Origin of the sequence: Paenibacillus sp. OV219, assembly GCF_900110075.1 — a bacterium.
Classification (GTDB): Bacteria; Bacillota; Bacilli; order Paenibacillales; family Paenibacillaceae; genus Paenibacillus_Z.
Genome location: NZ_FOCJ01000002.1, coordinates 575,320 through 690,662, shown reverse-complemented (window position 1 = coordinate 690,662; position 115,343 = coordinate 575,320). Strand labels below are relative to the sequence as shown.

Sequence of the window (115,343 nt, the reverse complement as noted above, 5' to 3'; positions counted from 1 at the left end):
ACTTGGCATCGTAAGCATCATTCTTAGTCTATTTACTCGTGCAATGAAAACTTGGCATGCAGTGCTTGAAGCGCACTTGCCATATAACTCTCACTAACCAATACCCATATTGTCGTATTGGAATCAGCTGATTGCAGAATTGGAATTCCTTGTTCCGTCAGCGCTTCCACAATCCGCGCCATAATGCCTGGAACACCGTTCATTCCGCCACCAATGACCGAAATCTTGGCGCAGCCGCTTACTGCTTTAGGTGTATAACCGATCTCGTGCAGTACCGATACCGCTTTGTCCGCATCGTGATCGAACACCGTATACACAGCGCCGCCGGGATTTACATTAATGAAATCAACGCTAATTTGGTGACGTGCCATCGCTTGAAACACCTGCAGCTGCACGTCAGTATGACCATCCTGTGCTTGCACCGTAATTTGCGTTACTCCGCTGACATGCGCTACGCCGGTTACGTGACGATCACGTACCGCAGCTCTCGCAGCGTCGAAGATATCGGTAACAAGCGTGCCTTCGTCTTCTGAAAATGTCGAACGAACGCGGAGCGGAATACGCGCTTGCTGAGCGATCTCGACTGCTCGCGGATGAATAACCTTTGCACCTTGTCTGGCCATATTGCCAATCTCAGCGTAACTTATGACGGTTAATGGACGAGCATCCTTCACGATCCGTGGATCGGCCGTCAGAATGCCACTCACATCTGTATAAATATCAACACGCTCTGCATGAAGCGCAGCACCAAGCGCCGTTGCCGACGTATCGCTGCCACCTCTGCCAAGCGTCGTCATTTCCCCTGCTTCCGTTACACCTTGGAACCCTGTGACGATGACTACGTTGCCGTCCTTCAGCGCCTTATGAATGGCCTCTGTCCGGATTTCAAGAATTCGCGCACGGCCATATTGGCTGTCTGTAATAATACCAGCACCACCGCCTGTAAGCGCAACCGCGGGAATATTCGCCGCGCGGAGCAAACTGCACATCACTGCGGCTGAGATAATCTCGCCACACGCTTGCAGCATGTCTTGTTCTTTAGGCGGCAGTGAATCGCCGTGACCACGAATGAGTGAGAGCAGCGTGTCCGTTGCATACGGATCGCCTTTTCTCCCCATTGCAGAGACGACAACGACTAGACCGTACTGTCGTTGCCGTTCCCGCTGAATATGTCCAATAACGAGATCTCTTGCCTCATTCGAAGACAGCGAAGTGCCGCCGAATTTTTGCACAAGGATGCGCATTGTCAAACCTCCGTATTCTGTCGGATTTTCTCCACTCAGATCGTTGGTACCCTGACATCTGCTGCTGCTATGAACTTTATTCCATCTCGATAGCGATATATTCTGCGATCTGTACTGCATTCCATGCTGCGCCTTTAAGCAGATTATCGGATACGATCCACAGGTTTAGTCCCCTTGCATGGCCCAAATCACGGCGCAGACGGCCGACGAACACATCTGGTTTACCTGCAGCGATTGTCGCAAGCGGGTAAAGCTGAGATGCCGGGTCATCTACGAGCGTAACGCCTGGAGCCTCTGCAATAAGTTTCCTTACTTCTTCCATTTCATAATCGTTCTTAAGCTCTACGTATACTGATTCTGAGTGACCGTATACGACTGGAATACGCACACAAGTCGCTGTCACTTCAATGGAATCATCACCCAAGATCTTCTTCGTCTCGCGAACCATCTTCATCTCTTCCAATGTATAGCCGTTGTCTTGGAACTTATCAATTTGCGGAATTGCATTGAATGCAATTTGATGTTTCACAGGCAAGGACCCTACAGGTAAAATGTCAGGTATCACGTCATGACCGTCAAGCGCTTCGCGGGTTTGGCGCAGCATCTCGTCTATTGCACGAGTGCCGGCTCCTGATACGGCTTGATATGTCGATACGATAATGCGGGAGATGCCATACCGATCCTGCAGCGGTGCCAAAGCAGCAACCAACTGAATCGTTGAGCAGTTCGGGTTCGCGATGATCCCTTTATGCTCAGACACTTTATCCATATTCACTTCTGGTACGACAAGCGGTGTTTCCGGATCCATGCGGAAAGCGTTCGTATTATCGATACATACCGCACCGCTCTCGACAGCGTGGGGGGCGAGCAGTTTAGACACTTCGCCGCCCGCACTGAACAAGGCAATTTCGATCCCTTTGAAACTGTCTGGCGTAGCTTCTTCGACTGTATACTCTTTACCTTTGAACATGATTCTCGTACCGGCCGAACGCGCGGAAGAAAGCAACTTTAACTCATTGATCGGAAAGTCCCGTTTCTCGAGCAGGCCAATAATTTGTTCTCCTACTGCGCCTGTCGCCCCAACTACTGCGACGTTAAACAATTTCTGCGACACTGGCTGCTGCTTCCTCCTCAAAAAAACTTATGTCAAGGATTGCTCCAATTGCATATGAATTCAAACAATTTCATCTAGCAAAAGTGCGTACTGGATTAAGTACGCTCAATAAGGAGTGGCTGGAGCTGCTTGCCTTGCAGCGCCGCTTCACATGCTTCAGGAACAAGCTCCATCTTTGCGACGAGCGAGTTCGGCTTCTGAATCGGATTGTCTTGGCCAAATGGTACAAAATACACATTCTTCGTTACTAATAATTTCGCAATATTCGCGGCATTCAAGCCCAGACCGTCGTTCGTTGAGATTGCAAGCACGAGAGGACGCTGATTGCGCATCTGTGATTTCGCAGCCATCAGAACGGGACCGTCTGTCATCGCATTGGCAAGTTTACTTGTCGTATTGCCCGTGCAGGGCGCAATAACAAGGACGTCGAGCAGTTTGGATGGCCCCAGGGGCTCCGCATCGACGATCGTGGATATAATTTCGTTGCCTGTAATCGACCTCAATTGACGTTGCCATTCTGCTGCCGTTCCGAAACGCGTATCTGTCGTAATGAGCGTCTGTGAAACAATTGGAACGACATTCGCTCCCTCATCGATGAACCGCTGGATAACCGGCATTACTTCTGCAAACGTACAATGTGAACCGGAGAGCGCGTAGCCCACCGTTTTTCCTTGCCACTTCATTGCCCATTCCCCCGTTGCAAAGAATCTTCCATAATCAATCGACTTAAACAATCCGCAATGATGCGTCCAGCGGTTTTAGGTGCGACGATGCCAGGTAGACCGGGGGCGAGCATAGCTTTAATTCCACGCTTCTCAGCGAAGCGAAAATCCGTTCCGCCGGGCTTAGAAGCGAGGTCGATAATGACCGCTCGCGATGGCAAATTTGCTATAATTTGCGCTGTGACTATCATAGTCGGAATTGTATTAAAAAGCAAGTCAATATTGCTCACATGATGTAACAGATCCTTAAGATAAAAGGGCTCAAAACCCATCTCATATGCCCTTGCAAAATGCTCCTCGCGGCGTACACCGACCTTCACTTTCGCCCCTAATCCTTGCAGCGTTCTTGCCAGTGTAAACCCGGTTCTGCCGATGCCAAGCACCATGCATGAGGATCCGTGAATCGTGATGTCAGTGTTCTGGATCGCCATCATGACGGCCCCTTCGGCTGTCGGAATCGAGTTGTAAATTGCGACATCATCCCGATCAAACAACTCCACCAGACGAACGCCATGCTTTGCACATAAATTGCGCAAGTAAGGCTTCGCCATACCTGTATAGACGGTACAGTGCTTCGGCAGCTTCGCCACATGATCATCAGTCAGCACAAGCTCTTTGTCACTGAATACGGCGATAATCTTACCGTCATCATCTGTACCAACCGCAGGCAGCACAAGCGCATCCACGCTTGTGAACAAATCTTCGCTCATCTCGGCCCGGACCGCCCCGTCGAGTGAGGAATGAAGCTGGTCGAATCCTGCTACTGTGACGAGCGCGTCGAGCTCGGTCAACTTCCGGATGACCTCCAATCCCCGGGCGTCACCTCCGAGAAGTAAGACCTGAACTCCTGTCAGCATAGGTATCACTTCCTTTCTACTGCTACCGTTTGGCGCAGAACAAGTTGCGTATCAGGTCCGCGGTAACACGCAGGCCTTTAGGCGCTCTTAAGCAGCGTCCCGGTTGACAGCAAGCTGTAGCCGATGGCGCGGGTAGAAGCACACTAGCGAGATTGACCGCATGCGCTCTTGGTTATAGATCATCTTATGCATTCGCCCAGAGTAGCGTGAAAGAATCGGGTAAAACGGATTGCTGCGCATGTTGAATGATCTTTCGGTCGCTGTTGTACTTGGATTCCTAGAACATCTGAACAAGGTGGGAATCCAAGTACAAAGGCGAACGCTATCGCTCCTACCGATTCATTCAACCCGCTCCGCCTCGTTTTACCGGGTAGGAACAACAAAAAGGCGGCACAGAGAGAACCTTCTGTGCCGCCTTACGCGTTGCTTGAATAACCGTATTATCAGTACTTACACACCCGTATGTCCAAACCCGCCGGCGCCGCGAACGGTATCCGGCAGCTCGTCGACCTCCGTGATTTCGATAGCCGGCACGAGCTGGATCACCATCTGCGCGATGCGCTCGCCGCGTTCAATTACGAACGGTTCCTGCCCGTGGTTGATGAGCAGCACCTTCACCTCACCGCGATAGTCCGCGTCAATGGTTCCCGGAGAATTCAAGCATGTAATACCATGCTTGAACGCGAGCCCGCTCCGCGGACGGATTTGTGCTTCCAGCTCGCCGGGCATCGCCATCGAGAAGCCTGTCGGAATGAGCTTCCGCTCGCCAGGCTGCAGCGTGACGGGTTCGCTTACTGCGGCCTGCAGGTCAAATCCAGCTGCAAGCTCTGACATTTTGCGTGGTAATTGCATATCTTCGTTGCCTGGCAACCGCTTAAAGAGTACTTGAAACAAGCGAGTCCCTCCCGAGTGCCGCTGCTGCTTTATCGTTGCTGCCTACCATTGCGACTGAGAAAGGAACCGACAGCATTCTCTTGGTTACCGCATGAATATCGCTCATCTGCACGGAATCAATCCGCTCCAGCATTTCATCCAGCGTATAGTGACGACCCAGCATAAGCTCATTCTTGCCTAGACGATTCATCCGGCTGCTTGTGCTCTCCAAACTCAGAATAAGGCTGCCTTTTAGCTGTTCTTTACCGCGGTGCAATTCTGCATCACTTAGCCCTTTTACAGCCAGATCATGCATTTGCTCAAGCGTCAGATCAAGCACTTCCTTCGTCTGCTTCGGCGCTGTACCTGCATAGACCGTAAACAGACCGCTGTCCGCATACGAAGTATGGTACGAGTAGACGGAGTAAGCAAGCCCACGCTTCTCGCGGATTTCTTGGAACAGTCTGGAGCTCATGCCGCCGCCGACAGCGTTATTGAGCAGAATCATCGCATACAGCTGCGGATCTGCGATTGAACAACCTGGGAAGGTGATACAAATATGATTCTGTTCCGTCTTCTTCTTATGGAAGAGGTACTGTCCGCTGAATGTAGGTGTCGTAACGGCAATCTCACTGCCCACATTGCTGAATCCGCCAAAATGTTTCTCCAGCAGTTCAATAAGCCCCGCTTCTTCTACATTCCCGGCAACCGCGATTACCGTATTGTCGATCCGGTAGCTGCTCTTCATATAGGAACGAAGTGAATCGCTGTCCATAGCACTTAAACGCTCTTCCAGACCAAGAATCGAATACGCAAGTGGATGATCGCCGTAAGCGGCGCGGGACGCTTCATCATGTACCTTGTCGTCCGGCGTATCCTCGTACATCGAAATTTCTTCGAGAATAACATTTTTCTCTTTCGCGAGCTCGCCAGCATCCATCTGCGAATTGAAGAACATATCCGCAAGCGCATCTACCGCTATCGGTAAGTGCTGATCAAGCACTTTTGCAAAATAACAGGTGTACTCCTTCGCAGTAAAAGCGTTTACGTTCCCTCCGATACCGTCGAAGAGATCCGCAATATCTTTGGCGCTGTGACGTTCTGTTCCTTTGAACAGCATATGCTCGATGAAATGGGAAACCCCGTTATTCTCCGGTGTTTCGTTGCGGGAACCGTTCTTCACCCAAATCCCGAATGAGACAGAGCGACAAGTCGGGATATATTCCACAACGACGCGTAATCCGTTGCTTAATTTATAAGTATTCAATTACAATTCCTCCTACACGTTTCTGCTGCCTACTTGTTCATTCGAGCAGTTGTCATTTTATGGTGCTGCCAAAGAAGCAGAATACAATGTCTCCACTATATCAAAATTATGGTGCTGCCTCAACTAAAGCTACTCTTTTGGAGGAAAGCGTCTCACTTACCGTCCCTAGCCTCAATCCTTTCTGTTTAATGGCTGTAATGATGCCCTCAAGCGCGCTACTTGTGGAATCCGTCGGATGCATCAGAATAAGAGAGCCTGGTTCCACCCGAATACGGACCTTACGGATGATGGAATAGGCTGGCGGATGCCTCCAATCGACCGTATCGAGTGTCCACAGCACCGTCTTGAGCCCCTGCTCAGCCGCTACATCTACCGTCATCTGATTGAAATCACCCGAGGGCGGCGCGAACCATTTGTTCGTCACTTGTAAGGAAGATTTCAGCAGCGCCTCAGTCTTTGCAATTTGATTATATGCAGAACGGCGGTCTAACTGACTCATATTCGGGTGGGTATATGCATGATTAGAAATCTCATGTCCATCTGCTTGAATAAGCTTCGCAACATCTGCGTTCTTCTTAAGCCACGAACCATCCAGGAAAAAAGTCGCTTTCACATTCTCTTTCTTCAGCGTTGCAAGCATGGTTGGAATATACTCATTGCCCCATGCCACGTTAATCATAAGCGCCACCATCGGCTTATTCGGATTACCCTTATAGATCGGATACCTCCCGAGTGAATCTAAGCTAACCTTCGGCTCAACTTCCTTATACACGTAGCGGATCGGAACGTTCTCAGGCGCATTCTTCATTAGGAGGTAGGTCTTCTCGACATCGACCTCCAGCCCATTGTAACCTGGAACGGCTTTCCAAACGCGGTCAAGCGATGCATCAACCGCCGCTACCCGCTTCTTCTGCGCTTCTGTTTCAATCATGTCCCTAAGCGTTGTTAGTCCGGTTGCCGTATCGAAGGCTTGTATATTTGTAGTCGCTCCTCCTTGCTTCATCGCCGCGACATATAAGGAAAGCGGTTCGTTCAACCGCACAGTAAACACCAGCGCACACATCAGTAGTGCCATCACAAGTGCTTTCTTCAGCTTCATATGTTGTCCCACCCTTTCTCCTACATCTTATTATGGCTCGGACAACAATATGAATAAGCAGATGATACGCAACTTTTTTTGAAGCACAAAAAAAGAAGACAGATTCGCATCTGTCTCCTCTTATTTCGAGCCGATTATTGATTATGATTGTTGAGCTGGCACTTCAGGTGTCAACAGAACTTTGCGGGAAAGGTTGATACGGCCTTGTGCATCAATTTCAGTTACTTTAACTGTAATTTGATCGCCGATCTTCACCACGTCTTCTACTTTCGCTACGCGCTCTGAAGAGATCTGTGAGATATGCACCAATCCGTCTTTGTTCGGCAAAATTTCAACGAAGCAGCCGAATTTCTCGATCCGCTTAACCGTGCCGAGGTATACCTCGCCAACAATGACTTCGCGGACGATGCCTTCGATAATTTGCTTCGCGCGCTCATTCGCTTCTGCATTAGAAGACGCGATGAACACCGTTCCGTCTTGCTCGATATCGATTTTAACGCCGGTTTCATCAATGATTTTATTGATGATTTTACCGCCGGAGCCGATAACATCACGGATTTTGTCTGGGTGAATCTTCATGATGACAATCTTAGGCGCGTATTTCGACAAGCTTGTACGCGGCGTTGCCATCACTTCATTCATTTTGCCCAAAATGTGCATACGGCCTTCACGCGCTTGCTCCAATGATTGGGACAAAATCGCACGGTCAATACCGTTGATCTTGATGTCCATTTGGATCGCGGTTACGCCTGCTGCAGTACCTGCAACTTTAAAGTCCATATCGCCGAGGTGATCTTCCATACCTTGAATATCCGACAGGATGGAGAAGTGATCGCCGTCTTTGATCAGACCCATTGCAATACCTGCTACTGGCGCTTTAATTGGAACGCCTGCATCCATCATCGCAAGTGTGCTTGCGCAAATACTTGCTTGGCTTGTGGAACCATTGGATTCCAAAACCTCGGATACGAGACGGATCGTGTACGGGAATTCTGTTTCACTTGGGATAACCTTCGACAACGCACGCTCACCTAGAGCACCGTGACCGATTTCACGACGACCAGGAGGACGAAGTGGTCTCGCTTCACCAACGCTGAATGGCGGGAAGTTGTAATGGTGCATGAAACGTTTCGTTTCTGTCAGGTCAATACCGTCGAGAATTTGAACGTCACCTAGCGCTCCAAGCGTACAAACGCTGAGCGCTTGTGTTTGTCCACGTGTGAACAAGCCCGTGCCATGCGTACGCGGCAGCAAAGCAACGTCGCATTCAATTGGACGAATTTCGGCCAATCCCCGTCCATCCGGACGAACTTTATCATGCGTGATCAAACGGCGAACTTCTTCTTTGACGATATCATAAAGCACTTCTTTCACGTCGCCGAGAAGCTCAGGTGTTTCGGCATACTCCGCTTCGAAGTGAGCAACAGCATCTGCATTGACAGCGTCAATTGCTTCTTGTCTTGCATGCTTCTCAATAACACGAACAGCTTCAACAAGGCGTCCTTGCGCAAATGCGCGAACAGCTTCGTTAACCGACTCGTCAACCGCATGCAGCTTCACTGCGAGCTTCGGCTTGCTAGTCAGACCTTGCAGTTCTTCAATCGTTGTTACGATACGCTTGATTTCGTCGTGTCCGAACATGATCGCTTCGAGCATCACTTCTTCCGACACTTCGTTTGCTTCCGCTTCCACCATCATGATGGCATCCTTCGTTCCGGAAACAACAACAAAGATGTCACTCTTCGGCAATTGCTCAACCGTCGGGTTGATGATGAACTGACCGTCAATACGACCAACGATGACGCCACCGATTGGACCGTTAAACGGAAGATCGGAAATGCTCAGTGCAGCAGATGTACCGATCATTGCTGCGATTTCCGGCGAACAGTCGTGGTCAACGCTCATGACGATGTTCGCAATTTGCACTTCGTTCCGGAAGCCATCTGGGAACAATGGACGAATCGGACGGTCCGTGAGACGGCTTGAAAGAATGGCTTTCTCGCTCGGACGGCCTTCACGCTTAATGAAACCGCCTGGGATTTTACCAACCGCGTATAGACGCTCTTCGTAATTCACCGTCAACGGGAAAAAATCAAGATTCTTCGGTTCGTTCGATGCAACCACCGTACAAAGCACAACAGTTTCGCCGTATTTTACGGTAACTGCTGCATTAGCTTGCTTAGCGAGACGGCCTGTCTCAAGAATGAACGGACGGCCGCCCAATGTTGTTTCTACACGCTGCAACATTATAATCCTCCTCACCGCAACCGCTATACCTCACTCAAGGTACCCGATTGTCAGTCTTCTATTGTTTCCATTCGTGCACTTACTTACCATTTCCTGCAGTAAAACAATATATAAGAAAAGCCCCTCAATTACGATGGAGCAGTTCAAAATCAATATGTATTTTACATTTATAAAAAGCAACCCAGTGAAGCGTGCCTGGAATCCCAGGCGGCTTAACAACCAGGTTGCTTTTATACCCGCATCTATTATCGGCGAAGGCCGAGTTTTTCGATCAATGCGCTGTAACGTTTAACGTCTTTGTTCTTAAGGTAAGCCAACAGTTTACGACGTTGACCAACCATCTTAAGCAGACCACGACGCGAGTGATGATCTTTCTTGTGCGTCCGAAGATGATCTGTCAAGTTGACGATGTTTTGCGTCAGGATAGCGATTTGAACTTCTGGAGAACCAGTATCGTTCGCATGCGTCTTGTGCTCATCGATCAATTGATGTTTACGCTCTTGTGTAAGTGCCATCCGTATTCACCTCCCTATATCATAATCGCCATTAGCCTCGCCGCCGTCGGTGAATCTCGAGCTGGCCAAGCTAAGGTTCTAATGGTGCGCGAGCTACATACGAAGTATGAGCACGCAACCTTTAAGAGTATAGCACACTCGCCTAGCAAAAGTAAATGTCAGTATCAACGATTACTTATTATAGGCGGTCAAGACATTACGCGCTTTATCCGAATCCGCTTTGATCTGGCTAATTAATTCATCAATCGAACCGAATTTCTTCTCGGTACGAAGGAATGCGATGAACTCGACCGTAATCGTCTTCTCATACAGATTGCCGCTAAAATCAAACAAATGCGCTTCCATAACCGGTTCCAGCAAGTTCTCGTGGAAGGTTGGCTTTACGCCAATATTCAGAACGCCTGGCATCCGTTTGCCATCTATATGAACCATAATGGCGTAAACGCCTTGCCTTGGGACGAGGAAACCTGCTTCCGGCTGCACATTAGCTGTCGGAAATCCAATCTTGCTTCCTCTGCCTTCCCCATGAACGACAATGCCGCGAACTTGATAAGGCTCGCCGAGCAGCTGTTCCGCTGCTTCCGGACGGCCTTCCTGCAGCGCTTCTCGAATGAGCGTGCTGCTTACTTTATCGCCATCTTGCATGAAAGGATCCACAATTTCCACCTCGATGTCCGGCTCTCCAAGAGCCCATAACGTTTCCGGCTTCCCTGCACCTTTAGCTCCAAACGTGAAGTCAAAGCCGACTACAGCTTTTTTCACACGAAGCGGACGGAGCACCTGACCTACGAAATCTTCCGGCGAAACGCCAGCAAAGGTCAAATCGAACGTGACGATATAGACCACATCGACCCCAATCCGACGGAACCGTTCAATCTTGTCTTCAAGCGGTGTCAGGCTGACTGCATACTGCCCACTCTGGCCAAGCACTTCCTTCGGATGCGGATGGAAGGTCATAACCGCGCTCTGAAGACCATTTGACTTCGCCAATTCCACCGCGCGGCGGATAACATTCTGATGCCCGCGGTGCACACCGTCGAAATGTCCGATCGCCAGCGCCTTCGGCACAGCTTGCTGCACGGTTTGCGTGGTAGCGATCGGGTATTGTAATGAGATGATTTCCATCTGCAGTCACACCTGCTTTGTGATGTTCACTAACAAGCTTACGCTGTAGGCGTGAAAACTTTCACACCTTTAAGCGAGGCTGTTTCTTGATCTTGCTCGAACAAACCGACGAACGTTCCGTCTTCCCCATATAACCGAATGATCGCATCCGAATCGAATGGATCATGCTCGAGTAACGAGGATAGTGATATACGTTTGCCTTGAAAAGCACGTTGAACGTTGTCGCTGCTCACCGCCGCGCGAGGAAAATGATCAATCGCTTGGTCGGCTGGTGTCAGCTTCGACGCGAGCTCGCCCGACGCCATCAGCTGTGCAATATCTTCGAGCGTGTAGCAGTCCGCTTCTTTGAAACCGCCAGACATTGTCCGCGTCAATTTCACCATTACGGCTGGAACATGAAGCGCTTGTCCAATATCAACGCAAAGTGTTCGGATGTATGTACCCTTGGAACATTCCACCGAGAAACGAATCGTCGGATGAGGCTGATCCAGCTTCATCTCTAGCAGCTCGAGCTTATGGATCGTGACCACTCTCGACTTCCGCTCAACGACTTGTCCTTCCCGGGCAAGCTCATAGAGCCTTTTACCGTCTACCTTCACTGCGGAATACATCGGAGGTACCTGCTCGATATCACCGATGAACGTTGCAAGTACGCGGCGAATATCGTCTTCCGTAATCGTTACAGAAGGAAGCTCAGTCAGCACTGTGCCTGACATATCTTCCGTATCCGTAGCGATGCCGAATTTCATCTCCGCCTCATAGCTCTTCGGACGCTCTTGCACATATTCGACGACACGTGTCGCTCTGCCAATGCAGAGCGGAAGCACGCCTGTCACTTCTGGATCAAGCGTACCGGTATGCCCGATTCGCTTCACCTTTACTAATCTTCTTACTTTTGCTACGACGTCGTGAGAGGTCCAGCCAGCTGGCTTCCAGACCGCCAAGATGCCATCCATCATTTATCCAGCGCCTCTCTTACTGCATTTACAACGAATGTGGTTGCTTCCGATATGCCGTGCTCCAGCTTACAGCCTGCTGCACGAACATGCCCTCCACCTCCAAATGATTGAGCAATTGCAGATACGTCCACCTTGCCGGCAGAACGCATACTTACTTTCACTTCACCATTCTCGGTTTCTTTTAGCAAAATGCCCACCTCTACACCTTCCACATTGAGTGCGTAGTTCACGAGACCTTCGAGATCATCGCCGACAGCGCCAGTCTCAGCCATATCAGCGTATGTGACGTAGAGAGAAGCAATTTTGTTATCATCCGAGAACAAGAGCCGACTTAGTCCGCGCTGCAAAACAAGCAATTGCGCCTTCGTCATCTGCTCAAGCAGAAGATTCGCAATAAAATGAGCCGGTGCACTTTCTGCAAGCATCCGGGAAGCAATATGCATCACCCTCGGAGTTGTGTTGGAGTAGCGGAAACCGCCTGTGTCCGTTAACAACCCGGTATAGATGGCTGTTGCTGCTTCTTTATCAAGCGGGATCGCACCGTGCTCAATCAGATCATATAAAATTTCAACCGTTGCAGCCGCATCGACTCGAATCAAGTTTGCCGTCCCAAACGCATCATTAGTTGGATGATGATCGATATTAAGAAGCTGAGCGTCTTGGGTAAAAAGCGTACTTACAAGTCCGATCCGGCGGGAATCGGCGCAGTCAATCGCGATAACACGATCGAACTTCTCTGTTGGCTGAGAATGACTGTAATTAATAATCATTGCGGACCTGTCCATAAATTGAAGCCGGACAGGCACTTTGCCTTCATTCATTAAGACCGCTTGTTTGCCAAGCTGCTCAAGCAGCCAGCCAACAACTATCGTTGAGCTGATGGCATCACCATCCGGCTGAACATGCGAGACGACAAGAAATCGATTGCCGCCTCGAATGAAATCAAGCGCCTTCTGAAGCTGATCCAGGTAATCGACCGAGAACGCCGCAGAATCCCCGGCGATCATTGCTGAGCACTCCCACCATTAATGTCAGTGAGCAGCGATTCGATCCGGCTGCCATATTCGATACTGCTATCGAATTTGAACAGCAAATCCGGTGTGTGACGGAAACGAATCCGCTTGCCGAGCTCGGAGCGCAGGAAGCCTTTGCCGCGGGCAAGTGCTTTCAGCGTCTCCTCCTTCTGCTCGTCACTGCCAAGCACGCTGAGATAAATCCGTGCCTGGGACATATCGTTCGTCAGATCGACGCCAGTTACTGTAATAAAGCCAATTCGCGGATCTTTAAGCTCCAGTTGAATGATTTGGCTTAATTCTTTCTTAATTTGTTCACCTACACGTCCTACGCGGACTTTTGCCATAGGTTAATCACCTCTCTACTGACTCCATGATGTAGGCTTCAATGACGTCGCCTTCTCTGAGGTCATTGAACTTATCCAGCGTAATACCGCACTCGTAGCCTTGTGCAACTTCTTTCGCATCGTCTTTGTAACGTTTGAGCGATTCGATCTCGCCCTCGAACGTTACGATACCGCCGCGGATCAAACGAGCTTTGGCGCTACGTGTGATTTTGCCCGAAGTTACCATACAACCTGCAATTACGCCGACTTTCGTAACTTTGAACAAGTTACGTACTTCTGCTTGACCAATAACAACTTCCTTGAAGATTGGATCGAGCATGCCTTTCATCGCTTGCTCGATCTCGTCAATGACGTTGTAGATGATGCTGTGCAGACGAATGTCGACTTTCTCCTGCTCGGCTGTTGCAAGTGCTTGCGGCTCAGGACGAACATTGAAACCGATAACGATTGCGCTTGATGCAGCAGCAAGGTTGATATCGGACTCCGTGATTGCACCGGCACCGCTGTGAATGATCTTCACGCGTACGCCTTCAATATCAATCTTGGCAAGAGATCCTTTAAGCGCCTCAGTGGAGCCTTGGACGTCCCCTTTAATGATGACGTTCAGATCTTTAATCTCGCCTTCTTTAATATGATTGTACAAATCTTCGAGCGTTACTCTCGAGTTCGCACCAAGGTCAGCTTGACGCTGTTTGATTGCACGACGGTCAGCGATAGCGCGTGCTTTACGCTCGTCTTCGAACACGAGGAACGGATCGCCAGCTTGCGGCACCTCAGTTAAACCAGTAATCTCAATTGGCGTACTTGGACCCGCTTCTTTCAGTCTGCGGCCCTTGTCATTGACCATGGCACGAACACGACCGAAGCAGTTACCTGCAACGAATGCGTCGCCGATCTTAAGTGAACCGTGCTGTACGAGCACGCGTGCAACCGGACCTTTACCTTTATCAAGCTCTGCTTCAATGACCGTACCGCGAGCACGTTTGTTCGGGTTCGCTTTGTAGTCGTTCATTTCAGCTACGAGTAGAATCATTTCGAGCAGCTCTTCCAAATTGGTGCGCTGCTTCGCGGATACGTTAACGAAGATCGTATCGCCGCCCCACTCTTCCGGAACAAGCTCATACTCGGTCAAGCTTTGTTTGATGCGGTCTGGATCTGCATCCGGCTTATCAATTTTGTTCACAGCGACGATGATTGGTACGCCTGCCGCTTTCGCATGGTTGATTGCTTCAACCGTCTGTGGCATAACGCCGTCGTCCGCTGCAACAACGATGATTGTAATATCCGTAACTTGTGCACCGCGGGCACGCATGAGCGTAAACGCTTCGTGACCTGGTGTATCAAGGAATGTAATTTTCTTGTGGTTGATTTCGACTTGGTACGCACCAATATGCTGTGTGATACCGCCTGCTTCGCCGCTTGTTACACTCGTGTGGCGAATCGCATCAAGAAGCGTTGTTTTACCGTGGTCAACGTGACCCATGATTGTAACAACCGGCGGGCGAGTCTCGAGCACATCATCTTCGTCTTTCTCTTCGATCGTCTCGAATGCGTCCTCTTCAACCGGAATCTTCACTTCAACTTCGACACCGTATTCCGTTGCAATAAGTTGAACCGTATCCAGATCAACCTCTTGGTTAATCGTCGCCATAACGCCAAGCGTAATGAGCTTCTTGATAACTTCGGAAGCATCCTTATGCAGCAGCTTCGCAAGATCGCCAACGGTCATTGTACCACGCACAATAATTTTCTTAGGCGTGTTGTCGACTTTCTCTCTGCGCTCTTGCTGCTGGCCTCTGCCGCGATTATTCTTGCCACCGCGATTATTTCTGAAATTGCTGCCAGTACGGTTATCGTCAAAGCGTTTGTTTACGCTGTTGAACGAATTGTTTGCAGCTTTCGGATTTGTTCTACGCTTATCTTCCGTCGAGAACGTACGTGCAGGTGCAGGTGCACTGCTGCTGCGGTTTGCTGACGATTGCGGTGCATTGTTGCGGAAACCACCGCCACCTTGACTGCCACCTTGACCGCCGCCTTGACTACCTTGACCTTGCGGACGGTTGCCTTGGTAGCCGCCGCCACCTTGACCGCTTTGTCCTTGCGGACGATTGCCTTGGTAGCCGCCGCCACCTTGACCGCTTTGTCCTTGCGGACGGTTACCTTGGTAGCCGCCGCCACCTTGACCGCTTTGTCCTTGTGGACGGTTACCTTGGTAGCCGCCGCCACCTTGACCACTTTGTCCTTGTGGACGATTGCCTTGGTAGCCGCTGCCACCTTGACCGCTTTGTCCTTGTGGACGGTTACCTTGATAGCCACCGCCACCGCCTTGACCGCTTTGTCCTTGTGGACGGGTACCTTGGTAGCCGCTGCCACCTTGACCGCTTTGTCCTTGTGGACGGTTGCCTTGGTAACCGCCGCCTTGACCTTGTGGACGATTCCCTTGGTAGCCGCCGCCTTGGCGTTGACCGCCTTGACCTTGCGGACGGGTGCCTTGACCTTGACCTTGTGGACGCTGCTGAGTAGTAGAATGATTGGATGCATCCGCCGAAGGTTGTGTGTTTGTCGTAGAAGCTGAGTTTGAAGCTGTCTCTGTAGCAGATGATGGGCTTGAAGCCGGTTGAGCAGCGTTATTCGCTGCTGATGGTGGTGTATTTGTTGTGTTCATATTCCCCTGCATTTCTTGTGTATTTTTGTTAGCATGACCAGATTGCTGCGCTGCATTCGTATTCGATTGCTGTGGCTTACGCTCTGGTTGTCCTTGCTGTGAAGGACGATTATTATTGGAAGCTCCTGCCGCTGCGGATACCGTCGCGTTCTCCTGCGCGCGTTTCGCTGCAGCATTCGCTTTAATGTCTCGGAAGAATCCTTCCACTTTCGAGACCATTTCATTCTCCATAACGCTCATATGATTATTAACCGGAAGATTGAGACGTTTGAGAATGGTAATAATTTCTTTACTGCTCATGTTGAGCGACTTGGCGTATTCATAGACACGCGTTTTATCTTTATTGTCTTTGCTCTCATGTTGTTTAGTCAATATACTCCACCTCCGAAGGTTCAGTTAAGCTCTGTAAGATGCTCTTTGAGAAGCCTGCATCGGTTACGCCGAGCAGCACTCGCTCCGACTTGCCAATCGCTTCCCCGATCGTAATCCGGTCAAATGCTTCAATAAGCTTGACATTGTAGGTGGCGCATTTGTCCCGAAACTTCTTCTTCGTATTATCTGATGCATCTGCGGCAACTATGACGATTTTTGCTTTTCCTTGCTTAACCGCCTTCAGTACGGTTTCATCCCCGGTCACGAGCTTGCCTGCTCGCATCGCCATACCGAGTAAGGAGAGTGCTTTATGCTTCTTCGTCATCGTCATCCATCGCATCCTTGTTCGTGTTAAACGTATCCTCGACGGCAACAAAATCCTGTTCCAATTGATCGTAGATTTCGATGCCAACGGTCTGTTTCAGTGCCCGATCCAGCGCTCTGCTCTTCTTCGCAAGCTTGAAGCAAGACACTTTACCGCACAGGTATGCGCCACGCCCAGCTTTTTTGCCGGTCAGGTCGATCAATACCGCCTCGTCCGGAGTCCGAACGACACGAATCAGTTCCTTCTTTGGCATCATCTGCTGGCAAGCAACACATTTGCGCAGTGGAATTTTTCTAGGTCTCACCATACATCCCCCCTGAACACGGCTATACAAAAATTAGTCGATGGAGATGGAATCCTGGTGCATCGTGCCCACTTGCGATTTTGGGCGGCCAAACTCTTGCTCAGCCTGTGTTTCACTCTTAATATCAATTTTCCAGCCTGTCAGCTTCGCAGCAAGACGAGCGTTCTGGCCTTTGATACCAATCGCAAGAGACAATTGATAATCTGGCACGATTACACGCGCCATCTTTTCTTGCTCGTGCACGATGACCTCGATTACTTTCGAAGGGCTCAGTGCATTCGCAACATATTCTTCGACGCTCTCGGACCAACGAACGATGTCAATCTTCTCGCCCTTCAGCTCCGTTACGATCGTTTGCACACGCATCCCTTTTTGACCTACGCAAGATCCGACTGGATCTACTTCCGGGTTACGTGAATGTACAGCAATCTTCGAACGGAAGCCCGCTTCGCGTGCAACGGAACGAATTTCTACGACACCGTCATAAATTTCCGGCACTTCAAGCTCAAATAGACGCTTAAGTAAACCCGGGTGCGTACGTGAAAGGAAAATTTGCGGTCCCTTCGTCGTATTCTCGACCTTCGTAATGAACGATTTCACACGATCGCCATGCTTGAATTTGTCGGTCGGCATGAGTTCTGTGAGCGGCAATACCGCTTCTACTTTACCGAGGTCGATAAACAGATTGCGTACGTCCTGACGCTGAACAATGCCGTTCACAATGTCTTCTTCTTTGTCGATGAAAGCATTGTAGATCAGGCCGCGCTCTGCTTCACGGATGCGCTGTGTAACGACTTGCTTCGCCGTTTGTGCGGCAATCCGGCCAAAGTCACGAGGTGTTACTTCGATTTCAGCGATATCCTCAAGCTGGTAATGCGGGTTAATTTCTCGGGATGCTTCCACGGAAATTTCAAGGCGCGGGTCCAGAACGTCCTCCACGACTGTTTTGCGTGCATACACTTTAATGACACCAGTAAATCGGTTAATATCAACACGTACGTTTTGAGCGGTATTAAAATTGCGTTTGTAGCTCGAAATCAGGGCAGCTTCGATCGCTTCTAGCAAAATATCTTTGCTGATCCCTTTTTCTCTTTCGATTTCCGACAATGCTTCAATAAATTCACTGCTCATTGGAAATGAGTTCCCCCTTTCAACTGGTTCCCTAACGTTATATTCATGCCTTCATCATCAAACTTAGAAAATGATGGCTAAACGGGCGCTTGCTACTTTAGCGTAAGAAATTGTATGTTTCTTCTTGCCGATCTCCACAACAACCTCTTCGCCGTCAAAAGAAAGCAACGTGCCTTCAAACTCCTTTAAGCCGCCAATCGGCTCATAAGTCGTAACAAACACATGCTTGCCCACGGATTTGTGGACATCCTCCGGCTTCTTCAGCGGACGTTCCGCACCTGGCGAGGATACTTCCAGGAAGTAAGCATCTGAAATCGGGTCGTTCTCATCAAGCTTCTCACTTAAGTATTCGCTAATGCGGCCGCACTCATCGATATCGATGTGGCCTTCTAGTTTGTCGACGTAGACCCGAAGGAACCAATTGCTGCCTTCCTTTACATACTCGACGTCAACGAGTTCAAATCCATTCTCATCGAGGAATGTATTTACCATTTCCTCAACTGCGGTTTTGATCATAGCTGTGCTCAAAAACGATGTACCTCCCACTGCAGCTATTCGCCACGCAAGAGGCGGCGTTACTGGCAGTTCAATTTAGTTCAGCTGAATATCAACCTCATGCGAGATGCGGTCATTATACATTCTGTATGGCGAAAAAGGTGCAGACAAAACGTAAAGAGTGGGTTTCCCCACTCTTCTGCGAAAAGGTCGTATCATCAGCATTACCAGAAAGATTATACCATAACCATGATGTGGTGACAATAAGGGGCGCTCATGGCGGCAACTTGTTGGGAAGGTCTGGCAGGATGCCCACTCCGTTCGAAGGTGCGCCTGCGGCCGCTGTTGAACTCGGAATGCTTGGATTAGATCGCCAAGCGGTTGCATTCCGAGTTCAAAGGCGGCACGTAAACTCTCCGGCTGCACCATCGAACTACGCTCTCCTACCCATTGTGCCCCTCGCCGCCGCCATTCGCTTCGGGGCAATGGCCGCTGCTGCCGGAGCACCTCGTCAGCAGAGACTATTGCTGCTTCGCCTGGATGCATTCGCGCAGCCGCTTGGTTGCTCCACATCGACCGACCTGACTCGCGCTAACGAATCATACAGCGCTTATTTGTGAATATTTAGCGATTTTACAGAGCTAACGAACTGCACAGTATACGCTATTGGCCCTTCATCGGAACAACAACACTCGATATGAGCCAAATCACGTTATGAGGTTCGCTAGCTCGTATATATGCGATTTATGCAAAATAAGCGCTCCAGAGTTCGTTATTGCGAATTCTCAATGAGAAATGGAAACCAATATTTCCATCGTCCCTGCGGGACTCGTTCGCCTGCGGCAAACCTAACACCTTACCAATACACCCATCATCCCTACAGGACTTGTTCGCCTTCAGCGAACCTCCCCCCACCGCTCAAAACAGAAAACCCGATGCCTACTTAGCACCGGGTTTCCCTCAGACAAATCTTTTAGAACAACGACAGCTGGTTCGACTCCGGCAAGCCGCGGAAGCAGCCCATGCCAGTCAGCACTTCAACAATCGTCTTGGAAGCCTTCGACTTCTGCTGGAAGTCCTCGATCGACAAGAATTCGCCGAAATCACGAGCGCCTGCGATATTCTTCGCCGCGTTCTCGCCGATACCGCTAATTGCGCCGAATGGCGGAATAATGGATGTTCCGTCAACGATAAACCGCGTCGCTTCGGAGCGATACAGATCGATCGGCTTGAATGTGAAGCCACGAGCAGTCATTTCGAGCGCCATTTCAAGAAGCGAGATGCTGTTCTTCTCCTTTGGCGTTGCTGTGAATCCTTTTGCCTCAATCTCCCCTAGACGACGTCCGATTGCTTCGTAGCCTTGACAGAGTAGCTCAAGATCAAAGTCCTCCGCACGTATAGAGAAATACGTCGCGTAATAATCAATCGGATAATACAGCTTGAAGTATGCGGTACGCACAGCTGAGATAACATACGCCGCGGCATGCGCTTTCGGGAACATGTACTCGATCTTCAGACATGAGTCGATATACCATTGCGGTACCTTGCATCGCTTCATCTCTTCGATCCACTCCGGCGTTAGACCCTTACCTTTACGCACACTCTCGGTGATCTTGAACGCGAGCCCCGCATCCATTCCTGCCTTATAAATTAAGAAAAGCATAATATCATCACGACAACCGATAACGGTCTTGATCGTGCAAGTTCGGTTCTTGATCAGTTCCTGAGCATTACCGAGCCATACGCCTGTTCCGTGAGACAAGCCTGAGATTTGCAGCAAGTCGGCGAACGTCTGCGGTTTCGTCTCATCGAGCATCTGGCGAACGAATTTCGTTCCCATCTCCGGTACGCCGTAAGTCGCAACCGTAGAACGGATCCGGTCTGGCATAACGCCAAGCGCTTCCGTCGAGCTGAACATGCTCATGACCTTCGGATCATTCATCGGAATCGTCGTCGGATCGACGCCGGTGAGATCTTGGAGCATCCGCATCATCGTCGGGTCATCGTGTCCGAGAATATCGAGCTTAAGCAGATTATCCTCAAAGGCGTGATAGTCAAAATGCGTCGTTTTCCACTCGGCATTCTGATCATCCGCTGGGAACTGTACAGGTGTAACATCCTCTACCTCGATGTAATCCGGCACAACGACTATACCACCCGGATGCTGACCCGTGCTTCGCTTAACACCTGTACAACCGTTCGCGAGGCGAGCGAGTTCTGCTCCACGCCACTTTTTGCCATATGACTCTTCGTATTTCTTCGCAAATCCATAAGCTGTTTTCTCTGCAACTGTACCAATCGTGCCAGCACGGAAAACGTTCTCTGGCCCGAACATTTCCTTCGTAAAGTTATGTGCAATCGGCTGGTATTCACCAGAGAAGTTAAGGTCGATATCGGGAACTTTATCCCCTTTGAAGCCTAGGAACGTCTCGAACGGAATATCCTGTCCTTCACCCTTCAACGGCTTTTCGCAATTCGGGCATATTTTATTCGGAAGATCGAATCCACTCGGATAACTGCCGTCGAGGAAAAATTCACTATATTTGCAAGCTTCATTCAAACAAGTATAGTGCGCCGGAAGCGGGTTAACCTCGGAAATCCCGAGGAATGTTGCTACAACGGATGAGCCTACGGAACCACGAGAACCTACTAAGTAGCCGTCTGCGTTCGACTTCTTAACTAGTCGAGCCGAGATAAGATAGTTGGCCGCGAAGCCTGCTTTCGTAATCGGCACGAGCTCCCGTTCCAGGCGCTCAACTACCACCTCAGGAATCGGTTCACCATATAGCAGACGAGCCGTATCATAACATGTCGTACGCATCTCTTCATCCGCGCCTTCAAGAATTGGAACGAACAACTTCGGCGGGAACATGCTGTACTCCTCGAAGCGATCAGCAAGCTCGGATGTGTTTTTGATGACGACTTCATAAGCACGTGCTTCACCGAGGAAGGCAAATTCCTCTAGCATTTCTTTCGTCGTACGGAAATGCGCATCTGGCTTCTGAATATCCTTGAGCGGACTGAACCCGGTAATACCGTGAATGGTAATGTCCCGGAACAGTTTGTCCCGCTGCTGCAAATAGTGTACATTGCCCGTTGCGATGACCGGCTTGCCGAGCTTATCACCAATCTCGCAAACGCGGCGAATGGCCTGTTCGATCTCAGCGCGGCTGGCTACAAAGCCTTTCTCCACAAGATGCATATAGAATGTGACAGGCTGAATCTCCAGCACATCGTAATACAGGGCAACTTCTTCAGCTTCCTCGACCGACTTGTTCATAACCGCTTCGAAGAATTCGCCTTTCTCGCAGCCCGAGATAATGAGCAGCCCTTCTCGCAGATCTGACAGCTTGCTCTTCGGAATCGTTGCGACCCGTTTGAAATGCTGCGTATGCGACATCGAAATAAGTTTAAATAAGTTCTTCTTGCCAGTTCCGTTAAGCGCATAAATGCAGCAGTGGAACGGACGCATATTCGATAAGTCGAGTCCCACATAGTCGTTCAACATTTGCAGCCCCGTAATATTTCGGGCGGCACAATCGTTAATGAGTCCGAACAGAACGCCGCCGAGCGCAATGGAGTCATCTATCGCACGGTGATGGTTTTCGAGACTGATTTTATATTTATCCGCAAGCGTATTCAGCCTGTGATTCTTCATCGAAGGATGGAGGAAGCGGGCAAGCTCTAGCGTATCTAGAACCGGGTTCTTCACTTCAGGCAAACCGTGCAGCTTGCATGCTGCTTGAAGGAAGCCCATATCGAACCTTGCATTATGAGCGACAAGGACGGCATCGCCGATAAAATCTATGAACTCATGAATCTTCTCGCCAAGCGCCGGTGCATCTGCAACCATCTCATTCGTAATATTCGTCAGCTGCTGGATATTGTATGGAACATCCTCATGCGGGTTAATGAAAGTCGAGAATCGTCCGATTTCTTTGCCTTCCTGCATCTTCACGCCGGCAAGCTCGATAATTTTGTTGTTAACGACAGATAGCCCGGTGGTCTCCACGTCGAACACGACATATTCAGCCGTTTGCATCACTTCTTCACGTGCATGCATAACCATCGGAATGGCATCGTTGACAACGTTGGCTTCAAGGCCGAACAGCACTTTAACACCGTGCTTTTTCGCCGCTTTCGCCGCTTCTGGGTAACATTGGACGTTGCCGTGGTCTGTAATCGCGATCGCTTTGTGGCCCCATTTTGCAGCTTGCTTGATGTAAGTATCGACCGATGTTATGGCATCCATCGTACTCATCGTAGTATGCAGATGGAACTCGACGCGTTTCTCTTCTGCATCATCCTTCGCTTCTTTCGGCGCGACGACCTCATGCAGATCGGAAGGCATCATGACAAGCTCAGGCTCCATCATGAATCGGTCATATTCCACACGTCCGCGTGCTTTGATCCATTTACCGTTCGCTAGCTGCTTCAAGACTTTAACATCTTCCTTCGTCTTGGCGAACATCTTCATGGCAATAGAATCTGTAAAATCACTCACGTTGAAAGTAAACAGCGTACTTCCGTTACGCAACTCCTTCTCATCCAAGCTGAAGACAGTACCTTGAACGGTTACCTTCTTCTCTTCCTCCACGATGTTCATTATCGGAACGGCTTCATCGCGAATGTCATACCCGACAACAAGACGGACTTCACCTTCATCAAGCGTCGGCTCCTCAGTCGCACTTGCCGTCATCATCGCTTCAAGCACATCGCGCTCTTCTTGTACCCGTTTCTGATTGAACTGCTCGTAAACTTCTTGATTGGATTCCGCAACGGCCATCTTCACGCGGCAGGTCACAGAGAACTGCTGCTGATAAAAATCTACCGCAAGCTCGTCGATCTTCTTCTTCCGCGCAAGCTCAAGCCCCATCTCATCCATCAGATGCAGCGTAATGAGGTCGCCGGATACGTCCATCTTCGACTTTCTGATCCAGCCGTTAACCGAAGGATTGCTATGCTGCAGCCATTCCACGAATGCCAGCCAGTACGCTTCGACGATCTCTTCCTTCTGCACACCTTCGCCGAACTGAAATTGAAACGAGATCTGCGCAATATGGGTGAACTTCGCTTGAATGCTGCGACAAAAAACAGTAAAAGCCGGTAAAGGAACCAAAGACGCTTTGCGAATGCAAAACGTCCACTCCCGGTTACTCCGGCTTACGATCACTTTGTCTATATAGGCGTCTCCAAAATGCTCATCCGTCATTTGTTGCGGTAACTCTGCCTGCTTCAACAGCAGCTCGAACCGCTGCCGCTTTTCCCCGGTTTGGCTCATTCATTTCTCCCCCAAGTGTAAACGACTATAGCCATCTTCTGATGGCTATAGCTTCCGTTTCTCGTTTACTTGTGTCAAGAAGAAACGGCCCAAAGGGCCGTCTGTTCTTTAATTCATTTCATTAGTACGCGCGAGCAAACACAACTGTATGAGCTGCTTTCTCTCCGCACACCAAGCAAGTCGATTTATGCTCTGCCGGTTCAAAAGGAATGTTACGGCTAGTTGCGCCTGTTTCTTCCTTCACCTGGCTCTCGCATGCTTCCGAGCCGCACCAGCCTGCAAGTGCAAAGCCGCGCTGCTCTTCAAACAGTGATTTCATCTCATCAAGCGTCTCGACCGAATACGAATGATCGGTACGGAACTGCTTCGCTCTTTCAAGCATATCATTATGAATCTCAATCAGCATACCATCAATTTCTTCCTTCAAATTGCTTTGAAGAACGATACGCTTCTCGCCAGTAATCCGGGATACGAGGACGACTTGTCCATTCTCCATATCGCGAGGTCCAAGCTCAAGGCGGATTGGTACGCCGCGCATTTCGTACTCATTGAACTTCCAGCCTGGGCTGACGTCGCTGCGGTCATCCACTTTGACGCGAATGCCGGCTTTCTTCAGCTCTACGAACAGCTCGTCCACTCGACCAATAACTTGCTCACGAGTCTTCGGAGGTCCAATTGGAATCATAATAACCTGTGTAGGCGCAACCTTAGGAGGCAATACAAGTCCGCGATCGTCACCATGCACCATAATCAACGCGCCTAACAGACGAGTCGATACGCCCCACGAAGTCGTGTGACAGTATTGCAGCGTATTCTCACGGTCCAAATACTTGATATCGAACGCGACTGCAAACTTGGTACCGAGATAATGGGAAGTACCGGCTTGTACCGCACGACCATCCTTCATCATCGCTTCAATTGAATACGTGTCCACCGCACCTGCGAAACGTTCAGAAGGAGTCTTCTGACCCATAATGACCGGAATAGCCAAGTAATTTTCACAGAAATCACGGTAAGTCTCAAGCATCTGATTTGTCTCTACGCGCGCTTCAGACTCCGATTCATGAGCTGTATGCCCTTCTTGCCACAAGAACTCCGTTGTACGAAGGAACGGCAACGTACGCTTCTCCCAACGCACAACGTTTGCCCACTGGTTAATAAGTACAGGCAAATCGCGGTACGATTGAATCCACTTGGAATACATATGACCGATAATTGTCTCAGATGTCGGACGTATTGCCAGACGCTCTTCCAGTTTCTCGCCGCCTGCCTCAGTTACCCACGGCAGCTCAGGATTAAAGCCTTCGACGTGCTCCTTCTCTTTCATGAAGAAGCTTTCCGGTATAAACATCGGGAAGTACGCGTTACGGTGACCGGATTCCTTGAATTTGCGATCCAACTCATCGCGCATATGCTCCCAAATCTCAAACCCCTCGGGGCGGAACACAATACAACCGCGTACTGGGGAATAATCCATTAATTCTGCTTTCTTGATAACATCAATGTACCAGCGGGAGAAATCCTCGCTCTGTGGCGTGATTTCTGCTGAAACGAACTGCTTCTCTTTCGACATGACCGACTCAGTGCTCCCCTCTTACCAATCGCAAAATATCATTATAAGTGACCGCCAGCATGAGCAGCATCAGCATTGCGAAGCCAATGAAGTGAACCATGCTCTCCCGGTTCGGATCAATCGGACGGCCGCGAACAGCCTCTATGCCGAGGAAAACGAGCCTGCTTCCATCCAGCGCCGGAACCGGCAGTAAATTGAATATACCCAAGTACAAACTAAGTACAGCTACCCATGAGACTAGCTGCGTTAAGCCTTGCTCGGCAATTTGACTTGTCACCTGCGCAGTCCGAACGGGACCGCCGAGGTCTTCCATCTTGAAATCACCAAGTACAAGCTTCTTGAATCCGTCAAAAATCATGATCGTCATATTCTTCATCGCTTTGCCAGCGAAGGTGAATGTTTCGGTGAATGTGACGGAGCGGGTTGGCGCAGCTGCTGAGATTCCAAGTTTACCTACTCCTGAAGCTTTATCAAGCTTCGGCGTGATCTTGAAGGAATGCAGCTTGCCGTCGCGAATAACGTTGAACGTCAGCGGCACGTCGACCGACTTTCCAATCATTTCAATCATCTTCGCGGAATCACCGCCAATCTTGACGCCATTAACCGAATCAATGACGTCTCCGACTTGGATATCCGACTTAGAGGCAGGCATTCCTTGTACAACGTCGCCAATGAGCAGCCGATCCGGATTCTCCATCGGTACACCAGCCATCTGGAAGTAGACACCGAACAGCACGAACGCGAGAATAAAATTCATCACAGGACCGGCAACAATCGCCAGTGCACGTTGTCCGACTGTCTTGCTGCCGAACTGACGATCCAGCGGAGCAACCTGTGTCTCTTTCCCTTTCGTTATCATAAGCGCCTGCGGATGTACACGGTACGATTCCGTTACGCCATCTGCCGAAAGGTCAAGCTTCATTGTGCGTTCGATATCAATTTTCTCGACTTCACCGCGCACCACATTGCTGCGATCATCCAGACGATCAAGGTAAATGCGCGTAACAACGTCATCCTTCAATCTTACGGCTATGGTTTGACCGGGCTGAACCTCTACAAGCTCCGGGTCTTCCCCTGCCATTCGAACAAAGCCGCCTGCTGGAACCAGTCTAAGCGTATAGCGCGTCTCGCCGCGCTTGATGGAAAACAGCTTCGGTCCAAATCCGATTGCAAACTCTCTAACCAATATCCCGGCACGCTTCGCAAAATAAAAGTGACCCCATTCGTGTATAGTCACAATGACGAAGAAGACCATTACCGTCAAAAAGACGACTTGTATCATATGCATCGTTATTCGAGCCTCCTGTTCGTAACGGCCTGTACTTAGATTATCATTATTCTCCCGTACGATTCAAGAGAACCCTTAGGGCTCAGATGTTTGCAGCAACTGCACGAGCCCAAGCATCAACAGCAGCAATCGAGTGTACGTCCGGTACATCGGTTGCTTGATGCTGCTCAAGCACTTTAGCAATGACTGTTTCAATCTCTAAGAATGTAATCGAGCCTTCGAGGAAGCGTGCAACTGCTGTTTCGTTCGCCGCATTGAATACCGTTGGCACCGATTGTCCGGCTCTTCCGCTCTCATACGCGAATCGTAGACAAGGGTAGCGATCGAAATCCATCTCACGGAAGTGCAGCGCAGACAGCTTCGCCAGATTAAGCGACTCTGTCGGTGTCGGTCTGCGCTCCGGATAGGTCAGCGCATATTGGATCGGAACACGCATATCTGGCATTCCGAGCTGTGCGATAATGCTGTGATCGACGAATTCCACGTACGAGTGAATAATGCTCTCTGGGTGGATGAGGACATCAATTTGACCATAAGACAGGTCAAACAGCCAATGCGCCTCAATAACTTCGAGCCCTTTGTTCACCATCGTAGCAGAGTCAATCGTAATCTTCGCACCCATCGACCAGTTCGGATGATTCAACGCTTCTGCAACGGTAACGCCTTCCAGCTCTTCGCGAGTCCGATCACGGAATGAACCTCCCGAAGCGGTCAGCGTTATACGCTTTACATCCGCCCGTCGTTCCCCGTTCAAACATTGGAAGATCGCGGAGTGCTCACTGTCAATCGGCAGGATAGACACGCCTCGATCCGCTGCTCTACGCATGACCAGATGGCCTGCGGTCACAAGTGTTTCTTTGTTCGCGAGTCCAATATGCTTGCCTGCATCAATAGCAGCAAGAGTTGCCTCCAAGCCTCTGCTTCCGACAATCGCAGTAACGACCGTATCGGCATCTGTAGCCGCTGCAGTCTCGATCAGCCCTTCATTGCCATAAAGCACGTTCGTCCCTGGCGGCAGATGAAGCTTGGCTTCTTCCGCGAGCGCCTTCGTGGCTAAACAAACCGTCTTTGGCTTGAACCTCTTTGCTTGTTCAATCACGAGCTCGAGATTGCTGCCTGCCGAAATGGCTTCAACCTGATAACGGTCTGGCTCCCGGCTTATTATATCTAATGTTTGTGTTCCGACCGAGCCTGTGGAGCCTAGAATTGTAATTTTTTTCAACCTTCAAGCCTCCTGATGTTCTTGCACGGTGCAAAAACAGCTAGTTAAGCGTGCAGCTTACAGTGGTAGCAATCCTGTCATGACGAGTAGCGGGAATACGACGAGCCAGCTGTCACAACGATCAAGCACACCGCCGTGTCCCGGCAGAATCGAACCGGTATCTTTAATCCCACGCACCCTTTTGTAAGCAGATTGAATCAAATCGCCAAGTTGACCTGCAACAGCGGCAATAAGTCCGATGAGTAGTGCGCGTCCCACCGTAATGATGTCTGGATAAGCCAACGCAAATATGACCGCGATTGCCAGCGAAAGGACAACGCCGCCTATTGAGCCTTCAATCGTTTTGTTCGGACTGATGGACGGCCACAGCTTACGTTTGCCGAATGCTCGTCCTGTGAAATATGCACCGATATCAGATGCCCAGATCGCACCGAAAGCCATACATGTCGTGAATAGCCCATGGTTGTCCGCGTTTCGCACCTCAAACATCGCATGGAATCCATACCCAACATAGATCGCACCAAGAAGCATCAGGGCTGCGCCGTCAATCGTAATAACGTTCTTCGTCAGAACCGTTATTGTTAACAATAAAAATAACAATAGCCATATCATATGTATCGCTGCAGGATTATCGAGTCCAAATTCATCCCAAGGAATGAACAGCACGAGCGTTCCTGCCAACCCGATAAGTGATAACGGATGGATTGCATTTACTCCGTTCATTCGCCTGTATTCCATAAAACCGATAATTGCAAGCAAGAGGAGAAGTGCAAAATAGAACCATCCGCCAACTATGGTAAGCGCGATAAATGCTGCACCGCCAATTAGGCCTGTAATAATCCGTTGTTTCACTTTAGAAGACACTCTCCAGTTAAGACTAAGGGTTATACCCCGCCGTATCGACGAGCACGCAACTGATATTCACGAACAGCTTCGTGAAAATGCGCTTCTGAAAACTCAGGCCAATAGACATCTGTAAACCACATTTCGCTATAAGCTAATTGCCATAGCATAAAGTTACTGAGGCGAAGCTCGCCGCTTGTACGAATAAGCAGATCGGGGTCAGGCAAACCTGCAGTAAGCAAGTGAGCTTCCATGTGCGATTCATTAATATCGCTAGCATCTAGCTTGCCATCTGCAACTGCCTGGCTAATGCCCCGCACCGCTTCGATCATTTCTTTGCGACTGCCGTAATTTAGAGCAAAATTGAGTACAAGTCCGGTATTTTCAGCTGTACGTTCAATAGCCTCTTCCACGGCTTGCAATGTATGCGATGGCAAATCGCCTCTATATCCCATCATCCGCACCTGTACGTTGTTCTCCATTAGGTCCTTCAGCTCGATGGATAGAAACTCTTGAGGTAGCTTCATCAGAAACTCCACTTCTGCTTTCGGTCGCTTCCAATTCTCAGTCGAGAACGCGTAAAGCGTCAAATATTTAACGCCAAGCCGATTAGCAGCCATCGTAATCCGTTTGACCGTCTTCATACCGGAGTGATGACCGGCCATCCGCGGCAGTCCGCGGCTCTTTGCCCATCTACCGTTACCGTCCATAATGATTGCGATATGCTGCGGGATGTTATCCGACTCAGGTATCTGCGACTGTGGCACAGAAGGCTTGCCGAATAAAGCTTTCACTCGCTGTAACACATGTTCGTCCTCCCGCCGCTAATGTCGATTTATGCAGGCAGACCCCACCTGTCGGAGGGGCCGGTTTCATTGCATTAAACTTCCATAATGTCTTTCTCTTTAGCGGATAGTACGCGTTCAACTTCAGCGATGAATTTATCTGTCGTCTTCTGGATGTCATCCTGATGGCGACGCGACTCATCTTCGGAGATATCGCTTTTCTCCAGTTTCTTAATATCATCATTCGCATCGCGACGAATGTTGCGAATGGCTACTTTTGCTTCTTCACCGAATTTCTTCGTTAACTTAACGAGCTCCGCACGGCGCTCTTCAGTCAACATCGGAATGCCAAGACGAATAGTAGAACCATCATTCGATGGCGTCAGGCCAAGGTCTGATTTCATAATCGCTTTCTCAATCGCAGCGAGCGAAGTTTTATCCCAAGGCTGAATTAGAATGGTCCGAGAATCCGGCGTGTTAACATTTGCTAATTGGTTAACGGGCGTCATTGCCCCGTAATATTCAACTTGAACACGGTCCAGCAGCGCCGGAGTAGCACGGCCTGCACGGAGTGTAGTGAGATCGCGCTTCAATGCGCTAATTGCTTTGTCCATGCGCTCTTCAGCGCTCTTTTTGATTGACTGTGGCACTAGCCCACACTCTCCTTCATCACAATAGTTCCGATTTTCTCACCGAGAACGACGCGCTTAATGTTGCCCTTCTCTGTGATGTTAAACACAACAAGCGGAATGTTGTTGTCCATACAGAGTGACGACGCCGTCGAATCCATAACGCCAAGGTTACGGTTAAGCACTTCCATATAAGTCAGCGTTTCATATTTCTCAGCTGACGCATCTTTAAATGGATCCGCAGAATATACGCCATCCACTTTATTTTTCGCCATTAGAATTACTTCTGCTTCGATCTCAGCTGCACGAAGCGCCGCAGTTGTATCTGTTGAGAAGAACGGGTTACCTGTGCCAGCAGCGAAGATAACGACACGGCCTTTCTCCAGATGACGGATTGCCCGGCGGCGTATGTAAGGCTCCGCGATTTGTTGCATTGCGATCGATGTTTGTACGCGAGTTGGCACTTCGATTTGTTCTAATGCATCTTGCAGCGCCAAGGAATTCATAACTGTAGCCAACATGCCCATATAATCGGCAGTTGCACGGTCAATCCCTTTCTCAGAGCCTGCAATACCGCGCCAGATGTTGCCGCCACCGCATACGATTGCAACTTCAACGTTCATTTCTACAACTTCTTTAACTTGCTCCGCGATCGATGAAATCATTGCGGAATCAATACCAAAACCATTATTACCGGAAAGCGATTCACCACTAACTTTCAATACTACACGTTTGTACACGGGACTTTGCAACGTGGTTTACCTCCATCTTGGACCTTGTTTCAAGGCCGCATACTTGTTAAAACAGTCTTATTATAGGAAATAGGCGGGGCGAACGCCCCGCCCCGCCTGTGCGTTCGGATTACAATTTAGCTTGCGACATAACTTCTTGAACGAAGTTGTCTTCTTTTTTCTCCAGGCCTTCACCAAGCTCGAAACGAGCGAAACGACGGATAGAGATATTTTCTCCAATTGTGCTGATTTTCTCTTTCAGCAGTGTATGGATTGTTTTGTCTGGATCTTTGATGAACGGCTGCTCAAGCAAGCAGTATTCTTCGTAGTATTTGCTAATACGGCCTTCAACCATTTTTTCAACGATTTTCTCTGGTTTGCCTTCGTTCAGCGCTTGAGCTTTCAAAATTTCACGCTCTTTATCCAGCTCTTCTGCAGAAACTTCTTCACGGCTTACAAACTTAGGGTTTGCAGCTGCGATTTGCATTGCAATATCACGAGCGAAGTCACGGAATTGATCTGTTTTTCCTACGAAGTCAGTTTCGCAGTTGATTTCAACCAATACGCCGATACGACCGCCAGCATGGATGTAAGATTCTACTGTACCTTCAGTAGCTACACGACCCGCTTTGTTTGCTGCTGCGGAAAGACCTTTTTCACGAAGCAAGTCGATTGCTTTCGCGATATCACCGTTTGTTTCATCAAGCGCTTTTTTACAATCAAGCATACCTGCGCCTGTTCTTTCACGCAATTCTTTTACTGCACTAGCACTAACCGCCATTGTGGAATCCTCCTGAATTGTTTAAAGGTTAAGTATTCGAAAAAAGGGCGGTGAGAGGTTATGCACCGTCTGACCACCCTTTCGTTTTCTATCGCTATAAGCTATTAAGCAGTTGTTACTTCGCCTTGACGCGATTCAACAATTGCATCAGCCATCTTCGCAGTAAGCAATTTAACTGCACGGATTGCATCGTCGTTACCTGGGATAACGTAGTCGATTTCGTCCGGATCACAGTTAGTATCAACGATACCAACAATTGGGATACCAAGTTTGCGTGCTTCAGCAACCGCGATACGCTCTTTGCGTGGGTCGATGATGAACAATGCGCTTGGCAAACCTCTCATGCCTTTGATACCGCCGAGGAATTTTTGAAGACGATCTTTCTCTTTACGGAGAATGATAACTTCTTTCTTAGGAAGAACATCGAAAGTGCCGTCCTCTTCCCATTTCTCAAGCGTTTTAAGACGGTCGATACGTTTTTGAATTGTTTGGAAGTTAGTCAGCGTGCCGCCGAGCCAACGTTGATTGATGTAGAAGTTGCCGCAACGTTCTGCTTCTTCTTTCACCGAATCTTGTGCTTGTTTCTTAGTACCTACGAAGAGAATAGTGCCGCCTTCTTCGCCGATCGAACGTACGAAGTTATAAGCTTCTTCGACCTTCTTAACTGTTTTCTGCAAGTCAATGATGTAAATCCCGTTACGTTCTGTGAAGATATAACGATCCATCTTAGGGTTCCAACGACGAGTTTGGTGACCGAAGTGTACCCCAGCTTCTAGAAGCTGTTTCATGGAAATTACCGCCATCTCTTACACACCTCCTGTTAAATGGTTTTTAGTGGTTACCTCCGCCAATATCATCTTCCGTCATCACTCAGGCCGGGCCAGAGCACCAATGACAAAATTAATCGGCGTGTGTTTTTAACACCGTCAATTACTATATCACATCTATATGCACGCATGCAACTGTGATTGACAGATTTTCAGAGCCAAGTCCTTCAAGGCTTAATTCTTACCTGCAGCGGCATCCATTTCACGTTTGGCAGCATTCGGATCTAACGGTTTACTTGTCAAAGTCGTTCCAACCTGGTGAAGCGAAAGCTTGCCCTTAAAAGCAAAATAGCCTGCACGTATTTTCTTGGTACGCATCAGGTCAATGAATGCATTCTTATCAGTAATGACGCCGTGTGAAGCAAGGATAACGGCCGTATCGGCAACACTGGTGTTCGGTGGAATGCGAAGAACGATGCGCTTCGGATCAGGAGCTGTTGAACTGTTAGCAGCTCCGCTTGAATCGCTGGAGCTGGTCTGCTTATTAACATCTTCCTTCACTTCAGAAGCATCCTTCGCTTCGGCATCCTTATCACCTTTAGTATCGGTAGCTTTATCGTCGGTAGCTTTACTGTCCGGCTTTTCCGCGGCCGTTTGCTTCGCTTCTGCTTCCACCCGTTGACGCTCATCCGATACTGCTTTAACCAGCTCCTCCTGCGAATACATCTTCGCATCGCTGCTGGTATCTTCCTGCTGGTTCAGCGGATCAGGACTGTCCACCTGCTGCTCGCCGATAAGCATGAGCTGCAGCAAAGCTGCACCAATAATAATACCGACGCCGAGTCCGAATAGAAACGTCCGTTTATTCATGACGCGCTGCCTCCTCCTGCTTCGAGAGCTGAAGAATAAGCTGCACTTCTCCTTTATTCAAGCCAAGGTTCTTCGCAATCGCATCAATAGACTTGCCATGCTGATGCAATTCGAACAAATCGGCGTAACGCTCACGTATTGAAGGCGTCTGAACGATCGGTTCTTGCTGTACAATCGCTACCTCTTCTGCAGCACTGCTCTCGACTTTGGCATGTGCCAACTGAGCGGCTGCCCAAGAAGCTTGATCTCGAGCTTGTGCAATTGCTGCTTCGAGCTGCTTGGCCTGCTCACTAATCAACTGCTCCAGCTCAGCGCACCGCTTCTCCAGCTGCCCAATGCGTTCATCACGCTTAGCCGCTTGATGCTGCGTATCTTGGCTGGATTTGGTCACAAGCTGCATCATCTCTTTGTTGTCCGCTTCTAAATTCTCCATAAACTGCTCAAGCGCTGTTTCCATATTACGGACAGTCTGTGACTGGTCACTTTGCTTATTTCCATTCGCCTTACGTGGAAGTACAGCCGCGCATACGACTGCAACTCCACCGACAAGCATAATGGTTTGCCATGGTTCCATAATTATCACCTGCTCAAATTCGAATACCCGCTTAGAGCGAAATATCGATATGTTTGCCTTTATACGGATGCTGCGATTCCTCTGGACCCTGATCCGAACCTTCGGCGCCTTCTGCCTGCTGGTTCTGCTTCTTCTGCTTTGACGGCGACTGATGATCACGCTGACGATTGTTCTTGATCTGCGGCTCGCTGCTCTGCTCCACAGCAGTATTACGCGAGCGCGCAAGCTCCGTCTGCTTGGAAGTATCATTCTCAAGACGAGCTTGATCCGCATGCGCACGATGGTTCAGCTGGTTCTGCAGCACCCCCTGATCAGGGGTACGAGGAATCGACACTTGAAAGTCGATCGGCCTGTAAGGCATTCTGATCGCCCCTTGCTTCAAATAGGAAGCTTGTTACGTGTTAGGCTTACTTGTTATATGGAATCATGATGATGTCGCCCTCAGAATACCGGAATGTTATACGCTCTGTCGCATCTTTAATGAAGCGCGTATATCGGCCGATAACAATCTTCGTGCCGCCATAGATGACGTTTACAGCATCAACGCGGGCACGCTCCGTATCTTCAAGTGACTTCTCGATTTCAAGCACCGCTTCCTTGGCGCTTAAAATCTCCTCTAGAGCAACACGCTTAGTGGAGCTCAATTTGCCGCGAAGCGCCATCTTATCCGGCGATAATTGACCTGTCGCTGCTAGCTGATCAAGCAGCGTGAGCGCCTTCTCGGTCTTGTCCAGGTTCTCGTTCGTTTGCTTGATTTGCGCGCGCAGCTCAAGCAGCTGAGAACGAAGCTCCGGCCTTACGCCAACTTCAATAATAGTCGCCGTCGACATGGTGTTCCCGATTGTTCTTGCAATGACGCGCTCACCCGCTTGGATAACGCCACCAACGACAAGAGCTTTAGCCCCGCTGCAAATGATGTTCTTGCCCGCCCGGACATGTGAGTGCATGATGCTTTGAGAGACGAGGATATCTTCACCAGCTGTCACGTTACCATCTTGAATGAAAGAGCTTTTCACATTTTTACCTGCAATGATATGACCTTTGTTACTGGCCAGCACGCCTCCGGTAATTTCAATCGAGCCGTCAGATTCAAGAACTGCCCCTTCAACACCGCCAATGATACGGATATCGCCTGATGCTTTAATACGGAAGCCAGTCAATACATTCCCTCGGATGACAACTGTACCAACAAAATCAATATTACCGACCTTGTAATCGACATCACCGTTCACTTCGAAGACCGGGAATACATTAATCTTGCTCTTGTCAGTCATCGTAATCAAGCCGTCAATCGTGGAGTAGAGCGCCGTTTGCTCTGGATTGAGAACGACATTCTTGCCCATCTTGAAGTACGCTTCCTTGCCGTTCCTCGACGTAATCGCGTCGCCAGTGACCGACTTGCCATCAGTGCCAGGCGTTGCACCTATCTTCTCTGCAATCAGTTGGCCGCGCTTCACGTTCTTCAGCTGTGTGACTTCCTTGAAATCGATCTTGCCGTCCTCGAGCTCAACCGGACGGTACTCGCCCTCTGACATGTCGTACGAGAATTGAATATATCCGTCATGTCCATTAACAGGTGGCAGACCTTGCGCGACGACGGTTTGACTGTAGAAAAAAGCGCTAGGCTGCTGCACGAATCGGTTTAGCACATCTCGCTGCAGACCGAAATTCACTCCATGACTCTTCAAAAACTCTTCCAGCTGAGAAAGTGTGCAAGAAAACTGCTCGTCTGCTAAATTAAATTGAAGTGTTGCTGTCAGCTTATCCGGGGATAGCTGAACAACAAGATGTTGTTGTAGTGTTTCAATAGTCGACAATCCTGCCCCCCCTTTACAATTAATGTTGCATCAACTGATCTTTTTGTTTCTCCAGCGCCCCCCTTAATCTCAAAATAGCTTTCGAATGCAATTGAGAGATTCGAGAAGGTGACAACGACATCACTTCTGCAATTTCACTTAATGACAATTCTTCGTAATAGAAGAGTGAAATAACTGTTCTCTCTTTTACGGTTAAACGGTCAATGCCACGAATGAGAGACTCTTTCAAGAAGAATTCATGCACCTTATAATCCGGATTCTTCGCTTTCTCATCAACGAGCAGCGACAGCCTTGTCTCGGATTCTTCTTCCCGAATCGGGTCCTCGAGTGAGCACACCGTCGTCACAGCAATTTCCTGAAGCATGACACCGAATTCCTTCTCGGATACCGCAAGATATTCGCTGATCTCCGAGTCTGAAACGGAACGCATATATTGCTGCTCTAGCAGCTGATACGCTTCTTCTATCTTCTTCGCTTTCTCGCGAACGGAACGAGGCACCCAGTCCCCTGAACGAAGGCCGTCAATGATCGCACCGCGAATTCGCCATGAAGCGTACGTTTCGAATTGAAGGCCGCGTCTATAATCAAATTTTTCAATTGCATCGATGAGTCCCATAACGCCATTGCTGGCCAGATCGTCCTTGGAGACATTCTTCGGCAAGCCGATGGCCATCCGGTTGGTTACATAATCAACCAAAGTGAGATAATGCTCGATCAACCGTTTCTTTGCTTCAATGTCTCCGTCTTCTTTCCACTTCTGCCAAATCTCGATGTTAGACAAATGAGGCGCTTTCGGCTCAATCATCGTCTCACTCTCCTGTTAGGTGACGTATTGCTTTTGCCAATTCTTCAGGCTCTCTATTCTGCGTCGATACAAGCTTTGGAGGGGTTAGCGGTTGAAATGCTAACTTCTTACCTGACGCCTGCTCTACGCTACCGTCTAATTGATTTTTTAATAATTGGTTCAAATCTTCGCTTGATTCCGGTGTGGAATAATCAACAGACTGTCCTATAGCAGGATCCTGCTCCTGCTCGACGTTGATCGTCGCGGGAGCAGTTGATCCTGGCTGCAATATGAAAGCGAGTAGTGCGCGAAATAAATAAGCAAGTACAAAAAATGCGAAAAATGCATATAAACACCTAAGACTTGAAATGGCAAGTCCATTACTGCTTAGCGAGAAAAGTAACGTAAGTAAACTGCCGCCTATACCCAGCGAAACGTTCCAGCGCCATGACCCTAACATGTTGTTAAATCTCCTTTACTCCTTGTTGAACACTCCGAATCATTAACATGCCGGTAATGCTATTGAACTCAACTGTTCTGCCATAGTTAGCGCCTGTATCCTCTGCAAGAAGCGGAATCGAATATTTCTTCAGCATCTCCTTGCAAGATTCAACATTACGTGGTCCAATCCGCATAGAATCATGATTCGAGGTGAATGCAAACATTTGAGCACCGCCGGCCATTTTCGCCACGAAACGTCTAGGTTCAGCTCCTGCCTGTTTCATCAAGTTGATGAGATGAGGTATGGAAGTATCGGCGTACTTCGCGATGTTGATAGAGGCTTCTCTGGCAATCTCGGAGGATGGCAGCATGACATGCACCATTCCCGCTACCTTCGTACGCTCATCAAACAACGTTAAGCCGACACAGGAGCCGAGTCCTGTTGTTTTGAGAATTGCGCCATTCGACGCAATATTCAGGTCAGCCATGCCTACTTTCACTACATTTTCTTGCATCATTCGTTAGGCACTCCTAAGGCGCTAAAAATCTTCTCAAACGATTCCGGATCTGGGATCAAGAAGAAATGTCCTGCCAACTCTTCCCTTCCTTCCAGAAACGTAGTATCGATCAGCAACGCGGAATCCCCCATCTCGCCATATTGGACGAGACCATAGCTTAGGATAGCGCCTGCCATATCAATGGCAATGGCGGGGACGGTTGGAGATAAATACAATTGAGTGAAATCGGCCAATGATGATAGATAAGATCCTGCTAGTATGTTACCAATTTCAGCTAATGCGGAATATTCCATTTCAGAGTAGCCGTCTTCGCTTGAGGTTTCCTTCGAAAGCAGGCCACGCAGCAATTTCCTTGCGGAGCTCTCTTCGATTAAGAAAAACATATTCCCCGGCGCATCGCCTTCAACACGAAGGAATACTGCGATGACGACTTGTTCGAAACCGCCAACACGATCGGCAACTTGCTCGAACGGAATTAAACTGACGGTGGGCACATTCATATCGACTGGCTTGTCCAGAAGCCGTGAGAGCGCGGTCGCTGCATTGCCTGCGCCGATATTCCCAACTTCCTTCAAGACATCAAGTTTGAAAGCTTCTAAATTATGTAGTGGGTTCACTTGGTTAGGCCTCAACCTGTTCTAGCTGAATAATCTCGCTCTTATTTAACACTTCGGAGAGGTTTAACATGATCAAGAGTCGGTTGTCACCGATCTTCGCTACTCCACGAAGGTATTTAGCCTTAATTCCGCCAACTACTTCCGGTGGTGTATCGATGCTCTTCTCGTCGATATCAATAACATCATTCGCAGCATCTACGATAAAGCCAACTTCCATATCATTCACAGCGACAATGATAACACGGGAGCTTTCTGTTTCTTCCGTCTCCGGCAAGCCGAAGCGGCCGCGTAAATCAATAACTGGAAGAACTACGCCACGGAGATTAATGACCCCTTTAATAAAAGAATGCGTCTTCGGTACACGCGTAATCGGCATCATACGTTCAATTGTACGCACCTTGTCGACCTCAACGCCGTATTCTTCATCTGCTAGTCCAAACACGATAACTTTGATTTCTTCACTCATAGCCAAACCCTCCCTTATTTAATAAGTGCATTCGGATCTACAATTAACGCTACCTGACCGTCGCCAAGAATGGTCGCACCAGAGATCGCTTCAATATTCGTCAAATACTTGCCGAGCGACTTCAGCACGATCTCGCTTTGTCCGATAAACTCGTCTACGGTAATCGCTCCGAGCTTATCTCCCTTGCGGATCACAACGATCTCCGTTTCATGCTCCTCTTCCTCACGGAAGCTAGTCGATTCTAGCACCTGCGCGAGCGAGATGAGAGGAATAACCGAGCCGCGGTAATCAATCATGCGATTGCCGTGGATTTTACGGATTTGCTCACGCGGTACGATGCCTGTCTCGACAATGGAGGATAACGGAATCGCGTACTTCTCCGAGCCAAGCTTTATGAGCATTGCTGAGATGATTGAGAGCGTCAGCGGCAGCTGGATCGAGAACTTCGTACCTTTGCCTTGCTCGGATTCTACTGTCACGTGACCGCCAAGCGAAGTGATCTTCGATTTAACGACATCAAGCCCAACGCCACGACCGGAAATATCAGAAATTTTGTCAGCGGTACTGAAGCCAGCAGCAAAGATCAGCATGTTACTCTCAGCATCAGTCAAGCGCTTCGCTTCATCTACAGTCACGACGCCATTCTTGATGGCGATCTGCTTCACCTTCTCGCGGTTGATACCACGGCCATCCTCTTCCACTTCGATAAACACGTGGTTACCGCTGTGGAATGCACGAAGGTGAACAATTCCGGTCTCGGATTTGCCAGCAGCAATCCGGTCAGCAATCGGTTCAATCCCGTGGTCAAGCGAGTTGCGCAGCAAGTGTACGAGCGGATCGCCGATCTCATCAATAACGGTACGATCGAGCTCTGTATCTGCACCTGAGATGATCAGATCCACTTTCTTATTGAGCGTCTTCGCCAAATCGCGGATCATCCGAGGGAATCGGTTAAATACCGATTCTACCGGAACCATGCGCAGCTTCAGTACGATATTTTGCAAGTCACTGCTGACGCGGCTCATATGCTCTACTGTTTCTGTCAGCTCATTGCGGCGAATTTCACTCGCAAGCTGCTCAAGACGTACGCGATCGATGAGCAACTCGCTGAACAAATTCATTAACGCATCGAGACGTTCGATGTCAACGCGGATCGTGCGGGATGCTGCCCCACCAGATGCTTGTGCGGCAGGTGCTGTAGTTGGTGCTGCTGTGGCTGCAGTCTGAGCTCTTGCAGTGCCAACCTCTGCTTGGGCTGCCGTAACGCTTGCTGATGCTGTTGGAGTTGCTTGCACGGCAGCTGCACCTGCGAGCTGTTCTAGCGATTCGCGGTCGAGTTGCGTAATCGTTGCTCCTTCAATTTCAGAAACAGATTCGATTCCTTTACGAAGCTCTTCCTCGGAAATACTCGCAATTGTAATTACGGTGAAGGAGCGATCAAATTTCTCTTGCTCGATCTCTTGAACGCTTGGAACTGACTTTACAATTTCACCGTTATGCTCCAAGAAGTCGAATACCATATAAGCGCGCGCAGCCTTCAGCACACAATCCTCGCGAACCGTAACAACAATATGGAAAACCGCAAGACCAGCGGCAATGGATTGCAGCAAAATTGAGCTTTGGAACTGATCCAGCAACTCACCGCCGGCAGCAGCGTCGCTTCCAACTGTGTTTCCACCTGCGGCTTGGTCTTTCTTGTGGTCGCCTTTGACAATGACCTGGAGATTCGAAACAATTGCCGTTACATCGGCTTTACCTGTTCCACCACCGATAATGTCTTGGACCATCGACTCAAGTGCGTCGAGCCCTTTGAACAATGTATCGAAGATAAAGCTGTCCATTTTGAGCTTGTTGTTACGAACGAGATCGAGCACGTTCTCCATCTCGTGGGTAAGCGATGCTAAATCTTCAAAGCCCATCGTCGCAGACATACCTTTAAGTGTGTGGGCTGATCGGAAAATAATTTGTACGATGCTTATATCTTCTGGTGCACTCTCGAGTTTGAGTAAGTTTTCGTTTAATGACTGCAAATGATCATTCGACTCGTCAATAAACATTGAAAGATAATCGTTCATATCCATTTCCATGCACCTCCTATTGATTGGTCGTCATGCGACTCCAGCACGCCTACTTGCGTACCGCTTGCGTAATTGCAGTTGCAATCTGTCGTAGGTTGACGACTGACTTCGCAACGCCGGCTTCAATCGCTGATCGCGGCATTCCGTAAACGACGCATGATTCCTCGGCTTCTGCGATAGCGCTCTCCGCTCCGCTGTCGTTCATCACTCTCATGCCCTTCATTCCGTCGCTACCCATGCCTGTCATAATGACGGAATGACGACGTAGCTCAGTAAAAGCCGCACACGATTCAAACATCGTATCTACAGAAGGACGATGGCCGCCCCTCGGCGCCTCATCCGATAGCTTAATACAGTAGCCATCGCGATCCTTCGCAAGCTCCATATGAAAGCCGCCTGGCGCGATATAAACAACGCCTGCAAATACGCGCTCACCCTGTACTGCTTCTGTCACATGCAGCGCGCTGAATGAGTCAAGACGCTGTGCGAGCGAGTGGGTAAATTTCGGCGGCATATGCTGAACGACGAGTACCGGAGCTGGAAAATCAGCTGGCAGCGCGGTAATTACTTCGTGCAGTGCACGAGGTCCTCCTGTCGAGGTGCCAATCGCCACCAAATGCCGGAAATTCCTATTCGGCGCTGGTTTACTCGTATTCTTCGCCGGTACATCCGAATCGGACTGCACCGTCTGTTCAGGCGCAGGCTGAAGCTTCTCCTTCTTCGCAGCCGACTTATTAAGTCCTTGCGTTGTTGCAGGCTTGCTTGGCTCCACCTGTTTCGACGATGATGCAGCTGTCTCGTTCATTGCAGCTTGATCGTACGTTTCCTTACTCGAATTTGCTGTATCCGAACGGCGCGAAGACTTAGGCATTGCAGCCGTATCGAATGTGAATGACTCTTTCTGCTTCGGTACAGCAGGCTTTCTCGGAGCAGGCGCCGATACTTGTTGGTATAGAGAGGAATGGCGCTTCGTCAACACCGCAATCCGCAGCTTCTCCAGCAGTTGTTCTCCGACCATTTGAATATCTGGCGAATTCGGTCCGGATGGCTTGCGGATAAAGTCAAACGCGCCATTCTGCAGCGCTCTGATCGTCTCTCGTGTTCCGTCATCACTAATGCTCGATAGCATAATAATCGGCGTTGGGTGGATGCGCATAATCCGTTCAAGCGCCTCCAAGCCGTTCATTTCTGGCATTTCGAGGTCCATCGTAATGACGTCCGGTTGATTTACACGAACAGCCTCAATGGCTTCTCTGCCATTGTTGGCAGTGCCAATAACCACAAACTGCGGATCTAGCGCGATTAGATCACAAAGAATTTTGCGCATAAACGCGGAATCATCAACCACAAGTACACGTGATGTTGCAGTCATAGATGCAGCCTCCCATTTCAAAGGATTATTTTGAAAGTCTGAACATTTTATGTAGAAACCCTTTGACACCGTTGCTGGTGGCCCCTGAAACACCTGGGACATCGGCAAATTGCTTGGCGATATCCATGATTGTCTTTGATGCAACTGTGCCTGGAAATGCGATTGAAAAAGGTACTTGTTTCTTTACCGATTTGGGTACATTCGGATCATCTGGCAAATATCCGAGCACAGGCAGTTCAAGATTCAGGAAGCGCTGGGCGACTAGCGCCATCTTGTCCGCTGTCGCCTTACCTTCCTTAGCATCTGTTGCACGGTTCACGATAAGCTTGAATTTCACGTCATGCTCCATCGCGGTCACCATCTTAATCAGCGCGTATGCATCTGTAATTGATGTTGGCTCGGGTGTTGTGACGATAATCGTCTCTTGGGCGGCGGTAATGAATTTAATCGTTTCCTTCGAAAGGCCTGCGCCTGTATCGAACAAAATTACATCATACTCACCATGCAACCGACCAATTTGTTCCGCGAAGTAATCAAGCTGCGCCGAAGATAGATCGACGAGATCCTTAAAACCCGAACCACCAGCGATAAAATGAACACCGTGCGGACCCTCCTGGATAATATCCCAGATCGTCTTCTCCTGCTTTAGTAGATGATAGAGATTATAGGGAGAGGAAACGCCCATAAGCACATCAATGTTCGCCATGCCAATATCCGCATCAAATATGAGCACTTTCTTGCCGAGCTGTTGTAGCGCCAGGCAGAAGTTCAAACTGAAGTTTGACTTCCCGACGCCGCCCTTCCCGCTAGTAACGGTTACGATTCGAGTTGCTCTGCCTTCTTCACGCATCGTCGCATTGTTCCGAACCAAGTTTCTTAGCGCTTCCGCTTGATCGTTATTTATCATCAGAAGCCCCCAGCAATTGTTCGACATAGCTGGCTGCTTGGAATGGGGCGATGTCATCCGGAACCGTCTGACCGCATGCGACATACGTAGGTTTGAGGCCGTGCTCAAGCGCTAAGTTCAGAATCGCTCCGCACGCGTGCGTCTCATCTTGCTTCGTGAAGAGCACATGGTCAATACCGTATTTGGCAAAATTACCGGCAACCGTCGACATATCGCTGAACTTGCCCGTTAGGCTGAGTACCAGATAAGTCATCGAATGACTTCCTGACTGCAGCAAGCTGTTCACTTCGGATACATAAAGCTCATTGCGGAAATTACGTCCCGCCGTATCCATGAAGATCAGCTCGCGTCCTTCAAGCTGCTTAAAGGCTCTCGTCACCTCAGCAGGAGAGAAGACGACTTCAAGTGGTACATTGAGGATCGTTGCATATGTGCGCAACTGATCAACTGCTGCAATCCGGTACGTATCGGATGTAATAAATCCGACTTTACGTCCAGCTTTCAATGTTTGCTCAGCGGCAAGCTTCGCAATAGATGTTGTTTTGCCGACACCAGTCGGACCAACAAAATGGATGACCTGCGTATCGCGGCTAATTTGATTCGCTTCAAACTTGCGCATCCAACCGATCAAGATCCGTCGCGCACAGCCCCAAACATATGCCGTGTCATCATCGGCAGCAATAGCAATACCATGTTGCTTCGCTTCATTCATCTCGGCTTCAACCTGCTCGATCAACTGATCAATCCATTGCTGATCGACTTCTTGATCTTCCAACTTGTCTTGAAGTGCCTGGATGGCAGCCGGTCGTGCTTCCTGCTGCTGTTGTTTCGACATTCGCACAATCCACTGCTTCATGTCGCGAATCTCAGCAAGCAAATGATCTTCCGTCAGTAGCGGTTTGCGAACATCTTGAGCAAGCACCTCTGGCGCTACCGCTACAGGCACCTCACTCGGAGCCGCTGTTCTTGCTCCATAAGCAGCCGCTGGAGATATCTTCGGAAGCTCATGGACTTCTGTTGCCGTTGCTGCAGCTCTTGCCTGCTTCACTTCAGCCGCATGGCTGAGTACTGCATCGAATACGGATGCAGCAGCCGGTGAAGGCGCTGCGGGAACTACTGGTTTGGGCGATGCTTGGGGCATTGCATTAGGTCTGGCACCGACTGCAGTTTGCGTGCGAGCCGGCGGCTTCGCTTTCGAGCTCGAACTTGAATTGTTGGCGCTACCAGTCTCTACAGCGGCGATAACTTCTGTCTTCTTCTTGCCGAACATGCCAAGAAATCCGCCGACGCGAATTTCTTTGGTGTTTAAAATTACGGCATCTATGCCGAGTTCACTTCGAATCATGGGAAGTGCCTCAGGTAAGGCATTGACGACATAGCGCTTTACCTTCATAGATTCACCACTCCAATGCTCTGTACTTCAATACTAGGTTCAAGCTCACTGTACGAGAGAACCGGAATGTCCTGCATCGTACGCTCAACAATTTGGCGAAGGTACATCCGAATTGTTGGAGAAGCGAGTACAATCGGCTGATGGCCAGATTGAATCTGCTTGTTCACTTGTTCATTCAGTTTCTGATAGATCGTCTGCGTTGACACCGGATCCATCGCCAAGTAGGTGCCTTGATCGGATGATTGTACCGACTCTGCTATCTTCTTCTCTAACAGCGGACCTACCGTAATAACTCGCAGCGTGTCGCCATTATGGGAGAATTGCTGTGTAATCTGTCTGGATAGCGCCTGACGCACATATTCAGTAAGGATATCTGGATCTTTCGTATAAGCACCATGATCGGCGAGTGATTCGAAGATCGTAACCATATCGCGAATCGAGATTTTCTCACGAAGCAGCTTCGCAAGCACCTTCTGAATATCACCGACATTCAGAATGGATGGGATAAGCTCATCCACAAGTGCAGGGTAAGACTCGCGAACATTCTCGATAAGAGCCTTCGTTTCTTGGCGGCCGATCAGCTCATGTGCATGGCGCTTGATAAGCTCAGTCAAATGAGTCGCCACGACTGACGGTGGATCAACTACGGTATATCCGAGCAGCTCTGCACGTTCCTTCGTTGCTTCATCGATCCAGATCGCCGGTAAGCCGAATGCAGGCTCCATCGTTTCAATACCAACGATCGAATCATCATCAAAGCCTGGGCTCATCGCCAAGTAGTGATTCAGCAGCAGCTCGCCACGAGCAACCGTGTTGCCTTTGATCTTAATGACGTACTCGTTCGGTTTGAGTTGAATATTGTCTCGAATCCGGATAACCGGTACGACAAGACCAAGCTCAAGTGCACACTGCCTGCGAATCATAATAATTCGGTCAAGCAAGTCACCGCCCTGCTGCGTATCCGCGAGCGGTATAAGACCATAACCGAACTCGAATTCGATCGGATCGACCTGCAGCAGACTGATGACACTTTCCGGGCTGCGAACCTCTTCGATTTCTTGTTCTTCCACGAGCATATCTTGTGCTTGTTGCTCCTTCGTAAGGTTCGACTGCATCCGGAATCCTGCATATACGATAATTGCTGCAAACGGGAGTGTCGCAAAAGGACCAATTGGAGTTCCTAGACCGAGCAGCGTAATCGTTCCAGCTACAATGTAAAGCAGTTTCGGATAGCGGAACAATTGCATTGTCACATCATGCGCCAAATTGCCTTCAGAAGCAGCACGAGTAACGATTAAGCCTGTCGCTGTGGAGATGAGAAGTGCTGGAATTTGGCTGACAAGTCCGTCACCGATCGTCAGAATGGAGAACGTATTGATCGATTCACTGAAGGAAAACCCGTGAACAGCCATCCCGATAATGAATCCACCGATCAAGTTAATGATCAGGATAATGATGGAGGCTATGGCGTCACCTTTAACGAATTTAGTGGCACCGTCCATGGAACCGTAGAAATCGGCTTCCTTCTCAATCTTCTGGCGACGCTCTCTTGCTTGCATCTCGTTAATGAGACCCGCATTCAAATCCGCATCAATACTCATCTGTTTACCAGGCATCGCATCGAGTGTGAAGCGAGCCGCAACCTCTGCGACACGCTCCGAACCTTTCGTAATAACGATGAACTGCACAACAACTAGAATAAGGAATACGACGAAACCGATGGCGATCTGCCCGCCTGCAACCCAGCTTCCAAACGTATGTACGACTTTCCCTGCTTCCGCTTTGGACAATATGTTACGTGTGGTTGATACATTAAGTGCGAGCCGGAATAAAGTCGTAATGAGGAGCATGGAAGGAAAGATGGAGAATTGCAGTGCGTCGTTCGTATTCATGGATATAAGCAAAATCATCAAAGCGATTGAAATGTTGATGATCAAGAGCACGTCCATTAAGCCGGTTGGAATCGGAATGACCATCATAAGAACGATGCCGATGATCCCGATAAGAATTGTCAGGTCTCTAGCCTTCATGACGTACCCTCCTCCACTGATGATTGCTGCTAATGTTACTTCACTTTTTGCTTCAATTTATATACATATGCCAGCACTTCCGCCACAGCTTGGAAAAGATCGGCTGGAATCGTGTCACCAATTTCCGCCCGATCGTACAACGCTCTGGCAAGCGGCCTGTTTTCCATCATTATGACGCCATTCTCCTTCGCCACATCTTTAATCCGCAATGCTACGAAATCCATCCCTTTAGCAATAACGGTCGGAGCTTCCATCGTCGCCCCATCGTACTTGAGCGCGATCGCGAAGTGAGTTGGGTTCGTGATAACTACATCAGCTTTAGGCACTTCCTGCATCATTCGCTGCAATGCCATACGTCGCTGACGCTCTCTGATTTTGCCTTTAATGAGCGGGTCGCCCTCTGTCTTCTTGTGCTCATCTTTGATATCTTGCTTGGACATGCGTAAGCTCTTCTCGTGCTCAAAGCGCTTATATAGGAAATCAAAGTAGGCGAGAATAACAAGGACTGCACCAATCTCTATCCCGAGCTTAATCGTGATGTTTGCTACGTAACTAAAAATGTCGCCAATTGGAACACGCGCGAGATTCATAATCTGCGTTCTCTCGTTCCATAGTGCCCGATAGACAATTAGTCCGATTACCAACAATTTCAAAATATTTTTGATGAACTCGACTAAAGCGTGCATGGATACGATATGTTTGAATCCGCTTATCGGATTCAGTTTGTTCAGCTTCATCTTGATCGGTTCACCAGTGAACAGGATACCGACTTGCCAATAATTCGCCAACAATGCCACGAGTATAGCGATGCCGAAGATTGGAGCTAGAAGCATGAAGCTCTGCATCATGATGTCGGAGAACAAGGAAACGACGTTGCTCTTAGTCACTTCCATCAACAATCTCTGTTCAAAGATCAAACCGAAAAGATGCAGAATACGTACTTTGTAATAACCACCTAGAGCAAAGAAGCTAAGAAAAATAAACAATAGAATGAGCGCGCCCGGTATTTCCTGACTTTTGGCAATCTGACCTTTTTGACGTGCTTCTTGCCGTTTTCTTGGTGTCGCACGCTCTGTTTTTTCCTGATTGAACAACTGTAGATCGAGCGTGAAACGGTACTTCACCATAAGTATTAGCCCTCCCCCTTAAGCTGCGGGTCCTTGTAGAATGGAGAAAAGCTTCTGCATCGCAGTGAACATCTGGTCAAATAAGTGCTCGTAGATGATAATCAATCCCGGCATCATTACGCTGAGCATCAGTAAACCGACTAGAAGCTTAATCGGAATTCCGATAACAAACACGTTGTACTGAGGTGCTGTTCGTGCGAGAAAACCGAGCCCTACATCTGTCAGGAACATCGCTACGACGAGCGGTGCTGACATTTGAAGCGCAAGCATGAAGGATTGGACAAGCATCGTCGTAAGAAATGTAGATATGCTTCCTGAATGCACATGAGCAAACAGCGTATTCGAGAGCGGTATCCATTCATAGCTTTGAATGAGTGCTGAAAGCAAAAAGTGATGTCCATTGATAGACAAGAATACCAGCGTTGCGACCATGCCTTTAAAGTTACCGAGCAGCGGTGCCGAAACACCTGTCATCGGGTCAAGGATGTTCGCCATCCCGAAGCCTATCTGCATATCAATAAAGCTTCCGGCTGTGTTGATGATCGTAAAGAACATATAAGCAGTAAAGCCTAGTAGAACGCCTGCGAGAATTTCTCGAAATATAGCAAGGATATATTCGGCATCAGGCACAATCGTTTGCTTCAAGCCATACGTTAAAAAGACAAGCAGTGATACAAAAAAACAGAGCCCCAATTTAAACGTTTTTGGCACATTTCGAGTCGAGAATACAGGTGCAACGACGAAAAAAGCTGTTATTCGACAAAAAATAAGCAAAAAAATAGGGAACCCTTGAAGAAAAATCTCCATCGATCCACAGCCTATCCGATGTATTTATACAAGTTACTCAGCAGATTGTAGGTGAAATCGACCAGTGTGTTCAGTATCCACGGACCAAAAAAAAGAACGGATAACAGTACTGCAGCAACTTTTGGTATGAAAGCAAGTGTTTGCTCTTGGATCTGCGTTGTCGCTTGAAAAATACTGACGGCCAAACCGACAATGAGGCCTATCAGGAGCATCGGTGCGCTGGCCTTAAGCACCGTGTATACCGCTTGCCCTGCTAAGGTAATGATGAAATCAGTACTCATTCTTATGCACTCCCTTGCAATTGCTAGCCGTTGAAACTAAGCAGCAATGATTTGACGATTAGATACCAGCCATCTACGAGAACGAAAAGCAAGATTTTGAACGGGAGCGAAATCATGACAGGCGGTAACATCATCATCCCCATCGCCATGAGCGTACTGGCGACAACCATATCAATAATTAGAAACGGAATGAAGATCATGAATCCCATCTGAAATGACGTTCGAAGCTCACTAAGCGCATAAGCTGGAACCATCACCGTAATCGACACATCCTCGTAAGACTTCGGCTTCTCCGTCTTCGTATATTTCAGGAAGAGAAGCAAGTCTTTCTCACGCGTCTGATTCATCATAAACTTCTTGAGCGGAACCGCCGCTTTACTCAGCGCCTGCGTTTGCGTCAGCTCGCCTTTCAAGTAAGGCTGCAGTGCAACCTGATTCATAGTGCCCAAAGTTGGTGACATAATAAAGAAGGTTAGAAACAGTGCAAGTCCGACAAGCACTTGGTTCGGCGGCATTTGCTGCGTACCAAGGGATGTCCGAACGAAACTGAGCACAATTACAATTCGAGTGAAGCTCGTCATCAGAACAAGAATGCCTGGTGCTACACTTAGCACTGTTATGATAAGAAGCAGTGACAAAGCGCTCGAATCCGGCGCACCACTTCCACTTCCGTCGCCGATACTAACACTTACATTCGGAATCGGCTCGGCAAAAGCATGTGCATGAAAGAGTAAACCTACCAATTGAAATGCAAAAACTGTCCATAAGATTTTTCTGTTCATTCGTCCAACAACCGATCGTTTTGTTTTTGCTCGTGCAGCAACTCTTCAACCTTCTGTTTTTGACCCGATTGCCGCCTCATACCGTTGTTGAGCAGTTCCTTGAAAGAAACTGCTTCTTGCCACGGCTCGTTCGTTGGCTCATCAGCCTTCGAGCTTTTGCGGAATCTATTCAAAAAATCAGTAATCGTTGGTGAGTTCCATGCGCGTCCATTCTGCTGTTCAATTGCAGTGAGTACACTTTCAGCTAGATCAGGATCCTCGATCTTGTCCAGCAGCGTGATGTCTTCGCCAACACCGACGACATAGACTCTTCCTGCAAGTTCAATAACTTGTACCGACTTGTTCTGGCCAAGCGGGATACCACCTAAAGTGCGAAGCGCCCTACTCGTTCCCCATCCGCGATTCCGGCTAGCTAGAAATTTGATAACGAGAAGAATGAGACCAATGACGATCATCAGCGCGACGATAACCCAGGCATAGTAACCAATGCTGGTTCCTATGACGGGCTTATCATCTTCTACTGGTGTATCTGCTGATGCGAGACTTGCTGTCACTAACCAGCCGAAGATGGTTAAGCCAGCAAGCCGATATTTCTTTAAAGCTTCCATACAATTAACCTAATGTTTTCTTGATCGCTTCAATAACGCGGTCAGCTTGGAACGGTTTAACAATGAAGTCTTTCGCGCCTGCTTGAATCGCATCGATAACCATCGCTTGTTGACCCATAGCGGAGCACATAATGACTTTCGCATTGCCGTCTATTTTCTTAATTTCTTTCAATGCTGCGATGCCGTCCATTTCAGGCATTGTAATATCCATCGTGATTAGGTCAGGCTTGAATTCCTTGAATTTCTCGATTGCTTGTGCGCCGTCTTGCGCTTCCCCTACTACTTCGTATCCGTTTTTCGTCAATATGTCGCGAATCATCATTCTCATGAATGCTGCGTCGTCTACGACCAATATGCGATTTGCCATTGTTGTGTTTCCCCCTAAGGATTATTGTAATTTTTGGATACGATCCCATTGGCTAACAATATCAGTTACACGCACACCGAAATTCTCATCTATAACGACTACCTCGCCTTTAGCGATCAGTTTGTTATTTACTAGAATATCGACTGGTTCACCTGCTAGCTTGTCCAGCTCAATGATTGAACCTTGTGACAATTCAAGAATATCCTTAATTTGCTTCTGAGTTCTACCTAATTCTACTGTGACCTTAAGCGGTATGTCGAGCAATAAATTTAAATTTGACTCCTCTGCTTGCACATATGGCGCACCTTGGAAATTCGCGAATTGGACTGGCTGTATATTCACGTTTCGGTTAGCTGGTGCTCCGTATGTTTGGGGCATATGCGGTGCTGATGCATACTCCGGCATTGGCGGTGGCATATAAGCTGCCGCTGGTGGTGCTACAGTTGCCGGCGGCGGTGTGTGAACCGGCGCTGGTGCCGGCACTGGCGCTGCTGCAACGGCTGCAGGTGCCGGCGTACTTATCGAAGCTGGTGCTGGCGTAGGCTCGGAAACGCCTCCCATTAATGTGTCTACCATTTCTTTGGCGAACGAGATTGGGAGAAGCTGCATGATTGTCGAGTCGATCAAGTCACCGATTTTCAGACGGAACGCTATTTTGATAAAAGTATCGTCTTGCGGTAACTGCTCCATCCCGTCTCCATTATTAACATCAAGAATGTCGATGCCTGGAGGCGAGATATTAACGAAGCGGTTGAAGATCGTAGACATTGAGGTTGCGGATGAACCCATCATCTGATTCATCGCTTCCTGAACGGCACTAATATGAATCTCGTTAAGCTCTGATCCGAGCAGCTTGCCTTCTCCGCCAAGCATCAGGTCTGCAATCGTTTGGGCATCCTTCGTCTTAATTACTAGAGAGTTGATACCCTGGAAGCCATCCACGTAGCTGACCGAAACGGCAACATGCGGTTTAGGGAACTCATCGTCGAGCTCGCTGCGCTTGATAAGCGATACTTCAGGCGTTGTGATGTCTACCTTCCGGCCAAGCAGTGTCGAGAGCGCAGTCGCGGCACTACCGAACGTAATATTGCCGATTTCGCCTAGCGCGTCTTGCTCAATCGAGCTGAGGTGACTGTTTAATTCCTTCTCACGGTCGAATGGCTCCGGCATATCAGGCTCATCGGAAGATTGACGCAGCAAGGCATCAATTTCTTCTTGAGATAAGTAATCTTTACTCGTCATAATCTTCTTCCACTCCTTCGGTGAGAACTTCATCGATTTGAATTGCCATACGATCCTTAACCGAACCTGGGCTGCCGATAAATTTCAGTTTTTCCCCTACTTTAATATCAAGCCCTTGATCGATTGATTTAGTAAGCGATATGACATCCCCAACCGAAAGCCCCAGAAACTCGCGAATCGAAATGCTGGATTGACCAAGCTCAGCTACGATAGGCAATTTCGCCTTCGTCACCCGCTGCTTTAGGATTTCCACCTCTTCAGGCGCCCTTGTCTTCTTCTGTGAAACAAACCAATGGTGGACAGACAAGCGCGACATGATGGGCTCAATGACGACATGCGGGATACATAAATTTATCATCCCCGTTGTATCGCCAATTTTGGTGCTTAGCGAGATCAGTGCAATCGTTTCGTTAGGCGATACAATTTGCATGAACTGCGGATTCGTCTCAAGCGCTTCGAGTCTTGGCTGAATATCCATGATGGTCTTCCAAGCCTCTTGCAAGCTCTCAAATGCACGGCTGAATATTCGTTCCATAATGTTTGTTTCAATTTCAGTCAGTGCATTTATCTTGGAAGGCGCCAGACCTTGACCGCCTAACAAACGATCGAGCATCGCATAGGCGACGTTCGGATGAACTTCAAGGACCATTCGACCTTCGAGCGGTTCAGCCTCAAAAATGTTGAGGATGGTCATCTTCGGAATCGAGCGGATAAACTCGTCATATGGCAATTGCTCAACTTGAACTACGCTTATTTGGACAAATGTGCGAAGCTGCGCTGAGAAATAGGTGGTCAAGTATCGCGCGAAGTTTTCGTGTATCCGAGTCAAACTTCGGATATGATCCTTCGAGAAACGGACCGCACGTTTAAATTCGTATAGCCGAATTTTCTTCTGCGTCTCTTCCTTTTTCAGTTCTTCTGCATCCATCTCTCCGGATGATAAAGCAGCAAGCAACGCGTCAATCTCGTTCTGCGACAGAACATCAACCAATTATCTCACCCCCTTCAAAGGAATGCGGTGTTCTTAAGATGATTACAGCTTCGTTACAATAAAGTTGGTGACTTCAACTTTGATTAGCTTGCCTTCCGGCAGCTCCGGATTGATCAGGTTGAGAAGCTTCGCGCAGAGTAAGTCTTTTCCTGCGGAACCGTTTATCTCTTCTGGCTTCATATCCGACAATGTACGGATGATGATCGGTTTAATTTGAATCTCTTTAATTTTCTCGAAATCTTCTTTCGTCGATTTCTCATCTAATTGAAAAGCAAGCCCAAGAACCGCGATATACTCTGGGTCCGAAAGATTGGTTTTGATATCCGCAATCTCGCTTGTTAGTTCAACGCGATCATCTGCGGTAAGCTTCTTTGTTTCAACAGATGCAGCGTTATTCGCAGCTTTGTTAGTCGCGTTGTTAGTTTTGTCATCCCCCATAATCGAGTTTAGCAGGATAACAGCCACGATAGCGATTAGCGTGATAGCAAGCAGAATCGAGATTAGCCAGGGCAGCAGTTTTTTCATTGTGATGGTCCCTCCGTTTGATCACTCTTTAGGGTCGCCGCATAGACGCCGATCGAGCGAAGATAAGACTGTATGGAGGAAATTACTTCGGTTGCTTTCTCCAACACCAGTATTTTTTTACCTGTTGTCATTGTAATCAAAGTATCAGGCGTTTCTTCTACCAGCTCAATAAGCAGCGCATTGATATGTAGGGACTTTCCATTCAGTCGCGTTACAGCGATCATGAGCTTCCTCCTTAACCTAGCAGGGAGGCGGAAAGCCTCCCTAGCGGTTATTTACCTAGTGCTTCAGGTTTACGACTTCTTGCAAAATCTCATCGGATGTAGTGATGATCCGCGAGTTCGCTTGGAAACCACGCTGTGCAACGATCATCTCTGTAAACTCGGAAGTCAAGTCTACGTTCGACATTTCGAGCTGACCGGAGATAATCGCGCCTGTACCGGCTTCTGCGTCGTTCGCAGTTGTCAGCGTTACCTCACCATCAATGTTCGCATTCGGTGTCATGCGGTACAGATTACCGCCGATCTTCTCAAGACCGTTCGGGTTCGTAACTTTCACAACACCAAGCTGAATGCCTGTGGAAGTGGCTGTGCCGTCAGCGCCTACTGCGATAATCGAGCCGTCTTGGGAAATCGTGAACGATTTAACCTCAGCCGGATCAAGCGTAATTGGGCCGCCGTTGGAATCAAGTACGAACATGCCATCGCCATTTACGAGCTGGCCTGCTGCATCTAGTGAGAAGTTACCTGCGCGAGTCAGGTATGGCGCCTCTGCACCATCGCCGGATGGGGAAACTGCGAAGAATCCGTCACCGTCAAGACGAACGTCAGTTGGCACGTTTGTTGTCATCGCGCTGCCTGGCGTATGTACTGTGTCGATCGACGCAATCGCTACGCCAAGACCAACCTGCTTCGCATTCACGCCGCCAGTTGTGCCTTCTTCCGGACGCGTAACACCGGAAACGGTTTGGCTCAAAATATCTTTGAACATAACGCGTCCTGCTTTAAAGCCTACTGTATTTACGTTTGCGATATTGTTACCGATGACATCCAGCTTCGTTTGAAAACCACGCATACCGGAAACGCCAGAGTACATAGATCTTAACATCGAGTAGTCAACCTCCTAGTGTTGTATAGCAGTTGTATTGAGCCGCTTCTGTCGTTCCACGGCTCTTCGGCTTCCTCATTAGGTCCAGCCGATTAATTCACAATGACTGCACTGTCTATCTGAGTGAACACATTTCCTTGCAGCTTACTGCCATCCAGTGCAGTAACGACCGTTCGCGTCGGGACATTGACTATCATCGCAATATCTTGATAAACGATCAATGAGTCTTTTGCTCCCTTTGCAGCCGCTTGATCGATTGCATTCGAGATCTTCGATAATGTCTCCGGCTTCAACGTTATTCCGCGCTGCGCCATCCTTGTTTCGGCATGATGGCTAAACTTCAGAACATTGCGATCCAGAACCTCTTGAAATGACTCCGTACGTCCAGCCGCCTGTTCTTTCTGGGCTGCTTTGTGTACCTGTGCGGTAGCAGTTAACCGTAAATGGCCAATTTTCATGACATCACTCACTGGTAGCTTCACCGCCTCTCTCGCCAATAGAGACGATGTCATCAAGATTGACATCAGTATTGCCGATTCTTGCATACTGCACTTTGTCTTTGATGACAATTGAATCCACAGTTCCTGTTTGTGTAAGCATTTCACCCGAATCGGAATAATCGTACCATTGCACGTCTTTACCAATCATACTGGAAACCATTCCAAGATTCTGGCGAAGACCAGCCAATTGATCCGACATATTCACAAGCTGCTCCACAGAGGAGAACTGCGCCATTTGAGCGATAAAGTCTTTATCCTCGAGCGGCTGCATCGGATCCTGGTTCTGCAGCTGCGTTACAAGAATGCGCAGAAAATCATCTTTTCCAAGAGAGGTATCTGCCGCTTTATTAGTAGCAGCATGTACGTTGCTGGAACTGTAATAAGGCCATATGTTGGTGGTGGAAACACGATCGGACATTTTCTGTCACCTCCGTTCTATCCAGTTATCGGTATTGAACAGACTGCGTGCTTGTCGTTAAGCAGTTGTATGAATACCTCGACCTAATCCCAAATCCTGATCGACTGCCTGTTCAAGCGTAAGCTCTTCGAGATCCGTGTTAAAGTCAAGATCAGTCTCCTTGCTCGAACCACCGCGTCCAGAAGTGCCTTGCTCTCTCCCGCTTTGACCATTGCGATCATGCTCTTGGAATAAATTCGTTTGAGCAGCGGTCTGTGAAACTTCCAGCTTATCGACTTGAAGACCTTGGGATTGAAGTGTAGAACGAAGCTGTGCCAACTGGTTCTCCAGCATATCCTTCGCCGCTACGGTATCAGTCAAGAACTGCGCGGTTACAACACCGCCATGAATGGAAATGTTCACGTTCACTTGACCCAAATGCTCTGGATTCAAGGTCAGCTGTGCTTGTGATATACCGTTGCCCGATGAAACCTGGAACTGTTTAACAACGAGCCCTTGAACCGTTGATGCGAACTGATTAACCGGAACCGGCTGCTGGATGACTTCCCTGGAGGAAGTTAGCTGCGTACGCCGCAAATCTTGACCCAGCGTGACAGTCGGCGCGTTCAGAGCGTTCAATTGCTGCTGCGAATCTGCTCGTCCAGCTTGTCCTTGTTGATCCTCAGCCTTCGGAACCACTTTCAGCAATCCTACATGAAGGAGCTGATGGGACATACGCTGAAGATGCGAGTTTGTCGTTACGGAAGCGGTTTGAACCGAACGAATCGTGTCCACTTGTTCGCTGCCAGCAGACTCAGTTAGCGCTTTAATCGCAGCTTGCAGGTCAGGCTTCGTCCCACTTAGGAGCTGCTCAGTCGCAATAAGTTGTTTGCTGATGAGCACATTCTGATCACGTCCAGCCGCACCTCCGCTTTTACTTTGCTGCAGTAATGCCCGCAAATCAGAAAGCGTTTCTTGCAGGCCAGACTTCAATGCTGCGATTACTTCAACGTTTGCACTCTTCGCATCTGAGCTAGTCTCCGTTAGCTGAGCAGTAGTTTGTTCGGTAGCTGCTTGCGTTCCTGTGGCAGTAAGTGCTGCAATTACCCCAAGCATTGTATCAGCTGTGCCGGCTTGATCACCAGTACCATCTGCTGAAAGCATATTAATGAAATCACTTTGAGCATCAGGCTGTTGCTGATTAGCCATTGGCATGCCAGTAAGCAAGCTCATCAAGCTGTCCAATTGAACAAGTGCGTCAGTCAAATTGCCTTCTGTTGTCGTATTCGCTAGCTGTTCAGCATCTGTATCATCGAGCTGTTTCAAGAGCGAGTCGATTGCGGCTAGCAGATCTTCCTTCGATAGATTGCCACCGAGTAAAGAAGCTAACAGATTCGCAGGAGTCTTCGGCATCACAGCAGCGTCGCCAGTTGTCTCACCGCCCGCATTCGCTGCAGGACTACCTGCCAGGGTTTGTGCAAGCGTTTGGACAAAAGCAGCGTTATCTCCGCCTTTAGCCGCAGAAGGTGCAGCAGTTGCTCCAGCTGGAGTTACGCTAGTTGGTGCATTAGAAACGGACATTTGCATATTTCTCACCTCCTTTCATCCTAGAAAGTCGAACGCGAGAATGTAGCTATTACTTACCTACCATCAGCTTCGAGACGAGCTGTGCAGTAATATCTTTGTTCAAGTTGGACATCTCCGCAATGATGGAAGCGCGGGATGCGTCCGTTACGGCGTTCAAGATCCTTAGTACTTTGCTAGGACTGACGTCCGCCATTTTGAGCAGCAGCTCAGCGGCTCGTTTAGGATCCATATTCGAGAACGTTGTGTTCAACTGTGTATTGCTCAGAACGGTGCTCGGCTGCGTCGCAGTCGATTCCTTCTTGTTGACTCTTGCTTGCAGAGCGGCAATTTGACGATCCTTAACCGTTTTCACGTCTTTCAGCATGATGGTAGCTTCGGCCGCTTTGGAAGGTGTCATCTTCTCAAGAATACGTACACGGTCATCCGGCTTCATTGCATCGAGGACCAGCACCGTTTCTGCCATCTCCATGCTCTCCAAGATTGGAGCTGCCTTGCTTGGCGAGATCTTGCCATACATCGTAGCAAGCTCACTAATCTTGCTCTGATATTCGGCATCCTCAAGCTGCTTCTCCGCTCCAGCCTGCTTCAGCGTCTCTATCTCTGCTTGCAAAGCTTTTACTTGCCCAGACAGCTGCGTCTTCTCATCCGTTGCTTTCGTGAGCGCCGCCCCTTTCGTAGCGACCATCGCCTTAAGCTCAGCGATCTTGGCATCTGAATTCTCCGCTTTGATCTTTCCTTCATCTACAGCTGTTCCATCTTCTGCTGTAGGGTCAGGCAGTACCTTACTCAAGAACGGAATCGAATTCCCGATCTCAAGAGCTCTGTTGCGTAGATCGAAGTTAAACAGCGTAACAAGTACGCCGAGCAGAATGAGTGTGAAGAGAATCGGCGTTACGAAAAACATAAACCTCTCAAATCCGCTGTATCCTTGCTTTTCCATTTCCATGTCTGCCAAAATAATTCCCTCCCTCGGGCGTCGCTCCCGATTCGCAATGCAACATTAATTATTGTGCGGCGTACATAAACCTTGCGGTAGCGATCTCATCGAGCTCATTCTGTTCTCTTACCATCATGTCAGCACGGAAACGATCATGTGCGTTCGACTTCGTTTTCTGCCATACCTTCTCGTCCATCATCCGGTCGGATAACACTCGGCGACCTGCCTCAACGGCAATTTCTGCTTTCTTGACATCTGCAAGCTTGTGAACAACTCTGCTGTCGAGATGTTCGATGTATTGCTGCATGGCGAGCAGCTCCGATAGGCTCACCGCTTGGCTTGATGCGGCCCCAAGCCGTTCGGCCCAAGAAGCCCTCTCTTGCCGCAGCTGCTGCAGCGACTGCTCTTCATTGTTAAGCTTGCCGATGACAACGGACAGCTGCCACTCGGCTTGTGATTTCTCGCTCGTCTTCAAGTCGACGATCTTCTGGTAGGCGTACTGAAATCGAGCCATCTAACTGAGTCATCTCCCTAGGTTCATGTAGAAATCCCGGATTAGTCGATCTTTTGATTCCTCATAACCGGCCTTTTCTGTCGTTTTCTGTTTGGTAAAAGCTTGAATGGTGTCGAAAAATTCGATAGATTGGTCAATTTTTTCATTTGACCCTCGTTGGTACGCCCCAATATTAATTAGATCTTCCGAATCTCTATAAATAGACATGAGACGTTTGAGCTCATTGGCGGCATCCTGTTGCTCTTCCGGGACGATTTCCTTCATGACCCGGCTAATCGATGCCAAGACGTCGATTGCTGGAAAATGTCCTTTGTGCGCCAGTGCTCGGCTGAGGACGATGTGTCCGTCAAGAATGCCTCGAACGGCGTCGGCAATCGGTTCATTCATATCATCGCCATCAACGAGGACGGTGTAGAATGCTGTAATCGAACCGTGCTGCCCTGTCCCTGCTCGTTCGAGCAGCTTAGGCAGGTTTGCGAATACAGAAGGTGTGTAACCTCGCGTTGCAGGCGGTTCGCCGATGGCAAGACCGACTTCACGCAGCGCCATCGCATAGCGTGTTACCGAATCCATCATGAGCATGACGTTAAGTCCACGATCTCGGAAATACTCTGCAATTGTTGTGGCAATCAGCGCTCCTTTAATTCGGATTAACGCTGGTTGGTCCGAGGTCGCAACGATCACGACTGATCTTGCAAGCCCTTCTGGACCGAGATCCTTCTCGATAAACTCGAGAACTTCGCGACCGCGTTCACCGATAAGCGCAATAACATTGACGTCGGCAGAAGTATTTCTAGCTACCATGCCTAGCAATGTACTCTTGCCCACACCGGAACCGGCAAAGATACCGATCCGTTGTCCTTGGCCTACCGTCAATAGTCCGTCAATCGCGCGAACACCGATGCTAAGTGGATCTTTCACACGCGGCCTTGCGAGCGGATTACTTGGCTGATTATAGGTCGAATGATGTGGCAATCGGCTCGGGAGATGAGAGCCGTCAAGCGGCTGTCCAAGACCGTCCAACACTTTTCCAAGCAATTCGGAGCCTACTTGAACCGTTAGAGGTTTGCCAGTACCGACAACATCACAGCCTGGGCCGATGGATGTAAGCTCGCCAAGCGGCATTAGAATGACTTTGTTATCCCGGAAACCAACTACTTCCGCTTTGAGTGGTTTGGAGGATTTAGCTGGGTAGATCAAGCAAACATCACCGATGCTGGCGTCCGGACCTTCGGATTCAACCGTCAGGCCAATAACTTGCGTCACCTTGCCATTTACTCTGACAGGGTCAAGCGGGCGAAGATGTTCGATATAGCGATCAGCATCAAGTCTACTAGCTCTCATCTGCTATCCCTCGTTCGTCGGCTTGTAAGGCAAGCCCTATCAATTCTCGTTTGATTTCGGCAAGCTGTGTATCAATACGAGCGTCAATGCTGCCAAATGAAGAACGAATGACACAACCGAATTCTTTGACCGAGACGTCCGGTACTATCTGAAGCTCGGCCTGTGAATCTATGACAAGCGAAAGTTCTTCTCTTGCGGCTTGTACAAATGTAAGCTGCTGTGGGGAAACACAGAGTGTAATAACACCTTGCTCACGCCGCCGTTCAAGCGACTTGCGAATAATATCAAGCGACCAGTTCGGATCAACGTTCAGCTGCTTGTTAATAATTTTCTCAGCAATCGCCGTACTTAGCGCCACCACGAAAGGTTCAGCTTCTTGAATGATCTGCTCCTTCGTTTCGTAAGCGGAGTCTAGTATCGCTTTTGCTTCTGTCAGCATGACTTCCCACTGGGCGTATACCTCTGAAGTAGCTGCATCTCTTCCTTCCTGGTAGCCTTGAGAGTAACCATCTTGACGAATTTGCTCTTGCAATTGTTCATCCTGTAAACGCCGCTCCAACCACCATTGGTCGATTTGAGCATTTGCATCTTCATACATCGTCTCGATCTGCTCGCCTGTCTCTTGAATGCGCTGGTTTGCAAATTCCTCAGCGTCATCCAGGATTTGTTCCCGAAGCGAAATAGTTTCTGCTGATGGGCCGACTGGTACATTCTGTTCATCAGTTGGTAGTGCAGGTTCGTACTTGTTGTACCATTCAAGCCGCTTTAAGTCTTCAACTGAGATCACATGCGACGATTTGAACAACCTAGACAATGATATCATCTCCTCCGCCGCGGGCGATGATAATCTCGCCAGACTCTTCCAGTCTACGGATGGTTGCTACGATGCGAGTTTGTGCCTCTTCGACGTCACGCAGCCGAACAGGTCCCATGTATTCCATTTCTTCCTTGAAGGATTCCGCCATCCGTTTGGACATGTTGCGGAAGATCGCTTCGCGAACCTCTTCGCTCGCCACTTTAAGCGCAAGCTGCAGATCGGCGTTCTCGATATCGCGGATAATGCGCTGAATCGAACGGTTGTCGATGTTGACGATATCTTCGAAGACGAACATTCTTTTTTTGATTTCCTCTGCAAGCTCTGGATCTTGAATTTCGAGCGCATCGAGAATAGTACGTTCTGTACCGCGGTCGACGCCGTTCAAAATTTGAACGATTGATTCAATACCGCCCGCAGTAGTGTAATCTTGAGTAACGGTAGCGGACAGCTTCTGCTCGAGAATACGTTCAACCTGCGAAATAACTTCAGGGGACGTACTGTCCATAAGCGCAATTCTGCGAGCAACTTCAGCCTGCTTCTCTTGCGGAAGTGACGATAGAATCTGCGATGACTGCTCTGCTTGCAAATAAGAAAGGACGAGTGCAATTGTTTGAGAATTCTCGTTCTGAATGAAGTTGAGAATTTGGCTCGCTTCTGCCTTGCGGGCAAAATCGAAAGGCCGCACTTGCAGCGTCGCGGTCAGGCGTCCGATAACTTCCATCGCCTTGGACTCGCCGAGCGCTTTCTCCAGAATCTCGCGAGCGTATGAGATACCGCCTTGCGATATATATTCTTGCGCGACACAAATTTGGTGAAACTCGCTCATAATATTTTCTTTGTCCAGGTTTTCTACTTTTCGCACGTTGGCGATTTCGAGCGTTAGCTGCTCAATCTCTTCTTCTCTTAATTGCTTGAAGATTTGAGCAGAAACTTCAGGACCGAGCGAAATTAATAATATGGCTGCTTTCTGACGACCACTGAATCCACCTTGATATCTTGCCATTCCAGCCACCTCTATTCATCCACAAGCCAAGTCCGAAGCAAATTGACAAATTCCTCGGGTTTGCGCTTGGCCAGTGTTTCAAGCTGTTTGCGTACTTGATTCTCATTCGTAACATTCTCAAGATCGATTGTCGGATACTCGACTTTGCCTGGCGTTTCAGCCATTTCCTGAACAAGAGCTGCTTGTCTGCGGCGTCTAACGACCATGTAACCAAGTCCACCGATAATTGCAAGAGCTGCAACTCCGATTGCTGTCAACCAGCCTGTCGAAAGTATTGCGGAAGAAGTTGCTCCGCCATTGTCGACGAATGTTGAAGCCATAATCGAAATTTTCTTCTGAATCAGTGCATCATTATTCACATCTTGACCGGACTCTGCGAGTTGGGAGCGAATAATTGTCGATAAGAAATTGTTCATCTCTGTCTTCGCTTCGGCGCTCAATGCACTCTTCTCAACACCTACGCTGATAGACAAGTCTTTTATCACATAAGGCGCGGACTCAATCGTATTCAAAATTTTGTTGTAATCATAATTTGTCTCTCGGTTATTCTCTTCGCTGCTACCGCCGCTTGTGGCGTCAGTTGCCTGATAACCTGGGACATCCGTCTCGCCAGTTCCAGCAACACCGCCGCTGCCGCCAGTTCCGCCAGTTGCCGTCTTGCTGTTCTCCTTTTCACTAAGGATAATACCGTTGTTATTATTGTTCTCTAGCGGAGAAACGAGCGATTGATCCGATTTCTTCTTATCGAAATTGAAGGAGCTCGATACCGTTACAACCAGGTTCTTCATACCAACCATCGGAACTAGCATCGCCTGTACCTTCTGCTTCAGATCATTCTCGAATTTACGCTGAATTTGATAATGTTCGTCAAGTAGCTCACTTCCTAGACCATTTCCGCCGATATTACTAGAAGGGAGTACTCCTTCAGGACTAGAGATCGTAATATTCTCTGCTTTAATATGGGGAATTGCCGTTTTCACGAGATTATAGTAGCCGTCGACTTCCTTCTGCTCCGGGCGATAACCAGGGCGGAACGTCATCGTGATGGATGCCGATGCTTCTTCTTTCTCTTCTGTCGTCATGAATGCCGTCTCTTCTGGCAAGTTCACGAGCACGTTGGAACTCTTAACGCCTTGCATCACGTTCAGGAGCTTCTGGATTTCACCATTCAATGCATTGCGGTATTGAATATCCATAATGCGGTCCGTTGGACCGAACATCGAGCCGCTATCGTTAAATTGATCAAACCCAATCGTACCGTTACGGACAAGCCCTTGAGAACCCGCTTCAACTTTAACTTTTGCCGCATTTGCAGCTGGCACCATAATGGTTTGTCCCGCATCAGCAAGTTTGTAAGAAATCTTGTTCGTATCGAGGTATTCCATAACGGCTGCTGCATCTGTACTGTCCAAATCCTGAAACGCTACTTCATAGCTGACTCTTGAAAAGAGGTATGTAAGTAACACTATAGTTAGAATCAGGATCCCCACTGAGGCTCCCAACCAAATTTTTTGTTTCTTCTCCATTGCATTCCAAAACCCAGCAATCTTCGCTCGGTATTGGGCTATTTTCTCGTTCACGATTTCACCTCACTTATGTCTCTAACCTGTGTCATTAGATTTGCATCCGCATTATTTCTTGGTAAGCCTCAATTACTTTATTGCGGATTTGCGAGGTGAGTTGCAAGCCAAGCTCAGCTTGCTGTGAAGAGATCATTACTTGGGACACATCTACATTGCCCAGAATATATTGATCATTCATCGCTTGTGCGTTCTGTTCTTGCGCGGCAACACCGTCAATTGCATTCTTCAGAAAATTGCTAAAGGATTGGGTCATTTCTGAAGGCGTCGTCTTATCTTTAATGCCGTTCGAATCAGGCAGTTTAACCGATTGTGTTTGGATCGGATTAAACGACATTGGGTTAATCAATGGAATCCCTCCGCTATTATCTCTGTTTATTTACCGATTTCAAGAGCTTTCACAAACATGCCTTTAGTCGCATTCAAGGCCGTAATGTTGGCCTCATAGGAACGCGATGCAGAGATCATATCAACCATTTCCTTCAGAACGTCGACGTTCGGCATCTTCACATACCCGTTCTCGTCAGCGTCAGGATGGCTTGGATCGTACACAAGCTTCGCTGGCGTCTGATCATCGATAATCCGCGTCGCCTTCACGCCAGGTGATGCACTACCCGCACCACTCATCTGACCATTCAGAATATCTGCAAAAGATTGCGATGTCGGCTCAAGGACAACCATCTTTCGCTTATAGGGTTCATATTTGCCATTTACAAATTGTCCCCTTGTCGTTTCGGCATTTGCGATATTCGACGAGATGACATCCATCCGGAGACGTTGGGCGGTTAGAGCCGATGCGCTAGCATCAAATCCATTAGAAAGTCTCATGCATTATGCTCTCCCTTCAATTCCGATGCGCATCATCTTAAAGTCATGATTAAGTTGCTGCACGTAGAAGTTGTAATTCAGCTGGTTCTTTGCGAGTAACGACATTTCTCGATCAATATCGACATTGTTAACGTCATTGTTCATGACAGTGGTCTCATCCGTAATCACTTTAGCTTCAGGGACCGAAGACGATTGCCCAATAGGAATGTGCCGCGCATTCGTGCGCCGGCCGATAAATTGAGAATTTCCGCTGCCCATGCTCTGTTCCAGCAGCGATTCAAAAAGGACCTCGGAGCGCTTGAATTTCGGCGTATCGACATTCGCTATATTGTTGGAAATCACGCGTTGGCGCATTTCCGCCGCATTAATAGCACCCTGTAATCGACTGAATTCCGGGCCATTCAACAAATTCACTGAAAAACCCCACTTTCCCATCTTGTGTAGTGTAAATATTCAACAGAATAACCCTCATTCCTTCTTCGTTCGACAAAGATTTATTAAAAATATGAGAGCATTGTGTCGAAGGAAAACCGTCAGATTAATATTCCTCAACTTGCTAAATTATTACAATGAGAAAAAAGCCCTATCTTTGTCGAAGATAGGGCTTAAAACAGGGATTATTGTACTGTTTTTTGAATGATTTTGTAATATTTCTTGCACTTTTATGAATTTTTATTCTTTTTAAGCTCGGTCAAGAGTTGGGTATTGAGGATACGAATATATGTCCCTTTCATACCGAGCGAGCGTGTTTCAATGACGCCAGCGCTCTCCAGTTTGCGTAACGCATTCACAATAACGGAGCGCGTAATGCCGACACGGTCCGCGATCTTAGACGCGACGAGAAGGCCCTCTTTGCCACTCAATTCTTCAAAGATATGCTCCACCGCTTCCAGCTCACTGAACGAGAGCGAGCCAACAGCAACGGCTACAACTGCACGGCTGCGCGCTTCCTGTTCAATTTCCTCCGCACGCTCACGCAGAATCTCCATGCCAACGATCGTACTGCCATATTCGGCCAGAATCAGTTCGTCGTCGCCGAACGGCTCTGAACCGCGCAGCAGAATGAGTGTCCCAATCCGATCGCGCCCGCCTACGATAGGAACAACGGTCATAATGCCTTGTCCTACCATCATCAAGAAGGATTCCTGTATACCTTCGTCAGGAGTCACATTCGTCACTGTTTCCTGCAAGCTCATGAAACGTTCGTTGCTCTCGTTCGAGAAACGCAGTTCAGATACAGGTAATGCGCGCAGCTGCTCATGCTGGAATGGGCCAACAGCGGCACAACCAAGCACTTTGCCTTTACGGCTAACAACAAACACATCCGCCTGTATCGTCGTACAGAGCACCTCTGCCATCTCACGGAAACTGAGCGCTGCGCCAGCTGCACGCTGCAGCAGCCGGTTCAGCGTTCTAGTTTTTGCTAATAAAACCATTACTCTATGCCCCCTACTTTCCAATCCGATCCCTTACAGTATATATTGACTTAGATCGCGATTTTTCGCAATATTACCAAGCTTCTCGCGCACATATTCCGGTGTAATGACAAGCTCCTCAAGCGACAGCTCCGGTGCTTCGAATGACAGATCCTCGAGTAGCTTCTCCAGAATCGTGTGAAGCCTGCGAGCCCCGATATTCTCCGTATTCATATTCACATCCGCTGCTATCGTCGCCAGTTCCTGAATCGACTCATCCGAGAACGTGATCGTAATACCTTCAGTCTCGAGCAATGCCGTATATTGCTTCGTTAGCGCATTCTTCGGCTCCGTCAAGATCTTCACAAAATCCTCTATACTCAGATTCGTAAGCTCTACACGAATCGGGAATCGGCCCTGCAGCTCTGGGATCAGATCAGATGGCTTCGCCATATGGAATGCGCCAGCTGCGATGAACAAAACATAATCCGTCTTCACTGGACCATACTTGGTCATCACCGTAGAGCCTTCAACGATTGGAAGAATATCACGTTGCACGCCTTCACGAGATACATCCGGGCCCGAACCACGGGTAGAGCTCGCGATCTTATCAATTTCATCGATAAAAATAATGCCGGACTGCTCAGCACGTAAAACCGATTCCGAGATCACATCATCCATATCAATCAGCTTATTCGCTTCTTCTTGAATGAGCGCTTTGCGTGCTTCTTTCACCGCTAGCTTCCTCTTCTTCGAGCGCTTCGGCATCAGTTGGCCGAATAATTCCTGCATGTTCGCGCCCATACCCATTCCTTCATTGCCTTGGCCTGCCAGCATATCGAGCATATTCGGGGAATTATCCTCTACCTCAATCTCGATCGTTTCATTCTCAAGCTTGCCTGCTGCGAGCTGCTCCTTCACTTGCTTGCGACGTTCCAGCACCTGCGCACTCTCTACCGGCTCATCATCAGTATCCTTTTCATTCGACTGATTGCCGAACAGCATTTCAAGCGGATTTTTCTGGGACTTTGGTTTCGTGGTTGTTGGGACAAGCAGTGTAACGATGCGATCATTCGCAAGCGTTTCCGCCTTATCTTTCACCTTTTCGGTCTTCTCCAGTTTCACCATCCGTATCGAAGTCTCGACGAGATCGCGCACCATCGATTCCACATCGCGGCCGACATAGCCGACCTCGGTGAATTTGGTCGCCTCTACCTTCACGAATGGCGCATTCACCAGCTTCGCCAGCCGTCTTGCGATCTCCGTCTTACCTACGCCTGTAGGCCCAATCATCAGAATGTTCTTAGGTACAATTTCATCACGTAACGCTTCATCAAGACGGTTGCGACGATAACGATTCCGCAATGCTACCGCAACTGACCTCTTCGCTGGTTTCTGGCCTACGATATATTTATCAAGCTCCGCAACAATCTGCTTCGGTGTCATTGCTTCATTTGTCATTATTAACCCCTCCAAATGAGTCCATTCGCCCTTAACAGGCATCTAGCCAATTTCTTCTACAATAATATTGCGGTTTGTGAACACACAAATATCTGCAGCGATTTCAAGCGCCGAACGAACCATGTCCTTCGCCTCAAGCTGAGGCGCATGCTGCTTCACCGCACGTGCTGCCGCGAGCGCGAAGCTGCCCCCTGAGCCGATTGCGAGGATGCCGTCATCCGGTTCAATAATTTCGCCGCCGCCGGAAATAAGCAGAAGGCTGGTAGCATCCATAACGATCATCATCGCTTCAAGTTTGCGCAGCACACGATCTGAACGCCAATCCTTCGCCAGCTCTACCGCTGCACGCTGCAGGTTGCCGTGATGCTCCTCCAGCTTGCCTTCAAACTTCTCAAAGAGCGATATTGCATCCGCAACAGAGCCTGCGAAGCCTGCGATCACTTGCCCACGATACAATCTGCGGACCTTCTTCGCTGTATGCTTCATAACCATGCTGTTGCCGAAAGTCACTTGGCCATCACCAGCTATGGCACCTTTACCATTATGACGTACCGCACATATCGTGGTCGCATGAAATTGCATTTCCATGTTCCTCAACCTCACTTTTTACAAAAATATATTTTTCAATTCCGCTAATAATTCTACTTCGTAAGAATAGCTTGAGTTTTGCAAAAATTTCAAATAAAAGTAAACAGCGGCGTAGAATGATCGCTGCCGCTGCTGTCTACTGCAAGATGCTATGGATTTCGATTACTCGTGAACCGTTTCTTCCTCTACTGCTGTATAACCTAGCTGCTCCACCTTAAACCGCGCTAGCTGATCGAGCGCACGGTTTGCAATGGCATCGTTCTTATCCTTCTTGCTGCGCATCCGCTTCTCAAGCGGTGGGACTAGCCCGAAGTTCGCATTCATCGGCTGGAAGTGCTTAAAGTCCGCCGTCGTAATGTAGTGCGCCATACTGCCAAGTGTTGTATCCGCTGGAAGAACAACAGGCTCTAAGCCGCGAGCTAATCGACCGGCATTAAGTCCTGCGATCAAGCCAGATGCTGCTGATTCGACATAGCCTTCAACACCAGTCATTTGGCCTGCGAAGAATAGCGTATCGCGATTAATAGACTGGTACGTCGACCGAAGCAGCTTCGGCGAGTTAATAAACGTATTACGATGCATAACGCCAAAGCGAACAAACTCTGCGTTCTCAAGACCCGGAATTAGCGAGAATACCCGCTTCTGCTCGCCCCACTTAAGGTGGGTCTGGAAGCCTACTAGATTGTACAGTGTGCCTGCAGCGTTGTCTTGACGCAGCTGAACTACGGCGTGTGGCAGTTTGCCTGTATGCGGATTAATGAGGCCCACCGGCTTCATCGGTCCGAAAAGCGCCGTTTGCTTGCCGCGGCTTGCCATAACTTCGATCGGCATGCAGCCCTCAAAGTATTGCTCTTTCTCAAAATCCTTCATCTCGGCTTTCTCGGCTGTCGTCAATGCTTCGTGGAAAATATCGAACTCTTCCTCGGTCATTGGACAATTCAAGTACGCAGCCTCACCTTTATCATAACGGGATGCGAGGTATACCTTCGACATATCGATGGAGTCCTTCTCCACGATTGGCGCAGCCGCATCATAGAAGTAGAAATACTCTTGGCCGAGCAGTTCTTGAATTTGTGCGGACAACTTCGGAGCTGTCAATGGACCTGTCGCAATGAGTACAATTCCATCTTGTGGGATCTCTGTCACTTCTTCAGTACGGACATCAATCAGCGGATGCTCCTTCAGAATACGAGTGACATCGCCCGAGAAGCCGTCACGGTCAACTGCAAGCGCGCCACCAGCTGGCACGGCATTCCGATCAGCGCAATCGAGAATGAGGGAATTCATTCTGCGCATCTCTTCTTTCAGCACGCCAACGGCGTTCGCAAGCCCGTTTGCGCGCAAGCTGTTGCTGCACACGAGCTCTGCGAAGTTCTTCGTATGGTGAGCAGGCGTCTGGGTCTCCGGTCTCATTTCATAAAGAGTAACAGGTACTCCTTGCGATGCGATCTGCCAAGCAGCCTCGCTGCCTGCAAGCCCCGCTCCGATAACTGTTACACGTTGCAATTCTGACAATGCACTTACCATCCTTTCAAGATAACCAATCCTGTTTCAATTTCATGCCTGCTGACATAGGGCAGGCCGGCGTTATAGTTCCGCCGGCTCCATATCTTCAATAACTTCTTCATTATAGTCGCACTGCGTACAGAGGAGCTTCGCGCCACTCTTATTACGTTTCTCAACCATTACGCTATTGCACTGAGGGCAAGGCTTGCTAACCGGCTTATCCCACGAGACGTAGTCGCAGCCAGGGTATTGATCGCAGCCGTAGAAGTAACGGCCTTTCTTGCTCCGGCGTTCGATGATTTTACCTTCATGGCATTTCGGACAAGTGACGCCGATATCCTTGACAATCGGCTTCGTATTCCGGCAGTCCGGGAATCCGGAACAAGCCAGGAACTTGCCGAACCGGCCCATCTTGTACACGAGATGCTTCCCGCACTTCTCACACAACTCATCGGAGATTTCGTCCTGCAGTTCAACTTCCTTCATCTCTTCCTCAGCGTACTCAAGCCGCTTCTCGAAAGAGCTATAGAAGTTAGCAAGCACTTTCACCCAATCTTCCTTGCCGTCTTCCACATGGTCGAGATCGTCTTCCATATGCGCCGTAAACTCCGCATCGAGAATTTCCGGGAAGAACTCTTCCATCATCTGAATAACGAGTTCACCGAGCTCGGTCGGAATAAACTTCTTCTCCTCCATCGCGACGTAGCCACGCTTCTGGATCGTCTCCAGCGTCGGCGCGTACGTACTTGGCCTTCCGATGCCTACTTCTTCCATCATGCGCACTAGACGGGCTTCAGAGTAGCGTGGTGGAGGCTGCGTAAAGTGCTGCTTCGGATCAATCGCTTCTGCACTTACCACTTCACCGACAGCAAGCGGTGGCAGGAACTTCTCATCATCTGTTGTTGTACCGTCGTCATTGCCCTCGACATAGATTTTGATAAAGCCCGGGAACTTTACTTTCGAGCCAACTGCTCTGAATATAGCTCCAGAACCTACTTTCAAATCTACTGTCATTGTATCCAATACAGCTGACGACATTTGGCTCGCTACGAACCGATCCCAAACGAGCTTATATAGCCTGAACTGATCGCGGCTCAGGAACTCCTTCACCGACTCCGGATCACGGAATACAGAAGTAGGACGGACTGCTTCATGCGCATCCTGCGCATTGCTGTTCTTCTTCGTGTATACGCGTGGCTGCTCAGGAGAATACGCCGGGCCATATTTCTCTTCAATATAATTCTTCGCTTCTTCTTGCGCGATAGGCGAGATTCGTGTCGAGTCCGTTCTCATGTAGGTGATGAGACCGACTGTGCCTTCTTTGCCGAGATCGACGCCCTCGTAAAGCTGCTGTGCGACCGACATCGTCTTAGACGCGCGGTAGCCTAGCTTACGAGCGGCTTCTTGCTGCAAGGAGCTCGTAATGAACGGTGCTGCCGGATTGCGCAGCCGTTCTTTCTCTTTGACTTCACTGACGGTGAACGCCGAATCGCCCATCGCCTTCATCACTTCTTGAACGTCCGCTTCGTTGCCTAGCTCGCGCTTCTCGCCATTCAGCGAATGATACTTCGCTTCGAATGTCGTTGCACCTTGCTTCAGCTGCGCTGTTATCGTCCAATACTCAACAGGAACGAAAGCATCAATTTCATTCTCGCGGTCAATTATTAGCTTAACCGCAACGGATTGAACGCGGCCTGCCGACAGCCCCTTCTTCACTTTCTTCCATAGAAGTGGACTAATCTTATAACCGACAAGCCGGTCAAGAATACGACGCGCTTGCTGCGCATTCACTAAGTCCATATTAATCGGACGTGGCGCTTTAAAGGCATCCTTTACTGCTTGCTTTGTAATCTCGTTAAAGACAACTCGGCAAGAATCACTTTCATCAATTTCGAGATAATGCGCCAAGTGCCATGCAATTGCTTCCCCTTCGCGATCAGGGTCAGCTGCGAGATATACTTTTTTTACTTTTTTACTAGCATCCTTCAATTCCTTCAAGATGCTGCCTTTACCGCGAATCGTTATATATTTGGGGTTGAAATCATTCTCTACTTCAACACCGATCTGGCTCTTCGGCAAATCACGGATATGACCCATCGATGCTTTCACGATAAACTTGCTGCCGAGATATTTTCCAATTGTCTTCGCTTTTGCCGGTGACTCGACAATGACAAGGGAATCTGCCATCGCTGCGCCCTCCTCTCAACTACATGCTACATTACACTATATATGGAACCTGAATGCTGTTCAATCTTACGTTTTAAAGTTAAATTTATCAGAACTGAATGCAAAAGTCCAAAAGGGAACGATGAAAGCTCGTGAAGTTGGTCTACGGTTCGTGGCTCATCGCTCAATAAACGATAGATAATCGCTTCATTTGCGCTCAGTTCGAGCTCCAGGTTGCCGGGTGATGATTCCGCTTGTCCGCTTGATAGTGATACCGCTTGATTATATATCGGCAGTCCGGAATATTCTTCAATAATATCCTCATATGACGAGACAAGCTTAGCACCTTGGCGAATCAAACCGTTCGTGCCCGCACTCTTTGGAGAAGAGATCGGTCCTGGTACAGCGAACACGTCACGCGACATTTCTAGCGCTTGATCGGCCGTTATGAGCGAGCCGCTGCGCTCTGCCGCCTCGACGACGACAGTACCGAGAGACAATGCAGCGATAATCCGATTCCGAAGCGGAAACAAGCCGGGATGAAACGGCGTTCCAATTGGCACCTCTGAAAGAATCAGCCCGTTCTTCGCAATTTCAGCATAAAGCTGGCGATTGTCAGCTGGATAGATTATATCGACAGGTGTGCCAAGAACAGCAATCGTGCTTCCAGAGCCCTGTAAAGCTCCCTCATGCGCTAAAGCATCAATCCCCCTTGCCATGCCACTCACAACTGTTAAACCTCGCTCAGAGAGCTTCCTAGCAAGCTCAGAAGCCGTTCTTCGTCCATAGGTCGTCGGTCCTCGCGACCCGACAATCGCAATTGACGGCCTCTTCAGCAGTGTATCCTTGCCAATCGCATATAAAACCCATGGTGGCTGGGGTGATTCCATTAACAATTCCGGGTAGCCTTCGTCCAGTCTCGTTATGACTTTAATACCAAGCTCCTTCATTCTTTCATCTCTTGCTTTTACATCAACGCTTGAAAACGCATTCGATAATGCACGCGCCTGATCAAGCTTTAACCCTGCCGACGTCACCCATGCCTCCGGCGTAAATCGCTCGAAAGCATGCCATTCACCGCACTCGGCAGCCTTTCTGATTGATTGCCAACCGACACCTGGTGTTTCGTGCATTGTGATTAACAGCTCTCTGCGCTTGCCAAATTCCATGTTCATATAGCGCCGCCTCCCGATTCGAAGGCTCGCATTCTTCTTTATTGTGCCTTCGCAGCAACCAGAATGCAAGCCGAATATGGTAAATAATGAAAAAAGCAACCTTCGAAAGCCCTTGGTGAGGGCAATTCGAAAGGTTGCTTACCTTTTCGTTATATGCAATTGGCATTGATCAGCTTAGTGTGTTTTGCACTTGTCGAGCATGCCGCGCTCTTCCAGAACACTCACAAGCGTGGAGCCCATTTCGGAAGGCGTTGGAGCTACACGGATACCGCATTTCTCCAGCGTTGAAATCTTCTCAGCTGCAGTACCTTTGCCGCCGGAGATGATTGCGCCAGCATGTCCCATACGTTTGCCTGGAGGCGCTGTTGCGCCGCCGATGAAGCCGACAACAGGCTTCTTCATGTTAGCTTTAACCCACTCAGCCGCTTCTTCTTCTGCGGAGCCGCCGATTTCACCGATCATGATAACCGCATAAGTGTCCGGATCTTCATTGAACATGTTCAGAATGTCAATGAACTCCGAACCTTTAACAGGGTCGCCTCCGATACCTACTGCAGAGGATTGACCAATGCCGCGAGTTGTCAGTTGGTGAACTGCCTCGTAGGTAAGCGTTCCGCTACGGGAAACGACGCCTACATGGCCTTTTGTATGGATATAGCCCGGCATGATGCCGATTTTGCACTCGCCTGGCGTAATAACACCTGGGCAGTTCGGTCCGATCAGGCGCGTTTTGCGGCCTTCCATGTACCGAGTCACTTTAATCATGTCGATTACAGGAATACCTTCTGTAATACAGATAACGAGATCCAGCTCAGCATCGACAGCTTCCAAGATGGAATCTGCAGCGAATGCTGGTGGTACGTAAATAACCGAAGCAGTGGCGCCAGTCTTAGCCACTGCATCAGCAACTGTATTGAATACAGGAAGGGATACTACTGTGCCGTTCTCAAGTGTAATGTCAACGTTCGTGCCGCCTTTGCCAGGTGTAACGCCGCCAACCATTTGAGTACCGTATTCCAAGGCGCCTTTCGCATGGAAAAGACCTGTTGCACCGGTAATACCTTGTGTAATGACTTTAGTATTCTTGTCTACCAAAATGCTCATCGAAACTCACATCCCCTAAATGAATTCATTTGCCGCGGAAAGTGCGACTTCAGATGCCTTACTTCACAAGCGCAACGATTTTTTGTGCACCGTCGGCCATCGAATCCGCAGCCACGATGTTTAGTCCGGATTCATTCAACATTTTCTTGCCGAGCTCTACGTTAGTGCCTTCCAGACGAACGACGAGCGGACGGTCAAGACCGAGCTCCTTCGCTGCTGAAATAACACCGTCTGCGATAATATCGCATTTCATAATGCCGCCGAAAATGTTAACGAAAATGCCTTTAACCTTCTCATCGGAGAGAATGATCTTGAACGCTTCCGTTACTTTTTCTTTCGTAGCACCGCCGCCTACGTCCAGGAAGTTCGCAGGGTCGCCGCCGTAGTACTTGATAATATCCATTGTCGCCATAGCAAGACCTGCTCCGTTAACCATGCAACCGATGTTGCCATCGAGCGCGATGTAGCTGAGGTCGAACTTGGACGCTTGAATTTCCTTCTCATCTTCTTCATCCAGGTCACGAAGTTCGAGAATGTCTTTGTGACGATACAGTGCGTTGGAATCGAAGTTCAGCTTGGCGTCAAGCGCCATTACGTTGCCGTCGCCAGTAACGACGAGCGGGTTGATCTCTGCAATCGAGCAATCCTTCTCAACGAAAGCAGCATACAAGGACAGCATGAATTTAGCCGCTTTGTTCACCAGCTCGTTAGGAATGTTGATGGAATAAGCAAGCTTGCGCGCTTGGAACACTTGAAGGCCAACCGCTGGATCGATTACTTCTTTGAAAATCTTCTCAGGCGTATGCTCAGCAACCTCTTCGATCTCTGTGCCGCCCTCTTCGGATGCCATCATAACGATGCGTCCTGTTACACGGTCAACAACGAGACCGATGTAGTATTCCTTCTTAATGTCGCAGCCTTGCTCGATCAAGAGACGCTTAACCTCTTTACCTTCTGGGCCTGTTTGGTGCGTGACGAGAACTTTACCTAGAATTTGGCTTGCGTAGTCGCGAACCTCATCCAAATTTTTGGCAACTTTAACGCCGCCCGCTTTACCGCGGCCACCCGCATGGATTTGCGCTTTAACAACGACGACCGGCGTACCGAGCGATTTCGCTGCTTCTACCGCTTCTTCAACGGAGAATGCTACTTTGCCTTCCGGCACCGCAACTCCGTATTGTTTTAGCAATTGTTTTCCTTGATACTCATGGATATTCATTTACGAAAATCCTCCTATCCGCAGTTAACTACTACGTATGTACACAAAACCATAAGTATTGTAACACGTTTCGTCATAGCTTTACTATTTTTTTAGCTCAAGATGCCATCTTTTTTGATATTAATTTCATCTCAATTCGATATGAAAAGCGATGAAAGTTAATATATGAAGATGAAAACATTGCTTTTGCATTGAAAAGCCTCATGACGGATGGCAGTTCACGATTAGTATTACCTAACTTTTACAAAATATTGACACCGAACATAGGTTCGTATTATTATGATTGCATATCATCATTCTTGATTGAGGAGCTGTTCTGAGTCATGCGCACGATTCCAATATTAATGGTTACTTTTGAATCCATGATTTCGTTCGCGGCTTCGTTGCGCGGTCTCTCAAACGGTGAGTGGACCTCTCCGCTCGAACCTGGCAAATGGTCGACACAGCAAGTGATCGCTCACATTATGTTGTGGGATCGTCATTTCCTACGCGAAGCGATAACTCCAATCGCCGCTGGCACACCACTAACATTCAAACATTCTAATTTCGATCAGTTTAATGAGAATGCTGCTACATATGCAAAGTCAATCAGCCATGAAGAACTTATCACTGCATGTATTGAAGTACGTAGTGAGCTAGTTGGAAAGTTAAAATCATTAAATGAGACGCATCATAATGAAGTTTATCGTGATGGAGACGGCAATCCGTTCACGGTATTGGCGTACTTAGAGGATTTTGTCGATCACGATACACACCACAAGGAACAAATCGAGCGATTTATTCAGCAATCCATTCAATCGGAATGAAATCGAGCATTGTTGACAGTATTTTCAATGATGGACTATCATACATGTGAAGCATGATATGACACGGACTAGTGAGGAAGCACCTTCATCCGATAACGACGGAGGTGTTTTTTGTTTTGTATACTCAAATTTGCAGCGGCAGCGTATATGGTGTGGAAGGCAGAATGATTGCCGTGGAAGTCGATATTTCAAATGGACTCCCACAAGTAAATGTCGTTGGCCTTCCCGATCCCGCCGTGCGAGAATCTGTCGAACGTGTACGTGCTGCGATCAAGAACTGTGGTTTCATGTTCCCAATGGAACGAATTACCGTTAACCTTGCTCCAGCTGACTTGCGCAAAGAAGGAACTGCCTTTGATCTCGCAATCGCAGTTGGCGTCTTAGTCGCGAGCGGACAACTGCGGGCCGAATTGTTCCGAGATATGATAATTCTCGGCGAACTCGCGCTGAACGGCGAGGTGCGCGCGATATCAGGTGTCCTTGCAATGGTGGAACAAGCTAAGCTTAGAGGCCACACGAAAGTGCTGCTTCCTCATATCAATGCTTCAGAAGCTTCCTGCATTGAAGGGCTCGAGCTGTTCGCTATCACTCATTTGCTAGAGCTGAAGGATGCCGATTCAGACAAAGAAGCTTGGCGATCGCTGCAATATCATGCCGTCCATTCTCGAGATGTTCAGAATAGCCTGCTAGTCGAGAGTATCCATCTACATGGTGATTTCGGGGATGTGCTTGGACAGCACCACGCGAAGCGGGCGCTTCTGATCGCAGCAGTTGGCATGCATAATTTGTTGCTGTCAGGTCCGCCTGGCACAGGTAAAACGATGCTCGCCAAGCGGCTTCCCGGCATTATGCCTCCACTCGCAGAAGAAGAGGCACTGCAAGTAACGAAGATATATAGCGCAGCCGGCAAGCTCCCTGGAGGCATCCCTTCGCTGATGAAGGAACGCCAATTCCGCAGTCCTCACCACACCATATCCACAGCAGGATTGATCGGTGGCGGCTCGATACCGCGGCCAGGTGAAGTGACACTTGCTCATCGCGGTGTCTTGTTTCTGGACGAGCTGCCTGAATTTTCACGAGCCGCACTCGAAGTGCTTCGTCAACCGCTCGAGGATCGTGAGGTGACTATAGCAAGAAGCCGGGCGGTATTTCGGTTCCCGGCACATTTTCTATTGGCAGCTTCTATGAATCCTTGCCCTTGTGGCTACTATGGCCATGATTCAGAGGATCAACGCTGCAGCTGCAGCGAGGCGTATCTCTTAAGGTACCGCGCCAAAATCTCCGGTCCACTCCTCGACCGAATAGATATGCATATTGAGGTCGCTCGACCGCCTGCGACAGCGGACTTGCATATCGGCATGACTTCTGCGCAGATGAAGCAGATTGTGCTGCAAGCTATCAAATACCGAAACGCTCGTACTGACGCTCTCGGAAGGCCACTTACCGATCTGGCTGGAGCTTCATTGCGAAGAGCTGTGCAGCTTACAAGAGAAGCGGATGAGCTGCTGCGCCTTGCTTTTGACTCACTAGGCGTAAGTTTACGAGCGCATGACCGAATATTAAAACTTGCGAGAACAATTGCAGACCTGGAGCAGAGTGAGCTAGTGGACAGTCCGCATGTTGCAGAAGCGATCGGTTACCGAGGATTGGATCGAAAGCTATATGCGCTTTAGAAATCAGAAAGAGATGCCTAGGTGGGCATCTCTTATTTGTTAAAAAGCAGCTTTGATATGTTTCAGTTCAGTAATTTGATAGGGAATAGGCTCGCTCGGTGTTGGAACAGCGGTTATCGCAATAACATCGAACCTGACCGGCTGACCGTGCAGCTTCTGAAGTGATATATAAACCTCAGCCGTTGCTCGTACTTGATACTGCTTCCGGAAATCTACTGATTCTGCTGCTGTACCGAATCTCCCACCTTGTCTGCGGGTCCGCACTTCGATAATGACGAATGTATCGGCGGTTTGAGCGATGATATCAAGCTCGCCTGAGCGACAGCGCCAATTCCGTGCTAAAACATAATAACCTTGTTCGTCTAGATAACGGGCAGCTTGTTCCTCCCCGAACTTGCCAATCGTTTGTCGTGAATCAGCCTTTTTTTCTTCATTAGACTGCCGTCTGCTCGTCATTTTTTGCCACCTGCCCTCTGATCGGAACGATAGACGAATGATAGGATCTCAGCAACCAATGCATATAGCTCAGGAGGGACCTCTTGATCCAGATCGAGTTTGGAGAGCACTTCGACAAGTGACTTGTCCTGCTGGACAGGAACGCCGTTCTCCGCTGCTTTCTCTAATATCGCTTCGGCGATCCTTCCTTGCCCTTTCGCAACGACAACAGGGGCATTCCGTTCACCTGGTTCATATTTAAGCGCAACTGCCTTCTTGTTCGGGAGAGGCTGCGATGTTGTATTGTTGTTCTCCCTCATACGCGGAAGTCCACTCCTTTATAGGGCTTCGCCGTCCATTCTTGTCCATTTGATTGGGTAGCCGCTGTCGCCCCATCTGCTGCATTCATTCGGGCTGCCATTCGATTGGGCATCGGAGTCGCTTTCAGTGTAAGCAACTGGTAGCCGCTCTTCTGCAGCGCTTCAGTCAATTCCGGCCGGGAGGACTCTGCCAACTCCCCGGTCATTGGATGATCGTTCCAAAGATTCACACTCACAATCTTATCGACAACCTGTACATCTACGACCGTATCGCCTAAAGTATTCATCCGAAGGTCAAAGAGCAGGCGGCAATTGTCAGCATCCAGCTCTCCTTTGCGGTCGCGGCGTGTTTGAATATGGACGGACGCTGTCTGGCTGCCGTCGGCCCCTTTCATCGGGATAAACATCGTTACATGGGAGAAAAGCGAGCCCGTCTTCTCCGGCGTAAGCAGCAGCTGCTGACCGGTAATATGGGAAACGAGCTGCTGAGCTGTATCTTTCAGCGCTTGCGGTACATCATCCGCGCTCGCTAAAGTCATCAGCGCGCTCTTCATTGTGTCGGAAGCAGCATGTTTGATGCCTTCGCCTTCCTGCGATTGCGCCAATCCAGGCGCAGAAAGCTGATTCGCTTGCAGCTGCTGCAGCGCGCGTTCGATGACCACGCTGTTTGCACCTACGCGAGCCGGTTCTTTGGCTGCGGCATCGGCATTGGTGTGAGGCTGCTGCGTCTCTTGTGCAGCCTCATTAGGTTGCACTGTTGACAGCTTCGGCGACGTCTGAAGCTGGTCATCTGTTGCGGAAGCCGCGAGCAGTCGTTCATGGTCGACGCCGAGCCATTTCATAAGCTGGCCGACCCAGTTCTGCGGGACGGCTGGCTGCGGGGTTGGCGTGCCGCCGCTGCTAGGAGCCGGGGCTCCGGCTGCAGCGGCATGGTTTGGCTGCTCCGGCGCTGCTGCGCCGGAGCTTGCCGGCGGCTGCGCGCCCGCCGGCTGCGCGGCTGCGCTGCGCGCAGCCATGGCGCCGGCCGCGGCCTGCGGCGCTGGCGCCGGCGCGGGCTGCGCCCCCGCGCCTGCGGCGGCTTCGCCGCCAGCGCGGGCGCTCGGCGCAGCCGAGCTCGCTCCCGCGCCCGCATCCGCGCTTCGCGCGGACGGTCCCGCAGCAGCTTCGCCTGCTGCTCGGGCCGTCGCCGGCTCCGCTGCGGCGCGGGCCCCTGGCGCTTCGCGCATAAGCGCTGCGCCTTCGGCAAGCAGCGCCTGCAGCTTCGCTGCTGCCGCTTGCCCTGCTGTCGGCGGCTGCGCAGCACCTCCCGCCGCTCCATCCTTAGCGGCGGCAGTGCCGCTGCTCCAAGCGGCAAGCCCCTTCTCCAGAGCTTCCAGCAGCACATGTGCTGGAGCGCCGGATTGCGTCTGTGCTAGAGCGCTAATCGTCGCGCTTGTCATCGGCAAACCTCGCTTCGCCGCGAGTGACGCCGCATTCATCCAAGTCTTTGGATCAGCACCTTGAGGAATCTCGGCAAGCGCTTGTTTGAACTGCCCTGCAGTCTCTCGAGTTAGCGGAACGCCGCTTTGTTTCAAATCATTCACCAGCTGCGCGGTCCATTTCTGCTCTGGCAAACCCGCTCCCTTGAGCCATTCTTTCATCGTCGCTTCGGGCATTGCGGCTGTCTGCTGATCTACCTGCTTCAGCACAAGCGTCCCATCCATCGACTGAGGCTGCACCTGCAGCAAAGTCGATTGCCCTGGCTGCAGCGGCGTCTCCAGCTTTGCCTGTACCTGGGTCCCGTTAATTTGAATGATCCCTTCCTGATCATCCAGCATCTTAACGAGCACCGCACGTACGATTTGGCCAACTTTCAACTCCAGCGCTTTTCCTTCCACAGGCTGCGAATCGCCGAGCAAGCCTTTCATCAACTGTCCAATTGATAACGTCATCCGAACGCATCCTTCCTGCACATGCCAATTACTATACGCGCACATAAATCTATATCTCTTTTATCGGTTTGCGGTAAGTGCATCTTAACCACAAAAACGAACAATTCAATCGCAACTCAGCACATTAATCCCCACTTTATCTTACTCCCGTGATTTACCACCCAAGCAGCCGGTCCACTGGGCCACTTTTAATCTTCTTCTGCAACCTTCCACTCAATTAGCATGTCTGCCAGACCACTTTAACTCTACCCCCAACTTTCCAACTATAATCGGCTCTTATCTTTATTCCTACTATTTTTATCCCCACATGTTTATCCAGCTATCTATATATTGCCATTCATCATTTTGCTATCTTTATCCCGTCTATCTTTTTCTTATTACCCGTCCAAAATAAAAAACCGCTGACTCCGATTATACCGGAACCAGCGGTCAAACACAGCAGCAACACGTCACTTTCAACTAAAACAACAGCTGCTGCTCTACTTCCTGCTCTGCAAACAGCTTCCGAAGGAAGCTCTGACGGTGCATCGGGCTTGGACCATGCTCAAGCAGCTTCTCACGATGCAGCTTCGTTGCATACCCTTTATGTATCGCAATACCGTATTCCGGGTACAGATCATTCCACTCGCCTTGGCAAAGACGGTCTCGAGTCACTTTCGCCATAATCGAAGCAGCCGCAATAGACTGGCTCCTTGCATCGCCTTTAATAATCGCTTCCTGCGGCAAATGGAGGTCTACCATCTCTGCATCGACGAGCAAATACTCCGCCTGTACCGACAGCATCTGGATCGCTTGCTTCATCGCCAGCCGTGCCGCTTGCTTAATATTGATCGTATCTACAACAGATGCATCAACTCGCGCGACAGCCCATGCTTCCGCATGCTCCATAATGACCTCATATAGCTCATCACGCTTCTTCTCGGTCAGCTTCTTTGAATCATCAATGCCTTCAAGTACAAGCCCTTCTGGCAAAATAACCGCCGCAGCAACCACGTCGCCGAACAAGCAACCCCGGCCAACTTCATCAACCCCGGCAATATAACGGAAGCCTTGTGCCCATAGCGGCTTTTCAAACTCCAGCATCCTCTGTCCCCCGCTTCCCCACTCGCGTTATCCCAGTCCCATGAAACGACAAACGGCTCCCTCATACAATCAAGGCAGCCGTCCATACAATTTCTACATCATATCTTCCGGTGATTCCAACGTAATCCGGCCCAGGTTGCCTGCCCGGAGCTCACGCAGAATGATGCCGGATGCTTTCTCCAAATCAACCCGACCGCCGCTCACGAGACAGCCGCGCTTACGCCCGATATCTTCCATGACACGCACAATTTCATCCGCATCATCGTAATCACTTGGCGGTTTCGTCAAACTGAAGCGTTCCGCCATTGTATCCCAATAACGCTTCGTCAGTTCTTTCACAGCGAAGAAGGCAACTTCTTCCACATTGATGACCTGTTCTTTAATTGCACCAGTCATTGCCAGCTTCATGCCGACGTGCTGATCCTCGAACTTCGGCCACAAAATACCCGGAGTATCGAGAAGTTCCATCTCTGTGCCGACTTTAATCCACTGTTGACCTTTCGTCACACCAGGACGGTCGCCTGTTGCCGCGATTGCGCGACCTGCGAGACGGTTAATGAGCGTCGATTTGCCGACGTTCGGTATGCCGACGATTAGACCGCGAACAGCACGTGGCGTGATGCCCTTGGACACTTGGCGTGCTATCTTCTCATGCAGCAGTTGTTTCACTCTTACCGGAATTTCATTCACTCTCGTGCCAGTCGAAGCATCTATTGCAAGACTTGTATGCCCCATATCTGCAAAATAAGCCATCCACTTGTCCGTTGTCCGGGCATCTGCCAAATCTGTCTTATTGAGCAAAATCAAGCGAGGCTTCCCTTTGAGAATGTCGTCCACCATCGGGTTTCGGCTAGAGAGTGGAACTCTCGCATCAAGCAGTTCAATTGCAATATCAATTAGCTTAAGCTTAGCCTCAATTTCCCTCCGGGCCCTTGTCATGTGGCCGGGAAACCATTGAATCGTCATCTTGTTAACTCACCTCATCCATGTTTCACGAAAGACATTTTCGCAGCAGGCCAGAAAATAATATCTGCTCTGCCGACGATTTCCTTGTCCGAAACAAAACCAATCATCCGACTGTCCTTACTGTTACGGCGGTTGTCACCGAACGCAAGCACTGTGCCTTCAGGCACAACATCCGTCGTAAAGTTCGCGTTCGGGAAGTTGCGGTCTGCACCTTCGTTATTAAAAATCTCACCGTTCGCTTTCGCATTAGCGATCGATTCTGCCAAGTAAGGCTCATCGACCTTCTTGCCGTTAATGTACAAATTGTCACCTTCGTACTTCACTTTATCGCCAGGTACGCCAACGACGCGTTTAATGAAATCCCGGCCTTCCTCAGGCACGTGGAACACGATCACTTCGCCGCGCTTCGGTTCTCTAATATCATAAATCACTTTATTAACAATTAACCGCTCACCGGTATAGAAGTTAGGCTCCATCGAAGGCCCGTCAACAATAAACGGAGCAAACAGGAAATAGCGAATGACAAGAACGAGTATCGCTGCAATGGCGAGTGCTTTGACCCATTCCATCACTTCCTTCTGCGTTCGGTTGCCTGAACGGCTGCTTGTAGCGACTGGCGTATCTGCACTCTCTTCAGCAGTTGCTACTACATCATTCTGCTTAGCTTCTTGTTCGTTTTCTTCCGTCCGGCGTTGTTGATCCACGCTATCCACCCTCTTCTATAATCGGAGTTTACATTTTAAACACATATGTAGAAAAACGAAAAGGGACTTGTTTGCGCAAGTCCCCCTCTTGACGTTCATTAACGAATTTCTTTAATTCTCGCAGCTTTACCGCGAAGTTCACGAAGATAGTACAGTTTCGCGCGGCGAACTTTACCACGACGAGCAACTTCAATCTTCTCGATCTTCGGCGAGTTCAGTGGGAAAGTTCTTTCCACACCAACACCGTACGAGATTTTACGCACTGTGAAAGTAGCGGAGATACCGCCGCCGCGACGTTTGATAACAACGCCTTCGAACAACTGTACACGCTCACGCGAACCCTCGATTACTTTAACATGCACTTTCAACGAATCGCCTGGGCGAAAGTTAGGCATATCTGTACGAAGATTTTCTTGCGCAATGATTTGTAAAAGATTCATTTATATTCACTCCTTCCACCATAGACGTTCATATAAGCTACCCGAATCCTTCAGAACAAACGAAACGGATCATGGCTTCATAGCGGACCGTCCGAGTTAACAAAGCAACATCTGATAATATAACATATTACCGCCTAGAACACAACAACACTTTTCTGAAAATCTATCGAAGTATGCTAGAGCATTAGCTTTATTCTGTGTTCGCACGTTCTTTGATGATTTCATTAAGCCACAGTCGTTCTTTCTTAGTCAGCTCAGCCGTTTCAAGCAACTCAGGACGGCGTTCTAGTGTGCGCAGAATGGACTGCTGACGCCGCCAAACCTCTACATTCGCATGATGTCCGGAGAGCAGCACATCAGGCACTTCCCAATCGCGGAACACCGCAGGACGCGTATAGTGAGGATGCTCAAGCAGCCCTGTGCTGAACGAATCGGTCACTGCTGAGTTCTCATTGCCCAGTGCGCCTGGAAGCAAACGAACGACACTGTCGATAATAACCATAGCCGGAAGCTCGCCGCCTGTTAGCACATAATCGCCAAGCGATATTTCATCGGTGACGAGATGCTGCCTAATACGCTCATCGTAGCCCTCATAGTGGCCACACACGAACACCAGATGGTCATGCTGCGACAGCTCCTCGGCTTTCTTTTGCGTGTAGGGCTCCCCTTGCGGGCAAAGCAGAATGACGCGAGGACGCTGTCCGCCTTCGGGCATAAGCTCCTCTACAGCAGCGAAGAGCGGCTCAGGCTTCAGCACCATGCCTCCACCGCCGCCGTATGGATAGTCATCAACCGTATTATGTTTATTATTCGCATAATCACGGAAGTTAACCGCGTTCAGGCTTACAATACCTTTATCTCGCGCTTTGCCGAGAATGCTCGCACCGAATACACCGTGGAACATCTCTGGGAACAGCGTTAATACATCAATACGCATAAGGCTAGATCAGCCCTTCCATCAGGTGTACTTGAACTATCTTGGAGGCAATATTGACATCGAGCACGACATCATCAATTACAGGAATGAGCACTTCCTTGCCCTTCTTCGGTTGTACGACCCACACATCGTTCGCACCAGGTGATAGAATCTCCGTAATGACGCCAAGCTCAGCACCTTCATCAGTTACAACCGTACAACCAATTACTTGGTGATGGTAGTACTCACCTTCTTCAAGCGGCACAAGGTCTTCCTTGGACACCTTCAGCTCCCAGCCTTTGTACTTCTCAACATCATTAATGTCGTCCCAGCCTTTAAACTTCACGACGTACATATTCTTGTGCAGCCTAGCGCTTACCACTTCCACTTCGAATTTCCGCTTCGATTCCGGCTCAAGCAACGTCAACACCGAGTTTGGGGCGAAACGCTCCTCAGGAAAATCCGTTTGCAACACAATTTTCACTTCGCCGCGGATGCCGTGCGTATTCACTAATTTACCGACCGATAACCACTGTTCCATTATTGTCTCCTGCCTTATTCGTTATTAACATCAAAAAGAGCTAGGATACATTCGTATCCTAGTCATTATTAACATCGAAAAAGGGCTAGGATACGTACGTATCCTAACCCTGTCTCGATGTACGATCGCTATGAAATAATATCGACCATGACGCGCTTATGCGATTTGACGGCAGCCGATGTGACAACCGTCCGCAGCGCTTTGGCAATTCGTCCCTGCTTGCCGATGACTTTCCCGACATCGTCAGGGTTCACCGACAGCAGATAGACGGTGCCGCGATCGTCTTCTTTCACGTCGACACGCACGTCCTCCGGGTAATCCACTAAAGCCTTCGCTATGACAAGAATCAAATCTTTCATCACAATAGGCCCCCCGCATCGAGTAGTTATTTTTGAAGCTTCGCTTCGTGAAGCTTAGTCATAACGCCTGCTTTGGAAAGCAAGTTACGAACTGTGTCAGAAGCTTGAGCTCCGTCTTGAAGCCATTTAAGAGCTTTCTCTTCATCGATGTTCACTTGTGCCGGTTGAGCAACCGGGTTATAAGTGCCGATTTCCTCAATGAAGCGACCGTCACGCGGGGAACGGGAATCCGATACTACCACACGGTAGAAAGGCGCTTTATGTGCACCGATACGTTTCAAACGAATACGTACTGCCATTTTGAAATTCACCTCCTTCAAAAAATTTTCGTATGCTTATCTCCTGGCTTAGAAAGGGAACTTCATGCCTTTCGGCAGCATGTTCTTCAGACCTTTCATGCCGCCCTTTGGACCTTTAGGACCCATCATCGAGGAGAATTGCTTCATCATCTTCTTCATATCGTCAAACTGCTTAATGAGGCGGTTAACTTCCGTAATGGAAGTGCCGCTTCCCGTAGCGATACGCTTACGTCTGCTGTGATTCAGAATTTCAGGCTTCTGCTTCTCAGCTTTCGTCATCGACTTCACAATCGCTTCGACGCGGCCAATCTGCTTCTCATCCACCTTGAAGTTCTTCATATCCTTCATTTTGCCCATACCAGGCATCATGTCGAGCAGCTGATCCAGCGGTCCAAGCTTGCGAACCTGTTCCATCTGATCTAGGAAATCCTCGAACGTGAACTCCGCCGTGCGCATCTTGCGCTCCATCTCAGCCGCTTTCTCAGCGTCAATGGTCGAATGGGCTTTCTCGATCAGCGAGAGCATATCGCCCATGCCGAGAATTCGGGAAGCCATCCGCTCCGGATGGAACGGCTCAAGTGGTTCAATCTTCTCGCCAGTCGCCGCGAATTTAATCGGACAACCGGTTACTGCTTTAACCGACAGCGCAGCACCACCGCGCGTATCGCCGTCCAGCTTCGTAAGAATAACACCTGTCAGCTCAAGTTGGCTATGGAAACTCTGTGCAACATTAACAGCTTCTTGACCTGTCATTGCATCGACAACCAGGAGCACTTCATCCGGCTTCGATACATCATGGATCTGACGAATCTCAGCCATGAGCGCTTCATCAATATGAAGACGTCCCGCTGTATCGATAATGACATAATCATGACCGTTGTCCTTCGCGTGTTGAAGACCTGCGCGTGCAATTTCGACCGGTGACGTTTGATCACCTAGCGTAAAGACAGGAACACCGATCTGCTCGCCGAGTACTTGCAGCTGCTTGATCGCTGCAGGGCGGTAAATATCGCCAGCAATCATGAGCGGCTTATGCTTGTCCTTGAGGAGAAGCTTCGCCAGCTTAGCGCTGGAAGTTGTTTTACCTGCACCTTGCAGACCAGCCATCAGAATGACAGTCGGTGGCTTATTCGATTTAGCCAACTTCGATTGCGTACCGCCCATTAGCTCCGTAAGCTCTTTGTTTACGATATCGACGACGACCATGCCAGGCGTGAAGCTCTTCATCACTTCCGCTCCGATAGCCTGTTCCTTCACCTTCGCGATGAAATCCTTGACGACCTTGAAGTTAACATCGGCTTCCAATAAGGCTAACCGCACCTCGCGCATCGCTTCGTTAACATCATCCTCGGACACTTTGCCTTTGCCGCGCAGTTTGCCAAACACGTTCTGCAGCCTGCTGGACAATCCTTCAAATGCCATGATCGTCACCTCCTTTGTTCTTACTATGTAGCGCCATTTACTTCATCGCGCAATCCCTTTGCAATGTCTTGAAGCTTCGTTCGAAGCTCTTCATTCGACCCTGCTAGATCTGCGAGCGACTCCAACTTGTTCAGCCAGTTCTCCGAAGCAGCGTGCTTGCGCATCAACCCAAGCTTGCTCTCGTAGCTCTCCAGAACCGTTCCGGCACGCTTCACATGCTCATACACAGCTTGCCTTGTAATATCGAACTCGGCAGCAATTTCACCGAGTGTATAATCATCATGAAAATAATATTTAAGAAAAGTTTGCTGCTTCTCAGTCAGCAACTTCTCATAGAAGTCAAACAGCATATTTATTCGGTTCGTCTTCGCCAGGGCGTCAGATTCATGGATCATCATGCTTCCCACTCCTTTGCGTCAAGGCAATTACCTTTACACCAATTCCACGACGCTTATCATAGCGCATCTCAATATAGGCTGTCAAGTAAAAAAGGTTGACGCCTGCGATGACAATGATTATTCCGCCGTTTCAGCCTCTTCTTCAACACTTTGAAGCAGCCCACCGAACAGCGCGTGAACGAATTGCTCGGAATCAAACTCCTGCAGATCGTCCATTTTCTCGCCAAGACCGACCAGCTTCACCGGCAGATCCAGCTCATTGCGGATTGCAATGACAATACCGCCTTTTGCCGTACCATCGAGCTTCGTCAATACGAGACCCGTTACGCCGCTCTTCTCGCCGAACAACTTCGCTTGGCTAAGCGCATTCTGACCTGTTGCAGCATCGAGAACGAGCAGTACCTCATGCGGCGCACTTGGCACTTCACGCTGAATGACGCGGAAGATCTTGTTCAGTTCTTCCATCAAGTTATGCTTATTCTGCAAACGTCCAGCCGTATCGCACAGCAGCACATCAATGCCGCGTTGCTTCGCCGCATGAACCGCATCGTACATAACCGCGGCTGGGTCTGCGCCTGATTCCTGCTTGATCACGTCAACGCCAACGCGCTTGCCCCATACCTCCAGCTGCTCAATCGCACCTGCGCGGAATGTATCGCCTGCTGCAAGTAGAACGCTCTTACCTTCGCTCTTGAACTTGTGCGCGAGCTTGCCGATTGTCGTTGTCTTGCCGACGCCGTTAACGCCTACGAACAGAATGACAGTCATGCCTTGATCTGCCATGCGCAGCGCTGTTGCTGCATTGCCTTTAAGTAGATCTACAAGCTTCTCGGACAGAATTGGCTGCAGATCGGATGCATTCTCGATTTTACGTTTCTTCACTTCTGCACGTAAATCATCAATAAGTTCCATCACCGTATTTACGCCGACATCCGCGCCAATTAGAATTTCTTCGAGCTCTTCATAGAACATTTCGTCAATCTTCTTGCGGCGTGAAATCAGATCTTCGATCTTGCCTACGAAAGCCGTCCGCGTCTTCGTCAGACCTTCCTTGAACTTCGATGTAACTGCTTCGGTCTTCTGTGCAATGCTTTCTTTCAACCGTTTAAAAAAACTCATCTGATGTCCTCCATCCCTTTAGTTGCAAAAGCCGGGCCCAGGCGCAATCATGCTGCTGCCTAAGCTCCGGCTCTACAATACGTTCGTTCTTTGCTGCAAGCTGCAGCAATTAAGCAGATACCGCTTCTTCGTCCTCCAACCGGACCGAAACGAGCTTCGAAACGCCGCCTTCCTCCATCGTTACCCCATAGAGTACATCAGCTTCCTCCATCGTCCCTTTACGGTGTGTTACGACGATAAACTGCGTAAGTTCCGAGAATTCGCGCAAGTATTGTGCGAATCGCGCAACATTCGCTTCGTCAAGCGCAGCTTCAACCTCATCGAGCACGCAGAATGGCACTGGTTTTACTTGCAAAATTGCAAACAATAGCGCTATAGCAGTAAGTGCGCGCTCGCCGCCGGAGAGTAGCTGCAAATTCTGCAGCTTCTTGCCAGGGGGTTGGGCTACGATATCAATACCGCTATCGAGTACCCGATCTGGATCGACCATGATGAGGTCAGCGCGTCCACCGCCGAACAGCTTCGCGAAGACAACGACAAAGTGGCCCCGAATCGCTTCGAAGGTGATGCGGAATCTCTTGCTCATCTCTTCGTCCATCTCGCGAATGACTTGATACAGCGTCGTCTTCGCTTCGATAAGATCGTTCTTCTGATCATTCAAGAACGTGTACCGCTCCCTTACACGTTCGTACTCATCAATTGCGCCAAGGTTTACTTCCCCAAGGGTCGTGATTCGACGCTTCAGTTCACGCACTTCGTTCTGAGCAGCCAGTACATCCTCTGGAACCGGATAGCGTTCCTTCGCCAGCTCGTAGCTGAGCTCGTATTCCTCGCTTAGCTTACGAAGCAGGTTATCAAGTTCAACATCAAGACGGTTCACTCCAATTTCGATCTGTCGAAGCTGATCTTCGATGCTGCGCAGCTGTGTGCGCTGCTCCTTCGTCTCGCTCTCGCCCTGCTCAAGCTCACGAGTAAGCTCAGCACGCTCGGCGCGTTTCAAGTCTGTCTGCTCCGCGCAGGAATCCTTCTTCAGCTTCAAAGCGTTTAGCTGTTCAACCTGCTTCACGCTCTCAGCCGCATGCTGAGACGTCTCTTCCTCTTGGCGCATAAGCATTTCGCGCAAGCCGGATAGCTCCTGCTTCGCGCGGCCCACATCCGTTCGGATACGGGCAGCTTGGTCCTCGAATGACATCTTCTCTTGGTCAGTCTTGGCTAGGGCGATCTTAAGATCCGTCAACTGATCCTGCAGTTGCTCTTTGGCCGATTCGCCGGCTTTACGGCGATCTTCAGCCATACGAATCCCTTCCTGCAGCCGCAGTTCTTCCTTCGTCAGCACCTCAAGCCGTTCTTCCGCATCCTTCGCCGACAGGCTCAGTTGCTGCTGCTCCGATTTATGCCCGGCACTGTCCGCTTGGAACAGCAGTGCCTGATCATCCAGATGGCGCTGCTCATTATCGAGCTGCTGGAGCTCCGCACGCAAGTGCTGCTCCTCTATCCGTACCTTCTCACCTTGTGCGCGTAAGTCATCGACGTTCTGATTGCGAATCGACTGCTCCTTGCGGAGGTCGCTGATCCGGTCGCGAAGCTTCGTAATTTGCTCCCCTGTCACTTTAATCTCTTCATCTAGCTGTTCAATCTGCCGCGTACGGCCGAGCAGATTGGCGCCTTTCTTCTGAATGCTGCCGCCTGTCATCGAACCGCCTGCATTAACGACGTCACCTTCGAGAGTAACGACTCGGAATCGGTACTGACACCGTGCCGCAATTCGGTTCGCATGCTCGAGCGTCTCAGAGATAAGCACGTTGCCGAGTAAACTTTCCGCGATCTGCGCATACTTCGCATCGCATGAGACAAGCTCAGCGGCTATGCCGACGAAACCTTCCATGCCGGCAATTGTTCTGCGATCATGCTCCGGAATATTCCGCCCGCGAATAACATCCAGTGGCAGAAATGTAGCTCGTCCAAGCTGCCGAGACTTCAAGAACGCAATCGCCGCGCGTGCGGAGCGCTCATCGTTCATGACAACATGCTGGAGCGCGCCGCCAAGCGCGGTCTCAATCGCGAGCTCGACCTTCTCTGGCACGCGAATAAGTTCCGCGACAGCGCCGTGTACGCCCTCAACACCGCCAGATGTACGGCGAGATGCTTTCAAGATCTCACGGACGCCTTGCATAAAGCCATCAAGGTCGTCCTGCATCTCTTTCATCGTGTCTCGGCGAGAGGTGAGTGCTTCAAGCTTCTGCTCCCACTTGCGGACTGCGCCGCCTGCTTCCTCTAGCAGCTTCTGGCCGTTCTGCAGCTGCTCAGCTTCCGTAATGTACTTGTTACGGAACTTGTTAATGTCAGAGAGCGTCGCCTCAAGCTTCTGCGTCAGCTCAGCTCGTCTAGCCTTCAGCTTATCGTGCTGCTCTTGCCACTTTGTATGCTCAGCGCCGAGCCGTTCCATCCGGCGCTGCAGCGCATCTTCCTGCTGATTCGCATAACGGATTTCATTGCGCAGCTGAGCCATCGTACTCAGCACATCAAGCAGCTCGCCTTTGAGCGATTCTTCCGCATCACCGGATGCCGATGCAGCGGTACCAAGAAGCTGCGCTTCTTCAAGCGTCAGCTTCGCCCGCAGCGCGTTCAAATCGCTATCAAGCGCAGCCGCCTTGCCGCGGAACTCCGCCTCTTCCTTCGTCAGCGCCTGAATTCGCTCATTCTGTGCAGCGAGCGTCGCTTCGAGCTGCGTCCGGTTCTGCTCCAAGTTGCGTTTACGCTCCTTGAGCACCTCGCCGTAGCCTTCGCATTTCTCATACTCTTCGCTATATTGCAGCATCGACTCATGAAGTCGGTCAAGCGTCTCCTCCAGCTCACGCAGCTTCAAACGGTCCTTCTCGAGCACCGCATCATGCTTGCTTACGACTGTGGAAAGCACAAGCTGCTCTTCCTGCAGCTTTGCCATCTTCGCATTCGATTCATTCCATGACTTGTGTACGGTATCAATGTTATGTACATACATCGAAATTTCTGCATGCTTCAACTGATCTCGCAGCTGCTTGTACTGAATCGCTTTCTCTGATTGCACGCGCAGCGGTTCAACCTGGTCTTCGAGCTCCGTTACCAAATCGTGAATACGCAGCAGGTTAGTCTCCGTCTCATCCAGCTTCTTCTGCGCCTCGCGTTTACGCGACTTATACTTCACGATGCCTGATGCTTCTTCAAAGATACCGCGTCGGTCTTCCGAACGGGTACTTAGAATCTCTTCAATCCGGCCTTGTCCGATAATGGAATACGCCTCTTTACCGATACCCGTATCCATGAACAGTTCCGTTATATCTTTCAGTCGGCATGACTGCTTGTTAATCAAATATTCGCTATCACCGCTACGATGAACACGGCGTGTGACCGTTACCTCGTTAAAATCAAGCGGCAACGCATTGTCGGAATTGTCCAGCGTGAGCGATACTTCGCCGAAGTTCACCGCTTTGCGCGCATCGCTGCCCGCAAAAATAATATCTTCCATCTTGCCGCCGCGAAGACTCTTCGCGCTTTGCTCACCCAATACCCAGCGGATGCTATCACTAATATTGCTCTTCCCGCTGCCGTTCGGGCCAACAACAGCCGTAATACCTCGGACGAATTCCAACTCCGTCTTATCGGCAAACGACTTAAACCCGGCTAATTCAATCCTTTTCAGGAACATCGCTTACCTTCACCTCAACGACTATTGTACCATACTTGCCGAAAAAGGACATGACGAGTAACCTTTTCCAGTTCGTAAAAATGCCCTTAAATGCAAAAAATCCGGTTACCAAAAGGCACCAGAATTTCGGCTTAACCTTATTACTGAGCAAGCTTTCTCCAAGCTTCCGCTGCAGCCTGCTGCTCAGCCTCTTTCTTCGTCCTGCCGGCTCCGGAGCCGTAAGACGTATCCCCGATATATACTTCTACAACGAACTCTCGGTCATGTGCCGGACCGCGTTCTTCCATAATCCGGTACTCAATCGGACCCATGCTCGCATGCTGCGCTTTCTCTTGCAGCGTCGATTTGAAGTCCTTTACGAGCAAACCGCCATCGCTGTCGATATGCGGGAACATATGTGTCGCAAGAAAAGCTCTGACGGATTCCAGCCCTTGATCAAGGTAAATCCCGCCGACGAACGCTTCAAACAAGTCAGCGAGCAGTGCCGGTCTCTGCCTTCCTCCCAGCTGCTCCTCACCTCGTCCAAGAAGGACATGTGAACCCAAATCTAGCATTTCCGCGAAACGGGCAAGCGAAGGCTCGCATACGATCGAAGCTCTCATCCGGGTTAACTGGCCTTCGGGCCGCTCCGGGAACGTCCGGTACAAGAACTCCGAGACGGTGAGCTGCAGAATCGCATCCCCTAGAAATTCAAGCCTCTCGTTATGCTCCATAGCACTCTGACGATGTTCGTTCACATAAGAAGTATGGGTGAACGCCTGCTTCAGCAGGCGCACCGTACGAAATCGGAGCTGCAGACGCTGCTGCAGCTCTTCAAACTTATCATGCTTCATATTTTTTCATCACGATCGTAGCGTTATGACCGCCAAAACCGAACGAATTAGACAAAGCGTATTTCACGTCTGCTTCTCTCGGTGTGTTAGGGACATAATCGAGATCGCATTCAGGATCTTGATTATCGAGATTGATCGTTGGTGCAATAACGCCGTTCTGAAGTGTAAGGCCGAGAATAACCGCCTCTACACCGCCCGCTGCGCCCAGCAAGTGACCTGTCATCGACTTCGTCGAGCTGACTGCCAGCTTGTATGCATGCTCACCGAACGTCTTCTTAATCGCAGTCGTCTCGGAAAGGTCACCAACTGGCGTTGATGTTCCGTGCGCATTGATATAGTCGATCTGAGTCGGTTCGATCCCGCCATCACGAAGTGCTTTAACCATACAACGCGCTGCGCCATCCGGATCCGGCTCTGTCATGTGATGCGCATCGCCGCTCATGCCGTAGCCGATGATCTCCGCATAGATATGAGCACCGCGCTGCTGCGCATGCTCAAGCGATTCCAGAATGAGCACACCGGAGCCTTCGCCCATGACGAAACCGTCGCGGTCTTTGTCGAATGGACGGGAAGCCTTAGCTGGCTCATCGTTACGTGTCGACATCGCACGCATCGAGCAAAAGCCTGCCATGCCTGTCGGACGGATTGTCGCTTCAGCACCGCCGCAGATCATAACGTCTGCATCGCCGCGCTGAATCATTTTGAACGAGTCACCGATGGAATGAGTACCCGTCGCACAAGCAGTTACTGCTGTGCTGTTCGGGCCTTTCGCGCCTGTTGCCATCGATACTTGGCCGGAAGCCATGTTCGCGATCATCATCGGAATGAAGAACGGGCTAACACGCTTAGGACCTTTCTCCAGCAAAATATTATGCTGATCTTCCCATGTGCCAAGTCCGCCGATACCTGAGCCGATCATAACGCCAATGCGCTCAGCATCGACATTGTTGCCGATATCAAGTGCAGCATTCTTCACAGCTAGCAGGCTGGCTACAACAGCGAATTGAACGAAGCGGTCCATACGGCGCGCTTCTTTCTTGTCGATATTGTAATCTTCTGGATTGAAGTTCTTGATTTCGGCTGCAATTCGTGTCGGATATTCGGAGAAGTCAAATGCATCAATGACAGAAACACCGGACTTCCCTTCCATCAAATTACCCCAAAATGTATTTAAATCGGAACCGAGCGAAGTCATAACTCCCATGCCCGTAACGACTACTCTCTGTTTCATTACGATTCACCTCTGATTGGAAACCCTATTGGTTAACGATATCTATAAAAACGCTAATGCGCTTACAGCATTCATAATGGCAGATGCCTTAAATATGGAGAGAAGTCCCGCTTTGACGGGCGGGACTTATCCGTTCTTTACTTAGCTAGAGAAGATATGTAATTAACAACTTCCCCTACACTCGTAATTTTCTCTGCATCTTCATCAGAGATTTCCATATCGAACTCATCTTCCAGTTCCATGACGAGTTCTACGACATCAAGAGAGTCTGCTCCAAGATCTTCTTTAAACGAAGCCTCTAGAGACACCTCCGATTCATCAACGCCAAGGCGGTCGACAACGATGCGTTTTACACGATCATATACATCGGACATCCGGTTCACCTCCTCCATGGTATTATACGAGAATTGATTGCAAAATGCCATACTCCGCGATTCTAAAGCTATTTGGCTAGCTTTACATGTACATGCCGCCGTCTACATGGATCGTTTGGCCTGTCATGTAAGCTGCTGAGCCAGATGCCAAGAAGCGGACAGCTGCCGCAATATCTTCTGGATTTCCAAGTCTTGCAAGCGGAATATCCGCAGCAAGCTTCTCACGCATCTCCTGCGGCAGCTTATCGGTCATATCCGTCTGAATAAAGCCAGGCGCAACGCAGTTCACAGTAATACCGCGGGAAGCCAGCTCTCGCGCAGAAGCCTTCGTCAAGCCGATAACGCCTGCCTTCGCTGCCACATAGTTAGCCTGCCCCGGATTACCGAGAACACCGACAACAGAGGAGATATTAATGATCCGGCCCGAGCGTTGCTTCATCATTTGACGCGTTACCGCCTTGATGCCGTTGAATACGCCTTTAAGATTCGTCTCAATGACTTGATCAAACTCTTCTTCCTTCATGCGCATGATTAGATTGTCACGCGTAATGCCCGCATTATTCACGAGGATGTCAATGGAGCCGAATGTTTCGACAACCTGCTTGACCATGCTATCGAATTCATCGGTTTTGCCGACGTTCGCTTTGAGCACGAGCGAACGGCGTCCAAGCGCATCGATTGCTTGCGCCGTCTCAGCTGCTGCTGCCTCGCTGCCGGAATAGTTGATGGCAACGTCTGCACCTGCTTCAGCCAGCGCTATGGCGATGGAGCGGCCTATGCCGCGGGATGCTCCCGTGACTAGAGCTATCTTACCTGTAAGGTCGCAAAAACTCATGGGAAAACCTCCATTTTTCTTTAAGTACCCCCTAAATCCCCCTAACTAGGGGGACCCCAAGGGTCTACCGACCCTCTGGACACCCGGAAAGGTCTAACGTTTGTGCTACAGAGAAGCGCTCGCGAGGTGGCGTAAGTGCTGGGCCTCGCTTTCGTCCCTCGCGGGACACGCTTAACGTTTGGCGTTGTTTAGCGACCTGGTGTCCCTGCGGGACCATGGTAACGTTACGCGTTACAGAGACGCATGGTGCGGTAGTGCGTGCTGGGCTCGCTTTCGTCCCTTGCGGGACACGCTTTAGGTTAGAGCGAGTGGTCAGCCTGCGCGCCTTCGGCTGGCTTCTTGCCCGGCGGCATACCCCCGCCGGTGTTAGTGTCACCGCCTGCGCCGGCTTGTGCCGTATCCGGCACGTTGCGCCTGCGGCGCAAAACCATTGCACCTGCGGTGCTAAACCCAAAAACCTGCACCTGCGGTGCTAAACCCGAAAACCTGCACCTGCGGTGCTAAACCCGAAAACCTGCACCTGCGGTGCTAAACCCGAAAACCTGCACCTGTGGTGCTAAACTGAGAACTGCACCTGCGGTGCTATTGCGCCTGAGGCGAGAATATCGCCTGAGGCGATTAGAGAGCTACTGCCTTCAGAGCTTCCAAGCTGTTGATCGAAATGATAGTAACCGACTTGTCAATCTTCTTAATCAAGCCCGCTAACACTGTGCCTGAGCCGATTTCGACGAAAGTGTCTACGCCTTGCTCGATCAAATATTTGACGCTGTCTTCCCATAGAACCGGGGAATACACTTGTTCTGTGAGCAAGCTGCGGATTTCTTCCGCTGCTGTGACAGGCTTAGCCGTTACGTTCGCGATGACCGGGACAGCTGCGTCGTTGACTTGCACGTTCGAGAGAACCTCTGCGAGTTTCTCAGCTGCTGGCTTCATTAACGACGAATGGAACGGGCCGCTCACTTCTAACGGAATAACGCGCTTCGCGCCGGCTTCTTTGCCGCGCTCTACTACACCTTGAACGCCTGCCGCTGTTCCCGATACTACGATCTGGCCAGGGCAGTTTACGTTTGCTAGCTCGACTGAGCCTGCATCAGCCGACACGCTTGCGCAAAGTGCCGCGAGAGCTTCGCGTTCTGCGCCGAGTACAGCTGCCATTGCACCTTGACCACTTGGTACTGCTTGCTCCATAAATTCGCCGCGTGCACGTACTGTACGGACAGCATCCGCAAAGGAAAGCGATCCCGCTGCTACAAGAGCGCTGTATTCGCCGAGGCTATGGCCTGCGACGAAGTCTGGCTTGATGCCGCGGTCCTTCAACGCTTCCAGAAGCGCAATACTTACAGCAAGCAATGCTGGCTGTGTATTCGCAGTCTGCTTCAGCTTTTCTTCAGGACCGTTAAAAATAATATCGCTAAGCGCAAAGCCGAGTGCTGCGTCCGCTGAGTCAATGATTGCGCGAGATGCATCTACAGCTTCATAAACATCTTTACCCATGCCAACGGCTTGTGCCCCTTGGCCGGGAAATACAAAAGCGATTTTGCTCAAACCATTGCACCTCCGAACTGGCTATTTTCGAACACTAATAATGAAAGAATAATTTACCAAATGAGTACGGAAGCGCCCCAAGTCAAACCGCCGCCGAAGCCAACCATGACAAGCTTGTCGCCTTCCTTCACGCGGTTCTGCTCAACAGCTTCTGCCAGTGCAATCGGAATGGACGCAGCTGACACGTTGCCGTATTTATCAAGGTTGATCATACATTTTTCAGGAGGCAGATCGAGTCGGTTAATCGCCGAGTTGATGATCCGAATATTCGCTTGATGTGGAATCAGGAGATCGATATCCCCTTTGTCCATACCTGCTTTACGCAGCGCTTCTTCAGCGGCATTACCCATGATGCGAACCGCAAATTTGAACACTTCGTTGCCCGCCATATAGATGAAGTGCTGCTTGTTCTCGATACTCTCCGGAGAAGAAGGTATACGCGAACCGCCTGCACACACTTTGAGCAATTCGCCGCCTGCGCCGTCAGCGCCAAGCTCAAACGATTGGAAGCCGCGACCCTCCGCCACTTGACCAAGCACAACCGCGCCTGCGCCATCGCCGAACAGGATACACGTGTTGCGGTCTGTATAGTCTGTAATGCGGGACAATGTCTCCGCGCCGACTACGAGCACATGCTTATACATGCCAGTTGCGATCATGTTCGAAGCTGTTGCTAGACCGTAGATGAAACCGGAACAAGCAGCCGACAAGTCAAATGCTGCCGCTTTCTTCGCTCCGAGCTTCTCCTGCAACAAGCAGGCTGTCGACGGGAAGAACATATCCGGTGTAATCGTTGCTACTATGATTAGATCAAGATCCTCTGCTGTAATGCCGGCAGCTGCCAGCGCCGCCTTGGAGGCGTTAAGCGCGAGATCCGACGTTGCTTGCTCAGGAGCTGCAATCCGGCGCTCGCGCATGCCAGTCCGCGACACGATCCATTCGTCGTTCGTCTCAACCATCTGTTCCAATTCCTGATTCGTCAAAATCCGCTCTGGCACATATTTGCCCGTGCCGAGAATGCCTACGGGATGTAGTTGCATAGTCCCACTCACTTCCTGCTAATTTCAGCTGCGATTGACGAAATTAAGTTGCTCTCAATTGCTAATTTCGCTTGCCTTACAGCATTTTTGACTGCTTTCACATCCGAAGAGCCGTGGCATTTAACAACGAGACCGTTCACGCCAAGCAGCGGCGCGCCGCCATGCTCTTTATAATCCATTTTACCCCGAAGCTGCTTCATTCTCGGCAAAACGATTGCCGCCGCAAGCTTCGTTAGTAAGCTGCTTGTGAATACGTCGCGGATCGCTTTGAATAGCGTTCCCGCCGTACCTTCCATCGCTTTAAGCATAATATTGCCGGCAAAGCCGTCACAAATAAGGACATCGCAATTGCGGAGCAGCACATCGCGCGCTTCCACATTGCCAATAAAATTGATCGGTGCAGATTCCAGCAGCTCGTAAGCCGCTTTCGTCAGCTCATTCCCTTTCATCGCCTCAGTTCCGACATTAAGCAGCCCAACCCGAGGCTTCTCCATGCCGTTCATTTTGCTGCGATAAATACTTCCCATAATGGCATACTGAAGCAAGTGCTCCGGCTTCGCATCCATATTCGCACCAAGGTCAAGCGCGAGACAGCCTACATCATCCATCGTCGGCAGCATGGTTACGAGCGCTGGGCGCTCCATGCCTTCCATCCGTCCAACGACGAGCAGTCCTGTCGTCATCAGCGCGCCAGTATTGCCTGCAGAGAGCATCGCTTCCGCATGACCTTCCCGCACGAGCTGACCAGCCATGACCATCGAGGAAGTTTTCTTCCGCCGAACGGCTTTAACAGGTTCATCTTCAGGCCCAATGACATCATCCGCATGAATGATTTCAATATTGGAAGGCTTCTTCGTGCCAAGATGCTTCTCAATCTGCGCCGTATCCCCGACAAGAATAATTCGGAGCTCCGGCCATTCCAGTGCTGCTTCCACTGCGCCTTGCACGATTAGTGAAGGGGCATGGTCGCCTCCCATCGCGTCAATTGCGATCCGCACCATTCATTCCTCCCTCGATGACCGGCTCGCCTGCGGAACGGAAGATGATGAAATGGCCTTGAAATACCATCTCATCGCCTACGTAAGAGCAAACTTCAACCTTCGCCTTGCTGCGGCCGCCGGAGCCAGAACGCACGTAAGCTTTCGCAATGCATTTCTCTCCAAGCTTCACAGAACGTACGAACCTGATGTCCGCAGTTGCCGTGAGCGCAATCTCATCGTTAATAACTGCAACCGCTAGTGAGTTCGCCTGAGCAAAGACATGATGTCCGCGGGCAATGCCGGTTCTTGAAAATACATGTTCCTCTTTAATTTCAAAAAGCGAGATGCCGCTGTGGTCCAGCTGCAAATCTACAATATCCCCGATTATCTCGTGCAGCGGCAGTGAACGGACGGGGTCATACGAACGTTCCGCCATTAACTTCATTCGTTCCCGCAGCTCGGGAATGCCGAGCTCTAGCCGGTCAAGCCGCACCGTTTGAATACTAACCTTTAGTTGACGTGTCAGCTCCTGATCCGTAATGAACGGATTGTCCTCAATCAAACTTTGCAGCAGCTGATGTCTCTGTTTCTTCGGAAGACGTTCGATGGCACACACCACCTTTGCCTAATGTTCTAAGTATGTACCTCTGCTTATCATCATACACCATTACAAGCTGCTATTATAACCAGGTACTAATAGTATATAGAAGAAAACAGCATCGCGCAATATTCAGTCGCCTAATTGCGGTCCAATATGGCCACGACAAATGGCGCAAGCCAACGATTCTACAAAGTAAAAAAATAGTACTTCACCCTTAGGATGAAGTACTATTATCTGCCTAAAACTATTGCTTGATGATCTCTCTTGCTTTGTATGTCCCGCAAACCTTGCACACACGGTGAGACAATTTCAACTCTCCGCATTGCTCACATTTCACCATACCTGGCACCGCCAGTTTGAAATGCGTGCGGCGTTTGTCACGACGTGTTTTGGACGTTCTACGTTGTGGTACTGCCATGTTTCCCACCTCCTTAACAGAATTCGGCGCAGATGCATGATTGTAATGCATCATTGAGTATTAAGCAAGCCCTTCACTTAATCTCCGTTGTTGAAAAAATCTTTCAAGGCGGCGAGTCTTGGATCAATACGATCGGTTGAACAACCGCAATTTTGCTCATTCAAGTTAGTGCCACAGGAGTGGCAAAGACCCTTACAGTCTTCTTTACAAAGCGGCACAAAAGGCAACGCGAGCATTAGCATTTCTTCAAGAAATGGGTCCAGCTCGAGCTTGTCTTCCTCCACTGGAATGATGGCCTCTTCTTCATCGCCAGTTAGCTTCGACTCTGGCTTGAAACGCTCATAAAACGGAACGACAACATGCGTATGTGTCGGCTCCAAACACCGTGAGCACGCAAGCTCAGCATCGACGGACAGCTTTCCCTCCACATGGGCAACACTGTCTTCGCCCCAAGTGGTCATATTGACTTCCATCGGGCTCGTACTGATGATGTCTTTACGAACTTGCTTCAGCCAGTCGGTGTCCAAGCTTGATTGATAAGAAATCTTCAATCCTTTGGACGCTAATTCTCGAACATTAATCTCCATACGATCACTCCAAACAAACAAAGTTTATTATATCGACTATTGAATAGTTTTGTCAACATTTTCACGACGTGATATTATAACAAAAGCAAAAACGATTACAACTTCACCCAGAAAAAGCATACCGTTTTGTGCTTATATATCCTACTTTTGGAGGAATAGCAATGCGGACAGTTGGGCTTATTGTCGAGTATAACCCATTTCATAACGGTCATCACTATCATTTACAGCAATCGCTCAAAATAACGAACAGCGATGCTGTCATCGCCGTGATGAGCGGGCACTTCCTGCAGCGCGGCGAGCCCGCGCTGCTGAATAAATGGACGCGCGCCGAGATGGCGCTACGCGGCGGCTGCGACGTTGTCATTGAACTGCCCGCCGCCTATTCTACGCAGGCGGCGGAATGGTTCGGCTACGGCGCTGTGGCGCTGCTTGAGGCGACAGGCGTCGTAGACGCGCTCTGCTTCGGCAGCGAGGCCGGCGATATCGGGCCGCTGCGGCGGGTTGCCCGGCAGCTCGCACATGAGCCCGCGGCATTCGAGGGGCTCATGGCGGATTGCCTCAGCGGCGGCGTGAGCTATCCGGCTGCGTATAGCGAGGCAGTCCGCCGGTTCATGCTGGCCGCGGGCGATGATGAAGCCGCCGCGTTTCCGCTTGCGCAGCCCAATAATACACTTGGGCTGCATTATTTGCTCGCGCTGGAGCGGCTTGGCAGCGCGATTGAGCCTTTTACGGTGCGTCGCGAGAAGGCCGGCTACTCGCAGACAAGTATTACTGACGCGCAAATTGCGAGCGCAACTGCGATTCGCGGCATCGTCTTGGGCGACGCTGCATCACCAACGGATGCAGCGCCTTATGTTCCCGCCTCTACGCTGGAGCTGCTGCTTCGCGACAACGCGCTCGGACGCGCCCGAAACAGCTGGGCGCAGTACGAATCGGCTTTGTTCCATAAACTCGTGAGCGAGCCAACTGTAGCGCTTGAGAGGTATCATGAGATGAGCGAAGGGCTCGAATACCGGATCAAACGAATGCTCCCTGAACTAGAAGCCCTTCATTTCGAGTCGCTGCTGGACAAACTGAAGACGAAGCGCTACACCCGCACGAAGCTCCAACGAGCCTTGCTTGCCGTACTGCTCGGGCACTCGAAGGAACTGCTATCGCGCGAGAGGCTTCGCGAAGGGATTCAATATATTCGCGTGCTCGGTTTTACGAAGCGAGGCCAGGAACTGCTAAAGCGGATGCGCAAGACGGCGAAGCTGCCGATCCTAACCAGCGCCGCCCGCGCACAGGATCATGATCCTTTCTTGGCGCTTGATATCCAGGCGACCTCCATCTATGCGTTGGGATGGCCAGACCCAACGCCTCGCGATCTGTTTCGCGATTACTATGAAAAGCCGATTACGATTGACTAAGCTAGCTATAAGCTTGGTCTAACCGCAAGAAGACAAGCGTAACAATATAGTGGCTCTGTTTGTCATATTCTGATATGAGTTACTCAGAGACACTATATCTGCAATGGAGTGAGTTGTATGACGCGCACCATTACGTACGCTTGTTTATCCATCCTGCTCGTAGCCGCCATCATCATTCGGCCGGACGAAGCTTTTCAAGCTTCATTGCAAGGATTAACTGTCTGGTGGAATATCGTCTTCCCCGGACTTCTTCCATTCCTTGCACTGCTTGAGCTCATGCTCACCTTCGGCGCTGTCCACGCCCTCGGCACATTGCTTCACCCGCTCATGCGGCGGCTATTCCGCCTGCCGGGCGAATCAGGCATCGCCATGGCGCTCGGCTGGACAGGCGGGTTCCCGCTTGGCGCTGAAGCCGTCGCTTCCCTTCGCCGCAGCAAGCTCGTGACGATCGCTGAAGGCCAGCGACTGCTCGCACTCTCGCATATGCCAAGCCCGCTGTTTATGCTGCTCGTCGTCGGCTCTGGCTTTCTTCATCACCCGGAGCTTGGCGCGGCTATCGCAGCAGCTGTATGGCTATCAGCATTACTGACATCTTTCGTTACAGCGCACTTCACTCCTGCAGCTGCGTCCGCCCCAGCTTCAACTCGCAACAATCCTGATTCAGAAACAACAGATAATTACGATACACGCGCCAAACAAGCGCCGCCTTCCTCGCTGCTGCGACGTGCCTCTACAGCAATGCAAGCTGCCAACAAGCGCGACGGCCGCACATTTGGCAAAGCACTTGGCGACTCTGTCGTTGTATCTGTCTACAAGCTAATGGCTATCGGCGGCTTCATGATGTTCGCAGCTGTTCTTGTCCGCCTCTTGCAGCCACTCATGCCAGAGAATATTCCCGCGTTCTTACTCCCTGCTTTTCTAGAGAGCCATATCGGCGTTTATGCCGCTGCAACTACAAAATTCGCAGGCGGTATCCCCTGGACCGCCGCATGCTGTGCAGCCGTGCTGAGCTGGAGCGGCTTAAGCGCACTCCTACAAGCCGGCGGCATGCTTACCGGCTCCGGCTTATCACTTGCCCGACTCGCAGCATCTCGGCTTGTTCAAAGCCTGCTCGCTTTCATCATCACACTTCTGGCATGGAAGCCTGCCGGCAAGCTCATACAAGCCCTCTTCCCAACCGCCGCTCCCGCCTTCACGCAAACAGAAAAAACAGGCGCTGCCACGGATGCTACGATTCGCGCTAGCGATCTGCATTCCCTATGGCCGTATACGCCCGTTCTGCTGTTTGGGTTCCTACTCGCCGTATCCGTTCTCGTCATGATCTCCACAGCCATAACGATAGCCTCACGGGCGAAACGCGACCCGCTAAACTAAGCGTGGCTCGCTTTCGCTAAGTACGGTCCGTGTACTTCTCCACCAGTGCTTCCGCCACTACAGGTGGGACGAGATCCGTCACGTTCCCGTTGAAACGCGCGATCTCTTTTACAATGCTTGAACTGAGGTACGAATACTTCGGATTCGTCATCATGAAGATCGTCTCGATCTCGCCATCGAGCTGATGGTTCGTTGACGCCATCTGCAGCTCATACTCAAAATCCGTCACAGAGCGGATTCCTCTGACAATGACATGAGCATCCTTTGAGCGCATGAAATTGACCAGCAGATCGCGGAAGCTGTCAATCGTCACATTCGGCAGATCCTTCGTCACTTCCGCAAGCAGCGCCTTGCGTTCCTCCACCGAGAAGAGCGGATTCTTACTCGTATTGTTGAGCACCGCAACGATTAAATGATCGAATTGTTTGGCAGCGCGGCGGATGATGTCCAAGTGTCCGCATGTAACAGGATCGAAGCTGCCCGGATATACAGCCACCTTCTGCCCGGGTAATCTCGTTGTAGCTGTCATGTTATTAGCCTCCATATGTACAGTTGGCTTTATTCGCCATCTCTTGTTTCTTCATTGAATTCGCCTTGCTGTTCTCCATCTTGCTCATATCGATAGACCGTTACAGCGGTATCGCCGTATTGCGATCGTTTCATCTGGACGATCCCTTCGATTGACTCCGGATAGATAACCTCAGCATCATGCTCGACGACAATTTTCGCGCGAGGCGCCAATAAGCCCCGTCCAGCGAGCTCTGCCATCAGCGTGTCCATTTCCTTCATCCGATAAGGCGGGTCCAGAAAAACAAGCTCAAACTGCAGTCCTCGCTTCTCCAGCGCTTTCAGCGCACGAAGCGCTTCTGTACGGTAAATCTCCGCATTTTCCGCTACGCGGGCAGCTTGTACATTATGCTTGATCACTTCAATACTGCCGCCGTCCAGATCAACGAACACCCCGCGCTCCATCCCTCTGCTCAATGACTCAATGCCTAGTCCTCCCGTACCTGCGAACAGGTCGAGCACCATGCCGCCATCGAAATACGGGCCAATCATACTAAATATCGCTTCTTTCACTTTATCGGTTGTCGGTCTCGTGTTTTTTCCCGGCACCGCTTTTAAAGACCGGCCTTTCGCCGACCCTGCAATTACTCTCAAAGCTGTCCAAAGCCCCTTTCATTCCGCTTGCCAATTTATAAATAATATCGTAACACAATTTCCCGTCCGTGTTAAAGGATTCACATGCTTGTTTGTCATGACCTCCCCTCTTGGCGCCTATATATAAGCAAACAGATCGCAAGCCTGCCTCGTATGGCAAAAGGAGGGAATTCCACATGAGCAAACATCGGCAGCCGGTCACCGTCCTTCCAGTACCGTTCCATCACGGAGCAAGCCGTCCCGGTGCAGACGGCGGGCCGCAAGCCGTCCTGCAAGCTGGGCTAATGGAGAAGCTCAAGCAGCTGAAAAGGTCCGCTACTCTGCTTCCTCCGCTCGAATGGCAGAAGCTATCGAAGGATCGCCGTTCCATGGAAAGAATGCGCAACTGGGGCCGCGTACAAACAATGAACGAGGACGTTGCCGAATTGGTCCTTGCTATCGCCAAGAGCGGCGCCTTTCCACTGACGATCGGCGGCGATCACAGCATCTCAATCGGCACAATTGCCGGCTTAACTCAGCACATCCAGCAGCTCGGAGTCATTTGGATTGATGCGCATGCCGATATGAATACACCCAAGACGACACCTTCAGGAAATCTGCACGGCATGGCGCTCGCAGCCAGTCTCGGTCTTGGCGACACACGTTTCACGAATATGTATGGTCAGAACCCGAAGCTGCAATCCAAGCGCGTCGTCCTCGTCGGCAGCCGCGAGCTTGATGAAGGCGAGAAGCGGAATATATACGCTAGCGGCATCAGCTGCTTCACGATGCACGACATTGATCGTATCGGCATGGCCCGTGTCATGGAGCGCGCAATCGCTATTGCCTCGTATGGCTCCGAAGGCATCCATGTCAGCTTCGACATCGACTGTGTTGACCCCGGTGAGGCGCCTGGAACCGGAACTCCCGTCCGAGGCGGATTGAACTACCGCGAGGCGCATCTCGCGATGGAGATGCTGTACGACTGCGGGCGAGTAACTTCCGCCGATATTGTTGAATTGAATCCTTCGCTTGATCCGAGCGGGAGAACGGCAAGACTTGCTGTCGAGCTCATTGGCTCGCTCCTCGGTGAACGAATCCTCTAGCCTCGCACACAAAGAAGGACGTTTCGCGGGTACTAACGCGAAACGTCCTCTTCTATTCGTACGAATTATGCATAATGGCAAGCAGCCCAGTGGTTCGGCTCTACTTCGCGGAAGATCGGCACTTCGTTCGCACATTTCTCTGTCGCAAACGGACAGCGTGTACGGAATTGGCAGCCGCTTGGCGGGCTAATCGGACTCGGCAGATCACCAGTTAGAACGATACGTTCTTTCGTTTCTTCTACATCAGGGTCCGGAACAGGGATCGCGGACATAAGCGCTTTGGTGTACGGGTGCTTCGGATTTGCATAAAGCTCTTCACTTTCTGCAAGCTCCACCATTTTACCCAAGTACATAACGGCAACACGGTCACTGATATGTTTAACCATCGCAAGGTCATGCGCGATGAACAAGTACGTTAGACCCAAGTCACGCTGCAAATCTTGCAGCAAGTTAACAACTTGCGCCTGAATAGATACGTCAAGTGCCGAGATCGGCTCATCACAGACGATAAACTTCGGATTAACGGCAAGTGCGCGGGCAATCCCGATCCGCTGACGCTGGCCGCCGGAAAACTCATGCGGATAACGCGTTGCATGCTCCGAACGAAGACCTACGCGGTCAAGCAAACGTTCTACTTGCAGCTTACGGTCTTTTGAGCCATTCGCAAGGCCGTGAATATCAATTGGCTCCGCGATCAAGTCTTCTACCTTCCAACGCGGGTTCAGCGATGCATATGGATCTTGGAAGATCATTTGCATTTCGCGGCGCAGCGCCTTCAGTGATGAACTTTTCGCTTTGACAATGTTCTGGCCCTTGAAATTAACAGCACCGGAAGTTGGCTCATACAAACGTAGAATCGTTCTGCCCGCAGTCGATTTACCGCAGCCGGATTCGCCAACCATACCGAGCGTCTCACCCTCGCGAATGCCGAAGGAAATATCATTAACCGCTTTCAGCATCTTACCTTTACCAACGTCAAAATATTTCTTCAACTGATCAACTTCAATCAGCATGTTATTGTTCGTTTTCATGCGCTCTCTCCCCCTTTAAGGGCCGAGTCATGGAGCCAACATTTCGCAGTTTGCGTTTCACTCAGCACGTATGCCTGCGGATCGTTGTCGACACAAATACGCATCGCTTCGTCACAACGCGCACAGAATGCGCAGCCTGTAGGCGGCGAAGACATATCCGGCGGTGTTCCGATGATCGGAACGAGCGCCTCGTCCTTCTTCTGATCCAGACGCGGAAGCGAACGCAGCAAGCCTCTTGTATACGGATGCTGCGGGTTTTTGAAGATTTCTTGCTTCGTGCCAGTCTCGACAACCTTGCCTGCGTACATAACGACAACTCGGTCGCACATATCCGCTACGATACCAAGGTCATGCGTGATCAGGATGATCGACGTCCCAGTCTTCTGTTGAAGCTCTTTCATCAGCGTCATGATTTGAGCTTGAATCGTAACGTCAAGCGCCGTTGTCGGTTCATCCGCAATGAGAAGAGAAGGGTTACATGCAAGAGCGATTGCAATCATTACACGCTGGCGCATACCGCCAGAGAATTGGTGCGGATATTGTTTCACACGCTCAGCAGCGTTAGGAATACCAACTAATGTTAGCAACTCAATTGCCCGATTTGTTGAATCAGCAGCGTTCATTTTCTGGTGCTTATGAAGCACTTCAGAAATTTGACGACCAACTGTAAGTGTAGGATTAAGAGAAGTCATTGGGTCCTGGAAGATCATGCCGATCTCCTTACCGCGGATGGACTCCATTTCTTTCTCTGTTTTGGCTAGCAAATCTTCGCCTTTAAACGTAATGGAGCCTTGTTTGAACTCGCCCGGAGGCGTTGGAATCAAACGAAGAATAGATTGAGCTGTTACGCTCTTGCCACTGCCGGACTCGCCGACAATCGCAACAGACTCGCCGCGGTTAACTTCCAAGCTAACTCCGCGAACGGCCTGAACCTCTCCACCGCGCACATGAAACGAGATATGCAAATCAGAAATATTAAGAATCGGATTGCTCATAAGCTCACTCCCAGCGCAGGTTATTTTTTCATTTTCGGATCGAATGCATCTTGCAGACCATCACCGAAAATATTGAATGCAATCATCGTGATACAAAGAAGTGATGCCGGAATAGCCATTACCCATGGGTACAGCGTCCATGAAGAAATCGCTTCGCTAATCAATGAACCGAGTGAAGCATCCGGCGACTGAACACCTAGACCCAAGAAGCTCAGGAAGGCTTCAGTAAATATAGCAGACGGTACCGAAAGCGTTACGGTAACGATGATCGGTCCGAGAGTGTTCGGAATTAAGTGGCGGAACAGAATACGCGAGCCGCTTGCCCCCATCGATTGAGCTGCAAGCACATACTCCTGGTTCTTGAGTTGCAGGATCTGTCCGCGAACGATCCAAGACATCGTAATCCAGCCAGTAATCGACAATGCCATGATAATCGTGAATAATCCAGATCCCATAACAACGCCCAGCAAAATAACGACAAGCATATACGGAATTGCATATAGCACTTCAGCGAACTTATTCATCGCATTACCGACACGTTTGCCTGCAAAGCCCATAATACCGCCGTACGCTACCCCAATAACAAGATCGATAAGCGCAGCCGTAAAACCAACGATTAGAGAGATTTGAACACCTCTCCATGAACGTGTGAACAAATCACGGCCCAGGTTGTCCGTACCGAACCAATGCGATGCCGATGGCTTTGCAAATTGATTGTCCAAATCGTTCGTATACGTATTATACGGAGAAAGCATCGGGCAAACAATCGCCAAAATTATGATAAGAATCAGGACATACATGCCTGTCATCGCATACTTGTTCTTGCGAAGGCGTGCCCAGCTTTCTTGGAAAGTCGAGCGGCTTTCTGCCGTAATGATCTCAGCCTCTTTATGACGCTGCGGAAGCTTCTCGAAGAGCGATCCCGCATCCACGTCGTTCTGCTGAATTTCCTTCAGTTGTGTGCTCATTTCTTAACGACACCTCCGCTGATTTTGATACGCGGATCAATGATAATGTAAAGAATATCCGTTACGAAGCGTGCCGCCATAAGGATTACGGCATAGAAGATCGTGATCCCCATAATGAGGGTATAATCCCGGTTTGAGATACTGTCTACGAAATAAGCACCGAGGCCAGGCAAACCAAAGATTTGTTCCACGACGACAGAACCAGTAATAACGTTCGCTGTCATCGGACCTAGATAAGTGACAACCGGCAGAATACCATTACGCAAGCCGTGCTGCCAAAGAACAGCATGAGGCGTAAGCCCTTTTGCTTTTGCAGTACGAATATAGTCCGAGGTCAGTACCTCGAGCATGGTTGAGCGAGTCAGCCTCGCGATGAATGCAATCGGAAGAGTTGACAGTGCAAATACGGGAAGCACGTAATCCAACGGCCCTTCCAGCCCTGCAACTGTAAAGATCGGGAATTTAACACCAAGGAAATATTGAATCATCGCACCAACGACGAAGCTTGGAATCGAGATCCCTAATACCGCAATAAACATAAAGAAATTATCGATAAATTTCTTATGCTTCAGCGCAGCCATCATACCAAGGTAAACCCCAATGATGACAGAAACAATGATCGCAATAATACCTATTTTGAAAGATGTTGAAAATGAATCTGTAATAATGCTTGTAACCGTACGATTCGAGCTCTTCATCGATTCGCCAAGGTCAAACTGAAGCAGGTTCTTCATGTAAATCAAATACTGATGCCAAATTGGCTTGTCCAAACCGTAGTGTGCCATAATCTGCGCCTTAATTTCAGGCGGAATTGCTTTTTCTTGTGTGAAAGGGTCCCCTGGGACAGCCTTCATCAAGAAAAAGGTCGCGGTGGCTAGAATTAGCAGCGAAACGATTATGTTGAGAAACTTACCACCTATATACCGAGCCATCCCAAGCCCTCCCCAATCATAAGAGAAGGGATATATATGGTTCCCATATATATCCCTGAACCCTTAAATTTTCTTGTTAATCTTATTTTTCAATCGTGATGTGGCTATAGTCGATGTTACCGGAGTAGTCAACTACATAGTTCTTCACATATGGTTTGATCAATTGTGCAGAAGTGTAGTAGTACAGCGGCATAATGGCTTGGTTGTCACCGATAAGGATCTTCTCAGCTTTAGCCATTGCGTCTACACGTTTTTGTTGATCGTTTGTTGCATAAGCTTCTTTAACGAGTGCATCGTAATCTGCATTCTTGAAGCCGATATCGTTGTTTCCGCCTTTAGATGTGAACATGTCGATGAACGTCATTGGGTCGTTGTAGTCAGCTCCCCAACCAGCGCGTGCAACGTCATAGTTCAAGCTTTGACGGTTTTTCAGGAAGATCTTCCATTCTTGTACTTCAGTCTTAGCAGTGATGCCAAGGTTTTCTTTCCACATGTTCGCGATTGCTTCAGCTACAGTCTTGTGCAGACCTTCATTGAAAGTAAGCGTGAACTCAGGCATCGAAGTCATGCCTTCTTCTTGAAGACCTTCAGCAAGCAATTTCTTCGCTTCTGCTACGTCTTCTTTGAAGTAGTCGTCTTTCACTTCTGCACGGTATTCGCCGTTCACGCCGTGGATACCGCCGGATACGAAACCGAATGCTGGTGTTTGACCTGCTTTAGTTACTTTATCAACGATGTCTTGGCGGTTGATCGCCATCGAAAGCGCCTTACGTACTTTTACGTTGTTGAAAGGCTTCTTCTCGTTGTTGAAGTTGTAGTAGTATGTGCTTGCAATTGGTTTGATTTGAAGCTCAGCGTTTTTCTCTTGACGGAATTTGTCAAGTTGCTCAGCTGGGATCGAACCTGTTGGCGAGCCAGCCCAGTCAAGTTTGCCTGTTTTGTACATGCTAAGCTCAGTGTTAGGATCTTTAACCATGGAGAACTTAACGCTGCTCAGGTGGATGTCTTTCTTATCCCAGTAGTTATCGTTAGGTACGAGTTCTAGGGAATCGCCGTGTTTCCAAGCAGTCATTTTGAAAGGACCGTTGGAGATGTAATCTTTAGCTTCTGCAGCCCAGTTAGCGTTTGTTTGCGCCGACTTGTGGACTGGGTATGATGTGAAGAACGCTGTGATGTTCAGGAAGTAAGGTGTTGGGTTCTCCAACTCAACTTCAAGCGTTGCATCGTCGATTGCTTTAACGCCAACTTGTGCAGGATCGCTGATATGATCAGGGTTGTCCGCTTCAACGTTGTAGTTTTGAGCATTTTTAATGTAGTAGAGTTGGTAAGCATACGGTGCTGGTGGATTCAGTTTCGGATCCAAAGTACGCTTCCAAGAATATTCGAAGTCTTGTGCTGTTACTGGGTCACCATTCGACCATTTCGCATCGCTGCGCAGGTGGAAAGTAAATTTCTTGCCGTCTTCAGAAACGTCCCATTTCTCAGCAACGCCTGGAACGATGTTGCCATCTTTGTCCATACGCGTCAAACCTTCGAAAAGGCCGCTCAGCACAGTAAAGGATACTTGATCCTGTGCTTGTGCTACATCGAGACTAGGCGGTTCGGTTGTCAGGTTCATCCGAAACGTTTGGTCGTCTCCAGATCCGCTCTTGCCACAAGCTGACAATACGCCTGTGAAGACCAGCATGAGTGAAACAAGTACTAGCAGTTTTTTCTTCATTACTTGAGCCCGCCTCCATGTATTTGTTTATATTTTTAAACCCGAAGCCAATAATACAACGAATTTAAGCATTTGTAAAACATAATTTGAACACTTGTAAAGATTTACTATCTCCTGATGTCAACTTAGCTTACAAGAACTTGACTGGAATCTCATGCTACTGGCTCTAGACGTTTTGTAATTACGTACATTGTGCCACAAAAGAAACAACCATCACCAAGCCAATTATTGGCTGGTGATGGTTGTTGGAGTTGAAAATTATTAATTTGTGATGCCGTTTGTCGTCGTCTCAGGTGCCGCTGCCTCTGGTGCTGCCGCTTCATCTTGCTTCAACGTGTTTGTGATTTGGGATTTGGATTTCAAATCCGCGAGCCATGTTGGAGAAAGCTCCGATACTTTCTGACGAATCAGTGTATCCTTAATATCCGCCTTCTTCTCGTCGAGAGTCGCTTGTTTACCTGCTTTATGATCAAATACTTTAATGATATGGTAACCGAATTGCGTCTTTACTGGCGCGCTAGTCTCGCCGGCTTTCAGCTCGAACGCCACTTTTGCGAAATCAGGATCCATCTTGTCTGCGCTGAAGTAACCGAGGTCGCCGCCAGCATCTTTGCTGCCAGGATCCGTCGATTTCTCTTTTGCGATCGCTGCGAAATCACCGCCGTCTTTCAACTGCTTCTCAATCGCATCAGCTTCTTCTTTTGTTGCCACAAGAATGTGGGAAGCCTTCACTTGCTCAGGCTCGTCGAAAGTTGCTTTATTCTCGTCAAAATATTTCTTCACGTCGTCGTCAGTTACTTTGACTTGCGGCTCAACAAGCTTCGAAATACGAAGCTGCATTGGCGTTTGTGCTTTCAAGTCATCAAGAGACATGCCCGCTTGCTGCAGTGCAGCTTCGAAATCTGCATCTGTCGGGAATTGCTTCTTAATCTTAGCAATTTCTGCATCTACTTCTTTATCGCCGATTACAATACCCTTCTTATCGGCTTCTTGTTTCACAAGTTCATCTTGAATAAGGTTGTCCAACGTTTGTTGGCCGCCAACCTTCGCCATTGCATCATACAGCTGATCCTTCGTAATCGAGGTGCCATTGACGGAACCAACCGTTTCGTTACCGCCGCTACTGCCAAATGGCGACTTCACGAGGAATACGAGAAGAACAATTGCAAGACCGATGGAGATATACATCCACGCTCTGCCGCCGCCATTGGCCGCTGGCTTCGCTGCCTCTTTCGTCTCTTCCTCTTCTTCATTTTCTTCAGCCTCTACACTCGCTTCATCACGGCTATCTTCAAGCTCTTCGCGCGATTCTACCGAGAAGACTCCTTCTTGCTCTTCTTTATTGACTGCATCTAGCTGGGCTTCCTTATCAAACTCTTTCTCTTTCTCGCTCAAGATTGAAGTCTCCCTTCCAACATTTGAAATCTGCTATTGCTTTACTGTGCCACTATATCAGATATTTAGGCAACAAACCTTAAGAAAAGCTGAAATATGTAAAAATTGCTCGAAATCTCACAATGCCTTCTATAGCAACCAAGCATGAACGGGCAGCAATAATACAGGAGTAAATACGGTGCAAGCAGCCATTGAGAATCCGCTTAGCCCGCCTTGCTCCTCCGATTCGGACAACAGTCTTGCCGAACCGATGCCATGCGCAGCCGCACCAATCGCAATTGAAGCTGCAATCTTATCGGTGACCCCGCATAGCCGAAGCAGTGGAGGTCCAACAACGCTGCCGATTAGACCGGTCGTCACCGTAAGCGCAGCCGTCAATTCTGGCGAACCTCCTAGCCAGCGAGACAAATCAATCGCTACCGCCGCAGTCACGGACTTAGGCAGCGCCGAATGCAGAAACGATTCTGTGCCCCCAAACAGAATGACCGACAGCGCATTTACGAGCAACCCTAGCAAACTCCCGACGAAAGCACCAAGAAGCAGCGATGGCAGCAGATGACGCAGCCGAATCGCATGTTTATACAGCGGGACCGCCATCGCGACAGTTGCTGGCCCAAGGAAGTAGGTAACCATATCCCCGCCAACCCGGTACGCACTATAGGGAATGTCGCCTAGTTGCAATACAACATAAACGAGGAGAGGCGCTGCGATTAAAGGATGCAACCAGCTCCATCTTCGTTTCAGGAAGAGCGCAGCGCCATATGCCGCGATAGTCAGCGTCGTGCCGAAGATCGGATCAGCAATCAGACTGTTGTTCAACGTCCGCCACCTCCTTTCGGCGGTACGCGATGATAAATTGAGTCGCAATGCCCGTGGACAGCAGAATGACAAGTGTCCCTGCTGTTAGAGACACTACAGCTGCAAGCCAGGAGTCGCCTAGCATCTTGGCGAAGGCAGTAACACCCGCGAGGAGCGGTATGAAGAACAGCATCATATGCTTCGTCAGGAAAGTAGCACTCTCTTCTACCCACTCCAGTTTGATGACACGCGTAAACAGAGCTGCCACAAGCAGCAACAGCCCCAGTACATGCGACGGCAAAGGAATACCCGCATAGGTATGCAGCAGCCATCCCAACCCGTCAAATCCCATAATAATGCCGAATCCCCGCATTGGCCTAGTTCACCTGATTCTGAATATCAGCGCTCAGGAACGCGCGCAAATTGTTCGCCGCAATCGACATGAGACGGCTGCGCGCCTCCACCGTCGCCCACGCAATATGCGGCGTGATGATACAGTTTGCCGCATGCAGCAGCGGATTGTCGGCAGGCGGCGGCTCTACGCTGAGGACATCCAGCCCCGCTCCGGCTATGCGGCCGCTGTTCAGCGCTTGAGCCAAGTCTGCCTCAACGACATGACCGCCGCGTGCGGTATTGATCAAAAAGGCAGAACGCTTCATAAGATCGAGTGTATCGCTGTTCACGATACCAGTCGTATCTGACGTTAGCGGACTGTGTAGCGAAACAACGTCAGCCATGCGGAACAGCTCTTCACGCGGAACGAAACGAACGGTTTCTAATCCCGGAACGAGTTTGACTGTCCGCGTATGCACAATAACTTCCATGCCAAAAGCAAGCGCAGCCCGTGCCACTTGCTGGCCAATCTGACCAAAACCGATAATGCCAAGCGTCTTGCCGGAGATTTCGCGCAGCGGGCTTAGCGTGAACGAGAAATCCGGGCAGGTCGCCCACTGCTCGCGATGAACGGCATCACTATGCGCGCTCACTTGAGATGCATGTGCAAGCAGCAGCGCAAATACAAGCTGCACGACGGAATGTGTGCTGTAATCCGGCACGTTTGTGACGACGATGCCACGTTGTGCAGCAGCCTGTGTATCCACGATATTGTAACCCGTCGCGAGAACGCCGATGTATCTGAGATGCGGCAGCTTGCCGATACATTCCGCAGACAACGGAGTCTTGTTCGTCAGCACAATTTCGGCATCGGCCGCTCGAGTTACGATATCTTCTTTCGCCGTGCGGTCATACACAACCAGCTCGCCGAGCGATCCGATTTCATCCCAATTCAGATCACCCGGATTTAGCGTATAACCGTCCAAAACTACAATTTTCACTACTTACCAGCTCCTGTCTCATCATCTACTTGTCATTTTCCGCCAGGAAAGTGGCATCATTAAGTAGATCATACAGCATAAAAGACAGGATGCGAACCGCTAATGTCAGATCGCGAATCTGCACATGCTCATCTGCCCGATGACCATTCGCTTCTTCCAACGTGCGCGGACCAGCGCCAAACATAACAGTAGGAACGCCAGCCTCCGTGAAATGCCTCGCATCCGCGTAAAGCGGCACACCAACCACAGGCATCTCCACGCCGCCCATGACAGCCGACCAGTTCGGGCGAAGCGCGCAAAGCAGCTGCTCTGTCCCTTCCACTTCACAGAAAGGACGCGCGAGCAGAACGCGGTGCACATCTAATTCAATCTGTGGGAAACGGGCAGCCGTCCTTGCAATCAACTCACGCAATTCTTGCTCAGCAAGCTCTGGATTCTCCTCCGGAATAATACGTCTGTCCAGCCGGATCGTACATCGGTCAGGCACGACATTCGTATTGATGCCCCCTTGAATCAACCCCACTACAAGCGTCGGAGACTCGATGCCAATGACACCTGAATGCCGCTGTCCCAATTCAGCACGATAGTCATAGAGCTCCATCAGCACTTCCGTCATCGCCTCGAGCGCATCAGCACCGGTATGCGGAATCGCCGCATGGGCCGACCGCCCCTTGAGCGATACTTCTAGATGAAGACAGCCATTATGCGATGTCACGGCTGCATGCGTGAAACCAGCTACGATTGCGTAGTCAGGCTTAATCGTTCCTTGTTCGAGTAGCCGCTTCGGCCCAAGCTCTCCACCTGTTTCCTCGTCGAAAGTAAAAGCGAGCGCGAGCGTGCCGCCAGGCTGTTGATGCTGTTGCTGCTGTTGCTGCGCTTCCCACACACCGCTATCTCGAAGCGCCATAACTGCATATGTGTACACAGCAATATCAGATTTGGACACAGCTGCACCACGGCCGAATAGCTTGCCGGCTTCAATCATGCCGCCATATGGATCGCAGCTCCAACCATCGCCAGGCGGCACCACGTCGCCATGTGCGTTAAGCACGATCACCAGCCCTTGCCCTTCGCCAAGCCTCGTGTCAGCAACAACATTGCTAACCGCGATCATCCCGGCCGCTCGCACATCCTCGTGCGGAACCACGTCCATCCTAGGTGCGAAACCTAGAGCAGACAAC

The 115,343-nt window shown here is 49.7% G+C and carries 117 protein-coding genes (1 of these 117 running past the window's edge); 6 read left to right on the top strand and 111 right to left on the bottom strand.

Going from position 1 to position 115,343, the window contains the following annotated elements:
• Nucleotides 1–32: 32 nt before the first annotated feature.
• From dapG to rimP, 18 genes are all read right to left on the bottom strand, one after another.
• The gene (gene dapG, locus BMY11_RS09225; protein WP_090574224.1) at nt 33–1,244 is read right to left on the bottom strand and encodes an aspartate kinase; all 1,212 of its coding nucleotides are present in this window, start codon (nt 1,242–1,244) and stop codon (nt 33–35) included.
• A gap of 76 nt (nt 1,245–1,320) precedes the next feature.
• On the bottom strand, nt 1,321–2,358 hold the full coding sequence (locus BMY11_RS09220; protein WP_090574221.1) for an aspartate-semialdehyde dehydrogenase: 1,038 nt from the start codon (nt 2,356–2,358) through the stop codon (nt 1,321–1,323).
• 95 nt (nt 2,359–2,453) lie between these two features.
• A complete protein-coding gene (locus BMY11_RS09215; RefSeq protein ID WP_090574219.1) occupies nt 2,454–3,041 on the bottom strand; it encodes a dipicolinate synthase subunit B in 588 nt (195 codons plus the stop codon).
• Nucleotides 3,038–3,937 (bottom strand): dipicolinate synthase subunit DpsA, encoded by a 900-nt coding sequence (dpsA, locus tag BMY11_RS09210; protein ID WP_090574217.1) that lies wholly within the window; start codon nt 3,935–3,937, stop codon nt 3,038–3,040. Before dpsA ends, BMY11_RS09215 begins: the two co-directional genes overlap by 4 nt.
• A 450-nt stretch (nt 3,938–4,387) precedes the next feature.
• Nucleotides 4,388–4,831 carry a dUTP diphosphatase gene (gene dut, locus BMY11_RS09205; protein WP_256217364.1) on the bottom strand — a complete coding sequence of 148 codons (444 nt, stop codon included), beginning with the start codon at nt 4,829–4,831 and terminating at the stop codon, nt 4,388–4,390.
• Nucleotides 4,812–6,077, bottom strand: coding sequence for a M16 family metallopeptidase (locus BMY11_RS09200; RefSeq protein WP_090574215.1), 1,266 nt, complete (start codon nt 6,075–6,077; stop codon nt 4,812–4,814). The genes dut and BMY11_RS09200 overlap by 20 nt, the downstream gene beginning before the upstream one ends.
• Before the next feature lie 106 nt (nt 6,078–6,183).
• Complete coding sequence (locus tag BMY11_RS09195) at nt 6,184–7,176, bottom strand: polysaccharide deacetylase family protein (RefSeq protein ID WP_090574213.1); 993 nt, start codon at nt 7,174–7,176, stop codon at nt 6,184–6,186.
• A 141-nt stretch (nt 7,177–7,317) separates the two neighbouring features.
• Nucleotides 7,318–9,423 carry a polyribonucleotide nucleotidyltransferase gene (gene pnp, locus BMY11_RS09190; RefSeq protein WP_090574211.1) on the bottom strand — a complete coding sequence of 702 codons (2,106 nt, stop codon included), beginning with the start codon at nt 9,421–9,423 and terminating at the stop codon, nt 7,318–7,320.
• Between the two features lie 245 nt (nt 9,424–9,668).
• The gene (rpsO, locus tag BMY11_RS09185; RefSeq protein WP_090574209.1) at nt 9,669–9,938 is read right to left on the bottom strand and encodes a 30S ribosomal protein S15; all 270 of its coding nucleotides are present in this window, start codon (nt 9,936–9,938) and stop codon (nt 9,669–9,671) included.
• 171 nt (nt 9,939–10,109) lie between these two features.
• On the bottom strand, nt 10,110–11,063 hold the full coding sequence (locus tag BMY11_RS09180; protein WP_090574201.1) for a bifunctional riboflavin kinase/FAD synthetase: 954 nt from the start codon (nt 11,061–11,063) through the stop codon (nt 10,110–10,112).
• A gap of 38 nt (nt 11,064–11,101) precedes the next feature.
• Complete coding sequence (gene truB / locus BMY11_RS09175; protein WP_371262780.1) at nt 11,102–12,022, bottom strand: tRNA pseudouridine(55) synthase TruB; 921 nt, start codon at nt 12,020–12,022, stop codon at nt 11,102–11,104.
• On the bottom strand, nt 12,019–13,029 hold the full coding sequence (locus BMY11_RS09170) for a DHH family phosphoesterase (RefSeq protein ID WP_090574199.1): 1,011 nt from the start codon (nt 13,027–13,029) through the stop codon (nt 12,019–12,021). The genes truB and BMY11_RS09170 overlap by 4 nt, the downstream gene beginning before the upstream one ends.
• Nucleotides 13,026–13,382, bottom strand: a complete 357-nt coding sequence (rbfA, locus tag BMY11_RS09165; protein ID WP_090574196.1) for a 30S ribosome-binding factor RbfA — start codon at nt 13,380–13,382, stop codon at nt 13,026–13,028. Before rbfA ends, BMY11_RS09170 begins: the two co-directional genes overlap by 4 nt.
• A 7-nt stretch (nt 13,383–13,389) precedes the next feature.
• On the bottom strand, nt 13,390–16,419 hold the full coding sequence (infB, locus tag BMY11_RS09160; RefSeq protein WP_090574194.1) for a translation initiation factor IF-2: 3,030 nt from the start codon (nt 16,417–16,419) through the stop codon (nt 13,390–13,392).
• On the bottom strand, nt 16,412–16,744 hold the full coding sequence (locus BMY11_RS09155; protein ID WP_090574476.1) for a L7Ae/L30e/S12e/Gadd45 family ribosomal protein: 333 nt from the start codon (nt 16,742–16,744) through the stop codon (nt 16,412–16,414). Before BMY11_RS09155 ends, infB begins: the two co-directional genes overlap by 8 nt.
• Nucleotides 16,728–17,048: an RNase P modulator RnpM gene (gene rnpM, locus BMY11_RS09150; protein ID WP_090574474.1), complete on the bottom strand. Its 321-nt coding sequence runs from the start codon at nt 17,046–17,048 to the stop codon at nt 16,728–16,730. Before rnpM ends, BMY11_RS09155 begins: the two co-directional genes overlap by 17 nt.
• 33 nt (nt 17,049–17,081) lie before the next feature.
• Entirely contained in the window at nt 17,082–18,179 is a 1,098-nt protein-coding gene (nusA, locus tag BMY11_RS09145; protein ID WP_090574192.1) for a transcription termination factor NusA, read from the bottom strand.
• Nucleotides 18,180–18,242: 63 nt separating this feature from the next.
• On the bottom strand, nt 18,243–18,707 hold the full coding sequence (rimP, locus tag BMY11_RS09140) for a ribosome maturation factor RimP (RefSeq protein WP_090574190.1): 465 nt from the start codon (nt 18,705–18,707) through the stop codon (nt 18,243–18,245).
• Nucleotides 18,708–18,982: 275 nt separating this feature from the next.
• On the opposite strand from rimP, the gene BMY11_RS09135 reads away from it, so the two are divergent.
• The gene (locus tag BMY11_RS09135; protein WP_090574188.1) at nt 18,983–19,294 is read left to right on the top strand and encodes a hypothetical protein; all 312 of its coding nucleotides are present in this window, start codon (nt 18,983–18,985) and stop codon (nt 19,292–19,294) included.
• Nucleotides 19,295–19,647: 353 nt separating this feature from the next.
• On the opposite strand, the gene BMY11_RS09130 is transcribed toward BMY11_RS09135, so the two are convergent.
• The 55 genes from BMY11_RS09130 to sucC all read right to left on the bottom strand — a co-directional run bounded on the left by BMY11_RS09130 (nt 19,648) and on the right by sucC (nt 74,419).
• On the bottom strand, nt 19,648–23,955 hold the full coding sequence (locus BMY11_RS09130) for a PolC-type DNA polymerase III (protein ID WP_090574186.1): 4,308 nt from the start codon (nt 23,953–23,955) through the stop codon (nt 19,648–19,650).
• Between the two features lie 121 nt (nt 23,956–24,076).
• Nucleotides 24,077–25,528, bottom strand: coding sequence for a proline--tRNA ligase (proS, locus tag BMY11_RS09125; protein WP_090574184.1), 1,452 nt, complete (start codon nt 25,526–25,528; stop codon nt 24,077–24,079).
• 7 nt (nt 25,529–25,535) lie between these two features.
• Complete coding sequence (gene rseP / locus BMY11_RS09120) at nt 25,536–26,816, bottom strand: RIP metalloprotease RseP (RefSeq protein ID WP_090574182.1); 1,281 nt, start codon at nt 26,814–26,816, stop codon at nt 25,536–25,538.
• Between the two features lie 82 nt (nt 26,817–26,898).
• Nucleotides 26,899–28,038, bottom strand: a complete 1,140-nt coding sequence (locus BMY11_RS09115; protein WP_090574180.1) for a 1-deoxy-D-xylulose-5-phosphate reductoisomerase — start codon at nt 28,036–28,038, stop codon at nt 26,899–26,901.
• A gap of 57 nt (nt 28,039–28,095) precedes the next feature.
• Nucleotides 28,096–28,890, bottom strand: coding sequence for a phosphatidate cytidylyltransferase (locus BMY11_RS09110; protein ID WP_090574178.1), 795 nt, complete (start codon nt 28,888–28,890; stop codon nt 28,096–28,098).
• 32 nt (nt 28,891–28,922) lie between these two features.
• Complete coding sequence (locus tag BMY11_RS09105) at nt 28,923–29,687, bottom strand: isoprenyl transferase (RefSeq protein ID WP_090574176.1); 765 nt, start codon at nt 29,685–29,687, stop codon at nt 28,923–28,925.
• Between the two features lie 74 nt (nt 29,688–29,761).
• The gene (gene frr / locus BMY11_RS09100; RefSeq protein ID WP_090574174.1) at nt 29,762–30,316 is read right to left on the bottom strand and encodes a ribosome recycling factor; all 555 of its coding nucleotides are present in this window, start codon (nt 30,314–30,316) and stop codon (nt 29,762–29,764) included.
• Nucleotides 30,316–31,047 carry a UMP kinase gene (pyrH, locus tag BMY11_RS09095; protein WP_090574172.1) on the bottom strand — a complete coding sequence of 244 codons (732 nt, stop codon included), beginning with the start codon at nt 31,045–31,047 and terminating at the stop codon, nt 30,316–30,318. The genes frr and pyrH overlap by 1 nt, the downstream gene beginning before the upstream one ends.
• A 109-nt stretch (nt 31,048–31,156) precedes the next feature.
• Nucleotides 31,157–31,807 (bottom strand): translation elongation factor Ts, encoded by a 651-nt coding sequence (tsf, locus tag BMY11_RS09090; protein WP_090574170.1) that lies wholly within the window; start codon nt 31,805–31,807, stop codon nt 31,157–31,159.
• A gap of 104 nt (nt 31,808–31,911) precedes the next feature.
• Complete coding sequence (rpsB, locus tag BMY11_RS09085) at nt 31,912–32,610, bottom strand: 30S ribosomal protein S2 (RefSeq protein WP_090574168.1); 699 nt, start codon at nt 32,608–32,610, stop codon at nt 31,912–31,914.
• A gap of 198 nt (nt 32,611–32,808) precedes the next feature.
• Nucleotides 32,809–33,444, bottom strand: a complete 636-nt coding sequence (locus BMY11_RS09080) for an MltG/YceG/YrrL family protein (protein WP_090574166.1) — start codon at nt 33,442–33,444, stop codon at nt 32,809–32,811.
• Entirely contained in the window at nt 33,437–34,018 is a 582-nt protein-coding gene (locus BMY11_RS09075; protein WP_090574162.1) for a DUF6115 domain-containing protein, read from the bottom strand. Before BMY11_RS09075 ends, BMY11_RS09080 begins: the two co-directional genes overlap by 8 nt.
• A gap of 31 nt (nt 34,019–34,049) precedes the next feature.
• Complete coding sequence (locus tag BMY11_RS09070; protein WP_090574160.1) at nt 34,050–34,379, bottom strand: hypothetical protein; 330 nt, start codon at nt 34,377–34,379, stop codon at nt 34,050–34,052.
• Between the two features lie 46 nt (nt 34,380–34,425).
• On the bottom strand, nt 34,426–35,835 hold the full coding sequence (locus BMY11_RS09065; protein WP_090574158.1) for a DUF342 domain-containing protein: 1,410 nt from the start codon (nt 35,833–35,835) through the stop codon (nt 34,426–34,428).
• Nucleotides 35,836–35,854: 19 nt separating this feature from the next.
• Nucleotides 35,855–36,640 carry a FliA/WhiG family RNA polymerase sigma factor gene (locus BMY11_RS09060; RefSeq protein WP_090574156.1) on the bottom strand — a complete coding sequence of 262 codons (786 nt, stop codon included), beginning with the start codon at nt 36,638–36,640 and terminating at the stop codon, nt 35,855–35,857.
• Nucleotides 36,641–36,644: 4 nt separating this feature from the next.
• Nucleotides 36,645–37,079, bottom strand: coding sequence for a hypothetical protein (locus tag BMY11_RS09055; RefSeq protein ID WP_090574154.1), 435 nt, complete (start codon nt 37,077–37,079; stop codon nt 36,645–36,647).
• 4 nt (nt 37,080–37,083) lie between these two features.
• Nucleotides 37,084–37,578 (bottom strand): chemotaxis protein CheD, encoded by a 495-nt coding sequence (locus BMY11_RS09050; protein ID WP_090574152.1) that lies wholly within the window; start codon nt 37,576–37,578, stop codon nt 37,084–37,086.
• Complete coding sequence (locus tag BMY11_RS09045; protein ID WP_090574150.1) at nt 37,575–38,195, bottom strand: chemotaxis protein CheC; 621 nt, start codon at nt 38,193–38,195, stop codon at nt 37,575–37,577. Before BMY11_RS09045 ends, BMY11_RS09050 begins: the two co-directional genes overlap by 4 nt.
• 4 nt (nt 38,196–38,199) lie before the next feature.
• Nucleotides 38,200–38,661, bottom strand: a complete 462-nt coding sequence (locus BMY11_RS09040; RefSeq protein ID WP_090574148.1) for a chemotaxis protein CheW — start codon at nt 38,659–38,661, stop codon at nt 38,200–38,202.
• A 14-nt stretch (nt 38,662–38,675) separates the two neighbouring features.
• Entirely contained in the window at nt 38,676–40,742 is a 2,067-nt protein-coding gene (locus tag BMY11_RS09035; RefSeq protein ID WP_090574146.1) for a chemotaxis protein CheA, read from the bottom strand.
• 46 nt (nt 40,743–40,788) lie between these two features.
• Nucleotides 40,789–42,111, bottom strand: a complete 1,323-nt coding sequence (gene cheB, locus BMY11_RS09030) for a protein-glutamate methylesterase/protein-glutamine glutaminase (RefSeq protein ID WP_090574144.1) — start codon at nt 42,109–42,111, stop codon at nt 40,789–40,791.
• A 25-nt stretch (nt 42,112–42,136) separates the two neighbouring features.
• The gene (locus BMY11_RS09025; RefSeq protein ID WP_090574142.1) at nt 42,137–43,018 is read right to left on the bottom strand and encodes a MinD/ParA family protein; all 882 of its coding nucleotides are present in this window, start codon (nt 43,016–43,018) and stop codon (nt 42,137–42,139) included.
• Nucleotides 43,008–44,411 carry a flagellar biosynthesis GTPase FlhF gene (gene flhF / locus BMY11_RS09020; protein WP_090574140.1) on the bottom strand — a complete coding sequence of 468 codons (1,404 nt, stop codon included), beginning with the start codon at nt 44,409–44,411 and terminating at the stop codon, nt 43,008–43,010. Before flhF ends, BMY11_RS09025 begins: the two co-directional genes overlap by 11 nt.
• A complete protein-coding gene (flhA, locus tag BMY11_RS09015) occupies nt 44,408–46,441 on the bottom strand; it encodes a flagellar biosynthesis protein FlhA (RefSeq protein ID WP_090574138.1) in 2,034 nt (677 codons plus the stop codon). Before flhA ends, flhF begins: the two co-directional genes overlap by 4 nt.
• A 35-nt stretch (nt 46,442–46,476) precedes the next feature.
• Nucleotides 46,477–47,568, bottom strand: coding sequence for a flagellar biosynthesis protein FlhB (gene flhB, locus BMY11_RS09010; protein ID WP_090574136.1), 1,092 nt, complete (start codon nt 47,566–47,568; stop codon nt 46,477–46,479).
• An 18-nt stretch (nt 47,569–47,586) separates the two neighbouring features.
• On the bottom strand, nt 47,587–48,375 hold the full coding sequence (fliR, locus tag BMY11_RS09005) for a flagellar biosynthetic protein FliR (protein WP_090574134.1): 789 nt from the start codon (nt 48,373–48,375) through the stop codon (nt 47,587–47,589).
• Nucleotides 48,376–48,386: 11 nt separating this feature from the next.
• On the bottom strand, nt 48,387–48,656 hold the full coding sequence (gene fliQ, locus BMY11_RS09000; protein WP_090574132.1) for a flagellar biosynthesis protein FliQ: 270 nt from the start codon (nt 48,654–48,656) through the stop codon (nt 48,387–48,389).
• 23 nt (nt 48,657–48,679) lie between these two features.
• A complete protein-coding gene (gene fliP / locus BMY11_RS08995) occupies nt 48,680–49,438 on the bottom strand; it encodes a flagellar type III secretion system pore protein FliP (RefSeq protein ID WP_090574130.1) in 759 nt (252 codons plus the stop codon).
• Complete coding sequence (locus tag BMY11_RS08990; RefSeq protein ID WP_090574129.1) at nt 49,435–50,046, bottom strand: flagellar biosynthetic protein FliO; 612 nt, start codon at nt 50,044–50,046, stop codon at nt 49,435–49,437. Before BMY11_RS08990 ends, fliP begins: the two co-directional genes overlap by 4 nt.
• 4 nt (nt 50,047–50,050) lie before the next feature.
• Nucleotides 50,051–50,413, bottom strand: coding sequence for a response regulator (locus BMY11_RS08985; protein ID WP_090574128.1), 363 nt, complete (start codon nt 50,411–50,413; stop codon nt 50,051–50,053).
• A gap of 21 nt (nt 50,414–50,434) precedes the next feature.
• Nucleotides 50,435–51,655, bottom strand: a complete 1,221-nt coding sequence (gene fliY, locus BMY11_RS08980; RefSeq protein ID WP_090574127.1) for a flagellar motor switch phosphatase FliY — start codon at nt 51,653–51,655, stop codon at nt 50,435–50,437.
• Nucleotides 51,645–52,646: a flagellar motor switch protein FliM gene (gene fliM / locus BMY11_RS08975; RefSeq protein WP_090574126.1), complete on the bottom strand. Its 1,002-nt coding sequence runs from the start codon at nt 52,644–52,646 to the stop codon at nt 51,645–51,647. Before fliM ends, fliY begins: the two co-directional genes overlap by 11 nt.
• Nucleotides 52,647–52,688: 42 nt before the next feature.
• A complete protein-coding gene (locus BMY11_RS08970; protein ID WP_090574125.1) occupies nt 52,689–53,171 on the bottom strand; it encodes a flagellar basal body-associated FliL family protein in 483 nt (160 codons plus the stop codon).
• Nucleotides 53,168–53,395 (bottom strand): flagellar FlbD family protein, encoded by a 228-nt coding sequence (locus BMY11_RS08965; RefSeq protein WP_090574124.1) that lies wholly within the window; start codon nt 53,393–53,395, stop codon nt 53,168–53,170. The genes BMY11_RS08970 and BMY11_RS08965 overlap by 4 nt, the downstream gene beginning before the upstream one ends.
• 55 nt (nt 53,396–53,450) lie before the next feature.
• Nucleotides 53,451–54,278, bottom strand: coding sequence for a flagellar basal body rod protein FlgG (gene flgG, locus BMY11_RS08960; protein ID WP_090574123.1), 828 nt, complete (start codon nt 54,276–54,278; stop codon nt 53,451–53,453).
• A gap of 92 nt (nt 54,279–54,370) precedes the next feature.
• A complete protein-coding gene (locus BMY11_RS08955) occupies nt 54,371–54,748 on the bottom strand; it encodes a TIGR02530 family flagellar biosynthesis protein (RefSeq protein ID WP_256217363.1) in 378 nt (125 codons plus the stop codon).
• On the bottom strand, nt 54,741–55,196 hold the full coding sequence (locus BMY11_RS08950) for a flagellar hook capping FlgD N-terminal domain-containing protein (protein ID WP_090574122.1): 456 nt from the start codon (nt 55,194–55,196) through the stop codon (nt 54,741–54,743). Before BMY11_RS08950 ends, BMY11_RS08955 begins: the two co-directional genes overlap by 8 nt.
• A gap of 57 nt (nt 55,197–55,253) precedes the next feature.
• Nucleotides 55,254–56,762, bottom strand: coding sequence for a flagellar hook-length control protein FliK (locus BMY11_RS08945; protein WP_090574121.1), 1,509 nt, complete (start codon nt 56,760–56,762; stop codon nt 55,254–55,256).
• Nucleotides 56,763–56,811: 49 nt separating this feature from the next.
• Nucleotides 56,812–57,708 carry a MotE family protein gene (locus BMY11_RS08940; protein WP_256217386.1) on the bottom strand — a complete coding sequence of 299 codons (897 nt, stop codon included), beginning with the start codon at nt 57,706–57,708 and terminating at the stop codon, nt 56,812–56,814.
• Nucleotides 57,709–57,766: 58 nt separating this feature from the next.
• The gene (gene fliJ / locus BMY11_RS08935; protein WP_090574119.1) at nt 57,767–58,213 is read right to left on the bottom strand and encodes a flagellar export protein FliJ; all 447 of its coding nucleotides are present in this window, start codon (nt 58,211–58,213) and stop codon (nt 57,767–57,769) included.
• A 9-nt stretch (nt 58,214–58,222) separates the two neighbouring features.
• Nucleotides 58,223–59,557: a flagellar protein export ATPase FliI gene (fliI, locus tag BMY11_RS08930; protein WP_090574118.1), complete on the bottom strand. Its 1,335-nt coding sequence runs from the start codon at nt 59,555–59,557 to the stop codon at nt 58,223–58,225.
• Nucleotides 59,547–60,371, bottom strand: a complete 825-nt coding sequence (locus BMY11_RS08925) for a FliH/SctL family protein (protein ID WP_090574117.1) — start codon at nt 60,369–60,371, stop codon at nt 59,547–59,549. The genes fliI and BMY11_RS08925 overlap by 11 nt, the downstream gene beginning before the upstream one ends.
• Entirely contained in the window at nt 60,364–61,377 is a 1,014-nt protein-coding gene (fliG, locus tag BMY11_RS08920; RefSeq protein ID WP_090574116.1) for a flagellar motor switch protein FliG, read from the bottom strand. Before fliG ends, BMY11_RS08925 begins: the two co-directional genes overlap by 8 nt.
• 11 nt (nt 61,378–61,388) lie before the next feature.
• Nucleotides 61,389–62,957 (bottom strand): flagellar basal-body MS-ring/collar protein FliF, encoded by a 1,569-nt coding sequence (gene fliF / locus BMY11_RS08915; protein ID WP_090574115.1) that lies wholly within the window; start codon nt 62,955–62,957, stop codon nt 61,389–61,391.
• A gap of 34 nt (nt 62,958–62,991) precedes the next feature.
• The gene (gene fliE, locus BMY11_RS08910) at nt 62,992–63,306 is read right to left on the bottom strand and encodes a flagellar hook-basal body complex protein FliE (RefSeq protein WP_371262778.1); all 315 of its coding nucleotides are present in this window, start codon (nt 63,304–63,306) and stop codon (nt 62,992–62,994) included.
• 26 nt (nt 63,307–63,332) lie between these two features.
• The gene (gene flgC, locus BMY11_RS08905) at nt 63,333–63,785 is read right to left on the bottom strand and encodes a flagellar basal body rod protein FlgC (RefSeq protein ID WP_090574114.1); all 453 of its coding nucleotides are present in this window, start codon (nt 63,783–63,785) and stop codon (nt 63,333–63,335) included.
• 3 nt (nt 63,786–63,788) lie between these two features.
• Entirely contained in the window at nt 63,789–64,199 is a 411-nt protein-coding gene (flgB, locus tag BMY11_RS08900) for a flagellar basal body rod protein FlgB (RefSeq protein ID WP_090574113.1), read from the bottom strand.
• A gap of 248 nt (nt 64,200–64,447) precedes the next feature.
• On the bottom strand, nt 64,448–65,221 hold the full coding sequence (codY, locus tag BMY11_RS08895; RefSeq protein ID WP_090574112.1) for a GTP-sensing pleiotropic transcriptional regulator CodY: 774 nt from the start codon (nt 65,219–65,221) through the stop codon (nt 64,448–64,450).
• Between the two features lie 33 nt (nt 65,222–65,254).
• On the bottom strand, nt 65,255–66,661 hold the full coding sequence (gene hslU / locus BMY11_RS08890) for an ATP-dependent protease ATPase subunit HslU (protein WP_090574111.1): 1,407 nt from the start codon (nt 66,659–66,661) through the stop codon (nt 65,255–65,257).
• A gap of 42 nt (nt 66,662–66,703) precedes the next feature.
• Complete coding sequence (gene hslV, locus BMY11_RS08885; RefSeq protein ID WP_090574110.1) at nt 66,704–67,249, bottom strand: ATP-dependent protease subunit HslV; 546 nt, start codon at nt 67,247–67,249, stop codon at nt 66,704–66,706.
• 162 nt (nt 67,250–67,411) lie between these two features.
• Nucleotides 67,412–68,764, bottom strand: coding sequence for an FADH(2)-oxidizing methylenetetrahydrofolate--tRNA-(uracil(54)-C(5))-methyltransferase TrmFO (trmFO, locus tag BMY11_RS08880; RefSeq protein WP_090574109.1), 1,353 nt, complete (start codon nt 68,762–68,764; stop codon nt 67,412–67,414).
• 72 nt (nt 68,765–68,836) lie between these two features.
• Nucleotides 68,837–70,942: a type I DNA topoisomerase gene (gene topA / locus BMY11_RS08875; protein ID WP_090574108.1), complete on the bottom strand. Its 2,106-nt coding sequence runs from the start codon at nt 70,940–70,942 to the stop codon at nt 68,837–68,839.
• A 26-nt stretch (nt 70,943–70,968) separates the two neighbouring features.
• Nucleotides 70,969–72,096 (bottom strand): DNA-processing protein DprA, encoded by a 1,128-nt coding sequence (gene dprA, locus BMY11_RS08870; RefSeq protein WP_090574107.1) that lies wholly within the window; start codon nt 72,094–72,096, stop codon nt 70,969–70,971.
• A gap of 174 nt (nt 72,097–72,270) precedes the next feature.
• A complete protein-coding gene (sucD, locus tag BMY11_RS08865; RefSeq protein ID WP_090574106.1) occupies nt 72,271–73,200 on the bottom strand; it encodes a succinate--CoA ligase subunit alpha in 930 nt (309 codons plus the stop codon).
• A gap of 58 nt (nt 73,201–73,258) precedes the next feature.
• Nucleotides 73,259–74,419 (bottom strand): ADP-forming succinate--CoA ligase subunit beta, encoded by a 1,161-nt coding sequence (gene sucC / locus BMY11_RS08860; protein WP_090574105.1) that lies wholly within the window; start codon nt 74,417–74,419, stop codon nt 73,259–73,261.
• A gap of 323 nt (nt 74,420–74,742) precedes the next feature.
• On the opposite strand from sucC, the gene BMY11_RS08855 reads away from it, so the two are divergent.
• Together BMY11_RS08855 and BMY11_RS08850 are read left to right on the top strand one after the other, a co-directional pair.
• On the top strand, nt 74,743–75,225 hold the full coding sequence (locus BMY11_RS08855) for a DinB family protein (RefSeq protein ID WP_090574104.1): 483 nt from the start codon (nt 74,743–74,745) through the stop codon (nt 75,223–75,225).
• Nucleotides 75,226–75,341: 116 nt separating this feature from the next.
• Nucleotides 75,342–76,898, top strand: coding sequence for a YifB family Mg chelatase-like AAA ATPase (locus tag BMY11_RS08850; protein WP_090574103.1), 1,557 nt, complete (start codon nt 75,342–75,344; stop codon nt 76,896–76,898).
• A gap of 39 nt (nt 76,899–76,937) precedes the next feature.
• Here the strand turns inward: BMY11_RS08850 and BMY11_RS08845 are convergent, their stop codons facing one another.
• The 26 genes from BMY11_RS08845 to BMY11_RS08725 all read right to left on the bottom strand — a co-directional run bounded on the left by BMY11_RS08845 (nt 76,938) and on the right by BMY11_RS08725 (nt 99,960).
• Complete coding sequence (locus BMY11_RS08845; RefSeq protein ID WP_090574102.1) at nt 76,938–77,354, bottom strand: YraN family protein; 417 nt, start codon at nt 77,352–77,354, stop codon at nt 76,938–76,940.
• Complete coding sequence (locus BMY11_RS08840; RefSeq protein WP_090574101.1) at nt 77,351–77,653, bottom strand: EscU/YscU/HrcU family type III secretion system export apparatus switch protein; 303 nt, start codon at nt 77,651–77,653, stop codon at nt 77,351–77,353. The genes BMY11_RS08845 and BMY11_RS08840 overlap by 4 nt, the downstream gene beginning before the upstream one ends.
• Nucleotides 77,650–79,584, bottom strand: coding sequence for a flagellar hook-length control protein FliK (locus tag BMY11_RS08835; RefSeq protein ID WP_090574100.1), 1,935 nt, complete (start codon nt 79,582–79,584; stop codon nt 77,650–77,652). Before BMY11_RS08835 ends, BMY11_RS08840 begins: the two co-directional genes overlap by 4 nt.
• Nucleotides 79,585–80,043: 459 nt before the next feature.
• Entirely contained in the window at nt 80,044–80,667 is a 624-nt protein-coding gene (locus BMY11_RS08830) for a ribonuclease HII (protein ID WP_090574099.1), read from the bottom strand.
• Between the two features lie 93 nt (nt 80,668–80,760).
• Nucleotides 80,761–81,633, bottom strand: a complete 873-nt coding sequence (gene ylqF / locus BMY11_RS08825; RefSeq protein ID WP_090574098.1) for a ribosome biogenesis GTPase YlqF — start codon at nt 81,631–81,633, stop codon at nt 80,761–80,763.
• A 14-nt stretch (nt 81,634–81,647) separates the two neighbouring features.
• Entirely contained in the window at nt 81,648–82,337 is a 690-nt protein-coding gene (gene lepB, locus BMY11_RS08820) for a signal peptidase I (RefSeq protein WP_305728891.1), read from the bottom strand.
• A 98-nt stretch (nt 82,338–82,435) separates the two neighbouring features.
• Nucleotides 82,436–82,777, bottom strand: coding sequence for a 50S ribosomal protein L19 (gene rplS / locus BMY11_RS08815; RefSeq protein WP_090574097.1), 342 nt, complete (start codon nt 82,775–82,777; stop codon nt 82,436–82,438).
• Nucleotides 82,778–82,967: 190 nt separating this feature from the next.
• A complete protein-coding gene (gene trmD, locus BMY11_RS08810; RefSeq protein WP_090574096.1) occupies nt 82,968–83,714 on the bottom strand; it encodes a tRNA (guanosine(37)-N1)-methyltransferase TrmD in 747 nt (248 codons plus the stop codon).
• A gap of 4 nt (nt 83,715–83,718) precedes the next feature.
• On the bottom strand, nt 83,719–84,234 hold the full coding sequence (rimM, locus tag BMY11_RS08805; RefSeq protein WP_177182563.1) for a ribosome maturation factor RimM: 516 nt from the start codon (nt 84,232–84,234) through the stop codon (nt 83,719–83,721).
• Between the two features lie 128 nt (nt 84,235–84,362).
• On the bottom strand, nt 84,363–84,593 hold the full coding sequence (locus BMY11_RS08800) for a KH domain-containing protein (protein ID WP_090574094.1): 231 nt from the start codon (nt 84,591–84,593) through the stop codon (nt 84,363–84,365).
• 26 nt (nt 84,594–84,619) lie between these two features.
• Nucleotides 84,620–84,892, bottom strand: a complete 273-nt coding sequence (gene rpsP, locus BMY11_RS08795; protein WP_090574093.1) for a 30S ribosomal protein S16 — start codon at nt 84,890–84,892, stop codon at nt 84,620–84,622.
• 48 nt (nt 84,893–84,940) lie between these two features.
• Nucleotides 84,941–86,314, bottom strand: coding sequence for a signal recognition particle protein (gene ffh, locus BMY11_RS08790; RefSeq protein ID WP_090574092.1), 1,374 nt, complete (start codon nt 86,312–86,314; stop codon nt 84,941–84,943).
• 23 nt (nt 86,315–86,337) lie between these two features.
• Nucleotides 86,338–86,712 carry a YlxM family DNA-binding protein gene (ylxM, locus tag BMY11_RS08785; RefSeq protein ID WP_371262776.1) on the bottom strand — a complete coding sequence of 125 codons (375 nt, stop codon included), beginning with the start codon at nt 86,710–86,712 and terminating at the stop codon, nt 86,338–86,340.
• A 117-nt stretch (nt 86,713–86,829) separates the two neighbouring features.
• Nucleotides 86,830–87,831 (bottom strand): signal recognition particle-docking protein FtsY, encoded by a 1,002-nt coding sequence (gene ftsY / locus BMY11_RS08780; protein WP_090574091.1) that lies wholly within the window; start codon nt 87,829–87,831, stop codon nt 86,830–86,832.
• A gap of 109 nt (nt 87,832–87,940) precedes the next feature.
• On the bottom strand, nt 87,941–91,516 hold the full coding sequence (gene smc / locus BMY11_RS08775) for a chromosome segregation protein SMC (RefSeq protein ID WP_090574090.1): 3,576 nt from the start codon (nt 91,514–91,516) through the stop codon (nt 87,941–87,943).
• A 140-nt stretch (nt 91,517–91,656) separates the two neighbouring features.
• Complete coding sequence (gene rnc, locus BMY11_RS08770) at nt 91,657–92,349, bottom strand: ribonuclease III (RefSeq protein ID WP_090574089.1); 693 nt, start codon at nt 92,347–92,349, stop codon at nt 91,657–91,659.
• The gene (fabF, locus tag BMY11_RS08765) at nt 92,339–93,580 is read right to left on the bottom strand and encodes a beta-ketoacyl-ACP synthase II (protein ID WP_090574088.1); all 1,242 of its coding nucleotides are present in this window, start codon (nt 93,578–93,580) and stop codon (nt 92,339–92,341) included. Before fabF ends, rnc begins: the two co-directional genes overlap by 11 nt.
• Nucleotides 93,581–93,717: 137 nt before the next feature.
• Nucleotides 93,718–93,954 carry an acyl carrier protein gene (acpP, locus tag BMY11_RS08760; RefSeq protein ID WP_090574087.1) on the bottom strand — a complete coding sequence of 79 codons (237 nt, stop codon included), beginning with the start codon at nt 93,952–93,954 and terminating at the stop codon, nt 93,718–93,720.
• Between the two features lie 82 nt (nt 93,955–94,036).
• Nucleotides 94,037–94,789: a 3-oxoacyl-[acyl-carrier-protein] reductase gene (gene fabG / locus BMY11_RS08755; protein ID WP_090574086.1), complete on the bottom strand. Its 753-nt coding sequence runs from the start codon at nt 94,787–94,789 to the stop codon at nt 94,037–94,039.
• 299 nt (nt 94,790–95,088) lie between these two features.
• Nucleotides 95,089–95,214, bottom strand: coding sequence for a hypothetical protein (locus BMY11_RS29245; protein WP_256217362.1), 126 nt, complete (start codon nt 95,212–95,214; stop codon nt 95,089–95,091).
• 193 nt (nt 95,215–95,407) lie between these two features.
• Entirely contained in the window at nt 95,408–96,334 is a 927-nt protein-coding gene (gene fabD / locus BMY11_RS08750; protein WP_090574085.1) for an ACP S-malonyltransferase, read from the bottom strand.
• A gap of 53 nt (nt 96,335–96,387) precedes the next feature.
• Entirely contained in the window at nt 96,388–97,374 is a 987-nt protein-coding gene (locus tag BMY11_RS08745; RefSeq protein ID WP_090574084.1) for a beta-ketoacyl-ACP synthase III, read from the bottom strand.
• A gap of 8 nt (nt 97,375–97,382) precedes the next feature.
• Nucleotides 97,383–98,372: a phosphate acyltransferase PlsX gene (gene plsX, locus BMY11_RS08740; protein WP_090574464.1), complete on the bottom strand. Its 990-nt coding sequence runs from the start codon at nt 98,370–98,372 to the stop codon at nt 97,383–97,385.
• On the bottom strand, nt 98,356–98,973 hold the full coding sequence (gene fapR / locus BMY11_RS08735; RefSeq protein WP_090574083.1) for a transcription factor FapR: 618 nt from the start codon (nt 98,971–98,973) through the stop codon (nt 98,356–98,358). Before fapR ends, plsX begins: the two co-directional genes overlap by 17 nt.
• A 226-nt stretch (nt 98,974–99,199) precedes the next feature.
• Nucleotides 99,200–99,373, bottom strand: a complete 174-nt coding sequence (gene rpmF / locus BMY11_RS08730) for a 50S ribosomal protein L32 (RefSeq protein WP_090574082.1) — start codon at nt 99,371–99,373, stop codon at nt 99,200–99,202.
• Nucleotides 99,374–99,450: 77 nt separating this feature from the next.
• Nucleotides 99,451–99,960 carry a YceD family protein gene (locus BMY11_RS08725; RefSeq protein ID WP_090574081.1) on the bottom strand — a complete coding sequence of 170 codons (510 nt, stop codon included), beginning with the start codon at nt 99,958–99,960 and terminating at the stop codon, nt 99,451–99,453.
• A 161-nt stretch (nt 99,961–100,121) separates the two neighbouring features.
• Between BMY11_RS08725 and BMY11_RS08720 the strand changes: the two genes are divergently transcribed.
• Both BMY11_RS08720 and BMY11_RS08715 read left to right on the top strand, forming a co-directional pair.
• On the top strand, nt 100,122–101,369 hold the full coding sequence (locus BMY11_RS08720; protein ID WP_090574080.1) for a nucleotidyltransferase: 1,248 nt from the start codon (nt 100,122–100,124) through the stop codon (nt 101,367–101,369).
• A 117-nt stretch (nt 101,370–101,486) separates the two neighbouring features.
• Nucleotides 101,487–102,743, top strand: a complete 1,257-nt coding sequence (locus BMY11_RS08715; protein WP_090574079.1) for a nucleoside recognition domain-containing protein — start codon at nt 101,487–101,489, stop codon at nt 102,741–102,743.
• 16 nt (nt 102,744–102,759) lie between these two features.
• On the opposite strand, the gene coaD is transcribed toward BMY11_RS08715, so the two are convergent.
• Together coaD and rsmD are read right to left on the bottom strand one after the other, a co-directional pair.
• Entirely contained in the window at nt 102,760–103,272 is a 513-nt protein-coding gene (gene coaD, locus BMY11_RS08710) for a pantetheine-phosphate adenylyltransferase (RefSeq protein WP_090574078.1), read from the bottom strand.
• A 29-nt stretch (nt 103,273–103,301) separates the two neighbouring features.
• Complete coding sequence (gene rsmD / locus BMY11_RS08705; RefSeq protein WP_090574077.1) at nt 103,302–103,904, bottom strand: 16S rRNA (guanine(966)-N(2))-methyltransferase RsmD; 603 nt, start codon at nt 103,902–103,904, stop codon at nt 103,302–103,304.
• Nucleotides 103,905–104,080: 176 nt separating this feature from the next.
• On the opposite strand from rsmD, the gene rocF reads away from it, so the two are divergent.
• Nucleotides 104,081–104,989: an arginase gene (rocF, locus tag BMY11_RS08700; protein WP_090574076.1), complete on the top strand. Its 909-nt coding sequence runs from the start codon at nt 104,081–104,083 to the stop codon at nt 104,987–104,989.
• Between the two features lie 65 nt (nt 104,990–105,054).
• Here rocF and BMY11_RS08695 read toward each other — a convergent pair whose 3' ends face one another.
• From BMY11_RS08695 to BMY11_RS08650, 10 genes are all read right to left on the bottom strand, one after another.
• Nucleotides 105,055–106,020, bottom strand: a complete 966-nt coding sequence (locus BMY11_RS08695) for an ABC transporter ATP-binding protein (protein ID WP_090574075.1) — start codon at nt 106,018–106,020, stop codon at nt 105,055–105,057.
• Entirely contained in the window at nt 106,017–107,015 is a 999-nt protein-coding gene (locus tag BMY11_RS08690; protein WP_090574074.1) for an ABC transporter ATP-binding protein, read from the bottom strand. The genes BMY11_RS08695 and BMY11_RS08690 overlap by 4 nt, the downstream gene beginning before the upstream one ends.
• A gap of 20 nt (nt 107,016–107,035) precedes the next feature.
• The gene (locus BMY11_RS08685; protein WP_090574073.1) at nt 107,036–107,983 is read right to left on the bottom strand and encodes an ABC transporter permease; all 948 of its coding nucleotides are present in this window, start codon (nt 107,981–107,983) and stop codon (nt 107,036–107,038) included.
• Nucleotides 107,980–108,915, bottom strand: a complete 936-nt coding sequence (locus BMY11_RS08680; protein WP_090574072.1) for an ABC transporter permease — start codon at nt 108,913–108,915, stop codon at nt 107,980–107,982. Before BMY11_RS08680 ends, BMY11_RS08685 begins: the two co-directional genes overlap by 4 nt.
• 82 nt (nt 108,916–108,997) lie before the next feature.
• On the bottom strand, nt 108,998–110,635 hold the full coding sequence (locus BMY11_RS08675; protein WP_090574071.1) for a peptide ABC transporter substrate-binding protein: 1,638 nt from the start codon (nt 110,633–110,635) through the stop codon (nt 108,998–109,000).
• Nucleotides 110,636–110,896: 261 nt separating this feature from the next.
• Entirely contained in the window at nt 110,897–112,030 is a 1,134-nt protein-coding gene (locus tag BMY11_RS08670) for a peptidylprolyl isomerase (RefSeq protein WP_090574070.1), read from the bottom strand.
• A gap of 129 nt (nt 112,031–112,159) precedes the next feature.
• The gene (locus BMY11_RS08665; RefSeq protein ID WP_090574069.1) at nt 112,160–112,849 is read right to left on the bottom strand and encodes an LrgB family protein; all 690 of its coding nucleotides are present in this window, start codon (nt 112,847–112,849) and stop codon (nt 112,160–112,162) included.
• A complete protein-coding gene (locus BMY11_RS08660) occupies nt 112,827–113,201 on the bottom strand; it encodes a CidA/LrgA family protein (protein WP_090574068.1) in 375 nt (124 codons plus the stop codon). Before BMY11_RS08660 ends, BMY11_RS08665 begins: the two co-directional genes overlap by 23 nt.
• A 4-nt stretch (nt 113,202–113,205) precedes the next feature.
• Nucleotides 113,206–114,162, bottom strand: a complete 957-nt coding sequence (locus BMY11_RS08655) for a D-2-hydroxyacid dehydrogenase (protein WP_090574067.1) — start codon at nt 114,160–114,162, stop codon at nt 113,206–113,208.
• A 25-nt stretch (nt 114,163–114,187) separates the two neighbouring features.
• Nucleotides 114,188–115,343: the 3' portion of a M20/M25/M40 family metallo-hydrolase gene (locus BMY11_RS08650; RefSeq protein ID WP_256217361.1), read on the bottom strand. The gene runs 143 nt beyond the window's last position; only the last 1,156 of its 1,299 coding nucleotides appear in the window; its start codon lies off the right edge, out of view; its stop codon occupies nt 114,188–114,190.

Coding starts and splice junctions, on each gene's coding strand:
- dapG (WP_090574224.1), bottom strand. CDS start 1,244: ATGCGCATCCTTGTGCAAAAATTCGGCGGCACTTCGCTGTCTTCGAAT.
- BMY11_RS09215 (WP_090574219.1), bottom strand. CDS start 3,041: ATGAAGTGGCAAGGAAAAACGGTGGGCTACGCGCTCTCCGGTTCACAT.
- dpsA (WP_090574217.1), bottom strand. CDS start 3,937: ATGCTGACAGGAGTTCAGGTCTTACTTCTCGGAGGTGACGCCCGGGGA.
- BMY11_RS09195 (WP_090574213.1), bottom strand. CDS start 7,176: ATGAAGCTGAAGAAAGCACTTGTGATGGCACTACTGATGTGTGCGCTG.
- pnp (WP_090574211.1), bottom strand. CDS start 9,423: ATGTTGCAGCGTGTAGAAACAACATTGGGCGGCCGTCCGTTCATTCTT.
- rpsO (WP_090574209.1), bottom strand. CDS start 9,938: ATGGCACTTACACAAGAGCGTAAACATCAATTGATCGATGAGCACAAG.
- BMY11_RS09180 (WP_090574201.1), bottom strand. CDS start 11,063: ATGGAAATCATCTCATTACAATACCCGATCGCTACCACGCAAACCGTG.
- truB (WP_371262780.1), bottom strand. CDS start 12,022: ATGATGGATGGCATCTTGGCGGTCTGGAAGCCAGCTGGCTGGACCTCT.
- BMY11_RS09170 (WP_090574199.1), bottom strand. CDS start 13,029: ATGATCGCCGGGGATTCTGCGGCGTTCTCGGTCGATTACCTGGATCAG.
- rbfA (WP_090574196.1), bottom strand. CDS start 13,382: ATGGCAAAAGTCCGCGTAGGACGTGTAGGTGAACAAATTAAGAAAGAA.
- BMY11_RS09155 (WP_090574476.1), bottom strand. CDS start 16,744: ATGACGAAGAAGCATAAAGCACTCTCCTTACTCGGTATGGCGATGCGA.
- nusA (WP_090574192.1), bottom strand. CDS start 18,179: ATGAGCAGTGAATTTATTGAAGCATTGTCGGAAATCGAAAGAGAAAAA.
- BMY11_RS09135 (WP_090574188.1), top strand. CDS start 18,983: ATGCCCACTCCGTTCGAAGGTGCGCCTGCGGCCGCTGTTGAACTCGGA.
- BMY11_RS09130 (WP_090574186.1), bottom strand. CDS start 23,955: ATGAGCCAAACCGGGGAAAAGCGGCAGCGGTTCGAGCTGCTGTTGAAG.
- proS (WP_090574184.1), bottom strand. CDS start 25,528: ATGTCGAAAGAGAAGCAGTTCGTTTCAGCAGAAATCACGCCACAGAGC.
- rseP (WP_090574182.1), bottom strand. CDS start 26,816: ATGCATATGATACAAGTCGTCTTTTTGACGGTAATGGTCTTCTTCGTC.
- tsf (WP_090574170.1), bottom strand. CDS start 31,807: ATGGCGGTTAGTGCTAGTGCAGTAAAAGAATTGCGTGAAAGAACAGGC.
- rpsB (WP_090574168.1), bottom strand. CDS start 32,610: ATGGCGGTAATTTCCATGAAACAGCTTCTAGAAGCTGGGGTACACTTC.
- BMY11_RS09080 (WP_090574166.1), bottom strand. CDS start 33,444: ATGAATAAACGGACGTTTCTATTCGGACTCGGCGTCGGTATTATTATT.
- BMY11_RS09075 (WP_090574162.1), bottom strand. CDS start 34,018: ATGGAACCATGGCAAACCATTATGCTTGTCGGTGGAGTTGCAGTCGTA.
- BMY11_RS09070 (WP_090574160.1), bottom strand. CDS start 34,379: ATGCCTTACAGGCCGATCGACTTTCAAGTGTCGATTCCTCGTACCCCT.
- BMY11_RS09060 (WP_090574156.1), bottom strand. CDS start 36,640: ATGATTGAGCCGAAAGCGCCTCATTTGTCTAACATCGAGATTTGGCAG.
- BMY11_RS09055 (WP_090574154.1), bottom strand. CDS start 37,079: ATGTTAGGGTCATGGCGCTGGAACGTTTCGCTGGGTATAGGCGGCAGT.
- BMY11_RS09050 (WP_090574152.1), bottom strand. CDS start 37,578: ATGATGCAAGAAAATGTAGTGAAAGTAGGCATGGCTGACCTGAATATT.
- BMY11_RS09040 (WP_090574148.1), bottom strand. CDS start 38,661: ATGAGTGAAGAAATCAAAGTTATCGTGTTTGGACTAGCAGATGAAGAA.
- BMY11_RS09035 (WP_090574146.1), bottom strand. CDS start 40,742: ATGGATATGAACGATTATCTTTCAATGTTTATTGACGAGTCGAATGAT.
- cheB (WP_090574144.1), bottom strand. CDS start 42,111: ATGACTGCAACATCACGTGTACTTGTGGTTGATGATTCCGCGTTTATG.
- BMY11_RS09025 (WP_090574142.1), bottom strand. CDS start 43,018: ATGATAAATAACGATCAAGCGGAAGCGCTAAGAAACTTGGTTCGGAAC.
- flhF (WP_090574140.1), bottom strand. CDS start 44,411: ATGAAGGTAAAGCGCTATGTCGTCAATGCCTTACCTGAGGCACTTCCC.
- flhA (WP_090574138.1), bottom strand. CDS start 46,441: ATGAAGGCTAGAGACCTGACAATTCTTATCGGGATCATCGGCATCGTT.
- flhB (WP_090574136.1), bottom strand. CDS start 47,568: ATGGTGAAGTACCGTTTCACGCTCGATCTACAGTTGTTCAATCAGGAA.
- fliR (WP_090574134.1), bottom strand. CDS start 48,375: ATGGAGATTTTTCTTCAAGGGTTCCCTATTTTTTTGCTTATTTTTTGT.
- fliQ (WP_090574132.1), bottom strand. CDS start 48,656: ATGAGTACTGATTTCATCATTACCTTAGCAGGGCAAGCGGTATACACG.
- fliP (WP_090574130.1), bottom strand. CDS start 49,438: ATGAACAGAAAAATCTTATGGACAGTTTTTGCATTTCAATTGGTAGGT.
- BMY11_RS08990 (WP_090574129.1), bottom strand. CDS start 50,046: ATGGAAGCTTTAAAGAAATATCGGCTTGCTGGCTTAACCATCTTCGGC.
- BMY11_RS08985 (WP_090574128.1), bottom strand. CDS start 50,413: ATGGCAAATCGCATATTGGTCGTAGACGACGCAGCATTCATGAGAATG.
- fliY (WP_090574127.1), bottom strand. CDS start 51,655: ATGACGAGTAAAGATTACTTATCTCAAGAAGAAATTGATGCCTTGCTG.
- BMY11_RS08970 (WP_090574125.1), bottom strand. CDS start 53,171: ATGAAAAAACTGCTGCCCTGGCTAATCTCGATTCTGCTTGCTATCACG.
- BMY11_RS08965 (WP_090574124.1), bottom strand. CDS start 53,395: ATGATCGCTGTAACGCGACTGAATGGAAAGTCCCTACATATCAATGCG.
- flgG (WP_090574123.1), bottom strand. CDS start 54,278: ATGTTAAGATCTATGTACTCTGGCGTTTCCGGTATGCGTGGTTTTCAA.
- BMY11_RS08950 (WP_090574122.1), bottom strand. CDS start 55,196: ATGTCCGATCGTGTTTCCACCACCAACATATGGCCTTATTACAGTTCC.
- BMY11_RS08945 (WP_090574121.1), bottom strand. CDS start 56,762: ATGCAAATGTCCGTTTCTAATGCACCAACTAGCGTAACTCCAGCTGGA.
- BMY11_RS08940 (WP_256217386.1), bottom strand. CDS start 57,708: ATGGAAATGGAAAAGCAAGGATACAGCGGATTTGAGAGGTTTATGTTT.
- fliJ (WP_090574119.1), bottom strand. CDS start 58,213: ATGGCTCGATTTCAGTACGCCTACCAGAAGATCGTCGACTTGAAGACG.
- fliI (WP_090574118.1), bottom strand. CDS start 59,557: ATGAGAGCTAGTAGACTTGATGCTGATCGCTATATCGAACATCTTCGC.
- fliG (WP_090574116.1), bottom strand. CDS start 61,377: ATGGCAAGATATCAAGGTGGATTCAGTGGTCGTCAGAAAGCAGCCATA.
- flgC (WP_090574114.1), bottom strand. CDS start 63,785: ATGAGACTTTCTAATGGATTTGATGCTAGCGCATCGGCTCTAACCGCC.
- codY (WP_090574112.1), bottom strand. CDS start 65,221: ATGGTTTTATTAGCAAAAACTAGAACGCTGAACCGGCTGCTGCAGCGT.
- hslU (WP_090574111.1), bottom strand. CDS start 66,661: ATGACAAATGAAGCAATGACACCGAAGCAGATTGTTGCGGAGCTTGAT.
- hslV (WP_090574110.1), bottom strand. CDS start 67,249: ATGGAAATGCAATTTCATGCGACCACGATATGTGCGGTACGTCATAAT.
- topA (WP_090574108.1), bottom strand. CDS start 70,942: ATGGCAGATTCCCTTGTCATTGTCGAGTCACCGGCAAAAGCGAAGACA.
- dprA (WP_090574107.1), bottom strand. CDS start 72,096: ATGAACATGGAATTTGGCAAGCGCAGAGAGCTGTTAATCACAATGCAC.
- sucD (WP_090574106.1), bottom strand. CDS start 73,200: ATGAGCATTTTGGTAGACAAGAATACTAAAGTCATTACACAAGGTATT.
- sucC (WP_090574105.1), bottom strand. CDS start 74,419: ATGAATATCCATGAGTATCAAGGAAAACAATTGCTAAAACAATACGGA.
- BMY11_RS08855 (WP_090574104.1), top strand. CDS start 74,743: ATGCGCACGATTCCAATATTAATGGTTACTTTTGAATCCATGATTTCG.
- BMY11_RS08845 (WP_090574102.1), bottom strand. CDS start 77,354: ATGACGAGCAGACGGCAGTCTAATGAAGAAAAAAAGGCTGATTCACGA.
- BMY11_RS08840 (WP_090574101.1), bottom strand. CDS start 77,653: ATGAGGGAGAACAACAATACAACATCGCAGCCTCTCCCGAACAAGAAG.
- BMY11_RS08835 (WP_090574100.1), bottom strand. CDS start 79,584: ATGACGTTATCAATTGGACAGTTGATGAAAGGCTTGCTCGGCGATTCG.
- BMY11_RS08830 (WP_090574099.1), bottom strand. CDS start 80,667: ATGCTGGAGTTTGAAAAGCCGCTATGGGCACAAGGCTTCCGTTATATT.
- ylqF (WP_090574098.1), bottom strand. CDS start 81,633: ATGACGATTCAATGGTTTCCCGGCCACATGACAAGGGCCCGGAGGGAA.
- rplS (WP_090574097.1), bottom strand. CDS start 82,777: ATGAATCTTTTACAAATCATTGCGCAAGAAAATCTTCGTACAGATATG.
- trmD (WP_090574096.1), bottom strand. CDS start 83,714: ATGCGTATTGATGTATTAACGCTGTTCCCAGAGATGTTCCACGGTGTA.
- rimM (WP_177182563.1), bottom strand. CDS start 84,234: ATGGAACAGTGGTTATCGGTCGGTAAATTAGTGAATACGCACGGCATC.
- BMY11_RS08800 (WP_090574094.1), bottom strand. CDS start 84,593: ATGAAAGATTTGATTCTTGTCATAGCGAAGGCTTTAGTGGATTACCCG.
- rpsP (WP_090574093.1), bottom strand. CDS start 84,892: ATGGCAGTACGTATTCGTTTGAAACGTATCGGTGCACATAAAGCGCCT.
- ffh (WP_090574092.1), bottom strand. CDS start 86,314: ATGGCATTTGAAGGATTGTCCAGCAGGCTGCAGAACGTGTTTGGCAAA.
- ylxM (WP_371262776.1), bottom strand. CDS start 86,712: ATGATGATCCATGAATCTGACGCCCTGGCGAAGACGAACCGAATAAAT.
- ftsY (WP_090574091.1), bottom strand. CDS start 87,831: ATGAGTTTTTTTAAACGGTTGAAAGAAAGCATTGCACAGAAGACCGAA.
- smc (WP_090574090.1), bottom strand. CDS start 91,516: ATGTTCCTGAAAAGGATTGAATTAGCCGGGTTTAAGTCGTTTGCCGAT.
- rnc (WP_090574089.1), bottom strand. CDS start 92,349: ATGAAGCATGATAAGTTTGAAGAGCTGCAGCAGCGTCTGCAGCTCCGA.
- fabF (WP_090574088.1), bottom strand. CDS start 93,580: ATGAAACAGAGAGTAGTCGTTACGGGCATGGGAGTTATGACTTCGCTC.
- acpP (WP_090574087.1), bottom strand. CDS start 93,954: ATGTCCGATGTATATGATCGTGTAAAACGCATCGTTGTCGACCGCCTT.
- fabG (WP_090574086.1), bottom strand. CDS start 94,789: ATGAGTTTTTGCGACCTTACAGGTAAGATAGCTCTAGTCACGGGAGCA.
- BMY11_RS08745 (WP_090574084.1), bottom strand. CDS start 97,374: ATGCAACTACATCCCGTAGGCATTCTCGGCACGGGCAAATATGTGCCA.
- rpmF (WP_090574082.1), bottom strand. CDS start 99,373: ATGGCAGTACCACAACGTAGAACGTCCAAAACACGTCGTGACAAACGC.
- BMY11_RS08725 (WP_090574081.1), bottom strand. CDS start 99,960: ATGGAGATTAATGTTCGAGAATTAGCGTCCAAAGGATTGAAGATTTCT.
- BMY11_RS08720 (WP_090574080.1), top strand. CDS start 100,122: ATGCGGACAGTTGGGCTTATTGTCGAGTATAACCCATTTCATAACGGT.
- BMY11_RS08715 (WP_090574079.1), top strand. CDS start 101,487: ATGACGCGCACCATTACGTACGCTTGTTTATCCATCCTGCTCGTAGCC.
- coaD (WP_090574078.1), bottom strand. CDS start 103,272: ATGACAGCTACAACGAGATTACCCGGGCAGAAGGTGGCTGTATATCCG.
- rocF (WP_090574076.1), top strand. CDS start 104,081: ATGAGCAAACATCGGCAGCCGGTCACCGTCCTTCCAGTACCGTTCCAT.
- BMY11_RS08695 (WP_090574075.1), bottom strand. CDS start 106,020: ATGAAAACGAACAATAACATGCTGATTGAAGTTGATCAGTTGAAGAAA.
- BMY11_RS08690 (WP_090574074.1), bottom strand. CDS start 107,015: ATGAGCAATCCGATTCTTAATATTTCTGATTTGCATATCTCGTTTCAT.
- BMY11_RS08685 (WP_090574073.1), bottom strand. CDS start 107,983: ATGAGCACACAACTGAAGGAAATTCAGCAGAACGACGTGGATGCGGGA.
- BMY11_RS08680 (WP_090574072.1), bottom strand. CDS start 108,915: ATGGCTCGGTATATAGGTGGTAAGTTTCTCAACATAATCGTTTCGCTG.
- BMY11_RS08675 (WP_090574071.1), bottom strand. CDS start 110,635: ATGAAGAAAAAACTGCTAGTACTTGTTTCACTCATGCTGGTCTTCACA.
- BMY11_RS08660 (WP_090574068.1), bottom strand. CDS start 113,201: ATGCGGGGATTCGGCATTATTATGGGATTTGACGGGTTGGGATGGCTG.